Below are 113,418 nucleotides of genomic sequence, written 5' to 3' on the forward strand. Positions count from 1 at the left end.
TGGCTTCCTGACGAAAGCTTGCTTCCCGGGGCGGCGGGGCGGTTCGGGTTTGGGCCACCACTGCCGTTTTGTTCCTGCCGGCCCCGGTGTTCATCCGTTGCGTCGAATCTCATGCCAAGGAGACCCTCATGTCGCCTCCCGAACTGCTGGCCCCCGCCGGTGACCTCGAAAAATTGGAAACGGCATTGGCTTACGGCGCCGACGGGGTGTACGCCGGCGGTGAACAGTTCGGCCTGCGCGCCCTGGCCGGCAATTTTTCCCTCGAACAGCTGGCCCGGGCCCGGGAGTTGACGCGGCGCCGCGGCAAGCGTCTCTATTTGACCTTGAACGCTTATCTCAAGCCGGGGGAGACGGACGACTGTCGCCGCTACCTGGAACATCTCCGGTCCCTGGACCTGGATGCCTACATTGTGGCCGATCCGGGGCTGATCACTCTGCTCCGGGAGGTGGATCCGGGGCGGGAACTGCACCTGTCCACCCAGGCCAATACCACCAATGCCGAAGCGGCCGAGTTCTGGCGCAGAACCGGTATCCGCCGCGTCAATCTGGCCCGGGAACTGACCCTCGAGGAGATTCGCGCCGTGGCGGCCGGAACCCGCGTTGAACTAGAGGTTTTCGTCCACGGCGCCTTGTGCGTGGCTTATTCCGGTCGCTGTCTGTTGTCCGCCGCCCTGACGGGGCGCAGCGCCAATCGCGGCCTGTGCACCCAGCCCTGCCGCTGGAACTATGCTCTGATGGAGGAAACCCGTCCCGGGCAGTTCCTGGCCATCGAGGAGGATGCCCGTGGCAGCTACCTGCTCAACAGTCGCGATCTCTGCCTGATCGAGCATCTGCCCGAACTGCTGGCGGCCGGCGTGCACAGCCTGAAAATCGAAGGACGCATGAAAAGCCGTTACTACGTGGCGGCGGTAACCAGGGTCTATCGGGCCGCCCTGGATCGCTATCTGGCAGATCCGGTGAACTATGTGTGCGACCCCCTGTGGCTGGAGGAACTCGACAAGGTCAGCCATCGACCCTACTCCAAGGGGTTTTTATTCGGCACGGAGGATCCGCAGTTGCATCCCGGCGACGCCCGTTATCGACGCAGTCACGACTTCGTCGGCGTGGTGCTGCGGGTTGATGAGGCCGGGCGCGCTCTGGTCGAAGGGCGCAACCGGTTTTTCCCCGGCGAGGAGCTGGAATTGATCGGGCCCGGTATGCGGCAGGTCCGTTTCACCGTCGGCCTCCTGGCTGCCGAAGACGGCACTCCCCGCACCGTGGCCCAGCCCAATGCCCGCCTGTTGCTGGATGTGCCGGTCGGGGCCCAGGCCGGGGATCTGCTGCGGCGGGAACATTGATATTGGAAACAGCCATTATTTCAAGTATTCTTGCTGCCGCTTTGGACTCCTAACCCGGAGGCTGAAAACCTGCCATGAACCTGAAGCTGATCGCCAATCCCGCCGCCGGCAGTGCCGCCCTGGAGCGGATCCGCAGTATGGTCGCACTGCTCGAACAGGGAGGCGCCAGGGTGGATTTGACCCTCACCAAGGGGCGCGGCGATGCCCAACGGGCTGCTGCCGCCGCCAAACAGGGAAGTTTTCAGCGCATCGTGGCGGCGGGCGGGGACGGCACCCTCAACGAAGTCATCAACGGCCTGGCACCCAGTCATCTGCCCCTGGCGTTCGTGCCCATGGGCACGGCCAATGTCTTCGCTCTGGAAGCCGGCCTCCCTTTCGACCTGGAGCAGGCCTGCGCCCTGGCCCTGCACGGCCCGCCCCGGCCCGTCTGTCTGGGATCGGCCAACGGACGACGCTTTCTGCTCATGGCGGGGGTCGGTTTCGATGCTGCCGTGGTGGAGCGCGTCAACCTGCGGTTGAAGCGTCGGTTCGGCAAGCCGGCCTATCTGATCAGTGCCATGCAGGTGCTGTGCGGCCCTCTGCCGGGCGAACTGCAGGTGGTAACGGACCGCGGCGAGCTGTATCGCGCCTATGGCGCCATCGTCAGCAACGCCCGGCATTACGGGGGGCGTTTTGTGATCTCCCCCCAGGCGGATATGCAGGATGATGCCCTGGCGGTCTGCCTGTTCCTGCGGCCGGGACGTTTCGCCTTGCTGCGCACGGCGATCCGCATCGCCATGGGGCGCCCGCCGGGGCCCGGCGACGTTCGTCAGTTGCGGGTGCAATCCCTGACGGCAACCGGGAGCGGGATTCCGGTTCAGATCGATGGCGACTATCTGGGCGCATTGCCGCTGACCTTCCAGGCCCGTTTCGGTGAACTGCAGGTGGTTTTTCCCAGCGACCGCTGAGTCCGGATCGGTTTTGGTGGCCTTCAGCCCTCAGCCTTCAAAAGGATTATCCCATGAGCGACAGGAAGATATTTACAGGCCGGATCTTTTCCGTGAGCAGGGAAGAGCATTGCCTGCCCGACGGCCGCCGGGCGACTTTTGAACTGGTACGCCATCCCGGGGGCGCGGCGGCGCTGCCCATTCTCAATGACGGCCGGGTCATCCTCATCCGTCAGTTCCGTCCGGCGGTGGGCGGCACGGTCTGGGAAATTCCCGCCGGGCGGTTGGAACCGGGCGAGGACCCGGCGGATTGCATTACCCGTGAGTTGGCCGAGGAAATCGGCTATCATCCCGGTCGTTTGACCCGGCTGACCACCATGCTGCCGGCGGTCGGCTTCTGTGATGAGCGCCTGTTCCTGTTTCTGGCCCGGGAACTGACCCCGGTACCCATGGCGCAGGAGGAGGACGAGTTTATCGAAGCGGTGCCCATGGCTTTCGAAGAAGCCTTGCGGCTGCTCGATGCCGGCTATATCGGCGATGGCAAGACTCAGCTGGCACTGCTGCTGGCGGCGCGAATGCTGGCGGAAAAATAATCTCTGACGGCAGTAAGGACAGAATCACCATGACCACGCTCAACCCCCATTTTCGGCACCCGGCGGATTTGCCTTTCAACAGTACCTGTCTGCGTGAACGGTTCCAACCCGGGACGCCCGACCAGGATCCGGGTGGGGTGGGAGTTTGGCTGCTGCTGCGTGGCGCGGATCTGTTGCTCCGGGAGGAACCGGGGGCACCATCCCTGCCGGAAGGTCCCTGTCCGGTCAATTCGGCAGGGACTTTCCAACCCCTGTTCATTGGGTTGTGGGATGGCAGACCGTGTCGGGTCATGGCCCTGGCTGCGGATGCGCCGACGCCAAGCGGGCTTCGGGCCCATGCCTTGCCGGATTGGGATACGCTGATTCCCATCGCACCCCTGTCCCTGGCCGGAGTGGCCGGCCAGATTCTCCACTGGGAAGGCAACAGCCTTTTTTGCTCACGTTGCGGCGGACGGCCGGAACGTCTGGCCGGTGAATGGGGCAAGCGCTGCACGGCCTGCGGTGCCGTGCATTTTCCCCATATCCATCCCTGCGTGATCACCCTGGTGCGCCGGCCCGGCGAAGTGCTGCTGACGCGCAAGGCGGAATGGCCGGAAGGCCGCTACAGCCTGGTGGCCGGTTTCGTCAATTTCGGTGAATGTCTGGAGGAGGCCGCGGCCCGGGAAATCGCCGAAGAAACCGGCGTGCAGGTTCGGAACCTGCGCTATGTCGGCAGCCAATGCTGGCCTTTTCCCAGTCAGTTGATGGCCGGCTTTGTGGCCGACTACGATGGCGGGGAACTGCGGGTGGATTATGGAGAACTGGCCGATGCCCGCTGGTTTTCCCTGGATGCTCTGCCGGCCCTGCCGCCGCCGCGCAGCATCTCCCGATTCATTCTGGATCATTATCTGCGGGATGGATTTGACTGATCAGCACAGGGTCTCGGGAAGCTGTCCACCGATGCTGAAGGGTCACGGGATTGAAAGGTCGCGGGACAGGACGCTCCGGGTCTGTCAGGTCAGGCGCCGGGCAGGGCCTCCCAGGGCAGGTGGAGGGTTTCGGCGACGGCGCGACAGTACAGGCGACCGTCAAAGGTGTTGAGACCGCGGGCCAGGGCCGCGTTCTGGCGCAGGGCCTCGCCCAGGCCGCTGCGGGCAATATGGCGGATGTAGGGCAGGGTGCTGTTGGTGAGGGCGAAGGTGCTGGTACGACTTACGGCGCCCGGGACGTTGGCGACGCCGTAATGCAGCACCTCATGCACGAATCGGATCGGCTGATCGTGGCTGGTCGGTTGGCTGGTGGCGATGCAGCCGCCCTGATCGATGGCCAGGTCGACGACGACACTGCCCGGTTCCATGCCCGCCACCATCGCTTCGCTGACCAATTGCGGGGCCCGGGCGCCTGCCACCAGGGCGGCGCCGATGACCAGGTCGGCGCGGCGGATTTCTTCGTCGATATCCTGGCTGTTGGACATCAGGGTGTGGATGCGGTTGCCGTAATGGTCGTCCAGAACCTTGAGACGGGTCGGGTCGATATCCAGGATGGTCACGTCGGCACCCATGCCGACGGCGATGCGCAGCGCATTGCTGCCGGCGGTACCCGCGCCCAGGATGACCACATGGCCCGGACGGACACCGGGGGCGCCGGCCAGCAGCAACCCCTTGCCGCCGGCCTCCTTCTGCAGAAAATGGGCACCGATCTGAACCGCCATGCGGCCCGCCACCTCGCTCATGGGCTGCAGCAGGGGCAGATTGCCGTCCGCCAGCTGGACCGTTTCATAGGCCAGGGCGGTCACCTTCCGCTCCAGCAGGGTCCGGGTCAGTTCTGGCGCTGCGGCCAGATGCAGAAAGGTGAACAGAACCTGGTTTTCCCGCAACAGGGCGCACTCTTCCGGCAGCGGTTCCTTGACCTTGACGATGAGTTCTCCGGCGGTGAAGATCTCTCGTGCCGTCGCCAACACCTGGGCGCCGGCTTTCCGGTACTGATGGTCGTCCAGGCCGCTGCCCAGGCCGGCGCCGCTCTCCACCAGCACCACATGCCCATCCTCCACCAATGCTCGGGCGCCGTGAGGAGTCAATGCGACGCGGTATTCGCGGGTTTTTCTCTCTTTGGGAACGCCGACGATCATGACCGTTTCCGAATTTGGGATGAATGGCTGCGCCGGCCGGGGCCGCCGAGTCGGTCGACGGCCCCGGCGGTCGGCCTACTGTTCGGCCCGGGCCTTGACCAGGTGCAGATACTTGACGAAGGACGATTCCACCATTTCGCCGATTTCCTTGACCACGTCCGCGGGCACGGCGGAATCCAGGGACAGGATGACCATGGCTTCGCCCCGTTTTTCTCGGCGGCCGAGGCTCATGGCGGCGATGTTGATGTCGTGTTCGCCCATGATGCGGCCGATGCGGCCGATCATTCCGGGACGATCCTCATAAGTGATGACCATCATGTGTTCTTCCGGCGCGAAATCGACCTGGTAATCGCGCAACTGCACGATGCGCGGTTTGCCCTCGAAGTGCGTGCCGGCTATGGAACGGCGGAAATTGGGTCCCTCGATGGTGATGACCACCGTGTTGGAAAAAGGGCCCGGCTCGGTGGTTTTCTTTTCCTCGATGCGGATGCCCATGTTCTCGGCGATCAGGGCGGCGTTGACCATGTTCACATCCTGCTCGACCTTGTTGTTGAGCATGGCCGCCAGGCCGCAGACGGTAATCGGCGTGCAGCAATAGTTGGCCACCTCGCCTTGGTAGGAAAAGGTGATCTTGTTGAAGTTGGAGTCGGCCAGTTGCGCCACGAAATCGGCCATGATGTTCGCCAAGTGCAGGAAGGGCCGCATCTGGTCCATCAGGGAACTGTCGAAGCGCGGGATGTTGGCGGCATTCTCCAGAGGCTGTTCGTTGGCGTAGCGAACGATTTCCTTGGCCACGTCCACCGCCACGTTGATCTGGGCCTCGACGCTGGAGGCGCCGAGATGGGGCATGGAGAGCATGCGGGGGTGGGCGATGAGGTTTTTGATGACCTCGCTTTTGGGCGGTTCCTCACTCCAGACATCGACGCCGGCTCCGCCGACCTGGCCCTTTTCCAGGGCGTCGAGGAGCGCCGCTTCATTGATGACGCCGCCGCGGGCGGTATTCAGCAGAACGACGCCCGGTTTCATCGAGGCCAGTTGCTGGGCGTCGATGAGGTTGCGGGTTTCATCGTTGAGAGGCACATGCAGGGTGATGATGTCGGCACAGCGCACCAGTTCTTCCAGGCAGACCAGGCGGACTCCCAGATCCTGCACCCTTTTTTCGGAAACGTAGGGGTCGCAGCCGAGCACTTCGCAGCCGAAGCTTTTCAGCAGGGTGGCGACGCCGCCGCCGATCTTGTTGAGCCCGATGACCCCGGCCACCTTGCCCTTCAGTTCCGACGCCTTGAAGGTCGATCGATCCCAGCGTCCGGCCTTGAGGCTGGCATCGGCCGGAACCAGCTTGCGGCAGATGGCCAATAGCAGCGCCAGGGTATGTTCGATGACGCTATTGATGTTGCCGAAGGGCGCATTGCAGACGATGATGCCCAATTCGCTGGCCCGCTTGACGTCCACATTGTCCAGGCCGACACCGGCCCGGCCGACGATTTTGAGCTTCTTGCCGGCATCGAGCAGTTCGCGGTCGGCCTTGGTGGCGCTGCGGATCAGCAGGGCATCGTAATCGCCGATGACGTTCAGGAGTTCTTCCCGGGGCAGGTCGATTTTGATGTCCAGTTCCAGCCGCGGGTCATTTTCCAGAATCGAAAGACCTTCCTTGGCAATTTTCTCCGTCACCAGAATCTTCATTGTCGCTCCTTCTGCTTGGAAAAAGGCATTTAACCGGTTCAATATTCAGCGGTCAGCATATAGAAAAAGTCGATGGGTCGGACTTCGTCTGCCTGAGCAGACCGGCGGCGATGAACGTCCTGCAGGATGAAGGATCGGTAAACAGGAGCAAGCCGGCCGGATATGAAAAAACGCCCTTATCATAAAAGAGGGGCGTCGATTTTGCCAGTAAATTTGTCAAAGCAGAAGGGCGCACTAGGGCCCGACGTCCGTGAGCACATCCAGGATCAGACGACTGTCCTCGTGGAACAGCACGACATCCGTCCCGAAGCGCAGGCGCAGATAACCGCGTGGCAGGCGCGACAGGCGTCTTTCAAGATCGACGGGCAAGCGATGGCCGGCCAGGCCGGGGGGCAGTTCTCCCCAGCGCACCAGGTGCTTTCGCAATCCGGGCGGCAGGCGCTCCCGTTTTGCCAGGCCGGGGGGCAGAACATAGCCATAATAATCATAGATGATGGCCCGATCGCGGGCGGAAAAAACCAGATCGACCCGCGCATCCCGGCCATGCAGAACCACCCGTCCATAGTCGGGCGAGGGTTGACAACCTGCCGCCGGGACAATCATGGCCAGGAAAATGACCTGAAGGACGTTAAGACGAAATCGCAGCATGGTCACTTGCTCCTTTCTGCAGGGCGATGGGAAAACGGAGATGCCATAGCCGTGCCAAGGGAAGCCTGAAGCAGAGAAGGTCGAAACGCGGCAGCAGTCCGTGCGTTTTCTGGCACCGGCAGTGGCAGCCGGACGAACCTCTTCGTATTTTAGCAGAGATTGCCCGCTCCGCTTGCCTGGGGAAACCCGCTGTTCTGCGGCATCACGAAGTAATTGGTTGTATAATCATACTTGGACAGACGGCGCTGGCATGAATGAGGCGTATCAGGAAGGCGAAAGGGAAGAAGGAGACACACATGAAGGATGAGCAGAACCACCGAAAACCTTTCGAGGCTTTGCTGCAGGAACGCACCGTCGATTCGCAGTCCGCAACGCCACCTGGTTTTGGCGTGATTTTTCAATCCGCGACGGGTCTGTGGAAGGGCAATCTGATTGACCTCGCCGTGCTTAGTCTGGCGCTTTGTTTTCTGATCTGGATTCCGATTTTGCAGGTCGCTTTTCTGGCCGGCTACCTGCGTGCCCTGCTCAAAGTGATTCGGGGACGGAAAGTCGAAATCGGGGAACTGTTCTCCGCCTGGGATTGTTTCGGCGGCCTGTTGGTGTATCTGCTGCTGGTGACGTTGGTGGTTTTTGTCCTCGGCCGGATTCCGGTCCTGGGAGGCTTGGCCGGCCTGGCGGTTTCGGTGGCCGCGACCCCCGGTATGTATGCCATCGTTGACCGCGGGTCTGCCCCCCTGGTGGCCGCAGGGTGGAGTTGGAAGGTATTTCGCGCCGACATGCTTACTTGGACGATGGTGGTGGTCCTTGGCGGTTTGTTGTCGGGGCTTGGCGTGCTTGCCCTGGGGATCGGCATCATCGTCACCCTGGCCTGGGGGAGCTTGATGAGTGCCCTGTTGTATGAGCAGCAAACAAATCCGTCCTCTTGACGACCTGTCGGCCAGGAGCAAGCCGCCGGATGGCTCCGCCCGAATCGGGGCGCCGTCAAAGGGACTCAACCTGACGAGGATGGCCCATGAAAACGGTGCTGATTGCGGTTGTGGTAGTCGGCGTAATTTGCGGGATGTTCTGGCACCAAGGCTGGAGGAAAAACCTGACTGGTGGAGGAGAAGGAGTCGTCATGACCCATAATCCGGAAGATTTGCGCAAGGCCACCTTTGCCGGCGGCTGTTTCTGGTGTGTTGAGGCGGATTTCGAAAAGCTGGACGGCGTTGTCGAAGTTGTTTCGGGATATACCGGGGGGCGGCGGCCCAATCCGACCTATGAAGAGGTCAGTTCTGGTGGAACCGGCCATGTGGAAGCGGTGCAGGTGGTCTATGATCCGCGCCGCATCTCCTACATCCAACTGTTGAACCATTTCTGGCGCCACATCGATCCGACGGATGCCGGAGGCCAGTTTGTCGATCGCGGGGCGCAGTATCGCAGCGCAATCTTCTATCACGATGAAGAGCAGCGCCGGTTGGCGGAACAATCCCGGCAGGCTCTGGCCGAGTCGGGTCGTTTCAAGGCGCCCGTCGTCACGGTCATCGAACCCCTGCGGGAGTTTTATCCGGCGGAGGATTATCATCAGGACTACCATAAAGAGCACGCCGTCAAATATCTCTATTACCGCCGCGGTTCGGGGCGGGACCAGTTTCTGCGACAGACCTGGGCCGATACGGGTGCACAGCCCGCCAACCCTCCGGGGACCCCTTACGGCAAGCCGGATGATGCCACCCTGCGCCGTATCCTGACCCCCCTGCAGTATCGGGTCACCCAGCAGGGTGCCACGGAACGGCCTTTCGACAATGCCTGGTGGGACAATAAAAGGGCAGGCATCTATGTGGATATCGTCTCCGGCGAGCCGCTGTTCAGTTCCCGGGACAAGTATGATTCCGGTACCGGTTGGCCCAGCTTTACCCGCCCCCTGGTGGCGGCGAACATCGTCGAACGCGAGGATCGGAAACTATTTCGGACGCGCACCGAGGTTCGCAGCCGGTACGGCGATTCCCACTTGGGGCACGTCTTCAAGGATGGACCGCCGCCCACGGGCCTGCGCTACTGTATCAATTCGGCAGCCCTGCGGTTTGTTCCGAAGGAACAGCTTGAGGCAGCCGGATACGGCGAATTTCTGCCTCATTTTCGTGCCCCCTGATGATTGGGCTGAATGGCGACAGAAAGGATTGGAACATGGCTGAGCCGGTGCGCATCGTCGGCATTCTTGGTACTTATCGCAGCGACGGGGTGGTGGAACGGGCGCTGGATGAGGTTCTGGAAGGCGCTCGGCTGGCAGGCGCCGAGGTGGCAAAAATCGATCTGCGCAAGCGGCATGTCGAGTTCTGCACCAATTGCCGCCATTGTACCCAGGAACCGGGCGAAACTCGCGGGGATTGCCCGCGGCAGGACGATATGGCGGAGATGCTGGATCAGATGGAGCGGGCGGACGGTCTGGTGTTGGCGTCGCCGGTCAACTTTTTCACCGTTACGGCTCTGATGAAGCGCTTCATCGAGCGGCAGGTCTGCTATGCCTGGTGGCCCTGGGGCAACCTGGCACCCAAGCGCCGCCGGCCGTCCACCGGGCAGCGGGCCGTGGTGGTGACTGCCTGCGCCATGCCGGCGCCGCTGGCGCGCCTGTTTACCAATGCGCCGCGCCTGTTGCGAACCGCCGCGGAACTGCCCGGGGCGCGCACCATCGGCACTCTGATCGTCGGTCAGGCCGCAAAGCGGGAGCATCTGCCGCTGCCGCCCGGAATCCGGCGCCGTGCTCGCCGGCTCGGGCGGCAACTGGCCCTTGGGCGGCGCTGAGGGGTTTCGTTGTGCCGGGAGGTAATTGTGTTGACAATATATGATATTCCATATAATTTAATATAAAAATTTATGGAGGTTGAATCATGGTCGCCAAAAATCTCTCGGGTCGTTTCAAACCAGCCGGTTACAAATGGTATCTGGGGTTGGTGGTGGTACTGGTTCTGGCCTTGGGATGGGCCTACCCCCTGCTGGGTTTTGTGGTGCCCCTGGTCATGCTGACGGCGATGGTAACCGGCGTGTTTCGCGGTCGGCACTTTTGCGGCCACCATTGCCCGCGGGGCAGTTTTTTCGATACCTGGCTGGCCTTGGCCGGCCGCCGGCGAGCCATTCCTTTCTGGCTGCGCGACCTACGCTGGCGCCTTGTTCTGCTCATCGGCACCATGTCCTTCATGGTCTGGCGGCTCAGCGCCAACCCGACGGATCCCCTCCATTGGGGACGGGTATTCTGGCAGATGTGTGTCCTGACTACGGTGGTCGGCGTGCCCCTCGGGCTCTATTTTAGGCCTCGGGCCTGGTGCGCCATGTGTCCCATGGGAACCATGCAGTTGGCCCTCGGCGGTCATCGCCGGCGCTGGCATCTGGATGCGGAGCGCTGCGTATCCTGCGGCGCCTGCCAAAAGGTGTGTCCCCTGTCCCTGCCCGTCACCGCAGCGAAGGAAGCAGGCCATATCGGCAGTCCGGACTGTCTGAAATGCGGTCTTTGCGCGCAGGTCTGTCCCCGGGGGGCAATTCAACCGCCCGGCTCGGCAGTCTAGAAGCGCGCCTGCCGTCTCGGTTTCCGGTCACGGAAGATGCTTGGCCAGGGCTTCCGCCAAGCGTCGATAGCCGGCCATGTTGGGATGGATGGCATCGCTTTTCAGGCCGTTGTCATCCAGGATGTCGCGCAGGATGTTTCCTTCAAAGGGCACTTCGAGGCGGCGCGCCAGTTCCTCATAGAGCGGGGCGGTGCGCAGCCGCAGGCCAGGCTGGGGGACCCCGACCAGCAGCACCTGGGCGCCGTCGGCCCGAATCAGGTCGATCATTGCCGCGAGGTTGGCTGTCAGCCGTTCCGTCGGCTGGCGGCGCAGGAGATCGTTGCCGCCGTGACAGAGGATGACCAGGTCGGGACGGAATCGGCTCAATTCAGCGGGCAGCCGTTGCAGCCCCTCATCGCTGACCTCGCCGGAGATGCCCCGATTGACCACCCGGCGGCCCGTCAGTTGTTGCAGGACGGCGGGGTAGCTGTCTTCCTTGGCTGCGCCGTAGCCGGCCGTGAGACTGTCGCCGAAGGCCATAATCACGGCATCCGGTGGCAAAGGCTGCAGGCGCGGCAGGGAATCCCGGCAGCCGCTTAGTAGCAGAACCATCAACAGGGTGAAGAGGGCTTTTTGCACAAATTGTTGAACCAACATGAAGGCCTTCCTTCCCGGGAAGCATAGAATACTAGTCATTGTTACCCATCCATGGGTCCTGTCAACCCCGACAGCCCCGGTTCCGGCCGCTCTTTTCTTTCCCGCCGACATCTGCCATAATCCAGCCCTGTTTGGAAAAAAAGTTTTTGCTTCAGCCTTCAGACCTCAGTCTTCGGACTGCTTTCTTCAGCCTTCAGCCTTCAGTCTTCGGACTGATTTTTTTCAAGGAATGAGCAACATGGCGCTGGTAAGCCTTCGTGGTGTGAGTCTCGCATTTGGGGGTCCGCCGCTTCTGGACGATGTCCATCTGCAGGTCGAGGAAGGAGAGCGCGTCTGCCTGTTGGGCCGCAACGGCAGTGGCAAAACGACTTTGTTGCGGCTCATCGGTGGAGAACTGCAACCCGACAGCGGTCAGGTCGATCGTCGGCAGGGGTTGCGGTCCGCCCTGCTGTCTCAGGATGTGCCGCGGGACCTGGTCGGTTCGGTGACGGCAGCGGTCCTTTCCGGTATCGGACCCACCGGGGCACTGCTGTTGCGCTATCACCGCCTTATGCGGCAGGGCGGCGGCGCGGCGACGGACGCCGAAATGCTGGCCCTGCACGAACAGCTCGATACCCTGGACGGCTGGAAGCTGGAACAGCAGGTGGAACAGGTCCTGTCGCGTCTGCACCTGGACGGCGCCGCCGATGTGACGACCTTTTCCGGCGGCATCAAACGACGCATCCTGCTGGCCCGGGTCCTGGTGACCAAACCGGAACTTCTGCTGCTGGACGAGCCCACCAATCATCTGGACCTGGACTCCATTGCCTGGTTGGAGGATTTTCTGGTCAATTCCGGCCAGACCTTGCTGTTCGTCACCCATGACCGATCCTTTTTGCGCGCCGTGGCCACGCGCATTGTGGAATTCGACCGCGGCCAGGTGCTGAGTTTTCCCGGCAACTACGAGTCCTATCTGCAGCGCCGCGAGGAGTGGCTCCAAGCCGAAGAGCGGCGCTGGCAGCGCTTCGACCAGAAGTTGGCCGAGGAGGAGGCCTGGATCCGTCAGGGGGTCAAGGCCCGACGAACCCGCAACCAGGGCCGGCTGCGGGCGTTGCTGCAGTTGCGCGAAGAGCGTCGCCAGCGGCGCGAACGTACCGGTACGGCCCGGCTACAGGTTCAGGAGGCGGAGCGCAGCGGCAGGCTGGTGGCGGAACTGGAGGAGGTTTCCTTTGCCTACGGAGAACGGCCCGTGGTGCGTGACCTGTCCTTGACCGTGTTGCGTGGCGACCGCATAGGGATTATCGGACCCAACGGAGCCGGCAAAACCACTCTGTTAAGACTGCTGCTCGGCGAACTGACCCCGCAGCATGGCCGGGTGCGGCACGGCACCAATCTGCAGGTGGTGTATTTCGATCAGTTGCGCGATCAGCTCGATCCGGATCTGACCGTACAGCAGAATCTGTCGGGCGACCAGGATACGGTGCTGGTGGCCGGCCGACCGCGGCATGTGTACGGCTATCTGCAGGACTTCCTGTTTACTCCCGACCGGGCTCGAACGCCGGTTCGCATCCTGTCCGGCGGTGAGCGCAACCGGTTGCTGCTGGCCCGTCTGTTCACCCGCGAGGCCAATGTTCTGGTGTTGGACGAGCCCACCAACGATCTCGACCTGGAAACCCTGGAGTTGCTGGAAGAGTTGTTGGCCGGTTTCACCGGGACGATTTTTCTGGTCAGCCACGATCGCGCTTTCCTCGATCGGGTGGTGACCAGTACCCTGGTTTTTGAGGGTGATGGCCGCATTGCCGAATACGTCGGCGGTTATGAGGATTGGCTGCGGCAGCGACCGTCAGCGGCGGCGGAAGTCCCGCCGCCCAAGCCGGAAAGGTCCAGGCCGGAACGCCACCGACCGCGCAAGCTGAGTTTTGCCGAACGCCAGGAACTGATCGACTTGCCGGCACGGATCGAAACGCTGGAACAGCAGCAGGCCGAGCTGCACGAGCAGTTGGCGGATCCGGAATTCTATCGCAGCCAGGGCACTACCGTGTCCGAGGCCCGGCAGCGCTTGGAAGAGTTGGAGAGGGAACTGGCATCCTGCTTCGGCCGTTGGGAGGAATTGGAGTCCTTGGCCGAGACCTGAGTCGCTACTGCCGCTTTTCGCTCTTGACAGGGACGCGGGATGGTGTAGATTGGGCGCGCTTTTTTACTTGCGGAAGGAGCCGCCATGGATCTCTGTGCCCTGTCCCTGATTGCCGGGACCGAAGATTTGATCGTCGCCGAAAGGGAGAGTCCTGCTCGCTTTGCTGCCCTCCTTGGTGTCCCGGTGCCTGAAAACTGGACCTCGCCAGCGCCCCGGTCCTGCCCCGATGGAACGCGCGGCAAGGAGGAAGGATGGTGGTCCTGGTATGCCCTGGCGGACGGCCCGGTGCTGGTGGGCTGCATCCGCTTTCGCCATCTGGCCGGACCGGCCGGTCAGGTGGAAATCGATTGTTCGGTTCTGCCCCGGTATCGCGGTCAGGGCGTGGCATCACGAATGATTGCTGCCCTGCTGGCTTGGGCTTTCAGCCAGGAGAAGGTTCAGCGGGTGGTGGCACGCCTTGCGGAGAACAACCTGGCGGCGGTACGCATGTTGCGAAAAAACGGCTTCACCCCCCAGGGGCGGGGAGGGTTTGACGAGCAGGTTTTTGAATTCCTGCGTCCACAACGGCGGGCCGCCTGACCGCTGGGTCATTTCGAGGGGCGTTCCGAGCACCCAAGGTTGTCCTCGCAGGTTGGGCTCCGTTTCACCCCGCGCAGGAGTAATCCATGCAGATCGATATCACCACCCCGGCGCTTCTGTTTCCGGCCATTTCTCTGTTGTTGCTGGCCTATACCAACCGGTTTCTGGCGCTGGCCAGTGTCATCCGGACCCTGGCCCAGCGCCTGGCGCAGAGTAACGATCCCAACGTTCGCCGTCAAATCCATAGCCTGCGCATGCGGATTCAACTGATCAAATGGATGCAGGGCGTGGGCATCATCAGCATGCTGCTGTGCATGGTGGCCATGATCAGCCTGTTTGCCGACCGGGAACCCTGGGGACGGGCCGCTTTCGGTTGGAGCCTGGTGCTGATGGTGGTATCCTTGGGTATCAGCTTCTGGGAAACGCTTCTCTCCGGAGAGGCTCTAAAGCATGAATTGCAACGCACCGAACGCCAGGTGCGGCAACAGATGAAATAGCCGGTCTTTCTGCCGAAGGAGGGTCGAAAGGAAGAAAGACGCCGTATTTTTTTCCTCATCGATCAGCCGTTCAAGGAGATGTGCCGTGTTTTCTTTTTTCGCCACAGCGGATGTCTTCGCTCTGGTGGCTCTGCCGTTGCTTGTTTTCGCAGCCCGGGTACTGGATGTCACCATCGGCACCCTGCGGATAATTTTCGTCTCTCGCGGTTTCAAGGGAAAGGCCGCGCTGCTCGGTTTTTTCGAATCCCTGATCTGGGTGCTGGCCGTCAGCCAGGTCATCCAGAACCTGACCAATGTTCTGACCTATATCGCCTTTGCCCTGGGGTTTGCCGCCGGCAATTATGTGGGGATGCTGATCGAAGAGCGCATCGCCTTCGGCAACCTGATCGTCCGCATCATCACCCGCAAGGATGCCACCGAATTGCTCAAACAGCTCTGGCATGGAGGCTACGGCGTCACCAACATTCCCGGCCACGGTGAAAGCGGCCCGGTCCAGCTCATCTTTACCGTCTGTCGCCGCCGCGATCTGCCCACCGTCATTCAACTGGTCAAGCGTTTCAATCCCCGTGCCTTTTATACCATCGAGGATGTCCGTTTCGTGCAGGACAACCTTCCCTATGCTCCGGTCCGTCGCCGGTTGCTGCCGCGGCTGGCCTGGCGCAACCGCAAATAAGCGGAATACGCCGATTTCCGCTTTTTAGAAAGATGGCGGCCCTCTTGGTAAATCTTGTTCCCATGAATGGGGCTGATTTTATTTGTCTTTTCGGCATCCAGGCAAAGTTTGTGGCCTAAAGGGGTTGACAGTCAGGCCGGTTCACTCCAATAATTCTCGGAATGTTAACACTGTTAACCGGATTTTTTGACTATCGTTGAGGATTGAGGAACATGTCGCTTCTCAAGCTGCAGGAGCGTGGCAGCCTGCGCCAGCCCATTCTTCAGGCGGCCCGCAAGCTGTTTCTGGAGTTGGGCTACGAACGCTTTTCCATGCGCCGCCTGGCCCGGGAGATCGGCTATTCGCCGACCACCATCTATATTTATTTTCGCGACAAACAGGCTCTGCTGCTGGCTCTGTGCGAGGAGATCGCCGAATTCTACCTGGCCCGGCTGCAGCTGTTGCAGCGGGAGGAACCGCATCCCGTGGAACGCGTGCGGCGCGCCTTCCTGCTCTGTGTGCAGTTCGGATTGGAGAGCCCTGACCATTATCGGGTGGCGTTCTTTACCCATCCCCGGGTGTATGGCGCGCCGGAAGATTTCATGCGCCAGGATACAGTGGCGCGCCGCACCTACTGCCTGCTGCTGAACATGGTCCGGCAATGCGTCGTGCAGGGTCATTTCCGGCCCCTCGATCCGGTGTTGGCCACCCAGTCATTGTGGACCGCCATGTACGGCGTCATCGCTCAGGCGTTGTTCACCCATGACTTTCCCCTCGCGCAGCCCGAGGTGCTGGCGGGTTCCCTGCTCGAAAGCCTGTTGGGCGATTATCAGACTGTTGCAAAACAGCCGGAAAAGCCAAAGGATGAAAGCGATGAAAAAATCCAATCATAAAAACCTGGTCCTGATTCAGGGCAAGAGGACCAGCCTGCGTGCTCAAGCTCCTGCCGATCCCGCCACGGCAGTGCGTCTCGACCGCAGCGTGCTGCAGCGGGCAGTGAACAAAACCTGCGATTATCTTTTGGAGCGCCAGGCGGAAGCCGGCAACTGGGTTTTTGCCCTGGAGGCCGATACCACCATCGCCTCCGAATATGTCATGCTGCAGCGCTTCCTGCAGCGGCCCCTGGCGCCGGAACTGCAGACCCGGTTGAGCAACTACCTGCTCAGCCGGCAGTCGCCGGACGGCAGTTGGGCCCTGTATGCCGAGGACGGTTTTGCCAATATCAGCGCTTCCGTCAAAGCCTATTTCGCCCTCAAGCTGCTGGGGCACGATCCCCAGAACGAGTACATGGTGCGCGCCAGGCAGATGATTCTCAGCCTCGGCGGAGCGGAACGCAGCAATGTTTTCACCCGTATCAGCCTGTCCCTGTTCGGCCAACTTTCCTGGCAGGCGCCGCCTGCCATGCCGGTGGAAATCATGCTGCTGCCGCGCTGGTTCTATTTTCACCTGAGTAAAATTTCCTACTGGGCGCGCACCGTGGTGGTGCCGCTGCTGCTGCTGTACGGAACCAAGGCCGTCTGCCGGCTGGAACCCTGGGAAGGCATCAGCGAACTGTTCGTGACTCCGCCGGACAAATTGGGTCCTCTGGATCGCTGCCAGAGCGGCCAGTGGCGCAAGAACCTCTTCATCCTGGTGGATCGTCTGGCCAAGCGCCTGATGCCCCTGGTGCCGGGCTCCATCCATCGCCTTGCCATGGCTCGCGCCGAAGCCTGGACCCGTGCCCATATGCAGGGAGCGGGCGGCATCGGCGCCATTTTCCCGGCCATGGCCAATGCCGTCATGGCCCTGCAGAGCCTGGGTTATGGCCCGGACGATGCCGATTTTCAGCGCGGCGTCAAGGCCATCGACGATTTGCTCATGGATTGCAGTGCCGGCTCCCCGGAGCAGGACGACGTGCCCATTCTGCCCTGCGGCAGTTCCGGTGCCTCCACTGCTCCGGCTCTGCGCCTGGCGCCCCGCGCCGGGCATGCCGGTGGTGGCGAGCAACACCTGTGTCAGCCCTGTGTTTCGCCCATCTGGGATACCTGCCTGAACCTTTCCGCGCTGTTGGAAAGCGGCGTGCCCACGGAACATCCGGCCGTCGCCAGGGCGGTAAGTTGGCTGCTGGCCCAGCAGGTCGGCATCAAGGGTGACTGGGCGGACAAGGTGCCGGATTTGGAGCCTGGCGGCTGGGCCTTTCAGTTCGAGAACGAACTGTATCCGGATCTCGACGATACCAGCAAGGTGTTGATGGCCCTGATTCGGGCCGGGGTCATGGACGATCCGGAGCAGCGCCGCGAAATGTCCCGGGCCATCAACTGGGTCATCGGCATGCAGAGCTCCGACGGCGGCTGGGGTGCCTTCGATGTCGACAACAGCTACCTGTACCTGAACGACATCCCCTTTGCCGATCATGGCGCCCTGCTCGACCCGAGCACCGCCGATCTGACCGGCCGCTGCATCGAGATGCTGGCCAACGTCGGGTTTCCCGCCGACTTTCCGCCCATCGCCCGGGGCATCGAGTTTCTGCGCCGCAATCAGGAAGAGTTTGGCGGCTGGTATGGCCGTTGGGGCGTCAACTACCTGTATGGTACCTGGTCGGCGCTGTCGGGGCTGGCCATGGCCGGTGTCGATCCCCACGAGCCGTTCATCCGCCAGGCCGTGCACTGGCTGGAATCGGTACAGAATGGGGACGGCGGCTGGGGCGAGACCTGCTACTCCTACGACGATCCGACCCTGGCCGGGCGCGGCGCCAGCACACCCTCGCAGACCGCCTGGGCGCTGTTGGGCCTGTTGGCGGTCGGGGAGGAAAACAGCCTGGCGGTGCGGCGTGGCGTTCAGTATCTGGTGGAACGCTGCCGCTCCCAGGGCGGCTGGCACGAGCGTCACTTCACCGGCACCGGTTTTCCGCGGGTCTTTTATCTGCGCTACCACGGGTACAGCCAGTATTTTCCCCTCTGGGCCCTGGGGGTCTATCAGCGTCGTTGCAACGGCCAGCCGACCCGCCAGGAGGAAACCCTGCGTTGCAGTCCGCAAGGCCTGGAGTTGCCGATTCTCGGCCGGCGCCGGACGTTGCGCAAATGGTGCCGCCGCACGGGTTGGCCGGTTGGCACTCCGTAGCTCGTTGCTGAAGACCGCCGGCGGAGTCCGGCGACGGGCTTTGACGACAACTTAGTTGACGCAGGGTCAAAGGCAGGGTATTTTCACTGCCGTTACATAGTATCGAGAGCAGGAAACGGAAGACGGTGAGAATCCGTCGCGGACGCGCCGCTGTAACCGGTTTCATTTGCTGCCCGGTCACTGGACCTCTTTCGGTCCGGGAAGGCCAGGGCATGGAAACAATGCCGGAAGCCAGAAGACGCCCTGCCCTCGGGCCTGACAGCACCTCGCGACCCGGGTGCCGAGCAGGAGCGCGGTCCCACGGGCATGGCAGGCGCCGGCCGTCCCGCTGTGGATAGTGACTCTTTCTTGCACCCATTCTCCCTTTGGAGAATGGGTTTTGCGTTTTTGCGCTGTCAGTGCCTTTGCGGTTTTCAACCAGAAAAGGAGCTGACCATGTTGACCCACACCTTGGGATTTCCCCGCATCGGTTCTCGACGAGAACTGAAAAAAGCCCTCGAAGCCTACTGGAAACAGGAACTCGACCTGTCGCAACTGCTTCAGGTCGGCCGTGATCTGCGCCGACGCCATTGGCTGCTGCAACACCAGACCGGGGTCGATCTGCTTCCCGTCGGCGATTTCTCCTTCTACGATCACATGCTGGATTTGACGGCAATGCTCGGTGCCGTACCGGAGCGCTTCGGTTGGCAGGGGGAAACCGTCGATCCCGACACCCGCTTCTTCATGGCCCGCGGCGTATGTGGGCAAAAAACCGCTCCGGCTATGGCCATGAACAAGTGGTTCGACAGCAACTATCATTATTTGGTGCCGGAATTCTGGCCGGGCCAGCAGTTCAGGCTGGCAACCACCGACCTGTTCGAGCAGTTGAGCGAGGTCCGGCAGGCCGGGTTGGCGGCCAAGCCGGTGCTGGTCGGACCCATGACCTTTCTGGCCATGGGACGGGAAACCGATGCGCTCTTCGACCGCTGGGAGCATCTGCCGGCAGTGCTGGCCGTGTATGAGGAGATCCTGGTTCGTCTCTCCGACCGCTGCGACTGGATCCAGCTGGATGAGCCGATCCTGGCCACGGATCTGTCGGGTCCGGCGCGAGCCCATTTCCACGCCGCCTACCGTGGCCTGGCGGCGGCCGCCGGCCCGGCCCGGCTGTTGGTGGCCAGTTATTTCGGCGCCCTCGGCGACAATCTCGATCTGACCCTGAGTCTGCCGGTGGCGGCACTCCACGTCGACCTGGTGCGGGCGCCGGAGCAGCTGACGCCGATTCTGGAAAGGGTGCCGGAAAGTCTGACCCTGTCCCTGGGCCTGGTGGATGGCCGCAACGTCTGGCGCACCGATATGGACCGGGCTCTGGCCGTGGCCCGGCAGGCTTGGGCCATGGTGGGTCCGGACCGCCTCATGCTGGCGCCGTCCTGCTCGCTGCTGCACGTGCCGGTGGATCTTGAGCATGAAACCGAGTTGGACGAGGAAATCCGGCCCTGGCTCGCCTTTGCCGTGCAGAAGTGCCGGGAGACGGCCTTGCTGGGCATGGCCCTGGCCGGAAGAGGGGCGGCGGCGTTGGCGGAAAGCCGCGCGGCCTGCGCGGCGCGGCAGACCAGCCGCCGGGTGCGGCGCACTTCGGTTCGGCAACGGCTGGCGGCCCTGAAGCCGGACATGTACCAACGTTCAGCGTCGGCCCCCGAGCGGCGGCGGGTGCAGCAGGAGCGTTTCCGGCTGCCGCCCCTGCCGACCACCACCATCGGCTCCTTTCCCCAGACCGCCGAGATCCGTGCCCTGCGGCAACGTTACCGGCAGGGGCGTATCGGTGAGCAGGACTATCGGGCCGCCTTGCGCCATGTCATCGGCGAGGTAATCGCCTGCCAGGAGCAATTGGGGCTGGACGTTCTGGTGCACGGCGAGGCGGAACGCACCGACATGGTGGAATATTTCGCAGAGCATCTGGACGGCTTCTGCTTCACCCGCAACGGCTGGGTGCAGAGCTACGGCAGCCGTTGCGTCAAGCCGCCCATCCTGTTCGGTGATGTCGAACGCGTCCGGCCCATGACCGTCGACTGGATCCGGTATGCCCAATCCCTCACCGAGCGCCCCGTCAAGGGAATGCTGACCGGCCCGGTCACTCTGTTGTGCTGGAGCTTTGTGCGCGACGACCAGCCCCGCGCCGAAACCTGCCGGCAGTTGGCCCTGGCAGTGCGCGACGAAGTCCTGGATCTGGAGCGGGCCGGAATCGGCATGATCCAGATCGACGAGGCGGCCCTGCGCGAGGGCTTGCCCCTGCGCCGGTCGGAATGGCAGGAATACCTGTCGTGGGCGGTGGACGCGTTTCGGCTGGCGACGGCGGTGGTGCGGGATGAAACCCAGATTCACAGCCACATGTGCTATAGCGAGTTCAACGAAATCGTGCCCTGGATCGCGCGTATGGATGCCGATGTCATCAGCATCGAGGCGAGCCGCAGCGGCATGGAACTGCTGCGGGCCTTCGAGGAATTCGCCTTTCCCAACGACATCGGGCCGGGAATCTGGGACATCCACAGCCCCCGGGTACCGTCGCTGCCGGAACTGATCGAGCTGTTGCGCCGCGCCGCCCGGGTGGTGCCTCCAGAGCGGCTGTGGGTGAATCCGGACTGCGGCCTCAAAACCCGGGCCTGGCCGGAGACTCTGGAGGCGCTGCAGAATATGGTCAAAGCCGCCGGGGAACTGCGGTTTTTTCTGGAAGAGAAGTAGTTGGCGTCAATAAAGTCGTATCTTGTCGTTGTCGTTGTCGTCGAAGGGATCGATGACGACAACGACAAACGTTTCGCGGTTGCTTCACGGACAACGAGGCAGCTTTTCCGCCCTTCTCCATCGAAGATTACAGAGCACGTTTCCCCTGCAGCACCCTGGCCAGGGCCTCCAGATTCGGACGCCGGCTGTGCAGGGGGCGGCGGTCGCCGTCAAAGGGCGCCAGGTGGCCGATGTAGTCCGCACGCGCCGGATTACGGTAGAAGATACCCAGGGGCCAGGGATCGCTTTCGATGGCGCGTTGGAAGGCTTGAGCGCGATCTTCGGCATTGTGGTTGTCGCCGAGAAAATAGCTGTGTTCCTTGAACCACTGAAAGGTGTTGACGCGGTTGAAGGTGACGCAGGGCTGGAAGATGTCCACCAAGGCATAGCCCGGATGGGTCAGCGCCTGTTTGAAAATGGCCACCGACTCTTCGAAGGCACCGGCGAAGGTCCGGGCGACGAAGGAGGCGTTGAGGGCGATGGCGGCGGCCAGGGGATTGAACGGCTCCTGGAACACCCCTTCGGTTTGCAGCGGCGTGACAAAACCGGGCAGGCTGGTGGGTGACGCCTGGCCCTTGGTCAGGCCGTACACCATGTTGTTGTGCACCAGGTGGGTCAGATCGGGATTGCGGCGGACGGTATGCAGAAAATGGTTGCCGCCCTCGCCGTACATGTCGCCGTCGCCGCCCTGGGCGATGACCAGCAGTTCCGGGTTGGCCGCCTTGATGCCGGTGGCCACGGGCAGGGCCCGGCCATGCAGGCCGTTGAACAGGTGGGTCTGAAAATAGTGGGGGGTTTTCGGCGCCTGGCCGATGCCGGACGCCACCACCAGCCGCTGAGGCGGGATGTCCAGTTCCGCCAGAGCCTGTTTGAGAATTTTCAGGATGGCGAAATTGCCGCAGCCCGGGCACCAGGCCATATCGACGCCGGGACGATCGTAATCAGTCGCATTCATCGCAGCACTCCATGGGATCGGGCCGGTAGCGGTCGAGCAGGCCGCGCAGGGTTTTGGTCAACTCTTCGACGGTGAAGGGCAGGCCGTCGTACTTCAGGATTCGGTGGTCCGCCCGGCGGCCGGTGTGGCGTTGCAGCAAACCGGCAAACTGGCCGGTGGCATTGTTTTCCACCACGATGAGATGGCGCGGTCTGGCCAGCAGGTCGCCGGTCTGCTTCGGCAGGGGATAAATCTGGGGAAAATGCAGCATGGCCAGGTCGTGTTCGTGCAGCCGGCGCAGGGCTTCCCGGACAATTTGGCAGGTCGAGCCCCAGGTCACCACCAGGGTATCGGCATGGGGATGGCCGTCCAGTTCCGGGGGCAGGGCCGCCTCTGTCATGGCAACCAGCTTGCGCAGCCGTTTGTCCACCATGCGGATGCGCAGGGCCAGATCCTCGGAGATGTGGCCGTCCTCGTCGTGCTCATCGCTGTCGACACAGACCAGCCCTTGCCCCCGGCCGGGAATGCCGCGCGGCGAGATGCCGTCTTCGGCAATGGCGTAGCGGCGGTAGTCGGCGCCGGTTTCAATGGTGTAGCCGGTCACCGGCAGGGGTTCCAGGTCGAGGGCCGGCAGATTGGTCAGGGCATCGAGCAGATACTGGTCGGTGAGGACGATGACCGGCACCTGAAACCGATCCGCCAGATCGAAGGCCTGGCGGCTCAGGGCAAAGGCCTGTTCGTGGCTGCCGGGCGCCAGCAGGATGCGAGGATATTCGCCATGGCCGGAGTAAAGGGCCATTTCCAGGTCGCCCTGTTCGGTACGCGTCGGCAGTCCGGTGGCCGGCCCAGGCCGCTGGCCGAGGTGGATGACCAGGGGCGTTTCGGTCATGCCGGCCAGGCTGAGACTTTCCGTCATCAGGTCGAAACCTCCGCCGGAGGTGGTGACCAGGGCCCGGGCGCCGGCGTACCAGGCGCCGAGGGCCATGTTGCTGGCGGCGATCTCGTCTTCCGCCTGCTCCACCACGATGCCGCATTCCCGGGCGTGCCGGGCCAGTACCAGCAGGGCGCCGGTGGCCGGCGACATGGGGTAGGAGCTGACGAAATTGCAGCCGCCGGCGATGGCGCCGTAGGCCACCGCCTCGCTGCCGGTCAGAAAAAGGTCGTTGGCAACCGCGGCCGTCGGCTGCAGGCACAATGCCAGACGGCCCTCTCCGACCAGGTTGCGCCCGGCTTCGAATCCGCTGCGGGCGGCCTTCAGGTTGGCGTCGATGACGGACCGATCCAGATCGGCGAATTGTTGTTCGAGGGCGGCGAGCAATGGCTCCAGACCCTGGCCGACCAAGCCGAGCAGAACGCCCACCGCCACCGTGTTGGCCGCCCGCCGCTCGCCGGCCTGTTCCGCCAGTTGGCCAAAGGGAATGTGGATAAGATCTTCCGCCCCGCTCAGCACTTCGGCATCGCCGAGAATCACCGATTCCGGTCGGAGGCCGGGACGCAGTCGTTCCAGGGCTTTCTGGTCGAGGGGCAGCAGCAGGTCGATGCGCCCCAGGCCGGCGGACACCGGGCGGGAGGCGATGCGGATTTGGGTGGAGTTGCTGCCGCCGCGGATACGCGACATGTATTCCTTGGTGGCGAAGATATGGTACCCGCTGAGTTTCAGGGCAATGGTCAACAGTTGCTCGACGGTCTGAATCCCTCGGCCGGCCTCGCCGCCGATGACCAGGGCGATGTCTTCCGAAAATTCCCGGATGGGTGGCATGGCTGGGTTGGTCTCCTTGGTGCAGACGGACTGGAGCGTCTGCTGATGGTGGTGAGAGGCTGCAAGCGGATAACCCGCATGTCCCAGCAATGATACCGTTATTTTCGCATCGAGCAAGCCGGCAAAGGATTCGTGCCGAGAATCGCCGACCCGCCGCCCTTGGCGGGGATGAAGTTCGGGAGGGAGGAAGGACTTGAAAAAAATGGCCCGAAGGAGACGACGGGCGTCCTTCGGGCCATGGCTTTTCCTCGATGCCGGGCGTATTTCCGGCGACCGGAAAGCTACTTGCCCAGGATTTTTCCGGGCAGGGCCTTGAGATATTCGCGGTTGAGTTGGGCGATGAATTTGACGCTGATGCCCTTGGGGCAGGCAGCTTCACATTCATAGTGGTTGCCGCAGCCGCCGAAACCCTCCCGCTGCATGGCTTCGGTCATGGCACAGACGCGATGGGCCGCTTCCACCCGGCCCTGGGGCAGGCTGGCCAGATGACCGACCTTGGCGGCCACGAACAGCATGGCGGAACTGTTGGGGCAGGCCGCCACACAGGCCCCGCAGCCGATACATTCGGCGGCATCCATGGCGGTTTCCGCATTTATTTTGGGAATCGGCACGGCATGGGCGTCCGGCACGCCGCCGGTGCTGACGGAGACATAGCCGTTGGCCTGGATCAGGCGGTCCAAAGCGCTGCGGTCCACCACCAGGTCCTTGAGCACCGGAAAGGCCCGGGCCCGCCAGGGTTCGATATAGATTTCGTCTCCGTCCCGGAATTGGCGCATGTGCAGTTGACAGACCGTGGAATTGGCCAGCGGACCATGGGCTTCGCCGTTGATGACCTGGGAACAGGTGCCGCAGATGCCTTCGCGGCAGTCGTGGTCGAAGGCGATGGGCTCCAGTCCTTGGGCAATCAGGCCTTCGTTGACCACATCCAGCATTTCCAAAAAGGACATTTCCGGTTCGATGTCTTCCGCCAGGTAGCGTTCCATCCGACCCGGTTCGTCGGCACTGCGCTGGCGCCAGACATGCAGTGTCAGATTCATTATTTGTAGCTCCTTACGGCAAGATGGGTATTTTCGAACGTCAGGGGTTCGCGATGTAACTCCGGTGCCTGGCCGGTGCCCCGATATTCCCAGGCCGCGACATGGGAGAAGTTGGCGTCGTCGCGTCGGGCTTCGCCGTCCGTGGTCTGGTGTTCGACGCGGAAATGTCCGCCGCAGGATTCCTCCCGGTGCAGGGCGTCCCGTGTCAGCACCTCGGCGAATTCCAGGAAATCGGCCACGCGCCAGGCCTTCTCCAATTGCTGGTTGAGTTCCCGGCCGCTGCCTGGAACCCGCACGTTCTGCCAGAACTCTTCGCGCAGGACCGGGATTTGTTCCAGCGCTTCCTGCAAGCCGGTGGCGCTGCGGGCCATGCCGACGTTGTGCCACATGATTTGTCCCAGTTCGCGATGGAAATCGGCGGCTGTACGGCGGCCGCCGATGGCCAGCAACCGGTTGAGTTGAGCCTCGACCTCCTGCCGTGCCTGGTCGAAGGCACCATGGTTCGTGTCGACCTGGCCGGGGGTGATTCGGGCCAGGTAATCGGCGATGGTATAGGGAATGATGAAATAGCCGTCCGCCAGGCCCTGCATCAGGGCACTGGCACCGAGGCGGTTGGCGCCGTGGTCGGAGAAGTTGGCTTCGCCGAGTACGAACAGGCCGGGCAGATTGCTCTGCAGGTTGTAATCCACCCAAAGCCCGCCCATGGTGTAGTGGGGCGCGGGGTAAATGCGCATGGGCTGCCGGTAGGCATCTTCGTCGGTGATGTGGTGGTACATGTCGAACAGGTTGCCGTAGCGGTCACGGATGACCGGTTCACCCAGGCGCGCCAGGGCATCGGCAAAATCCAGGTAGACCCCCAGTTTGCCCGGACCGACACCGTAACCGGCGTCGCACACCTCTTTGATGGCGCGCGAGGCGATGTCGCGCGGCGCCAGGTTGCCGAAACTGGGATATTTGCGCTCCAGGAAATAGTCCCGTTCCCCTTCGGGGATGTCGTTGGGATGCCGTTCATCCAGCCGGTTTTTCGGCACCCAGATTCGGCCGTCGTTGCGCAATGATTCCGACATGAGAGTCAGTTTGGACTGATAGTCGCCCGTCACCGGAATGCAGGTCGGGTGGATTTGGGTGAAGCAGGGGTTGGCGAACAGGGCACCGCGCCGGTAGGCGCGAAAGGCCGCCGTAACGCTGCAGCCCAGAGCATTGGTCGACAGGTTGAACACCGGGGCATAGCCGCCGGTGGCCAGGATGACGGCGTCGCCGGCATGGCAACGGATTTCACCGCTGACCAGGTCGCGTACCACGATGCCGCGGGCCTGGCCGTCGACCAGGACCAGGTCGAGCATTTCCCTGCGGGGGAAAACGCGCACCGTGCCCGCCGCCACCTGACGGGACAGGGCCTGATAGGCCCCGAGCAGCAGTTGTTGGCCGGTCTGGCCGCGGGCGAAGAAGGTCCGCGAAACCTGGGCGCCGCCAAAGGAACGGTTTTCCAGGTAGCCGGCATAGTCGCGAGCAAAGGGCACTCCTTGTGCTACGCACTGGTCGATGATGGCGTTGCTGACCTGGGCCAGGCGATAGACATTGGCCTCGCGGGCGCGGAAGTCGCCGCCCTTGATGGTATCCTGGAACAGGCGCAGGATGCTGTCGCCGTCGTTCCGGTAATTTTTGGCGGCGTTGATCCCGCCCTGGGCCGCAATACTGTGGGCGCGACGCGGGCTGTCCTGGTAGCAGAAGGCCTCGACCCGGTAGCCGAGTTCCGCCAGGGTTGCCGCCGCCGAAGCCCCGGCCAGTCCGGTGCCGACCACCAGGATCTTGAACTTACGTTTGTTGGCCGGATTGATAAGCTTCATTTCCTGGCGGTGTTTGTCCCACTTGTCCGCCAGAGGACCCGCCGGGCATTTGCCGTCGAGAATCATGCTGCACCCCCTTGGACTGTGATGAAGCCGAAAAAAATCAGTGCCGGAATGGCGGCGAAACCCGCCGCCAGCAGAGCGGCAATCAACGAACTCAATAAGCCGAACCAAGGCAGGGTGCGGGCATTGTTCAGCCCGAAGGTCTGCAGCATGCTGCCCAGGCCATGACTGAGATGAAAATAGAGCGCGCCCATACCGAGAATGTAAACCAGGACAAAACCGGCCAGGCGAAAATGGATCACCAACATGCTGAAAACGTCAGGGCGCTGCAGGGCATCCAGCCAAGGGGTTATCTCCGGGCCCAGAAGTCGCAAGGTGAAGTGCAGCAGGTGAAAGCCGGCGAAGGCAGCCAGGCACAGGCCGCTGTAGATCATGGTCCGGCCGGCGAGGGTGCTGCGTTGGGGCTTGTTGCGGTAATAGGCCATGGGCCGGGCGCGCCGGTTTTCCAGGGTCAGCAGAAGGCCAAAGGAGACATGAATGCCGGCCGCGGCCAACAGTCCGCCGCGGAATACCCATAGCAGGGGGCCGAGTTGCTTGAGGTGATGGGCATAGGCATTGATGCCGTTCGGACCGAGGAAAACGGTCAGGTTGCCCAACAGGTGGGCGACAATGAAGCCGGCCAGCAGCAGACCGCTGAAGGCCATCAGCAGCTTGCGCACAACGGGATTGCGAAACAGGGTCGGATGAAACATTGGGTCAAGTTCCTCAGTGAAAGGAATAAATAAAACCCCGGCAACCGGAATGCGTCCCTGGGGTGACCAAGGTCTTGTGCGGCAGAGCGGGGTTGCGACGGGCTGGAACCGGTGGAATTTGAGTCGGGGCTTTCCGGGAACGGGCACCATTTTTCCTGACGTTGGCAGACAACGTCGCGGCCATATACTAGTCCTGCCCCGGCGAAAATGCAAAAAAAAAATCGGGTCTTTTCATCGTTTGGTCGCTGGCTTGGAGCGTTTCCCGGCGCATTCTAAGACCAGGACGGTTCGAAAATCGTGTAATTTTTATAATGCCTGTGCTAGTATGGGGCCGTTTGATGTGGGTTGCACCCAGAATAGCGGAATTTTTCCCCCTGCCTGTTTTGCCGGCGGGGTTCGTGCTTTTTGAGGCGGCAATCAGTTTTTTTGCCGGTATCCGGATGCGAGATGCGTTTCGCACCGGGTGCCGGAAGAGGCATCCATTGGAAGTTGGGGAGAAATATGGCCAGCATGACAGGAGCTCTCGGTAGCATGTTGCAGCGACTGGGCAGCGAGGCGCTGGGATATTTGCAACGGGCCGGGCGCATGGGGTGTTTTCTCTTTGCCTGCCTGGTCAGCATCGTGCGTCCGCCTTACAAATTTCGACCGATCATCCGTCAGATCCATTTTGTCGGTTCCCGATCCATGTTCGTCATCCTCTTCACGGGGTCTTTTACCGGCATGGTCCTGGCTTTGCAGGGTTATTACACCCTGCGCCAGTTCGGCTCCGAAGGACTGCTCGGTTCGGCTGTGGCCCTGAGCCTGATCCGCGAACTGGGTCCGGTGGTGGCGGCGCTGATGGTGGTCGGTCGGGCCGGTTCGGCCATCTGCGCCGAGATCGGCATCATGCGCAACACCGAGCAGATCGATGCTTTGGAATGCATGGCCATCGACCCCTACAAGTATCTCATGGCCCCCAAGTTTGTCGCGGGAGTAGTGGCCATGCCGCTGTTGACGGCCATCTTCGATGTGGCCGGAATTCTCGGCGGCTATCTGGTCGGGGTGTCGTTGTTGGGCGTGAACGCCGGAGCCTATTTTCAGCAGATGTACTCCAGCGTCGTCTGGAACGACGTCGAAATGGGTCTGGTCAAGTCCCTCGTTTTCGGCTTGCTGATCATCTGGATCTGTGCGGTCAAGGGATACTATCTGCATCTGGAAAAAAGCGGGGGCTTCGGTGCCGAGGGGGTCAGTCGTACCACCACCGACGCGGTGGTGCTGTCGTCGGTTTCCATTCTTGTATGGGACTACCTGATCAGCGCCATCATGTTGTAAGCTTTGCGCCGGCTCCGAGTTCTCGGCCACGGAATGAATGTCATGAGTGAAACCAAGCAGAATATCGCCATCGAACTGGTGGACGTGGAACGCTCCTTCGGGCAGCAGAAGGTTTTGAACAAAATCAACCTGGCGGTCCGCGAAGGCACGACCACGGTAATCGTCGGGCCCAGCGGCCAGGGCAAGAGCGTCGTCCTCAAGCATATGCTCGGCCTGTTGCAACCCGACCGGGGTCGGGTTCTGGTCTACGGCAAGGACCTGGCCCGCATGCGCAAGTCGGAATTGAAGGCGGTGCGCCAGGATTTCGGGGTGCTTTTCCAGAATGTGGCTCTGTTCGATTCCCTGAACATCTTCGACAATGTGGCCCTGCCGTTGCGTGAGCGGACCCAGGCCGGCGAGGATGAAATTCGGGACAACGTCCGCGAAAAGCTGGCGCTGATGGACCTGGACGGCGTCGAGGAAAAATTTCCCGCGCAGCTCAGCGGCGGCATGAAGAAGCGGGTCGGCCTGGCGCGGGCCTTGGTCATGAAACCGCGTATCGTTTTCTTCGATGAACCCACCACCGGCCTGGATGTCAGCAAAAGCAACGAAATTTACCGCCTGTTCTTTAAAACCCAGGCTCGTTTGAAATACACGGCGGTTATCGTCAGCCACGATGTGCCGAAAATTTTCAAGCTGGCCGATTATGTGGCCCTGATTCACGAGGGCCAAATATTGGGCAATATTCCCCCGGAGCAATTTCAACTTTCCGATAATCCGGTGATTCGCGCCTTCGTGGAAGAGACCATGGGCCCGATCTATTCCAGTGAAAGGGAGGAACGGTTTTTTTATGAAAAGGTATAATGTCGAAATCGCCGTGGGCATCTTCCTGGTGGTCGGTTTTATCTGCTTCGCCTACCTGTCCATCAAACTCGGCAACCTGAATCTCTTCGGCGACCGCTCCTATGCCGTTGTGGCCCGGTTCGGTTCCGTCTCCGGCCTCAAGCAGGGGGCCCTGGTGGAGATGGCCGGGGTCCGGGTCGGTACCGTCAGTCGCATCTCGCTTGATCCAGAAACCTATGAAGCGGTGCTGGTACTGTCCATCGACCAGGGCATTCGACTCCAGGAGGATACCATCGCATCCATTCGGACTTCGGGAATCATTGGCGACAAGTTTGTCGATTTGTCGCCTGGCGGTCTGGATGAGTATCTGCAACCGGGCGACCGGATTGTCGAGACCCAATCCGCGGTGAATCTGGAGCAGTTGGTCAGTAAATATATCTTCGAACAAAATTGATATCCAACCGTGGGAGAATCATGATGAAATTTCACGTGTTGTTGGTTGCTTTTTGGTGCCTGGCAGTCGCGCGCCCCGGTTTTGCCTTGGCGGCTGGGGAAGGAGATGCCTCCGGGGAGCCGGCCCAGATCCTTCAGGCCGCCGAGTCCGACTTTCCTGCAAGAGAGATGGATTTGCCCCAGGACTGGTCGGCCGGCGGGAATGAATCCGAGGCGCCCGGCAAGGACGAAACGCAACCGGTGATGGCCTCCGAACCGGTTTCCAGTGAGGACTCTGATCAAACCCCGGACCTGGATCCGCGTGCCTACCACGATCTGGTCCGCGAAGACGATGCGGACTTCAACGATGCCGAAGACTTCACCAACGGCGAGTTGGCGATGATCAAGGTGGCCGATCCCATCGAGCCTTTCAACCGGGCCATGTTCTGGGTCAACGACAAGCTCTATTTCTATCTGTTCAAGCCCATCGCCCGCAGCTATCGGGTGGTGCCGGAACCGGCCCGCCAATCCGTGTCAAACTTCTTTTCCAATCTGGGCACGCCGGTGCGATTCATCAATTCGGTGCTGCAGTTGAAGTTCCAGGATGCCGGAACGGAGTTGGGCCGTCTGGTGGTCAATTCGACCGTCGGCATCGGCGGCTTGTTCGACCCGGCAGAGAAATGGTTCGATTTGGAGCGCAAGCAGGAGGACTTCGGGCAGACCTTGGGCCACTATGGAGTGGGCTCGGGCTTTTACATTGTTTGGCCGATCCTGGGTCCTTCCAATGCGCGCGATACGGTGGGCATGGCGGCTGATTTTTTCATGGATCCCCTGCTGTATTTCAAGATGAAGCCCCTGGAACGCGGCGGTCTCAGGGGGCTTGACAAAACTACCGATCTGTCCCTCGACAAGGACTCCTACGAGGGCCTCAAGCGGCAGTCCCTGGATCCCTATCTGGATATGCGGAATTTCTATCACCAGTTCCGCGAGGGCAGGATTGAACAATAATGGCTGGAATATGAGATTTTGGCAGGCCTGTCGGTCGTAGTCCGGCATTGGCCGTGCCATAGCAAATTGAAAAATTTCAGGAGTTGAACGATGAAAAGCAGAATATGCCTCATTCTGGTGCTGGTGTCGATTTTCTGTGGTGTGGGCATGGCTGGAGCGGCGTTACCCGGCCCCACGGAACAATTGCGCGGCACCATCGACAGAATCATTGAAACCCTGCGTGACAGGAGCCTGCCTCGAGATGAAATGCTTTCCAGGGTCAGCGTCTTGGTGCGCAGCAAATTCGATTTCTGGGCCATGTCCCAGCGCACCCTGGCCGTCAACTGGAACCGGGCGACGCCTGAACAGCGGCAACGTTTTGTGGCCCTTTTTTCCCAGTTGCTGGAGGATACCTACCGGGAGCGCATCGGGTCCTACACCTATCAGAACGAATATGTCAAATACATCAGCGAAAAGGTGGAAGGGACTCGCGGCGAGGTCCATACCATCGTAGTAGCCAACAATGAAATTCCGGTGACCTACCGAGTGCGGCTGAAAGGGCAGGAGTGGCTGGTTTATGACGTGGTGGTTGAAGAGGTCAGCCTCATCAGCAACTACCGCAGCACCTATAATGAAATTGTTCGGCGTGAAGGCATGGATGGTTTGCTCAAGCGCATGGAACAAAGAATCCGGGAACTTCAGGCAGCCAACAAGAAAGGATCGGCGCAGTGATGATCGGCCCCTCCGACAACGGGCAAGTCGACCCTGCTCACCGGGACGCCAAGGCCGGAATGCTGGAGAAGCTGGGCGGGTTGGGATTCCTGGGAGAAGAGGAGCGGGCGGTCCTGGCCTCCTACCTCGATTATCGCCGCTTGGCTGAAGGCGAAGTTCTATGGGAGGAAAAACAACCGGCGCGCTACCTGGCTCTGTTGCTGGCCGGGCGCCTGGAGATCAAAAAGGACACGGAGTTTCCCGGCAAGCAGGTGGTGGTCGGCGTCTATGGTCCCGGAGCGGTGGTGGGGGAATTGTCCTTTTTCGACGGCGCTCCCCGCGCGGTAACCGTGGTCGCTCTTGAGCAGGCGGAACTGGCCACCCTCAGCCGTGAGCGGTTTTCTTCCTTGGAAGCGCAGCATCCCGACGTTGCTGCTGCGTTGAGTCGGGGAGTACTGCTGGCCCTGGCCAGCCGGCTCAAGCAAGCCTACGAGCGTTTGGCGGCGATTTTTTAGAGGGCTAAAAGGGCAAGGGTACTTCGTTTTTATCGCCTATGTTGACAAAATGAAACCGCCGGTTTCGGGCTTGCCCGGAACCGGCGGTTTTGTATAAGTTCCCCTTAGCTTTATAGACCGTTCTGCAGCTCGAACCGAACCGGCACCAGGACGGTATCGGCAATCGGTTGGCCATTGCGGCGGGCCGGCCTGAAGATCCAAAGGGCCACTGCCTCACGAGCGGATTGGTCCAGCATGTCGTAGCCTGAGGACTTCTCAATCTGGATGGTGGCTACCGTACCATCGGCTGTTACCGCCACTTTGAGCAGGACTTCTCCTTGCCAGCCTCTGCGGCGCGCCGTCTTCGGATAAGGAATCTGTGTAGCGCTACCATAGCCTAACGGGCTGGCACGGTACGAGCCACGGCCGTTTTCACCATGCCCGGTTTCAGTGCCGGGTTGGCCATTGCCGGAAATGCTGCTGGTGCCCGGGCCATCCCCAAGTGACGACAAGGGGGCGTTTGCCGACTCACTTGCAGGTGCGGTCCCGCCAGATACTTCGCCGGAGCCATCCATGGCCGGCCTGTACAAGGTGTCGGGCGCTTTCTGGTCGACGGCAGGTCCGGTTTTTCCCCTTGGCAATATGTCTTTTCGGTTCGAGACGGCTTCGGTTGTTCTCTTGCGGGGCACTGGTGGCTGGGAATGATTCTTTTCGGGGAGTGGGCGAGTTGACGGGGTCGGGGTGTCGGCTGGCGAACCCTCTCGCGCCTCGGGCTGGATTCCAGCGCTTTCGCCCGGAGGATATAGCTCTACCATTAAAATGGTAGGCTTGCCTAACTCCCAGGGAGCAGGCAAGGGCCAGAAGGTCAACATGGCTACGTGGATGCATACCGAAAGGAACATCCACAAGCTGAAAGCTATATGAGGGGTTGGCATGTCTCGGGTTGTGCCTTCATCCGGTAATCCAGCGCCTGAAATGCCCTCCCGGCGGCCAATTCGCCGGAAGGGCAGCATGTCATGCTCGTTCTTTCGGAACCATTTCAGAATGACAGCGTTGCTCCGACATACCCGGCGATACCTGGAGTGCCGAAGCCATTGACTTCTTCGTAATCTTCATCAAAAAGATTCTCGACTCGACCATGGATGCGCAAATGTTTGGCGAGGTCATAGGCAATGGCCAGGTTGACCACCGTATAGGCGCCAAGGGTTTTGGTTTGATCCCAGATGAGGAGATCAATGTCATCTCGTTTGCCGACATAAAAAATATCCAGATTGACATTGCCGCGATCCAGAAAACGGTAGTCGGCGTTAAGGTTATACTTGTGACGCGGTCTTCGCAACAGTTGATTGCCCGTTGCCCGATTTTCCGTATCCGTATAAGTATAACTTGCCGAAAGGGTTAAATTGTCCATCGGTCGGACCGATGCGGTCAGCTCGACACCTTTTGACTCGGCCTTATCGATGTTCTCGTACTCATATTTGAAGCTGCTAAAACTGAAAAATGTGTTGATAAGGTCTTCAAATCTATTTTCAAAATAGGTTGCAGAAAGGCTGATGCGGTCGTCCCAGAATTTCTGTTCAAGCCCGATATCCCAACCCCGACTCTTTTCTGGAGCAAGGTTAGGATTACCCAGCACCCAGGTCGAATTTTCGAAAAGTTGCGCCAAGGTTGGTGCTTTGAAGGCGGTACCAAATGTTCCCTTGATCCGGGTTCCGGTCGGGCGGAACAAATAGCTGCTGGTAATTCTGTAAGTCAAGCGCGCACCAAAGGTCTGGTGATCATCGACACGCAGGCCGAAAGTCGTAATGAAATCATCCCAGAGTATAACCTGATCCTGAAGGAAGGCGCTGAATGTTTCTACGCTCTTTTTGGAGAATGAATCGTCCGTATTCCAAAGAGGGTCTTCGTAAAAAAATTGGGATTTGCCCTTGGCTTCTTCCTTTTTATATTCGCCGCCAAGAGTGAAGACGTTCGCGCTGGTGAAATAGAGATTGTGCTGCCAGTCCATCTTGTAGAGACGGCTGTCGTAGGTTGTCCGGCTGCTGTCGAAAGGGTGGTCCGGGTCGGTCCGATCGATATTTTTGCGAGCGTAATCGGTCAGCGAAAGACCAAGTCTCTGCTCCCAGAGGTCATTCAGCAGCATCAATCTGCCCTGGATTCGGGCGTAGATGGATTCAGAGTGAAAAGTATTGTTGGGGTCGTCTCCACCGGGGCCGGCAAAGGTGTCAAGATCCGTATTGGATTTGATGTAACGCAGGAAAAAATCCACATCGACGTTGCCCAATGGTGTCAGGCCAAATCGGGTTGATACAGTGGTTCGGTCGAAACCGTCACGCTCCGTATTGCCGTATTTTTTTGCCGCCGCCGAAATGCCTTTGGTGTCGAAATAGGAAGCTGTCAAAGAGTAATTAATCAGATCGTTGCCCCCGGAGAGAGAGAGGCGTTCCTGATGCGTGTCGAAACTGCCTCCCTCGGCGCTGATGGCGACTTTGGGTTTACCGCTGCCCTTTCTGGTAATGATGTTGATCACGCCGCCGAGAGCATCTGAACCATAGAGGGTGCTGCCTGGTCCGCGCACAATTTCAATGCGCTCGATATTGTCGACGGCCAGATTGGCAAAATCGAAGGACCTTCCTGGGTTGGACGGATCGTTGACTTCAACGCCGTCGACCAGAACCAATGTGTGGGTCGAGTTGGCTCCTCGCAGGAAAATCGAGGTCTGCTGCCCGCTCCCGCCTTGGCGGACCACATCCAGGCCAGGTACGCTACGCAGCACATCAATGACGTGGCTCGGTTGTTGGTTCTCAATGTCCTGGCGGCTTATGACGGTGACGGAACTTGCTACCTGGCTCAAAGGAGTTTCGAGACGGGTTGCCGTGACGACGACGGGATCAAGAGTGGTGGTTTCGGCCGCGAATGGCTGACCGGCATGCAACAGCACGCCGGCCAGGGCCAAAGGCAGAACTTTCTTCAGAAGCATAAAAGAAAACTCCTCTTTGTGCCCAGGCAGAGGTGAGCACCAAGAGGAGCGCGAAAACCCGACCGGAAATGCCGTGTGCACGCCCGGGTCGGGAAGAACGTTCGCCTCAGCCCACCTTCCCATAAGCCCGGGGAAGATGTTGTGGGACGTCCGTCCGGCAGGTCTTCTGGCTCGCGAATCATTCTCCGGGCCGCCTTCCCGATCTTTCCCGATCAGTGGCTTGCTGGCCCATCGTCCTCGCTTACAGTGGCGGGTCCGCGGGGGAGTTGCACCCCTCTTCCCTTTTCAGCCTTGCGGCACCGGTGGACAAATCGACAGTAAAATACTAGCCCCATGTTGGGGGCTTGTAAAGAGGCTGCAGGATTGTAATGGAACTGCCTGGAATGTCCTCCTGTTGGAGATGGTGGCAGGATTTCCCGGGCAGATCCTTGCTGGCGTACTCAGCCCCCGCCGACTTTGGGGAACAGGGATACGGTGGCGCCATCCACCAAGGCGTCCGTCGGTACCACATGGCGTCCGTTGATGAGAGCAACGCCAAGCTCGGGTTCGGAGATGCCCAGCTCTTCCAGGATGGTGCCGATGGTGGCGTTGTCGGCATATTCACGTTCCGCGACCTTGAACCGATTGTCACGGAACGTAGCAAAAAGCTTGAGGGTGATCTTCATGTGGCTCCTGCCCAGTGAGCGGCCCGTCGTCGCCGTATTTCTACTTTGACAAAACGGGAAGGGTAGAAAGAAGAGTGGGCACCCGATAAGAGTGCCCACTCGGTTTTCAGTGCTGTAAGACGGTCTTAGAAATTCCAGACTTCGTCGATTTCAGCGCCGGTGAAGTCCCACAGAGCGTTGTGGGGGGCGACCGGCTCGTACTCGAAGAACTCGGGCAGACGGTCGTCTTCGTTGGTGAAGCCGGCAGCCGTGTTGAAGGCTTTTTCCTTCTTCAGGATGCTGGCGCCCATGCCCATGAATTCGTCCACGGTCAGGCTGGTGCCCTGGGTGGCGGCGATCATGTCGACCAGAGCGGGCAACACTTCCGGGATGTCCAGCGCCGGGAAGGCGATGAAGATGCACATGCCGGTGCTGTCGAAAGCGGTGGTGCCGATCTGCAGGTTGCGGGACAGCTCAACCTGGCCTTCTTTGCTCAGAGGATCGACATAGCCGCCGACCTTGAGGATGTTGGTGGCGATGGTGTAGCCGGCGGTGTGGTCGGCACCCATGGTCGAAGTGGCATAGGTGATGCCGATACCCTTGACCGAGCGGGGGTCGTAAGCCGGGATGCCCTGGTTTTTGACCACCGGGACGCGGGTCAGGCCGAAAGCCTGGCCGACGGAAGCGGTGCCGTTGCCGAGGATACGGCCAATCGGAGTGCACTTGCCGATTTCTTCGTTCATGACGCGCAGGGTTTCCTTGCCGTCACCCCAGGGAATCACGCCGGCTTCCATGGCCACGGCGATGAGCACGGCGCCTTCGATGGAGTCGATGCCGATGTCGTCCATGGCGTTGTCGATGCGGGCGCAGTCGTCCAGTTCCTTGATCATGCAGTTGATGCCCAGGCCCCAGACGGTTTCGTATTCGAAACCGGAGGTGATGTAAACACCGGCCTCATCCACATACTCCTGGGAGCACTGAATGATACAGCCGGCATGGCAGCCGTGCTTGGTTTTGCCGCCGCGCTTGGCGATGGTGTCGTGCATGGTTTCGCCGGATACCATGTCATGGTGTTCGCAGGCGCCGTACTTGAAGTTCTGGGTCGGCAGACCGCCGGCTTCGTTCAGGATGTTGATCAGAACGTTGGTGCCGTACACGGGCAGGGCTTCGCCGGTAACCGGGTGATCCAGCATGCCTTTGGCGAAAATCTTGGCAGCGGCGCGGAACTTCTCGGGGTCGGCGATTTCAACCTTGCCGGCGCCGGTGTCGTCGATGGTGATGCACTTGACTTTCTTGGAGCCCATAACGGCGCCGAGGCCGCCACGGCCGTGGGAACGAATCTTCTGGTCCGGGTCCTTGACGGAGATGTTGGCGGCGGCCAGACGCTCTTCACCGGGGACGCCGATGGTGACAACGCCGATCTTCTTGCCGAATTTTTCGTTCATGGCATCGATGACGGCGAAGTTCTGCTTGCCCTTCACGTCGGAGGCGTCTTCGAAGGTCACGCCGTCCTTGGTGACATGCAGGCGGTACCATTTGTCATCCTTGGGCTGGCCTTCGATGATCATGGCCTTGATGCCCATGCGGGCGAACTGCTGGGCGCTGGTGCCGCCGGCGCTGGATTCCTTGATGGTGCCGGTCAGGGGGCTCTTGGCGCCGGCGGACATGCGGCCGGAGTTGGCAGCCGGGGTGCCGGTCAGCATGCCGGGGGCGAAGACCAGCTTGTTGTTGGGGCCGAGGGGATGGCAGGTCGGCGGCACTTCGGCGGCGACGATGCTGGAGGTCATGGCACGACCGCCCAGGTTAGCCAGTTCGGCGGGAACATCTTCGACCTTGCAGGTCAGGTTCGTCATGTTTACGCGAAAGATCTTGCCCATTCTTTTCTTCCTCCCAGTGTTTGTGCCTTGGAACGGTTCCGGGTAGAATCTCCTTTCCACAATGGGAGGCGCCACTGTTTCCAGCGGAACCCGTCGGCCTGCTGCCGTGGGGACCTTCCCCGTAGGCGGCGAGGCTCGGAGATCTTTTTCACAACCATCGACCCTTTGCCGAGGGGCGATGCCAGCTCTAGTGGTATGACTGCTGTCTTTATAGCAAAAATAAAACAAAAGTTCAATATGGAAAAATCGTCCCCTCACCTAATTTCTCCGCACAATGTATACGCATGTAAAATCAGATGTTTATAAGCTTAAACTTTCTTGATGCACAATCAAATATTGTTAAAAAGCCGGGAAAAACCTGAAATGGGTGGGAATTTGCGGGAGGTTTTGTGTATACGTCATGGCGTATACGATGGACTATAGCAACAGATATACCATATAGCCCAGCATACTGACCAACAACAACCATGGTGCCAGGTCCAGAAGTATTCGTTCTTTGTCGGGCATGCTGGTTGTAGCGACTCTTTGATTGACCTGTTCCAGAATCAGACGACTCAACAATTGTGGAGTATGATTTTCGGCAGCAAAGTATTGACCTCCCGTGATGTCGGCGATCTGTCGCAAAATCCGCTGATCACGTCGGGTTTTTAGGTAGTCGCCCCGATTGTCCTCATAAAATCCATCAATGCCGGTTTGGCCGGGCCGTCGGATGGGGATGAAAACCTCCGTGTCCCGGCCGGTGCCGACGGTAAATACGGGAATGGTCTTTTGCGCCAAAAGTTCGGCCCGGGCCAGCAGGGCGGAAGGCTCATTTTCCGTGTCTTCGCCATCGGATATGAGAATCACAATCCCGGCGGCATCCCCTCCGAGGGCTGCGGCCATGTCCTCGCCGATGTCCATGGCCGCGGCCAGATCGCTGCCTGATTCCGTCAGGTTGGCGAGTTCGGTTTGTTGGATCATGTAACGGAGGAAACCTTGGTCCCGGGTCGGCGGCACCACCTCGATGCCGTTACGGGCAAAAAAGAACAGACCGGCCTTTTCTCCTGCCAGGTTCTGAAACAATTCCGTCGCGACTTGCCGGCCCAGATTGAGCCGGTTGGCGATTTCGGAGCCGTTTTGAGACGACGGCAGGCGGCCGACATCCTCGGCCAGCATGGACTTGCTGACATCCAAGCCGACCGCCAAAATCGCATTGTGACGGGCATCGCCTCGCTGCCAGACCTGAATATGCCAACCTGCCAGGGACAATATCAGAGCGCCGCCGGTCAACAATGCGACATTGCAGCGTCCCAGCCCCCGCCACAAGTCGCGCCGGGTTACCCGCCCGACCAGAGTGCGCCGAATATCCAGCAGTCGGAATTCGGTCCACAGACTCCAGAGCAGGCTCGGCAGCAGGATAGCCAGCAGGATCAGGACCCAGGGGTGGGAAAGTCGCATAAATTCGTCCTTCTTACTTTTCGACCCGCACTTCCAGAGGAATTCCGGGGGTGAATCCGGCTACATCAGGGATGTAGGCTTCCAGTTGTTCGCGCACGGTTTCCAGGTTTTCCTGCCGAATTTCCGCCAATCCGATGCGCTGGTATTCGCCAACGCCGACGATAAGTTCCAGATTCCAGCGCGGAATGGTCCGTTGCAAAGAACTGCCGCCGGCCCGATCCACCTGTTTGATGGCCGCCTTGAAATCCGTGAGGGCGTCGTTCAGGAACTTGGCCGCTTTGCGGCCGTCCTGTTCATAACTCAGCACGCTGTAGGCGAGCAACACCGAAACCCCGGCTTTCAAGTTCAAGATGGGCCAGGCTGCGGCGGGGGCAAGGTTGGGATGCTGTTGAAGGACTTCCTCGGTGTCCTCTCGCAGGGCCAGCAGACCTTCGTGAAAGCGTTGCAGCAGGTCCTGGCTGTGTTCGGCCAGATAGGGATTGTCCTGGGCGGCGGCGACCTGGTCGAAATCCTGCAGGGCCTGCCGCCAGCGGCCGTAAAGATAAAGATAAACGATATCCGGTCGAAAGGGTGCGGTGGCTCGCGTCTGGACTGCCAGTTGCCGAAGTTGTTCGGGATCCGGTGTTTCAATCTGCGAAGTCACCTTGCCAAGGTATAGATTCATCTGCCGCCAGGTTCTCTGCTGGAGGACGGCGGAGGCCCCCGCGATCATTCCCCAGACGAACAGCGTCAAGCCTGCCGCGGCCAAGGTCAGCAGCAGTTTCGACCGTATCCGTGGGGCAGCCAGAAAGTCCTGCCATCGATGCATCGGTTTTTTTATCTCTGTCATGGGTACCCCCAAAAGGTTACAGGCGGCGATAGGCAGGCAGGCAGCGCATGGTCAGATGTGCCACCAGCAGCACCAGGCCCAAAAGGGAGAACCAGGGTCGCGTCCAACGTGGCTGGAACGTCACCCGGCTCAAGTTGCGGTTGGCTTCAAGAACATCGATTTCCTGGTAGACGGCTTCGATTTGATCCCGATCCAGGCTGCGCGAGGTGACGAAGATCCGCCCGATGGGTTTCTCCCCGTAGGCCGGGGTCATGGCCTGCTCCACGGCATCGTCAATCTCTCCGCCAACGGCAATGATATAAAAATGAACACCGATGGCTTTCATGAGTGTGATGAGATTCACCAGGTTGGGCATCCGGCCGCTACGAATATGGGTACGCAGGGTCGGTTCGATGCGTCCGTCGGTAAACAGGATGACTGCCATGCCGCGTCCCAGTCCGGCCTGGTGCAGTCGGCGCGGGATGTCCAGCAGGGTGCCGGGTTCGCTGAGCAGAAACTGCCGCAGTCCGGCGATCTGCTCCACGGTCAGCCGGCTATCCTCGGGCAGCATGGAAAAAAAGGCTGAAAGGGCCAGCCAGACTGCCTCCGAGGCGTTGGTGCCGCCTCCGGCCCCCAACTCCCGATAGATGCGGGACTGGTTTCGACTGCGGACCAGTTCCAGTTTGTTCTTCAGCAGTTGCTTGTCGAAGGTCAGGGGCGACAGCAGCCTGGCATAGCTGGAAAAGGCGACCAGGCCGATGTAATCGTCCGCCCGACGCAGGTCGATAAAGGATTCAAGACCATCCAAGGCCAGATCGCCAAGGGTTTCCGGACTTTCCGGCGAAACCAGCCGCTTCATGGAGCCGGACAGATCCAGGGCCAGGAAGATCCACTTGGATTCGATGAATTCCTCCACCGTGCGGCGGGAGTAGCCCGGATTGGCCAGAGCCAGGCAGAGACTGACAAAGGCCATGCTGAAAAGGATGGCTTCATAGTTGGCGCGCCAGAAGCCGGGCCGGAGCCCGGCCAAGTGGGGTCCCACCGCCGGGAAGGGGATTTTCTCCCGACGTTGCCGGCGCACCCGGAGCAGTATCGGGAGCAGTAACGGCAGCAGCAAGGCTGCGGGATATTGCAGTTCGAATGTCGCCATCGTCCAGCCGCTCTTTCCGGGACCCGGTTCCGCGGCGCCCGGGATGCTTCGGAACCGCGGTCCCGACGGGAGGTTGCTTGCAGGTGATCAGTTTTCTGTCGCCGAGTTTCCACCTTCAGCCTGCTTTTCCAGGGACGGCCGCAGCCCCTCAAGCAGTTGACGCAAACGATCCTGGAGGCGGCTTATGGCCTCGGGTGTCACGGCGCCGGCAGCCAGCAACTTTTCGATACTCTGCAGAACCGCCTCCGCGTCGCCGCGGCAGTCGGCGGGCAACGCTTGGCCGACGGCCTGCATGAAGACACTCGCGCCGCCGCCGCGCCGGGTTGCCGGCAGGTTCGCCATTGTCGCCAGCAGTTCCCGGCAGGCGGTGCCCATGGCGGCCAAGTCGTCCATCCCCAGCGCTAGTGTCTCAGTCTGTAGCCAGGTTTGCAGCGTTTGCAAGCGGTGGTTGGCGGCGCGGCTGTCCGGTGCAGGTGCCGGGCCGTTGACCGGTTTTTGGCGCCGGCCCCAGGCGGCCAAACCCATGAGCGTCATCCCGATGATGGCCAGAGCCGCGCCGCGCAGCAGGCGACGCCGGGCAGCGCGATCCTTGAAGGGCGGTGGCACCCCGGGGGTGACCACCTTCAGCCCCAAGGCATCGGGAGCTTCGGGCAGCAGGGCGGCAATGCGCACGGCGGGGCCGGCCAGGGTGTGGCTGTGCAGTGCTTGTCCACCGTTGCGGGTGTCCGTGTAATAGATGGGAACGTCCGGCAGGCGGAACTCCCCTGGAGCGTACAGGGTAATTTTACCCGTGAGCACGACGGGGCTGTGGGTCAGGTCGACGGCGCTCAGGGGATGATCGTAGCTGAGTTCCAACAGGGACTGGAAGATGCCGGGCGGTCGCAGGTTCAGGTTGGCGATGGTGGAGGATTCGATGCGAATACCTTCCAGAAAACGGATTTCGATACGGAAAGGGAGTGGCGTACCGAGGGTCGCGCCGCCGAGGTCCAGGGTGAAAAGTGCCGACAGCGGCGGCAACAGGGGCAAAAGTTGCGGCACGGCCTGCAACACATGCACATCCTCGGCCAGCAACACAGCTGCTTGCCAGATGGCCATCCGGCAGGGATCGATATGCACTGTTTCCCGGGTTGGGACCGGCCCGGGGGCAAAATCCACTGCGCCGATTTGGTCCAGCAGTCGCTGACGGACTTGGGCGTCGGCCGTGGTTTTCCAGGTAATATCGATGCGATCCAGTGGCGCAAAGCGCTGCCGGCCGATTTTCCAGGCCGGTTGCACCCAGAGCACGGCAGGATCGCGGGCCAGTCTCTCCAGCAAAGTCGTCAGATCGGCGGAGGCGGCTCCGGCCCGCAGGCGGTAGGCGGCCAGGCGCTGGCGCCCGTCGGGATCCAGCAGATAATAATCGAACACATCCCTGAACCGGAAATGGAAGTCATTCATAAGCTCTGCGGCGGTTTGGGCAGAGGGGTCGACGGTAGCCCATTCTGATGTCGGGTCTTCGCCGGGAGCCTCGAGGGTGGCTGCATCGGCGGGTAATGGGTCCCCCGCCGGCGTTGGTGCATCCAACTCCTCCGGTATCGCAGCTTGGAAATCGCTGCTGTCCTGCGCCGGTTCGCCAAGGAAGCCGCTTGGTTCCAGGGCCTGAGATGCCGTGGGCCGCGGCTGGAAAAAGACCACCAGCCAGGTTCGTTCGGGGGTCGGGATCACCCGCTGCCCCTTGCTATCCAGGTACCAGGGGTGAGCCTCGGCCTGTTGCCAGACCTGCTCGAAACAGCTGACGGCCGCGGGCGGCAGGGAAAGGTCCTGGCTGTCGGTCGTCCTGGCTTCGGTCCGGTCGGCAAGGGCGGAAGGTTGTTGGCTGTGCGCCGCGGGTTGCAGGATGGACAGGACCAGCAGGGCCGCCGGCAGCGCCTGACGCCAGGGTCGAAGGTGCTCTATTGTGAAGAGGAATTTCATGGTCGGTTCCATTTCGGATGCGGGTCAAACCCGGGCCGCCAGACGCCGGGCAAAAAAGGTGTTGACCTTTTCCTGGATCGCGGGGTCGGTAACCGTCAATAGGGCGGAATCGATGTCGGCCCGCGCCAATTGGCGCACCAGGTGTTTCCGCCAGCGGCCCACCAGGGCGTTGTATTGCTGCCGGCGCGTCAGGTCGAGGGCCTGGGTGACACCGGTTTCGACATCCCGGATGTGGACCTGCACGTCCTGCATCTCCGGCAACCGGAATTCCACCTCTGCCAGGATGTGCAGGGCCACCAGTTCATGGGCCGGATAGCGGCCGCCGGCGGCCGCTTCGAGTTGGCCGCGCAGGTCGCCGATTTCGGCATTGAAATCGGACAGGATCACTCCCAGGCAGGCCGGCAGGCGTTTGAAGAGATAGGCCAGGGCCGGCTGCAGACGGGTTTGGCGGCAATCCGCCACACCGGCCCGATCCAGTGCCGTCAGCAGGCGCTGCAGTTGCTGCGGTGCGGCGCTGGGCGGAAGGTAGTCCAGCACCCGGTCGGCAAACAGCAGCAGACCACAAGGGTTGTTGGCATGCAGCGCCGTCCAGGCAAGACTTTCGACCAGATCCCTGACCAGCGCCAATTTGCCGCCGCAGGTCATGGACGGACTCAGGTCGCAAATCAGCACCAGGTTGTAGGCGCTGTCCTTGAGAAATTCGCGGACATAGAGTTCGCCGCTGCGGGCTCGTGCCTTCCAGTCGATGTGCCGGAAACTGTCTCCCGCCAGGTACTTGCGCAACCCCCAGAATTCATAGCCGGTACCTTTGTCCAGACCCGCCCAGTCGCCGGCCATGGCATGGTGGGGGGGGTGCTTGGGCTGAATCTGAAAACGGAACCTCGGCGGCATGGCCTTGACCTCATCGGCCCGCAGGCGCATAGGGAGAGATGCCGCGCAGGATATCCCCCAGCAGTTCGGCACTGTCGATGCCTTCCAGAATGGCCGCGTCGCTCAGGATCAAGCGGTGTCCCAGCACGGTGGCGGCGCTGTCATCCACATCGTCGAAAGTCACGTAATCGCGGCCGCGCAGAAACGCCAATCCCTTGCAAAAAGCGATGAGATGTTCTCCGCCGCGGGGCGAGGCGCCGACGGTGATGAATTGCCGGACCGCCGGCAGGGCATCCGGCCGGGAGGGCCGGGTCCGCAGACAGATCTCCAGAATATAGGCAATGACCGCCGGCGCCACACGAATCCGGCGGGCTACATGGTCCTGCATGGCCACCGCTTGGTCGGGTGCCAGCAGGCGGGGAACCGACTGCTGGATCAGGGCGAAATCCTCACTCTTTTTCTGCAGCAGTTCCGATTCCTTGTGACGAGGCGGATAGCCGATGGCCAACTTGGCGATAAAGCGGTCCAGTTGGGCTTCCGAAAGGGGGTAGGTACCCAGTTGTTCGACGGGATTCATGGTGGCCAGAACCATGAACAGGTCCGGCAGCCGGTACTGGTCGCGATCGATGCTGACGACCTTTTCCTGCATGGCTTCCAACAGGGCGGACTGGACCTTGGGGGCCGCCCGGTTGATTTCATCGGCCAGCAGGATGTTGCAGAACACCGGTCCCTGCTGGAATGAAAAACTGCCCGTGGCCTGATTGTAGACCGTGGTCCCCGTGATGTCGCTCGGCAATTTGTCCGGAGTGAACTGGATACGCTTGAAATCGCCGCCGATGGTGCGGGCAAAGGTTGCCACGGTCAGGCTTTTGGCCAGCCCCGGAACCCCCTCGAGCAGGATATGCCCCCGTGCCAGGAGGGTGCAGAGTATGGCTTCGATGAGCCGGTCCTGGCCGATGATGACCTTGGCCATTTCCCGGCCGACGCGTTCCAATAATCGGCGATAGTCGGCGCCGTTTTCCGAATTTAGGGAGGTTCCCGTGATTTCCGCCTGCGGCATGCTCCCGCCTCCTGGTCAAAGCAGGTTGTTGAGAAAGCTCGGTCATGCTCCTGACCGGCGTTTGCCTGGGGTATCCGGTCAGAAAAAAACGAATTTGCGACGATCGCGAATGATCAGGTACAGGAAAAAGGGCCCGCCCAACAGGGCCGTCAGGACACCGATTCGCAATCCGCCTTCGCTCCAGAGCCTGACCGCGCAGTCGGAGTAGACCACCAGGGCGCCGCCCAGCAGGCCGGCCGCCGGGATCAGGAGCCGGTTGTCCGGCCCGACAAAGCTGCGCATCACATGGGGGGCGATGAGGCCCACAAAACCGATGGCGCCGGCCACCGCAATGGCCCCGCCGGTCAGCATGGAAGCGAAAAAGAGCAGCATGTTGCGCGAGCGGGCGACATTGACGCCGAGATTGGCGGCGACCTCCTCGTTAAGCATGATGATATTCAGATCCCGGGCATACAACATGGAGGCCAAAGTGCCGAACAGGGCGATGGCCAGGATGATCTGCACATGGTCCCAGGAGCGATTGGTCAGATCGCCCATCAGCCAACCGATAATCTGCCGCGCCATTTCGAACTGATCCGTGGACAGCACGATGACCACTGCGGTCAGGGCGTTGAATATGGCGTTGAGAGCGATGCCGCCCAGTAACAAAGTATAGCGCGAAGTCAGGCCGCCGCTGGTGGCGATGCCCAGTACGATGAGCATGGACAGAAAGGCGAACAGGATGGCGAACAGCGGCACGGCGTGGACGCTGCCGGCGGCGAACCCCAGGTAGATGGCGGTCACGGCGCCGAGGGCGGCGCCGGCGCTGGTGCCGATGATGCCGGGTTCGGCCATGGGGTTCTTGAAGATGCCCTGCATGACGGTACCGGCCACGCCCAGGGCGAAGCCGACCAGGGCGCCGGTCAGGGTGCGGGGAATGCGGCCATACCAGATGATGGCCAGGGCGGCGGGATCCGTTTCGCCGGGTTGGCCGAAGATGCGGGTGACCACGATGCGGCCGATATCCGTCAGGCCGATCTGCCAGGGACCGAAGCTGATGGACAGGAACATGCCGGACAGCAGTACCCCCAGGGTCAGCAGCAGAAACACACCGGCCCGCGGGGTTATGCGCCGCGTCCCGCGTTTACTGGCCATACAGCAAGCCTGCCAGATAGTTCACGCTGGCCACCAGGTACTGGGAAGCGCTCAACAGGTAGACGCTGGGCATCTTGCGAATGTTGCGCTGCTGTACCGCCTTGGCCGTGGCCAGAATCGGCTGGTTGTACAATTGCTGATCGAAAGTACTCTCCTCGGGCACGATGATGATATCCGGATTCCATTTCAACAGGGTTTCATAATCGATCTGCTTGAAATACTTCAGGCCCCGTTCCGCCGCCAGGTTGGTAACGCCGAGCAGCCGGCACATGGAATCGAAGGTCGTGCCGCTGCCGGCCACATAGCCCATGTTGTCGTAGAAGAGCACCGTCAAAGGGCGGCTGTCGGCCGGTTTCCGGGTCCGCACAAACGCCTGGATTTGACGCAGCTTGGCTTCCATGGTGTCGACCAGGCGCTTGGCACTGGGCTCTTCGCCGACCAGGCGGCCGATGAGCAGGATCTGTTCCTCGATGGCCTGCAGGTCGCCGAAAAAGCCCAGTCGCACGGCGGGGACCCGGGCGACCTGCAATTGACGCAGGAAGTTTTCGTTGGAATAGAAACTGGTCAGGACCAGATCCGGCTTGAAGCCGATGACGATTTCCGCGTCTTCCGTACCGTAGGTCGGCAACTTTGCCGGGAGGCTCTTGGCGATAAAGGAGAAGCGCGGATCCTTGCAGCTTTTGTGCACCGCGATGATGCGATCCCGCGGCATGATGGCCCAGACGATTTCGGTGATGCCGATGGCCTGGGGAATGACGCGCCGGGGTTGGCGGGCCAGGCGAACCGTCCGGGTCTCCTCGCCGATGCGGTCGGTGGCGAAATCGAAGGACTGGTAGCGATAACGGACGACCTTGGGATAGGCCTCCCGGCAGCAGGCGTCCGGTAGATGGGCATCCGTGAGGGCGCCCATCAGGGCATCCATCTCCAGGGGAAACTGCCGGATGCGGCGCTGCCCTTCCGCGGCCAGGCCGGTGCTGCCGAATAGCAGCAGGCACAGAATCGCCGGCAGCAGGCCGTAACACGGGTTAACGGTAAAACAACAGCGAAACGCCATGTTGCGTGGGAATCTCTTCAACGCCGACATGGAATACCTCCTTGATGCGCGGCTGGGCAAAAGCATCTTCCGGCGCGCCGTGAAAGACCAGACGGCCGGATGAAAGCAGACTTACGGTGTCGCAGTAGCGACGGGCCAGATCCAGATCGTGAATGCTCATCAGCACGGTTTTGCCTTGCTTTGCCAGGTTTTCCAGCAACGCCATGATGTCCAGCTTGTGGCGGATATCCAGGGCGCTGGTCGGCTCATCCAGCAGGATGAGGGGAGCTTCCGTAGCCAGGGCGCGGGCCAGGCTGACGAGTTGACTTTCGCCGCCGGACAGTTCGTTGATGAAGCGCTCCCGCAGGGCGTGGCAACCGGTCACCTCCAGGGCCTGATCGATGATGTCGAAGTCCCGCTGGCGCAGCCACTGCAGTCGCTTGAGGTGGGGATGTCGGCCCATGGCGACGAAATCGGCGACGCCGATGGAAAATTCCACCCGCGTATCCTGGGGAACCAGGGTCACCAACCGGCTCAGATGCTGGCGGGACAGGGTGCGGGCATCCTGTCCCGCTATCAGAATCCGGCCCCGTTGCGGCCGCCAGATGCGGCAGACGTTTTTCAGCAGGGTGCTTTTTCCGGAACCGTTGGGGCCGACCAGACCATGAATGCCGCCCTGCGGGAAGGCACAGCTGATGGAATGCAGAATGGTCTGCCCGCCGATTCCGAAAAACAGTTGGTCGAGTTGCAGAATGGCCGCGGCCGACATGACAGTTTTTTCCGTCCTTGAAAAATCGGGTTGGGTTCGTCGCCAGTGTAACGTATTCACATGGAACCGCCTAGGCCCATTCCAAAAACCGGAGGTGTTTATCTGCTCACCGGTTGTTGTCGTCGACCAGGCGGCAGCGCCAGGCCAGGGGCAGGCTGAACTTGGCGGCGGCGGTCAGCAGGGTGCCGGCAAGAACGATGGCCCACATGACGCCATGATCGAGGTGTGCCCTGAACAGCGAGGTGACCACCGTCGTACCCCAAAGCAGGGTCAGCCCCAAGAGGAGCTGAATATTCTGACTCATGGCATGGATGCCCCAGAAATTGTCTGAGATGCCGCTCAGGCGCCCGTGCCGCAGCTTGATTTCGATGAGCTTGAACCAGACTCGTCCTTCGGCCACCTGGGCGGAACCGTCGCAGATGTGGTGCAGCAGGTAGAGACCGATGAGCAGGTATTTGCTTAGCGGCCAGCCGTTGAACAGGGTCGTGAAAAAGGGCGGATAGCAGAGCACCAGCATCACGGCCCCCACGGCCTGGCCGGAGGCGATCAATACCAGGGCGCGAATCATTTTTTGCAGCTGGAAGAAGGTATCGGGGATGCTCTCCAGGTAATCGACGAAGGACGAAACCTTGAGGCTGCTGATGAAGGTGATGCCGGGGTAAACATAGCGGGTCAGAACGCCGAGTACCGCAGCGACCTGGTACTCGGTCTGGGCCATGGAAAACATGGTGTACAGCACGGCCCCTTCCAGGATGCTTTTACCGGTGGTGTAGCTGATGTTACCGATTTCGCCGTAGCGGTAGAAGGGGGAGATGGACAGGGCGCGAAACCAGAGGCGGGATTTCCGCCAGACATCCACCAGCAGCCCTGCGCGGTAATCGGCTGGTTCCCCGCCGCTGGCATGGGGGTCCGTGGGCTGGTGGGGCATGGGCAATCCTTTTGCGGATAAGGGAAGCGGACAACCCGGGCCGGTTGTCCTCCCGACGTTGGGACGACAACCGGCCCGGCAATACAGAGGCTACATGCTCTTCAGCAGTTTAACCGTTTCCCGGGCCGCAAAGGCCGGGTCGACACCGGTGTCGGCGATACCGGAGATGACCTTGGTCACGTCATGATCGACGGTTCCGGCCTTGGCCCAGGTTGCCGGGGCAACCTTGGTGATATAGACCGAATAGGCCCGGTGCTCGGTGCCCGGCCGTTCGCCGATGATGTGGATGATGGCCTTGGGCCGTTGGGCGGGATCCTTGAACAGGATGTCACCGGCCCGGTAGCCGGCCCGTACGCGGCCGCCGATGACCACGATGTTTTCCCTGGCGGAGGTCATGCCGGCCTTCTTGAGTTCCGCCTGCAGTTCCTTCATGTACGGCATGAGGTGGTCGGGGTCCATGATGGCGCGGGCGTTGAGGCCGTCGGAGATGAGAATCTGCACGTCCGGCGCCTTGCCGCCCCAGGCCGCGCGCATCTTGTCCAGAGAGGCCACGGCCGCGTCGCTGAATTCCTCGCCGGCAGCCGGATTGGCGATGTAATCCTCCCGATCCCCGGCCTTGGTGCGCACCACCACCGCGTTGGGGATGGTGGCGATGAACTGCGGGGTCAGTTCCGCATAGAGGCTGACCTTGGCATCGTTGTACAGGTCATGGATACGCTTGTTGGTGACCGGTTCCAGATCCCAGATGTTCTTGCCGTGGCCGATGGCCAGATCGACGCCGCGGCCGCGTACCCGGCCAACGGCTTTCTGCCCTTCGGCATAGATGTCCTTCATGGGTCGCTTGTCACCCTTGGCCAGGCGGTACTGGTAGTAGACCCAGATGGGATCGCCGAAATGCTTGGTGGGCCGGCCGTTGGCATCGATGACCTGGATTTTTTTGAAGAAGTTCCACATATCGTCGTTGACCTTCATGCCGAACTTTTCCCGGATGCGGACATGGTCCTGGTAACCGGTGGTCAGGTAGCTGAGCATGGGGTCGTTGCGGGTCGGCAGGGCCATGAGATAGGCCGGCATGGCCGGCGCGATCTGATCCTGGCACCATTCCAGGTCGTCGAGGGTGACGGGCATGTGCAGGGTGGAGCAGATATCCAGACCGAGGGTCAGGCCGTGCAGTTTGCCCATGACGATGTCTTCCAGGCAGACCCGCACCAGTTGCTCGCGGGTCTTGAACACTTCCGGACCGATGAAGCCGGCGACATCGTTGAGATGCAGCCAGACCTTGTCCACCGGGATGCCCTTGACCTTGGCGATTTCCTGCTTGAGGGCCCGGGCGAAACCGTACTTGCGGGACTCATGGACCATCATGTCGAAGCCGTGGCCATGACCGTTGGTGAAGTCGGCGCCCTGGCCGGTTTCAAAATACAGACCGTAAGGGCCGGTCCGCATGCGGGCGTACTTCATCATCTTGTCGATGCTGATATCGAAAGTCTGGTTGGCCGTATCCACCCCGGCCAGACTCTGGAACCAGATGGCCGTGGAGCCCGGTGTTTCCTTTTCGACCTCGGCCTGGACATCGATGTGTGCCAGTACGCACCAGGGGTTGTATTTGTCGACGGCGAAGGTCTGCATCACGTCCTTCAGAGCCAGTTGGATGGCCTTGACCATATGGGTCTGGCTGTCCACCGGGTTGGTGCCGACCACCAGATCGCCAACACCGAAGGCGTAGGCGTTGAAGACCTGCCAGACGATGTCCTCGGGGTTGTCCGTGGGCGAGTTGGGCTGGATGCGGGCGCTATGGTAGCCCTTGGCACCGATCTTGGAGTCGCCGAGGGGATTGAAGATCTTCTGGCCGACCCGGGTCAGTTCGGCGTTGCTCATCAGCTTGACGACATTGGCGATGACGTCGCTGTGCAGGCCCGGCATGATGGCCTTGATGTCCTTCTCCGGCTTGGTCAGGATGAAGGTTTTCAGTTCACCCAGGGTCCAATTGCGGATCTTGTTGTACTGGGCCTTGTCGGTGGTGTTGGTGATGAGCTTGAACTGGTTGTCGACGAACAGCGGCTTGTCGATCAGGTCGCGGATGCGGGTGTTGGCCAGCAGCCGTCGGGCATTCTCGCGGCTGGCCTCGTTGGCCGCCGCCACGCCGATGGTCTGATCCCCCTCTTTGAACACGGCGGCAGCGCCCACTACCTGGCGGTACAGGGTCTGGTCAAACTTGCCCTTGGTACGCTGGACATACTTGAAGACGTCCTCACCGGGCCGGACATCGCGGATGGTGACCGCCCCGGCCAGACCGGACAGGAAGGTCATCGCCAGGCAGATGGCAACGCCCAGTAGCAATTTTCCCTTGTTTCGCATGTGGCACCTCCGTTGGTGGGTTGGAATGCTCGGAGCCTGCGCGACCTCGACAGATGCTGATGCCGACCGGGTTGGCCGCAACGTTTACAACGCTTTGCTTCTGGTTTATGAATCTTTCAGGGCCGTAATCTTTTCCGGCATCATTACTGCCGGTGCTGCTTGGCTTCTTCCCACATGCTGTTGAAGGCTTCTTCGGTTTCTTCGCTCATGACCCGCCACAGGGCGACGGTGCTGAAGTAATCGTTGTCGCCAACGTGGAAAGCGGCCTTTTGCTCGGCGCTGAGGCGGTCGCCGACATCGGCGATGGCCGGGGTGACGCCCTGGGCTTTGACCACGTCCGCCTGCTGGTCTTCGGAGAGCATGAAATTAATCCATTCTTCAGCCAGGATTTTGGTCATGCCCTGGGCGCCGGCCCCGATATACCAGGCGTCGATCCAGGCCGTGCCGCCCTCCTTGGGACTGGCCAGTTTCCATTTGCCGCCCTTGGCGTTGGCCTGGGCGGTGGCAAAGCCCCAATCCGTGGCCAGGGCCAGTTGCGGAAATTCGTCGGGATTGGCCGATCCGTCCCAGAGGCTTTTGGCGTTTTGGGCCAGGACATTGAGCTTCTCCTGGATTTTGGCCCGATCCAGGCGCTTGATGTCGAAAATGTCGTCATATTGGTATCCCAGGGCCAGGGCCGTTATCCAGACATTGACCTTCGGGAAGTTGTTGTTGATGGTGTATTTGCCGGCATACTGGGGATCCCAGAGGATGTTCCAACTGTCCGGTGCCGCGGCGACGACTTCCGTATTGTAGGACAGGCCGTAGGGCCCGCAGTTGTAGGGCACGCCGTAACGTTTGCCGTTATGGAAGGCAGTCTGGTCGTCGCGGAATACCGGCAGCAGTTTCTGCAGGTTGGGGATGTTGGCAACATCCACCGCCTGCACGAACTCGTTGCCGGCCGTAAAGCTGTAGAAACGGGGGGTCTGGGGCAGTTCGATGGGCGGTGAAATCAGGTCGGCGGTGTTGTTTTTGACGGCTTCGAAAAATTCATCCTGATCGGTGGGGTTGTGAATCTGGATATCCAGGTCCAGTTGGTACTTGTCTTTGACCAGTTGCTTGAAGGCATCCACATAGGGTTCGGCATAACCCTCCCAGCAGGTGATGCGCAGGGTGGCCTTGGCCAGCACCGGTTCTTCCTGTTTCTTCTTGCAGGCCGGGGTGAGAAGCAGGGCCAGAGCCGTCAGGGCGAACCCGGCGGATATGGCGGCGGTCTTGAGGAAACGCTTCATGATGTGCCTCCTGCCGGTTCGGCCCTGCAGCCGGCCCGGCGCTGATGGGGTGGTCCATGCAACCCGGGCCGAGGTCCGCTGCCGACGGAGGAAGGTCAGTTCGGCGGCTGCCGGCGGCAAAAATCCTCGCGGCGGGGGCGGAATACCCCCGCCGCGAAGGTTTGTCGGGCCGGCAGCACCGTCGTCGGGCTGAACCAGCCGGGCTTTAGGCTAGAAGTTGAAGGTCAGGTTCAGGGCGCCCACGGTTTGCGTGTCGATGGCATCCTTGGCTGCACTGCTGATGCCCGAGGAGAAGATGAAGATCGGGCTCAGGGTCAACTGCTCGGTCATTTTGAAATCGAAGCTGGCGCTCAGTTCATAGTTGTGGAAGCCGGCATAGTCGCCGACGGCGTAGTCGGAATGCATGTTATAGGAGACCAGCGCCCCCAGGTTGAGGGTGGTATTGCCCAGCCAGCGACTGAGATCGAAGCTGTGACTGATGTCGAAAGTGAAAAACAGACCGTCCTCATCGGCCTCGTCCCAATCCCACCAGGCCTTGATGGTCGGCGAGAGCAGGGTATTGAGGGTCAGATGAGCAAAAACTTCGTTGGTATCTTTGTCTCCGGGGGTGAAGTCAAGGCTATACCAGATGTTGCCGATAGTGAGTGTGGCCATGTCTCCAAGATTCATCGCATAGCTCAGAATGATATCCGTTTCATTCATCTCGCCGGAATCCAAGGTGGGACCCGACTTCAACTGCCAGTTGTGCCAGGTGCTGAGGGTCCAGCCGCCGGCGGTGAGGTCGATGCCGCCCTGGATGGTGGGACGGCTTTCGCTCAGGTTGAAACCACGCCACAGATACTTGTCCCAGATACCGACATAGACATCCCCTTCGACCTCGATGGCAGCCTGGGCGGTCGGGACGAATCCGACGGCCAACAGCAGAACAGCGGCCAACAAAACGCTCCACTTTTTCATCGCTACACCTCCATAGGCAGGATTAAAAGCCGGTCCTCCCGGAAGCGCATCTTCCGGATGGGCGGCTGGCGGGTGATCCGGCCGTACGAAAACCGTACCCGGAGCGGTTGCCGATGCCGGACCTGGTGCGGAGTTGCCGCTATCTCATGGAGTAGAGGAGAAGTGAGCGCGGCAGCCCGCACTGCTTTGACTGTATCCCAAATCCGTTGAATTTAAAGGGGGCGCCGCAAAAATATATGCTCGCATCGAATTCGCGCAATATTGCGGCCCCCTGATTCAGGTAGGTGGTGGCCGGAAAGTCACCTGGCCGGCGAAAAAGGCGTGAATGTTACAATGAAATTTCCTCGACTTCCAGACCGCGGCCGGGAGCGGACCGATAGAGGTAGAGACGCAAGCAGCGGCGGTTGGTTCCGGGCAGGTGGTCGAAGGCGAGGGTCAGGTGCTGCAGTTTTATCCCCCGGCCCCGAATGCGTTCCATTTCTTCCTGGATGCGGATTTTGCTCAGGGTCAATTCCTCCTCCCGGGAGGCCGGTTCAAGGAACTCCGGGGTCTGGTCGGCCGGGCAGCGTTCACACAGGGCGAAATCCCGGGCCAGGCAGGAACGCAGGGAAAGGCGGGCATCACCATCAAAGCCTGCAAGAACGAATTGCCATAGTTGCAGAAACAATTCCCGTTGGGACAACGAGCGGCGGTGCAGGTGCCGGTGGTTCCAGTAGTCCGCCAGGCGCTCCAGGGCCCGGGCCGGTGATTGACAGAACTCCGCCAGTTGCTGGAAAAAGGTCCCCAGGCGGCCGGCGTTCCAGGTCAGATCCAGCATGCGTCCCATGCCGCGCAGGCGTTCGAGGTCGATGAAGGGCAACTCCGGCGTGCCCAGGACGGTATAGGGCGGATGGGGATCGTGGCGCAGCCCGAACTGCGCCGCCTGTTGGCGCAAGGGCGAGCCCGGCAGCAGCTTCACCGGTTCCAGTTGCAGGTGGTGGGGACGCAGGTCCAGCAGGCGATCGATGGAAAGGCAGAAGTCATGGTAATTTTCGCCTGGCAATCCGGCAATGAGATCGAGATGCAGGGGGATGTTTTCGGCACGACGCAGGCGACGGATATTTTCGAACAGGACCTCCAGGTCCGTACTGCGGCGAATGGCCGCCAGGGTGTCGGCCCGGGTCGATTGCACGCCGATTTCGAACTGGAACAGTCCGGCGGGCGCTTCTTCAAGTAGTTGCAGGGTCGCATCGTCCAGCAGTTGGGCGCCGATTTCGAAATGGAACCGGCTGCGGCGATGGTGGCGCAGAATGAAGGAAAAGATGTGGCGGGCCCGCTCGGCATCGTAGTTGAAAGTCCGATCCACCAGCTTGATGCAGGGGACCTCCCGTTCCATGAGCAGCCTCAGATCGGCCTCGATGCGCGCCATGGAATAGGAGCGCACCCGCGGGTCGAGGGCACTCATGCAGAAGGCGCAGCGGAAGGGGCAGCCCCGGCTGGTCTCCAGATAGACCAGCCCCCGTGACAGATCGACCAGGTCCAAGGCAAAGGGCGAGGGGATTTCATCCAGGGAGGCCAGGGTTGGCCCGTCCGGGTTTTCCACTACCCGGTTCTCGCTGCGCCAGGTCAGACGCGGGACGTTGACCGGAGGTCGTTGCTCCTGCCAGGCCGTCAGCAAAGCCCGCAGCGGCAGCTCGCCTTCGCCCCGGATCAGGGCGTTCAGGCCGGGGTGCCTGTCAAACAGGTCGGGGCCGTCGAAGGAGACCTCCGGCCCGCCCACCACGATGCGCAGTGCCGGTTTGGCTACGGCCAGGGCATCGGCCAGTTCCAGACTTTCCCGGCGGTTCCAGATATAGACCGACAGGGCCACCACATCCGGGTTTTCAGCCAGGATGGCGGCCAGCACCGCCTCCTTAGGTTCGTGTACGGTATACTCCCGGATCAGCAACTGCCGCTTTGGAGCTCGGCAAAAACCGGCCAACAGGGGCAAGGCCAGGCTGGCATGGACGAACTTGCTGTGCAGGGTGATCAATAGAACGCGCATGGCGCCCAGCATAGCCGAGAGCTGCCCGGCAGCAAAGGGCAAATTGCACCCGGTCCCGGCGATGCTGGCTTCGGGGCGGCGGCTGTGCTATTGTCGGCGGTAGCGAAGAGGGATATTCTGCAAAAAGGATCTGTTCCATGAAACCCAGCAAGACCATTCTGGCCGTGGTGGCCGATGCCGCCGGCGAGGTTTTTGAGCACCCGGATCTGTTGTTGGTGGGCATGAACGGCACCCGGGTTAGGCCGCCCCGGGAGGACGAACTCATTCCCCTGCCGGCGGGCAGCAAATTGTTCACCATTCCCGCTACACCGCCCATGGGCCAGGACCCGCGCCGCAACCGCCTCACGACCTTGCGACAGCTGCCCGCCCGCCTCGGCGGCGGACCGGCCCAGGCCGTATCGGCTTTTCTGACGCCGGGTTATACCCGTACCCTGTTGCCGGCCGCGGACTATGCGGCGCAGCGGCAGCAACTGCCCCTGTGGGCCTATACCGCCGTCGGCTGGTGCGTCGAAGAGGAACGCTTTTATGCGGCGGCGGTGCGGGTCGATCGCAATCTGCAGTGGCAGCCGGAGCATTTCGACGACCGCCGGCTCGATCCCCTGGTGCGTCGGGTGTTGCGGGATTATCCCGACAACCGCCTGCTGGTGCAGTTGGCCCGCTGTGCCCTGGATTACCACTGCTTTGCCGCCAAGAACCTGTTTTTTCGCCGCTGGGAAGCGCCGCTGCCAACGTCGCCGGTCTGCAACGCCCGCTGCCTGGGCTGCATTTCCCTGCAGGAGGCGCCGGAGTGTTGTCCCTCCAGCCAGGAGCGCATCACCTTCGTGCCCACCGTCGAGGAACTGTGCCAGGTGGCCGTGCCCCATCTGCAGCAGGCCGAGAACGCCATCGTTTCCTTCGGCCAAGGCTGCGAAGGCGACCCCATTCTGCAGGCGGAGGTCATCTGTGACGCCATCCGGGCCATGCGGCGCCAGACAACGCGGGGGACCATCAATTTTAATTCCAACGCTTCCGACCCGGATGCCGTCGAGCGGCTGGCCGATGCCGGGCTCGACTCCATCCGCGTGTCCATGAATTCGGTCTTGGAGGCGGATTATCAAGCCTATCACCGGCCCTGCGGGTATACTATGGAACAGGTGCGCGAGTCCCTGCGGAGGGCCAAGGGGCGGGGCCTGTTCACCATGCTCAACTACCTGGTATTTCCGGGACTCAGCGATCGCCGGCAGGAAATCGAGGCTCTGGTGGGGTTGGTCGAGGAGACGGGCATTGATCTCATTCAGATGCGCAACCTCAGCATTGATCCGCAACTCTATGTGAACGCTCTGGACATTCGAGGTGAAGGCATCGGCATGGCCCGCATGCTGGCCGAGATCAAACAGCGGGTGCCGCGCATCCAATTCGGCTACTTCAACCGCACCCGCGACAACTTTTTCCCTGCCGGGTACCGGACCGACTGGCCTCTGCCGGCCTGATCCGGACCACGAGTGACGGCCATGCGCCTGTTCCGTCCCAAATCCTTTCTGGTGCTGGTGCTCATCGGCTTCGCCGTGGTCGCTCTGCCCCTGATTCTGGCTCTGATCAACGCCGAACTGTTCATGGAACGCCTGGCCCGGCGGGGCACCGCGGCCATTTACCGCTCGGTGACCATAGTGCAGGAAACGCGAGGCCTGGCCGAGCAGTTGCTGGCTCTGGAACGCCGTGCTCGGCAGTACCAGGTGCTGCGAGACCCGGAATTGCTGCACGAGGTCGCCGAAAAACATCGGGAATTCGGCGCTTCACTGGGGCGTCTGCTGGACCTGCCGCTACGCGATGAGCAACGACAGCAACTGCAAGCTCTCAAGGAAGGTGAAACAGCCCTGTATTTGGCTTTGCAGGAGGAAGGCGTCGACCCGACGGAACTCGATCGGTTTGGTACCCTGCATGCCTTGGCGCGGGACATTCATGAACAGAGCCAGCGTCTGATTGTCAGCGAGGCCGCCGCCATTCAGGCATCCACCAGCGAAGCGCGACGTCTGCTGCTTTGGCTGTCCGTCGCCCTGGTGCCCCTGACGGCCGGGTTTGCCGCTTTTTTTATCGCCCTCATTGCCGGTCCGATTCAGCAGATCAACCGGGGTATCGCCCGCCTTGGCGCCGGTGATTTCGATACTCCCATCGAAGTGCGAGGACCGGACGATCTGCGGTTTCTGGGACAGCGTCTCGACTGGCTGCGGCAGCGCCTGGATGAGGCGCAGCGTGAGAAAACCAGGTTCGTTTCACACCTTTCCCACGAATTGAAAACTCCTCTGGCCAGCATTCGCGAGGGTGCCGACCTGCTGGTGGAGGAAGCCGTCGGACCGCTGTCCGCAGGGCAGCGGGAGGTGGCCGGGATTCTGCGCCGCAATGGGCTGCAGTTGCAGAAGCTCATCGACAATCTGCTGGGTTTCAGCCGGTTGCAGACTCAATCCCCGGCCTTCTCTCCGACCGCGGTCGATCTGTCTCATCTGGTGCAACAGGTGGTGACCGATCAGAAACCGGCGATTCGCAAAAAAGAATTGAACCTGCAGTTGACGCTCAATGCCGTTCAATTGACCGGGGATGCCGAGCGGTTGCGCATCATCGTCGACAACCTGTTGTCCAATGCCGTCAAATTTGCACCTCTCCAAGGGACTGTTCGCATCTCTTCCGGCGCCGATCCGCAGCAGGTTTGGCTGCAGGTGGAGGATTCCGGACCGGGGATCGCCAGCGAGGAACGCGATGAGGTTTTTCAGCCTTTTGTCCAGGGCAGTGCGCAAGCCATCGGACCGTTGCGAGGTACCGGGTTGGGGTTGTCCATTGTCCGGGAACTGGTGCAGGATCACGGCGGCCGTATTGAGGTTCGATCCAGCAAGCTGGGCGGCGCCTGCCTGCGGGTGTGGTTGCCGCGGAGCCAAGAGTAGCCATTCCAGAAATTTTGGTGAAAGCATCAAGGTTGAATCGGGAACAAATCAGGTGGCGGCAACGGCCGGTACTCTCAAAACGGGGTAGAGTATGAAAGGGATAAAAAATGCAACGCGTCTGTTGCTTCCGGCGGGGTTGCTGGCCATCGGCCTCGGTTGCTCATTGGTCGGCTCCTGGGATAATGGTCTTGGTCCAGGCTTGAGCGAGCCCCCTGCGGCCGTGAAGGAAGTCCTGCAGGTGTGCCGCCAGGATCGGGAATTGACTGCCGGTGCTGCTGAGCGTACCTATCAGGCCTTGCGCCAGAGCTATCGCGCCACCCCCGATGAAGGCACTCTGCTGCGACTGGCCTGTCTGGCCGGTCACCCCCAATTGGCCCCCGAGCAGCGGCCGCCGGTGCTCGAGATGCTGAACGGCTATCGCGGCCGGGCCGCGGGGCGGGAGGAATTTCGATTATTCGCCGACCTTCAGAGCTTCACCCTGCGTGACCAGATCCGGCTTGAACGGCAGGTCGCCGGTGAACGGCAGCGGGCCGATGGGTTGGAGCGGAAAGCCGTGGAGGCGGAGCGGAAGCTGGCGGAAGTGGAACGGAAATTGGCGGAACTGGAAAAGATTGAAAAAATTATCCGGCAGCGCGAGCAGCCGGGCAATGGCCGTCCCTGACGGCTGCATCATGAGGCGCATATGACAGAATTCCGGCAGCGTATCCTGCTGGTCGATGACGACACCGATCTGCTGCGACTATTGTCCATACGGCTGGCGGGCGCCGGCTTCGAGGTGGCCAGTGCTGAAAGTGGCGAGGAGGCGCTGGCCCAGTTGCCTGTGGTGCGGCCGAACCTGGTGATTACCGACTTGCGCATGTCCGGCATGGACGGCTTGGCCCTGTTCGAGGCCATCCGCAGTGCACAGAGTTCGCTGCCCGTCATTATTCTCACCGCCCACGGTTCCATCCCCGATGCCGTGGCCGCCACCCGCCGCGGCGTTTTCAGTTTTCTCACCAAGCCGGTGGACAGCAAGGAACTTTTGCGGGAGATTCAGCGCGCTCTGAGCGTCTCCGGCGGAGGTCAGGAGGCCGTCGGCGAAGAGCAGTTGTGGCGGGCGGAAATCATTACCCAAAGTCCGGCCATGGAGGATCTGCTCAGCAAGGCCCGCCTGGCGGCCGAGAGCGGTGCCGCGGTCATGATTCGGGGTGAAAGCGGCACCGGCAAGGAACTGCTGGCCCGCGCCATTCATTGCGCCAGCAATCGTGCCGAGCACCCCTTCGTCGCCGTCAACTGCGGGGCCATCCCGGATACCCTGCTGGAATCGGAACTGTTCGGCCATGCCAAAGGGGCGTTTACCGGGGCGTTGCGGGATTACCCGGGGTTGTTCCGTTCAGCTGAAGGGGGGACGCTGTTTCTGGATGAAATCGGCGACATGCCCCTGCCGCTGCAAGTCAAACTGTTGCGTGTGCTGCAGGAAAAGCAGATGCGGCCGGTCGGTTCGGTGGCAACGATTCCCGTCGATGTGCGGATTATCTCAGCGACCCACCGGCGCCTCGAAGACGAAGTCGCCGCCGGGCGTTTTCGAGAGGATCTCTACTATCGACTCAACGTCGTCTCCCTGGAATTGCCCGGACTGAACGACCGGCGCGAGGATATTCCGTTGCTGGCCAACCATTTTCTGCATAAGCTTGCCGGTCGCAGCGGCAAAAAAATCACCGGCTTTGCACCGGAAACCATGGAGGTGCTGCTGCAGGCCGCCTGGCCCGGCAATATCCGGCAGTTGATTAACGTAGTGGAGCAGGCGGTGGCCCTGTCCACCACCCCTCTGATTCATGCCGACCTGGTCAAGGATGCCATCCAGGAAAACAGCGAGAAAATTCCGACCTTCGGGGAAGCCCGTCGGCGTTTCGAGCAGGAGTATCTGGTACGGTTGATGACCATTACCCGCGGCAACGTCAGCCACGCCGCCCGCCTGGCCGGTCGCAACCGTACCGAGTTCTATAAGCTGTTGTCCCGGCACCATGTCGTACCGGCCCTGTTCAAGGATTCTTCAGGGATGAGGCAGGGGGAAGGCTGAAGGCTGAAGACTGAAGACTGAAGGGTGAAGGGTGAAGGGTGAAGGGTGAAGGGTGAAGGGTGAAGGGTGAAGGGTGAAGGGATGCACCAAGAAGGGAGGAAAGATGGTTTCATTTGTTGTTGATCGGGACATGTGTACCCGGTGCGGGGAGTGCGTGAAGGACTGTCCGGTGCAGATCATCAGCTTGGAAAGCGGTTGGCCGGCATTGGTGATGGAGCGCGCCGACCAGTGCCTTGAATGTCAGCATTGCCTGGCCGTTTGTCCCGCTGGTGCGGTCTCCGTACTGGGTCGAAACCCCGCAGCCAGCCAATCCCTGGCCGGCGCTCTGCCCGCCATGGAAGTTTTGGAAACCTTGGTGAAAGGGCGCCGCTCGGTGCGGCGCTTTCAGCCGGAAGCGGTGCCTTCGGAAACCATTCGTCGATTGCTGACGGTAACCGCCCATGCGCCGACGGGCAAGAACCACCGCGGCGTGCTGTTCACCGTGGTTGAGGATGGAGCGACCATGGAGCGCTTGCGTCAGGGTGTCATGGAGGCCATCCGCGAAGCCGTCGAACAGGAGCGTTTGCCACCCCGCCTGGACTTTTTCGCCGGTATCCTCAAGGCCTGGGACAAGGGCCGGGATATTATTTTCCGTCGGGCACCGCATCTGCTCATCGCCTCGGCTTCCCGCAACGCACCGACTCCGGTGGCGGACTGCCTGATTGCCCTGAGCACCTTCGATTTGCTGGCCACCAATGCCGGATTGGGCACCCTCTGGGTCGGTTTTGCCCATGCCGCCCTGGGTCATTGCGCTCCCCATCTGGTGCGGCAACTCGGCATACCGGACGACCATGAGTTGGCCTGCCCCTTGGTGTTCGGCGTTCCGGCGGTGCGGTTTCACCGGACCGTGCAGCGGGATGCCGACCTCAAACTGAACCGGGTAGTCTGGTGAATGCAGCCAGGGGCAGGATAACTGCCGGGGTTAAAAACCCCGGCATTGTATTAAAATGAGTTTCCTTAAATGTGCGAAAAGCCGACGGCTACATCCTGGCGATGGGCCGGATCGATGCGCCACAGTTCGCGACCGCTGAAATTGAAAAACCGGGCCACCACCAGGTCGGGAAACTGCTCGATACGGATGTTGTAGATGTTGACCGCGTCGTTGTAGAACTCCCGCCGGTCTGCGATCTGGTCTTCGAGATCCGAAATGCGCTGACCGAGGTTGCGAAAAACGCTGTCGGCCTTGAGATCGGGGTAGCGTTCCACCACCATGAACAAGGACCGCAGGGTATCCGTCAGGGCATTCTGGGCCTGCAGTTTTTCCCGATCGCCGCGGGCCTCGTTGACCATGGAGCGAGCCTTGACGACGGCTTCCAGGGTTTTTTGCTCATGTTGCATGTAGCCTTCACAGACCTTGATGAGTTTGGGCAGTTCGTCAAAGCGTTGTTTGAGGAGCACGTCGATGTTGCTCCAGGCCTTGTCGATGTCGTTTTTCAGGGTTACCAGGCCGTTGTAGATGACCATGATGTAGCCGAGGGTGCCAACCAGAATTGTCAGCAGGATAACCAGAAATATCAAAGCGGACATGCGTTCCTCCATGGAAAATGGTCTGTCGGAATGACTATGGTAAATGCCAAATTCGTGCCGATAACGACTTCATATCGGCAACGATACGGAAATATCCAGAGACTCAGCCCGTGCGCCCGCCAACTACCATGAATGTCCAGACCGCTGCCAGCAGCGCAGTCAGGAACAGAGGCAGGCAGTACAGTCCATAACGCCGGGTGAGATGGGTTTCCGACGATGACTGAGCGATGACGAAGGGCAGGGAGCGTTGCCGGGGACGTCGGATGATGACCCGATCCTCAGGTGTTGCTGACGCCGCTTCGGCTTTAAGGCTCGCATGCAGCAGGCGCTCTTCCAGGTCGGCCCGAGCGTACGCCCATTCCTGTTCGCAGATGCGCCCGTCGCCGTTGGTGTCGTAACGGGACAGGGCGTCGGGATCGCGCTTCAGTTCCTGCAGAGCCGTCACCAGGCGTGTCCGCAAGGCAGGCCGCCGAAGGCCGAATTCCGTCGCCTCGCCCAGAACATACAGGGAGGTGCCTTCCGGGACCAGATCTTCGATCCATTTTTCGTCACCGCCGCCCGAACGACCGAACAGCATGTTGAACTGGCCGCCGTGACCTTCCTGGCGGGTACGGGTATTGACCGTCGCACGCCGCGGATCGACCTTCACCCGCCCGGTATCGTCCTCCAGGTAAAAGGGGACATGGCCGCTGTCGGAGGCGCTGCTCAAAACCCAGCGGTTGTTGCGATCACGGCGGTATTTGCGCAGTCGGTAATAGACGCAGGGCATCTGGGTCATGGGTGCCACCAGAGCGTACTTACGCACGGCACGGCCCTGGACTTCGACCAGGCCCATGGCCAGGGAGCGGGTTTTGCTGGTCGGGGTGTTTTCGATGCGCCGTTTCAGGCGCAGAAAATAGAAGCCGCTCCACAGGCAGGCCACCGCCAGGGAGGCAGGCAGCAGACCGGTACGCATGCCGAAAGTGATGACTCCACCCAGCAGTTGATGGCCGCCGGCGGCCAGCGACGCTCCCAGGCCGGCGGTGGCACCAAAGACCAAACCGAGCCAATGGCGCACTTCCCGCTCCCGGCCCGCAGTGGGCGGCGGCGGCAAACTGCCGGGTTGGGTGGCGGTCTCCGGCGCGGCGCTGCCGCCGGTTTGCGTCGTTGCTTCCTCCCGGACGATTTCCGTCAGTTCGGGAGCCAGTTCGCCCGCCAAAAAGCCTGTCGCATCGGCCGCTGCGGTGACCGTCTGGCCGGCGGCCAGGGCCACCAACAGCCAGCCATAACGGGTCAGGCTTTCCAGGTTGTCCTGTTGCCACCGCGGTCCGTCTTCGGCGTTTTTCAGGCGGCATCCAGGCAGATTGGCCAAGCCGAAATCCAGGGACAGGGTACAGCTTCCGGCATGGGACCGAGTCAGATCCAGTATCTGCTCCAGGTTTCCGGCACCGCTCAAGGTTGCCCGCGCCCCCAGCCCTGCCGGATCGAAGCCGCCGGGAAGAATCCGTATGGCGCCTTGGATTCCGCCTTCTGCCGCCAACAGATACAGGTCCAGGACCGGTTCGGCTCGCAGGATGGCGCGCTGCAAAGCGGTGTCCGCCAGGGCGTCGGCCGCCCCGGCGCCCTGGTACAGTCGTTGCGCCATGAGGTGTTTCAGATTTTTTTCCGCTGCCCTGCCGGATGTGTCGGCCAGCACCGCGACCACAGGCATGCCTCGTTCCAGGCGCAAGGGACCGCTGCCGGTGGTGAAATCGATGGCGTCTTCCGTGATGCGCAGGGACCGGAGCCTGGCCGGCGCAAAAAGCGGCGTCACCGGGTCGATCAGCCAGCAGCGCAATTTATGGTCTTCAAGCAGGACCGCCATCGGCACCAGTTCTCGGCGTTCGCCCTGGGCAAAGAGGCTGGGTCCCCGCCCGACCAGCCGCTGTCGTGCGGTGTAGGCATCCATCCAGCCCGTGCGAGCCACCTTTTCCAGCAAATCCGCAAGGCCCTCGGCCCGACTAGGTGGAAGGCTTTCGACGATGAGCAGGGTCTGGCGTTCCGGTTTCGACATGATGAAATAAACCCGTTTTTGCATGGTTGATATTGTTTTCCGTTATAACCTTTCATGAATCCTGGGGCAAGCAATTTACCTCGGGGCGCCGCCATCGCTGCTTGCGGGTCATCAGAGAATTGCCAGTCCGTGGTTTTTCATGCTAGATTGCGATGTTTCATAATTATCTGCTGCAAGGGAGAACCGTTATGCTGACTACCGCCGATCTGAAACGTGGATTGGTTATCCAGATCGACAATGCGCCCTGCCTGGTCATGGACGTGACCACCCAATCACCGTCCGCGCGGGGGGGCAATACCCTGGTTAAGACCCGTTACCGCAATCTGCTGACCGGTCAGGTATTGGAAAAGGTCTACAAGGGCGGCGACAAGGTCGATGAGGCCGACTTCGAGCGTCGCAAGGGACAATTTTTGTATGCATCCGGTGACGATCAGGGCGTCTTCATGGACCTGGTCAGTTTCGACCAGTATGACTTGGGCGGGGAGATGTATGACGCCGCCAAAGGTTACCTGCTGGAAGGGATGGATGTGCAACTGGGGGTTTTTCAGGGCCAGGTGGTCGGTATCGATCTGCCTCTGACCGTGGAATTGGTGGTGGTCGAGACCGCCCCGGCGCTGAAAAATGCCACGGCCACCGCCCAGACCAAGGAAGCGGTGCTGGAAACCGGTCTGCGACTGCAGGTTCCACCCTATCTGGAGTCGGGCGAGAAGATCAAGGTCGATACCCGGGAAGGCCGCTTTATTTCCAGAGCCTGAGCCGGTCTGAAAAGGGTCTGCACCCACCAGGCCCTGTTTGCTGCAGGATACAGAGAAAAAAGGCCGCCTAACCGGGCGGCCTTTTTTTGCCGGAGAAGGGCCATTCCTTAGAGGGGCAGCAGTTTTTTGCCGTATACCTCGTTGATGACCTGGGCCAGGCCGGTATAGATGGCCGAGAAACCACAGAAAATGCCTTCAAACCCGGCGATGGTGCCGATGGTGTGGCGCAGGGGATTTGTCACCGGAATGGCGTGCTCGATGGCCAACAGGGCAAACAGGATGGTCAGGGTGAAAAAGACCACCTGCAGGGCGCGGGTCAGCTTCAGGGTGCCGAAGAACAGTACCAGGGTAAACAGTCCCCACATGCCGAGGTAGGCGACCAGGGCGGCGTCGTCCGTGGGCGCCGCTTTGCCAAAGCCCATGTCCGGCAGGACCCAGAGACCGACCAGGGTCAGCCAGAACAAGCCGTAGGAGGTGAAGGCGGTAGTGGCAAAGGTGTTGCCTTTTTTCCATTCCATGCAGCCGGCGATGATCTGGGCCACCCCGCCATAGAAAATACCCATGGCCAGAATCATGGAACTGAGTCCGAAGATGCCGGCATTGTGGAGATTGAGCAGTACGGTGGTCATGCCGAACCCCATGAGCCCGAGGGGGGCTGGGTTGGCGGTGGTGTCGAGAATCCTGGTTTGCTCTGCCATGTCTGTGGCCTCCTTGTTGAAGGATTACATTGAGAAAGGTGCTGCCCTCATGGCGAAAACGCTCCGGCGGCGTCACGCTCCAAATGGTCTTCTGGAAAGGACAGCTGGGAAATATTGGATTTCAAGCTCCTCGGGAAGGCGGAATGGTCAAACGAGACAAGGACCCGGCTCGTTGAAAGTGAATTTCTGGAAAGGCCTTCTTTTTAATGTGCTATTTAGCGCATCTGATGAAGAATAAAATTGATGATAAAAAACATCTACATGTTTTTTCCATTATGTTTGTATACGTTCTCTGGTTTACGTATACGAAAAATATAGTATTTGGCAATATTGCCGTGCTTAATCAAATCGAAGAGAATATACTTAATATAAAATTCAAGATCAACAAAAGTTTTAAGTATTTTTTCTGTATTTCAATCACCGTTTTTTAAACCGTGTTTTATTTGTCAGTGTTTTGAGGGCAATTGACATCAGGGAATTTTCCTTGCTATCGTCATGATCGGTCATGTGAACATGACGGAGCGCACGGTTGAGGCAGATCGGCGAATGGAAGAAGTGGATCTGAAAAAATTTCCCGCGGCACCTGGTGTCTACCTGATGAAGGGGGGACAGGGCGAGGTTCTGTATGTCGGGAAGGCCAAAAACCTCCGCAACCGGTTGCGCAGCTACTTTTCCTCCCAGGGCGACGGCCGTCCCCATATCCGTTTTCTCCTCAAGCGGGTGGCTGCGGTCGAAACCATCGTGACCGATACGGAAAAAGAAGCACTGATTCTCGAAAACACTCTCATCAAGCAGCACCGACCCCGGTACAACATCACCCTGCGGGACGACAAGACCTACCTGTCCCTGCGCCTCGATCCGGCCGAGGAATTTCCGACCCTGCAACTGGTCCGCAAGGTCGTGCGGGACGGTGCCCGCTATTTCGGTCCCTATTCCTCTGCCGCCGCGGTGCGGGCCACATTGAAGGAAATCTTCCGGATTTTCCCCTTGCGCCGCCATCCGTTGGAAGCCTGCCGGCGTCGCAGCCGTCCCTGTCTGTATTTTCAGCTTGGTCAGTGCAGCGGTCCCTGCCATGGTGCCATCAGCCCTGAAGACTATGGGCAGATGGTGGCCGGCGCCCTGGCGCTGCTGTCCGGCCGGGAAAGCGAGGTAATGACCCTGCTGCGGCAGCGCATGGCGGAAGCGGCCGGACGCCTGGCCTATGAGGAGGCCGCTCGCTGCCGGGATCAGATTCGCGCCATCGAGCAGACCATTGAACGGCAGAAGGTGGTGGAGGCCGGGGCCGGTGATCAGGACGTGGTGGGATTGTTCCGGCAGGGCGGGGAGGTGGAGGTGGCTTTGTTGTGCGTGCGCGAGGGCAAGCTCATCGATCGGCGCAGTTTCGTTCTGGAATGGCGCCTGGCCGAGGAGGAACTATTGTCCTCCTTTTTGCAGCAGTTCTATGGTCGGGAGGTGTTCATTCCCGATCGTCTGCTGTTGCCCCTGCTGCCGGAGGATGCCCCTGCCCTGGCGGAATGGCTGACGGAGTCGAAGGGCAGAAAGGTCGAGATCCTGGCCCCGCGGCGCGGTGTGCGGCGGTCGCTGGTCGAGATGGCGGCCCGCAATGCAGAAGAAAGTTTCCGCGAACGCGGCTCCCGCCAGGAGGCGCGGGAAGGGGTGTTGCGGGATATTTCCGAACGCCTGCAGCTGCATCGTCTGCCCCGGCGCATGGAGTGTTTCGATATTTCCAACGTCCAGGGGCGTTTCAGTGTCGGAAGCATGGCGGTGCTGATCGACGGCGAGGCGGACAAGAGCGCCTATCGGCATTACCGTATCCGCACCGTGTCCGGCAGCGATGATTATGCCGCTCTTTATGAAGTTTTGCGCCGCCGACTGCGACGCGGGCTGCAGGAGCAATCGCTGCCCGATTTCATTCTCATCGACGGCGGCAAGGGACAGCTCGGTGTACTGCAGGCGGTTCTTGAGGAACTGCGGCTGGCGGACCGCATCGACGCGGCCGGTATTGCCAAGAGCCGGGTGGTGGCCAATGTGCGGGGCAAGGCGGTGGAGCGCAGCGAGGAGCGTTTTTTCCTGCCCGGCCGCAAAAACCCGGTGATTCTGCCCCAGGGGTCGCCGGCTCTGTTCATGCTCCAGGGCCTCAGGGACGAGGCCCATCGTTTTGCCATCACCCGGCACCGCAAACTGCGCCGTCGCAGCACCCTGACCTCCGTGCTGGAGGAGATTCCGGGGATCGGGCCGCGTCGCCGCCAGGCACTTCTGCGGCACTTCGGCAGTGTCAAACAGATTCAGGCTGCCGGGTTGGAAGACTTGCGGGCCATGCCGGGTTTGCCGGCCGAACTGGCAGAGCGTATTTTTTACGCCCTGCATGGTTCCCAGACCTCGGAATGAGGTATTTCCCTAGTGTCCCGTGCGGTTAGTCCTGTCTTCAAATTCCGGCCCTTTTGGGCGCCGGCTGCGTTCCGCCTTCTCGGCTTAACTCTGGCTAGGCCTGCGTCGGCGCGCCTTGCCGGCAACCAAAAGCTCTCAGAATTTCTTGACACGGCTAACCGCACGGGACACTAGCCGGGGGTTTTCCCCGGGCCGCGGCCGTAACGCCAGGTGAGATCGGCCAGTTGGCTTTGCAGGTCGAGGGTCAGGGCCTCCTCGGCCAGCCGCCAGCTCCAGTTGGCCGAGGGGCGCCCGGGAACGTTCATGCGCGCGCTGCTGCCGAGGCCGAGCAGATCCTGCAGGGGCAGCACCGCCAAACGGGCTACGCTGGCCTGGGCCATGCGGATCAGATCCCAGGGCATTTCCGGTGGATTTTTACCCAGGTAGGCGGCGACTTCGGCGCGGCGAGCCGACGGCAGGGAACTCCACCATCCGAGGGTGGTGTCGTTGTCGTGGGTGCCGGTGTAGATCACGCAGTTGGTGTTCAGATTGTGAGGCAGGTACGGATTGTCGGGTCCGGAGTCGAAGGCGAATTGCAGAATTTTCATGCCGGGCAGCCCGAAGTCATCGCGCAATTCTTCAACTTCCGCAGTGATGATGCCGAGGTCCTCGGCGATGAAGGGCAGATCCCCGAACTCACGTTGCAAGGCTTCGAACAGTTCCGCGCCCGGACTCGGCCACCACTGGCCGCTGACGGCCGTCGGTTCATGGGCGGGGATGGCCCAACAAGCCACGAAACCGCGGAAGTGATCGATGCGCAGCAGGTCGCACTGGGAGAGGTTCCAGGCTACCCTTCGTCGCCACCAGGCGAAGTCTTCCTGGCGATGCTCATCCCAATGGTAGAGGGGGTTGCCCCAGCGTTGGCCGGTGGCGCTGAAATAGTCGGGAGGAACGCCGGCCACCGCAACCGGTTGCCGTCCTTCGTCCAGGCAGAACAACTCCGGCCGGGCCCAGACATCGGCGGAATCCAGGGCCACGAAGATGGGCAGGTCGCCGAGCATGCGCACTCCGCGATCATGGGCGTAATGGCGCAAACGCTGCCACTGCTCAAAAAAAACGAACTGGGTGTAGCGCCGCAGGTGCAACTCTTCATCCAGCCCCTCCCGCCACTGGGCCAATGCCTGGGCCTGACGGGTACGCAGTTCCTCGGGCCAACGCTGCCAGGGTCGGCCGTTGCAATGCTGGTGCAGGGCGTCGAACAGGGCATAGTCTTCCAGCCAATCGGCCTGTTCCCGGCAGAACAGATCGAAGGCCTGTTGTCGCTGTGGTTCTCCGCCGGCCCGGAAACGTCGCGCGGCTTTGGCCAGCAACCGCTCCTTGAAGGCTGCAACGGCAGGAAAATCGATGGATTGATCCGTCGCCGGGGCCAGATTGGCCAGGTCTTCCTCTTCCAGGTCATCAGTCTCCACCAGCAACTCCGGACAGATGAGCAGCGGGTTGCCGGCAAATGCGGAGCGGGTGCTGTAGGGGGAGTGGCCGTAGCCCGTTGGTCCCAGGGGCAGAATCTGCCAGATCTGCTGACCGGCGTCGGCCAGAAAGTCGACAAAACGGATGGCTTCGGCACCGAGGTCGCCGATACCGTGACGGCCGGGCAGGCAGGTCGGATGAAGCAGCACGCCGCTGGCCCGGCCCTGCGGCCAGCCTTTCGATAAGTGTTCCATGGGAGCAACCCTTTCTTTTCCGGGGTTTTGGATTTTTATCAAAGGTACGTTTTCGCCCCGTCTCTGTTTGCTGCTTTGACTGCCTGACGCAAAGAGTATGGCATGCCGGGCCGGGAATTCCAATCGGATGTTCCAATGATCCTGCCTGCGGCCGTCGGCACGGCCCGAATGTTTTTGGCTTGAAAGAGTACAGGGGAACCGTTGAACTGCACCTGCCATGCAGGATGCTATAATTTTCAACATGTTCCAGCTAGTGTCCCGTGCGGTTAGTCCTGTCTTCAAATTCCGGCCCTTTTGGTCGCTGGCTGCGTTCCGCCTGCTCGGCTTAACTCTGGCTAGGCCTGCGTCGGCGCGCCTTGCCAGCAACCAAAATCTCTCAGAATTTCTTGACACGACTAACCGCACGGGACACTAGGAGGTTGTCGGACTATCCATGCGCTGGCTGCAAATTCGGCTCTTTGGCCCATATTTCAGCTCCTTTTCGGCCCATAGCTACGGCTATGAACCTTCAAACGAGCTAAAATCTGTGCTCAAACATCCAAATTTTCGCTTCAACCCGGATAGTCCGACAGCCTCCTAGCAACCGGAAAGGGGGGCCAAATGGTTCGGAGGATCGGATTGACTCTGGTGGGATTGTTCTGCGCTGGGTTTCTGCTTCTGAACGGCTGTGACAGGATGCGGTCCGGCGACAATGCGACGGACAGAACAGAAAATGGCGAGGCAGGGGGCCAACGTCCGGAAATCACCCCCGGCCGGGATGCAGGCCGGAACCATGCCGAAGGCGCGGCTTTATTCGACCGGCACTGCGCCGGTTGTCATCCGCAGGGCGGCAATACCATCAATAGCCAAAAGACTCTGGACAGTCGCAGTCTGGCTGCCGGCGGTATCACGACCAGGGCTCATATCGTAGACAAAATGCGCCGGCCGGGGCCGGGCATGCCGCGCTTCGATAAGGACCGGCTTTCGGATGCGGAGGCGGAAAAAATCGCCGCCCATATTCAAGCCAGTTTCTGAACGGACCTCGAAGTACCGGTCCCGCCGAAAAAAAGCCGGTGCAGCGAACCCCTTTCAGGAGCCGTGACGGTCAGGGGGCCTTGCGGGGCGGCCGCCGACCGGCCAGGAGGGCGGCCAGTACGCCGAGGGCCACGCCGAGAAGCAGGGTGGCCAGCAGCATGATGGCCAGGGGCGGGGCCACGGTCCACAGCAGCAGGCGGATTTCCGCCGGGCCGGTGTTCTGGGCGATGAGCAGCACCGCCAGGAGGATGAGCAGGGTGGTGAGGTAAAGCTTCAGTCTGGTCATAATGGCAACTCCGGTTCGGTCCAGGTGGGCGGCTCGTCTTCAGAAGATCAATTCCGGTCCGGCATAGCGTCGCGCGAGGTGGGGCGGCAGGCCGGCCCGCTCGGCACGCAGGGCCGGCGGCAGGTGATCCAGTAGGTCCTGGGCGGTCATGCCGTCCTCCCCCCGGGATGCGGCGGCCAGGTCACCGGCCAGACCATGCAGCAGGACGCCTTTGCAGACCGCTTCCGGCAAGGGCAGGCCCAGGCAGAACGCGGCGGCAATGGTGCCGGTCAGCACATCACCGGAACCGGCCGAGGCCAGGCCGCTGTTGCCGCTGAGATTGATGAAGACCCGGCCGTCGGGGCAGCCGATGAGGCTGTGGGCTCCTTTGAGCACCACGATGGCATTGAGGTCGCGGGCCCCCCGGCGCACTGCAGCCACCCGGTCGGATTCGATGGCGCCGATGCTCAATCCAGTCAGGCGCGCCATTTCCCCGGGATGGGGGGTGAGCACGGTTGGCGCCCGCCGTTGCTGCAGCAGTTCCGGCCTGGCGGACACCGCCGTCAGGCCGTCGCCATCGATGAGCAGCGGCCGCTGGGTGGCGGTCAGTTCCCGGGCCAGTTGCTGGGTTTCTTCGTCCAGGGACAGGCCCGGTCCCAGGACCACGAAATCCTGACCGGCAGCCGTGGCCAGCAGGGCTTCGCGATTCGCCAGGGCCAAACTACCGCCGGCCGTTTCCCCCTGCGGCAGAAAGACGATTTCACTGCCCTTCATGGCTATAAAGGGGGTGATGCCGGCCGGGGCCGCCAGGCGGCTGTAGCCGCCGCCGGCCTTGAGAAAGGACAATGCCGCGAAACAGGGTGCCCCCAGGTATCCGGCAGCGCCGGCGATGAACAGCGCCTGGCCGAAACTGCCCTTGTGACCGGTGGCCGATCGGGACGGCAGGGGCGGCGGCAGGTTGACGGCCAGTTGCAAGGTCGCATTTTCCAACAACGCACGGGGCATGCCGATATGGGCCACATGCAGTTGGCCGCCGCAGGCAAAGCCCGGATACAGCAGGTTGCCCGCCTTGGGCAGGCCGAAGGTGACCGTATGACTGGCCTGCACCGCGCAGCCGAGGATCTGGCCGGTGTCGCCCTGCACTCCGGAGGGGATGTCGAGGCTCAGGACCGGCCGGCCGCTGGCATTGATGGCATCGATGACCGCTTGATGCAGACCGTCGACTTCACGACTGAGGCCGGTGCCGAACAGAGCGTCGACCAGCACCTCGCCTGCCGCCAGTCGCTCGGCCAGGCCCTCGGCGCCGGACAACCGCTGGACCGGCACAGGCAACCGCTCCAGCATGGCCATCTGACGTCGGGCGGCCCCCTTGAAACGTTCCGGATCGCCGAGCAGCAGCACCTCAACCTGTCCGCCATGGCTGTGGATGTGGCGGGCCACGACCAGCCCGTCACCGCCGTTGTTGCCCAAACCGCACACCACCACGAAGGATCGTCCGAAGACCGGCCCCATGCGGGTTGCCAGAACGGCGAAGGCAGCGTGTCCGGCGTTTTCCATCAATAGATCTTCGGCGATGCCGAAGCGGTCGATGGCGGTGGCATCCATTTCGCGCATCTGGGCAACGGTGCTGATTTTCATGGCGCCTTCCCGGGCAAGGTGTTACGGGGTTGGATGAGCCGACTCCGGCCAGGCCATCAGATCCGGTTCGGCAAGCAGGAAATCGGTGACCGCATCGAGGTCCGGCAATACCCGCCAGGCCCCCGGAAACTCCTTTTCCGGCGCCAGGCTGCTGGGTACCACAATACAACGAAGGCCGGCACAAAGGGCAGATTGCAGGCCGCGAACCGTATCCTCGATGACCAGGCATTCCCCGGCGGACAGGCCGGAACGGCCCAGGGCCTTGAGGTAGGGTTCCGGGTGCGGCTTGGTCAAGACAAAGTCCTCACGGGTCAGAATGAAGTCGAACAGGTCAAGCAACCCGTTGCGGCGGTGGATGAGTTCAAAATGATGACGTTGGGAGCTGGTGACCACGGCCATGCGCACCTTGGTGTGCAGTTCCGTCAGGGCCCGGCGCACTCCCGGGCGCGGCGCGATGCCGGAGGCCAGCAACTGCGCATAACGCTGGTCCTTGCGTTCCCGCAGAATGGCTATGGTTGCCGCGTCCAGGCCGCGTTGTGCGGCCAGTTCCAGGCAGCTCTTGCCCGCGTCGAGGGTAGTCCGGATGAATTCCGCCAAGGACAGATCGATGCCCACTTCCCCCAAGGTTTCCTGCATGGCCTGGAAATAGAACTGTTCCGTCTCCACCAGGATGCCGTCATTATCCCAAAAAATGGCTTTGATCACGCTGCTTTCCTTGTGTTGTCCGGGCGGATTGAAGGCGCCCTCAGGGGATCGTTGCAGGCAGCAACGTGAATTCTTCCAGGACTCCGGAGAAGTTGGCGGCCCGGGGGCTGGAACAGCGATAGGAGAGGGCATCCAACTGCAGGATGCCTTTGCCCTTGGCTTCATTGAAACGCAACCGCATGCGTCCCTCGGCCACGGTATTTTCTGATGAAATGGCAAAATGCCGGTAGGGGTCCTTGGGACTGAGGGTGAACTGGCTGAGGGGTTGCGAGTCTTTCATGAGGCGAACATTGACCGTCCGCCCCGGTCCGCTTTGCCATTCCAGGTTCATGCAGGCGAAACGTTGCGCACCTTGGCTTTGTTCCATCTCGCCGGCCAGGGCCGAACCGCTCAGGATTAGCAGGCTGCAGAACAGGATGATTGCGGGTTTCATGTCTTTTGCCTCCATCAACGACCGAAATGATATGCCCCCGAAGGCAGCCGATGAAGCTCCCGCCGAAGGGCTGGGGAAAAAATTCCCTCATTCTCAATTCTTTGTAACCCGGACACCCGCCAAGGGTCAAGAATCCTCCCGGCAACTCCAGGCTGGTTCAGCCGGTTAGGTCCGCCGCCTCTCCGCGCAGTGCCTGGATAGGGTTGTGCTGCAACAGACGATCCTTGACCGCCAGAGTGGTGACCGGAGCATGGGAGTGGCGGGCGAACAGCAGGTCGTGTCCCAGACAGAGTCCCATGGCGATATTCAGGTCGGTGCCGGCAGCCTGCAGGGCCAGGGCCTGGCCGATCGGATTGCAGGAAACACCTCGATCCCCCGGTACCAGCGCCTCTGCCGGCAAGCGGCAGAGCTTGCAGTCGACCCGGACAACCTCGAAACTTTCTGCCAGCAGGGCTTCAAGTCGACAAGCCTCAGCCCGGAGGGCCACGCAGTGGGCAAGGCCCAGGCGCCGCCAGCCGGCGGCATCGGCGAAGCGTATCAGTTCTTCAAGGCGATTCAGGCCACGGCCCTTGGCCGCGGAGGCCAGAGCCATGAGTTGCAGATCGTCGTCCCGGTAGGCCGCCAGGCAGGCGTGTTGCTCCTCGCTGAGGGTGACGGAGCTTTGGGCGGGGGTGAGCATGTTCGTCTCCATGATGCGGGTGGCCGGCCAAGCGGGCCGCGCGGCCGGTGCCGGCGATCCAGGTCGGCAGGTTAGTTGTTCAGATAGAATTCCACCGTGGATACTACCCGGACGGTTTTTTCCATTTGATTTTCTTCCATGAAGCCCGGCGCCTGATCCCGCGGCAGGATGACGAAGACCCCCTGGCTGGCGCGGCGAATGGCGCCCAGGCGGCTGGCGGAATCCTGGGCGAACTGCTGGGCGGCTTGGCGGGCATTGGCTGTGGCTTCGGCGATCATCTCCGGTTTCAAATCGTTGAGCCGGGTAAAGAGGTAGGTGGGACCACCGCTGGCGGCGAGCACCACGCCCGCGGCAACCAGATCTCCCACGTCCTGGCTGGCCTGGCGAATCCGCTCCGGCTCGGTGCTGCGCACCATCAGGGTCTGGGCAATGATGTAGCGGCTTTCGACCGGGCCGCTGCGATAGGGATCGGCGAGCCGATCGGTCACCTCCAGGGCCTGGAGTTCGGCCGACGCGGCCGGCAGACCATGGCTTTCCAGAAAGGCCAGGACCTTGGCGCGACTGTCCCGGATGGCTGTTTGGGCCCGGTTCAGGTCATCATCGGTGGCCACGAAGCGCAGCGGCCAGAAAGCCGTATCGGCAGTGACGCTGCGCTCGGCGACCCCCTTGACGGTCACGAAGCGCTCGACGGAACGGCCCCGGTAAAATCCGTGTCCGACTAGCCAGCCGCCGGCGGTCAGACCCAGGGCCAGAAGCAGGGCGGCAATGATGCGGGAAGGTTGTTCCATGGCTCCATCTCCTTTGTGCGGTATGGTCAGTCGATGTGTTGCAGAATGACGAACCTGCGGTACAGCCAGCCTCCGGCATAGAAGGTGATGCCGACCACCACCAGGCAACCGATGCGCATCAGCGGGGCGGCCCGGTCAAGATCGAAGAACACCAGCTTGACGGCAGAAAGGGCAAATACCAGCAGGGAAGATTGGCCCAGAAGACGATCCCGCCGGATGCCGGCCAGGGCCAGGCAGGCCAGGGCCAAAACACCCCATGCCAGGGATATGGCCAAACGACTGTCAAAGATCTGGCTGGCGGCGGCCATGGCCGCCAGGTGCCCGAGGCTGAGCAGGGCGATGCCAAGGTGCGGCAACCTGGATTGCCGCTGACGGGCAAACAGGTATCCGGCGTATAGCGTCACGGTAAAGGCCGAGGTCAACAGGGGGCGTGCGGGGACCACCGGCAGGTGGCGGTTGGCAATGGCTGCCAGAAAATTGACCGACCAGACCGATCCCAAGCCCGCCAGCAGCGGCCAGTCTCCGCTTTTGCTGTGGTGTGGCCAGCGCAGCCAACAGGCCGCCAGCGGCACGGCCAGCAAGGCGGCCCACGGCTGCCAGCGGGTCGGCAGCAGTACCAGGTAGCCGGAATGAAACAGGGCCATGGCGGCGTAAAAGCTGACCAACAGCCTGCCGCCGGGCAAAGGTACGCGCAGCGCCAGGCGCGGCACCAGGAACAGGATCCAGAAGGGCAGGATGCTTGCCAGGGCCAGCCATGCGGTCAGCCGCGGCAGGTGGCTGCCAAGGACACTGAACTGAAACAGGTAGAAAAGGGCTACCGCCGGCAGGTGGAACAGAGCTGCAGGAATATCCAGAGGACGTCGGTGGCGGAGAGTGAAGGCGGCGGTCCAGGTTGCGAACAGGGTTGCCTGACCGGCCTGCACCAGGCCAAGGGTCCGCCAATGCAAGGGGGCAACGATGTACCAGAGCAACTGAAATCCGAGCAGGCCCAGGTAGAGGGCCGCCAGGTAATAGCGACGTCGGCCGGTCCAGAGGGAAAACAGTCCGAAGCCGATGCCCCAGGCGCCGTAGAACAGGGCGATGCGCCCCAGATCGCGGGACCCGGAATGGAGCAGAAAGGGCGCGGAGTAGGAGCCCAGCACCGCAAACAAGGCATAGAGGTCGCTGGCAAATAAACGGCACAGCAGCAGGGAGCCGACGCAGACCACCAGAATGCCGGCACCCGTCGGCAACGGTCCGATGAGGTGGTAGTGCAGATGGGCAGCATATAGGGTCAGAAACAAAATGACCATGCCGGCGGCCGGCAGCAGGCCGGCGTAACCGCGGTCGTTTCGGCGCAGTGCCAAACCGGTGGCGATGAGGGAACCGGCACCCAGCACCGCCAGGGCGAGTTGCCGTAGGGGCGTCAACCAGCCCGTATCCACCGCCAGCTTGATCAGGTAGGCCGCGGCCAGCACCAGCAGCATGGCGCCGCACCAGCCCAGCAGCCCGGTGACGGGATTGCCGCGGTGCTTCGGTGAAGCATCCGGTGTCTCCGGTGTCGCCGGCGGGCTGAAGGTAAACCGGGGTTCCTCGGCCGGCGGCGGCAGGCAGGTCATGCCCAAATGGTCTTCTATCTGCTGAAGTCGCTTCTCCAGGGTGTCCAGCCGTTTATGTACATCGTCCATCAAATCCCTCCGGGAAGATTGACTGGCGCCCGAAACTGACGCCGATACCGGCGTCTGCGCCGCATAAAACAACGCCCGTGGGTGTTTCAAGCAGCAATTGGCGGGCCGGCCGGGCAAGGGACCATTTTCCACCCTGACTCCCTGTATAGTCAAGCCGGCCCGGTCGAATTTTTGAATATTTTTCAGCTGCTCAGTCCGGTATCGCGTTGGTAACGCAAAGAACATGCCTGCCAGACCGGCAGTCGGGCCCGCCGGCCGGCAGGGGCAGGCTGGCCTGGATTTCGCATGGAGTCAAGGGCGCCATTTTGTTCGTCCGGTTAGTGGCCAAAAAGGTTTTCGGCGCGCCTTCGGGGATGTGGCGGACGGGAATTTTTCGCAGGGAGAGCAGACTGATATGGATTTTGCCAGCAATATCGAAGAGGCCGTCAGGGAAATTTTCGAAACCATGGTCGGGTTGGATATTCATGGCCTGACCGAGGCCGATCCACCGCAGAGTTCGGCCGCTTCCCTGACCGGCATGATCGGCCTGGCCGGAGAGCTGCAGGCGACCTTGCTCATCCATCTGCCCGAGCCGGTGGCGGTGGCGGTCACCAATGCCTTTCTCGGGCTCGACCTGCAGGCAGTGGACGAGGACGTTAAGGATGCAGTGGGCGAACTGGCCAATATGGTGGCCGGCGGCATCAAGTTCCGCTGCCCCGAGCAGGGCAAGGAGATCGAACTGTCGATTCCCTCGGTGGTATGGGGCAAAGGCTACAGTTGCGAGGCCACGGGTCGCTTCGAGTGCACGGCGCGAACTTTCGGCCTTGAGGCGGGCCCCTTGGTGGTTGAACTTCAGGTCAGAGTCTGAAATCAAGACGCCGTTCCCGGCGGAACGGCGTCTTGGGGTGCCGCGGTGTTACCATGTCTTCACTTGGTCGGTCAACGGGTGCGGGGCGGAATTGCACCCGTTTCGTCGGAGATGATGATTTCCACGCGCCGGTTCAGTTGGCGTCCGGCGGCGGTCGCGTTGGTGGCAACCGGGAAGGCCTTGCCGTAGCCGCGTATCTCGATGCGCTCGGCTTCTATGCCACGTGCCATGAGGGCTTCCCGAACCGCGTTGGCGCGCCGTTCGGACAGGCGCAGGTTATACTGGTCCGACCCGACGCTGTCGGTGAACCCTTCGACCATGACCCGGCGTTCCGGATACTTTTTCATGAAGGCCGCCAGTTTGTCGACGGCTACCAGTCCGGCCGGTTTCAGGTTGGCTTTGTCGAAATCAAAAACCACCGCACCCAGGGTGACGACCATGCCGCGTTCTGCCTTGACGGCCTCCATTTCGGCCAGTTCGCGGGCCAGTTGGTCGGCTTTTTCCTGGGCCGTTCTGGCTTCCAGCATGGCCTGTTCCGCAGCCAATCGCTGAGCTTCGGCTTCCTGGCCGGCCAGCAGGGCCGCCTGGCGTTGCGCTTCCAGTTCCTCCATGGCCTGCATGGCCGCCGCTCTCTGGGCTTCCGCTTCCTCCATGGCTTTCATGGCCGCGGCTCTTTCGGCTTCGGCCTGTTGCCGGGCCAGGGTGGCTTCGGCGGCCCGGGCTTCAAGCAGCACCCGGTTGCGTTCCTCACTGGCCTGGGCGATGGCGGCCTCGGCCATTTTCTGATTGCCGATCTCCTGGGCGATGGCCGCATGCTGCTTGGCGAGGTAGGCGTGGTGTTCCACGGCCGCCAATTCGCCTTTCTGCTGGAACAACTCGTCGGCCTTGCTCAGCTGCATTTCCGCTTTTTTCAGCTCCAGGGGTGCCGAGCGTACGACAGTGGGGTTGGCCTGGGCGGCCTGGAAGGCGGCGCGGGCTTCGTCCAGGGCCGGATTGGTGGTCGCCGTCGGGGCACAGGCGGCGAGGCTCAGGCCAAAGGCCAGCAGAAGCAGTGCCGACAGCCGAGCCGGGAATTTTTTCTGTATGTTCATGGACATGATGACCTCCTGGAAAGTCGATGGCGGTTATTGGGGGCGACTGCGCCGGATTTCTTCCCGCATCACTTCGATGCTCTTCTGCAGTTCATCCACGGCCTTTTGCGACTTGGCGGTGGCCGATTTGGATTCCGCCAGCTTGGCATCCAGTTCCGCCTGTTCCAGCAGGCGCTGGGCGCCGGTGTAGTCGCGGGCCTGCAGAGCCGCCTTGGACTGTTCGATCTTGTCCCGGGCCAGTTTCAGTTCCAGCGGCGCGTATTCATAGGCGCCGGCGCCGGAGGCCCTCTCAACCGCCGAACTGGCCAGGGCCATTTCGCTGGTTGGCGGCTGCATGGTTGGTGCGCAGGCTGTTACAGCCAATAGCCCCAAAGCCGGGAAAAGCACTCCTCGGAATACTCTCTTGTTCATGTTTGCCTCCGTCTGACAATGTTTGTGATTTCCCGGGATGGTGAGTGGCCGAACTTCCCCTTCCTTTACGACAAACATTCTGGCCAATCCCCGGAGTCTCCACGAAACTGCTGCATACCTTGTAAGGCTAGCACGAAAACTCGGTTTTTCAATACGGCACGATGATGAATTTCCAACCTTGAGAATGCAGAACAGGGTCAGAACTTCCTGTCATTTCAAGAGAGAAGGCGGTAGTTATTCCTTCTCAACTCCTTCGGTTAAAGTATTAGGACTGTTGGCCTGGTTCTGCCACTGCAGAAAAAAGGGTTTGCTGGCTTCACCGAAATACAGGGAGCGATGGGGAAAGGGGATCTCGATGCCGTGTTCGTCAAAGGCCATTTTGACCCGGCGCAGGAACTCGCGGCCCACCATCCACTGGCGGATGGGTTTGGTCTTGATGCGACCCTTGATGACTACGGCCGAATCGGCGAACTGGTTGACGCCCATGATTTCCGGCGGCGCGATGATCAAGGGGCCGAAGTCCGGGTCCGCCTGCATGCGGTCCAGAACCTCCTGCAGCACCCCTATCACCCGGTCGGTATTTTCCTTGTAGGCCACGCCGATATCGAACACGTAGGCCGACCATTCCTGGGTCATGTTGCTCAAGGTGGTGATGGTGCCATTGGGAAAGACATGCACCACCCCCGCCTGATCGCGCAGCACCAGGGTCCGGAAGTTGACCTTTTCCACCATTCCGCCGGTACCGTTGATGATGGCGACGTCGCCGACCCGGACCTGGTTTTCCAGGATCATGAAAAATCCGGCTATGACGTCACGAACCAGGTTCTGGGCGCCAAAGCCGATGGCCAGACCGAGAATCCCGGCACCGGCCAGGATCGGTCCGATTTCCACCCCGATTTCCTTGAGGATGATGAGGCTGATGATGGCCCAGAGGGTCAGGCCGATGCCCTGCCGGATCAGCCGGACCAGGGTTTCCACGCGCTTGGCGGATTCCGTCGGCGGTTCGCCTTCGGCTTGACCTTTGCTGATCAGGCGGCGTTCCATTCTTTTCAGGACCTGGGTGGAGATGCGTGCTGCCAACCAGCCGAAAGCGAGGATGATCAAGATGCGAAAACCGGTGAAGATAAGGGTTTCCCAGCGGATGTTGGTGGCGAATTCTTGGAACAGGTTCATGGTGGCTTTTGTCTCCTTTCATCAACGTTGCATTGTGGGACCCGAACCTTTGCTCCCCTCCGGACGGCATGGTTCAGTAGCTGTACTGCAAGCCCATGGTGAGATCGAAGTCGGTTCGCTTGATACCCGTCTTGGGATGACTGTCATGTTCGATAATGCTGGCCAGGCGCAAGGCCCAACCGTAGGACAGGGGGGTTTTGACGGCGGCTTCATTGCGCAGGGTGAACTGTCCCAGACGGGCCAGGCTCGGATAGATCAGCAATTGTTCGGAAAAACTCAGGTTGTTGCTGAAAGCATAACGGAAATGTCCGGCCAGTCGGCCGGACGCCCAGGACTGATCCGGGCCGCTCTGATGTTTTTCATGGAAAAATGCCACGCCTGTCTCCACGGCCAGAGCGCTGCGGGGCGTATCCCAGAACTGATAGCCGGTGCCGGGGCCGATGGCCGAGCGCAGTTCCAGGTTCTTGAAGGTATCGTAGAGCAGTTCGGCGCTCAGATAGGGATAGAAGCGGGGCGTGAGAAAGTAGTCGTAACGCAGGTTGGCATAGGCATTGCGGGTGGTCACCTGACCTTCGGTCTCGGCGTACTTGCCGACCAGGCCCAGGACGAAACGGTGCGGCAGATCCCGGCGACTGGCATTGATGCCGGCGGAAAAACCGATTTTATCGGAATTGCCGCCCTTCAGGCTGGCGCCGAAGGTCAAATCGCCGGCCCAGACCTTGGCCGGAACGGGTTCGGGGTTGATGGCGCGGATCATGGCCAGGTCAAATCGCCGCTCCTCATGGCTGGACAGATGCGCGGCGGGGGTGCGTTCGGCACTGATCGGGCCGTTGTGTTCGGCGCCGTTGGTCAGGCGGATCAGCAAAGGCGTTTCGGAGGTCAGACTTTGGATATGTCCACGCGGGATGGTCAGGCGGCCGGCCAGTTCGCTGTCGAAAACCAGTTGTTCCTGATCGAGGCGAACGATGGTTCCGGTCAGTTGGTCGCCGTTCACCAACCGGATCTGAGCGGCGTGCACCGCCGGCAGGATGGCCAGCAGCCATAGGGCAAGCACCAGGGTGATCCGGGCTGCGCCGGAAGCAGGGAGGCCAAGGCCGGTGCGGAAGCGGGGCAGAGGAAAACAGGACATGATAACTCGGCAGCAATGCAGGGCATGGATGAAGTTCGGAGATAATCCGGAACAACTATAACGAAAAAAGTCTCGGATGTAAAAATGTCGCCGGGCTGCCACGAAGGGCCGTTCAGGCCGCTCCGGCGAATTTCTGCAGCAACCCGGGAATGGCCGCCGGGGAGACCGGGCGGCTGAACAGGTAGCCCTGGCCAATCTGGCATTTGAGGCGGGTCAGAAAGGACAGTTGTTTTTCCGTTTCGATGCCTTCGGCGACGGTTTTCAACCCGAAACTTCCGGCCAGGGCCAGAATCGAGGTGACCAGCTTGACATCGCCGGTATTGAAGGGCAGTTCGCGGACAAAGGAACGATCGATCTTGAGTTTGCTCAAGGGCAGGTTGCGCAGGTACTTGAGGGAAGAATAGCCGATACCGAAATCATCCAGGGCGAATTGTATCCCCAGTTGCTTCAGTCGATGCATGGTGGCGATGGCCCGGTCGACGTTTTCCATGATGGCGCTTTCGGTGATTTCCAGTTCCAGGTTGATCGGATCGAGTCCGGAGCTCTGCAGGATGTGGATGACCCGATCGGCAAAGTCCGCCTGAGCGAATTGCCGGGCGGAGATATTGACGGCGATCTGCAGGTTGGGCCCGCCCTGCTGGTGCCATCTGACACCCTGTTCGCAGGCCTCCTTCAGAATCCATTCGCCCAGAGGGACGATCAACCCGCTCTCTTCCGCGCGTTGAATGAACATTCCGGGTGGCACGCAGGTTGTGGACTCCCCCCAGCGGACCAGGGATTCCAGGCCGATGAGCCGTTGCGTACGCAGATCGATCTGGGGTTGGAATTCCAGGAAAAATTCATTGCGATCGAGTCCCCGGCGCAGCAGTTCCTCGAGAAAAAAGGCCTGATCGACCTGGTGTTTCATGCTGCGGCAGTATATCTGGAATTGATTGCCGCCGCGCCGTTTGGCTTCGTACATGGCGATGTCCGCCTGGCGCAGCAGTTCGTTGCCGTCTTCGCCGCCGATGAAGGATTGGGCGACGCCGATGCTCGACGAAAGGTGCATGGTGTGACCGATGGCCTGGAAGGGGTCACGGAAGATGGCCAGCAATTTTTCCGCCAGATGGCCGGCATCGTCGAATTTCTTCAGTTCCTCGCAGATGATGACAAATTCATCGCCGCTCAAGCGGCTGACCGTATCGGTTTCCCGCAGCACCCCCTGAAGCCGCTGGGCGACCTGGCAGAGAATCATGTCGCCTACTTCATGCCCTAGGGAATCATTGATTTTCTTGAACCGGTCCAGGTCCAAAAACAATATCGCAAGACCCCGTTTGAAGCGACGGGCCTTGCTGATGGCCTGCTCCAGGCGGTCCATCAGCAACGCCCGGTTGGGCAGCCCGGTAAGGGTGTCGTGATGGGCCAGTTTCTGCAGTCGCTGCTCAGCCTGTTTGACGGCCGTCAGGTCCCGGACCCGCAGCGCGACGCGCACGGGCATGGAATTGTTTTTTGTCAGGGGGAAGGCTTGGAGTTCCAGGTGCCCGAAGAGTGGGTGGGCGATTTCCCGGATTGCTGCCCGATGATGGAGCAGCACTTCCTGGAACAGGCAGTCCTGACCGGGACAGGCGGTGCCGGAGCAGAAGGTTTGACAGAAAGGAACGGTCTGCAGGGCAGGTTCGGCCAAGTTCCGGCCGATGCCTTGAAAATTGGCGTGAACGACTTTCCCGGTTTCGTCGAGAATGGCACAAAAATCGGGGATGGTGTCGAAAAACAGCTGAAAAATTTCCGAAGGCACGATGGGGGCACCTGATTTGAGGTCCGTCTGTGGTTTTTGAAACAGCTTCGGGAACCGTTACTCGGATCCTGCGAACGGGGTGGCGGCGAAGGGACCCAAAACAGTCCGCAACAACATAACAGATCGCGGTGATGGACCGCAATGGCAAGCTCGTTGCCAGCCGGCAAATTATGATCGAATCGCCCACATTTTCGGCGCCGGAAACGGAGCCAATGCGGCTCAAGGAATAGGAATAGTCCTAAACGCCTGACCGCAAAGCCGTTGCCAAGCAGGGGCAAATAGTCTATTTAATATCCATCGTGGGCATTCCCATTGTTTAGAATTTCCCACTTTTGGTCTTTTTCCGGTACCAACGGCTCAGTAAAGAGGTGATGAACATGATCGACAGTACGCGCCTGGCCGCAGAATTCGCCCGTCTGGCCGCCATTGCCAGCCCATCCTGGCGGGAGGGCCGGATTGCCCGTTATCTCATGGAACGGCTGCAGAGACTGGGTTTCACGGTGCGGGAGGACGATGCCGGTGGCCGAGCCGGGGGGGAAAGCGGCAACCTGATCGCCACCCTGCCGGCCCGGGGTCGGGAATGTGCCTCGCTGCTGCTGTCCGCGCATATGGATACGGTTGAACCGGCCGACGGGGTGCAACCGGTGTTGCGGGACGGGGTGTTTACCAGCGCCGGGGACACCATCCTGGGTGCGGATGACAAGGCCGGACTGGCGGAGATCATCGAAGCCCTGGAAGTGGTGCGTGAGCAGGGTATCGCCCATGGGCCCCTCGAGGTGGTCATTACCATCTGCGAGGAGCAGGGATTGCTCGGCGCCAAATTGCTCGATTACGGTCAGTTGCAGTCCCGTCGGGGACTGGCGTTGGATACCTCGGGAACGGACCGGCTGATCAACACCGCCCCGGGCGCCAACAAAATGCGTTTCACCATCACCGGCCGCGAGTCCCATGCGGGCATCTCGCCGGAAGCCGGCATATCGGCGATCCAGGTTGCCGCCCGGGCCGTGGCCGTCATGCGCCTGGGTCGTATCGACCATGAGACTACGGCCAATATCGGTACCATTCACGGCGGCCAGGCGACCAATATCATTCCCCGCCAAGTGGTGTTGGAAGGGGAGGCCCGCAGCCATGATCCGGCCAAGCTGGCCGCCCAGACCGAGCACATGATCGCCTGTTTTGCCGAGGCGGCCGCGGCGGCGAGCCGGGACATCGACGGCGAGCCGGTCGAAGTCCGGGTCGATCAGCAGGTTGTAAGCGACTATCCGCGCATGGCTGTCGGCCGGGATTCGGCCATCGTCACCCTGGTGCAGCAGGCAGCCGGGCGCCTGGGGCGCGATATGGAGCTGTGCGACGGTGGCGGCGGCAGCGATGCCAACATCTTCAATGCTTATGGCATCGAAACCGTCATCCTCGGTACCGGCATGAACCGGGTTCATTCCGTCGACGAATGGGTGCGGGTCAGCGATATGGAACGGGTCGCCGAACTGCTGGTCGAGGTTATCCGCTCGGCCTGAGGTCCAGCGTTTTTTCCAACGGATGCCCATGCCGACCAAGACGCCCGCCTGCGGTTGGGGAGAACCCCGACCCATCGACAGCCTGCTGCCGGAACTGCGCCGCTGCCTGGCCGGGGGGCCGGCAGCGGTATTGCAGGCGGCCCCCGGTGCCGGCAAGACCACCCGGGTGCCCCTGGCCTTGCTCCATGAGCCCTGGCTGGCCGGGCAGCGCATCGTCATGCTCGAACCGCGGCGCCTGGCGGCCAGCAACGCGGCGCGCTACATGGCGGCCTGCCTCGGCGAAGAGGTCGGTGGCACCGTCGGTTATGCCATCCGCTTTGAACGGCGCATTTCCGCCGCGACGCGCATCGAGGTGCTGACCGAGGGGTTGCTGACCCGCCGCCTGCAGGAGGACCCGGCATTGAGCGGTGTCGGCCTGGTGATCTTCGATGAATTCCACGAGCGCAACCTGCATTCGGACCTGGCCCTGGCCCTGTGCCGCGATGCTCAGCTCGGGCTGCGCGAGGATCTGCGGCTGCTGGTCATGTCCGCCACCCTGGACGGCGAACCGGTGGCCCGTCTGCTGGGGGATGCCCCTTTGCTCAGCTGCCCGGGGCGCAGCCATCCGGTGGAGATCTCCTATTTTCCCCAGGAGCCGCGCGGTCCGCTGTCCGAGGTGACGGCCAGGGCGGTACGCCGGGCGCTGGCCGAGACGGAGGGTGACATCCTCGTGTTCCTGCCGGGCGTGGCGGAAATTCGCGCCTGCCAGGAGTTGCTGACGACCGAGCCGGGACCCGGACAGCCGTTGCTTTGTCCCCTGTATGGCGATTTACCCTTCGCCGCCCAGGAACAGGCCCTGTTGCCGGGCCGGCAACGCAAGGTGGTGCTGGCCACCAACATCGCCGAGACCAGTCTGACCATCGAAGGGGTCCGAGTGGTGGTGGACAGCGGTTTCATGCGCCGCATGCGCTTTGAGCCGGCCACCGGATTGCCGCGGCTGGCCACCGTCCGCATTACGGCGGCCAATGCCGCCCAGCGGGCCGGTCGGGCCGGGCGTCTCGGCCCGGGGCGGTGCTACCGTTTGTGGACGGAGGCGGCACAGGGCAGCTTACGGCCCTTCGATACGCCCCAGATCCGCACCGCCGATCTGGCGCCCCTGGCCTTGGAACTGGCCCGCTGGGGCGTCCGTCAGGCGGACTCCCTGGCCTGGCTGGATGCGCCGCCCGATGGTGCCCTGGCCGGGGCCCGTACCCTGTTGCGGCAACTCGGGGCTCTGGATGACCAAAACCGGCTCACCAACTCCGGCGCCGCCATGGCGGATTGGCCGGCGCATCCGCGCCTGGCCGCACTGCTGGCTGCCGCCGACAAAGAGGATAAAGCACTGGCCTGCGATCTGACGGCGCTGCTGGAGGAGCGGGATATTTCCCGCCATGCAGGCGGCCCGCCGTCGACCACGGACAGCGATGTGCTGGAGCGGTTGGCCGCCCTGGTCTCCTGGCGCCGAACCGGACGGGCGCCGACCGGGACCGATCCCGGTGCCCTGCGGGCCGTGGCACGGGCCGCCGGACAATGGCGGCGACGTTTACGGGTTCCCGTCGGGGCCGAACCGCAATTGGACGCGCCGACCATCGGCCGCCTGCTGTTGGCCGCCTATCCCGATCGCCTGGCCCGCGAACGGATGCCGGGCAGCGGCCGCTACCTGATGGCCGGCGGCCAGGGGGGCCGGCTCAGTCCGCGCAGCGGGGTGCGCGGCGCGCCTTTATTGGTGGCGGTGGGTTTCAGCGGCGGCCGGGAGGCCGACGGCAACATCTACCTGGCCAGTGCCGTAAGTCGGGAACTGGTCGAGGAACTGTTTGCCCATCGCCTGGCCTGGCAGCGTCAGGTGGTTTGGGACGGCAGCCAGGAGCGGGTGGTGGCCAGGGAGGTGCGATGCCTCGGCACCTTGCTCCTGGCCGAACGGCCCGCCGTGGCCGGAGCCGATGAAGTCACGGCGGCCCTGCTGGACGGTATCCGGCAGTTGGGATTGGAGGCGTTGCCCTGGAACGATGCGGCTATCCAACTGTGCCGACGGGTGAATCTGCTGGCCCGACTCTTTCCGGATGAGGGTTGGCCGGAGTGTTCCTTTGCGGGACTGCTGGCGGAGATGGACTGCTGGCTGCCGCCGGGGCTGACGGGATTGCGCAGCCGCGCCGACCTGGCCCGCATCGACCTGGCGGAATTGTTGACGGCGCGTCTGGATGGGCGCCAGCGCCACCGCCTCGGGCAACTGGCTCCTACCCACCTGCCGGTGCCGAGCGGCCACCGGGTGGCCATCGATTATCAGGAGGAAGGACACCCGGTGCTGGCCGTAAAGTTGCAGGAGCTGTTCGGGTTGGCGGCAACGCCCCGTATCGCCGAGGACCGTGTCCCCCTGCAGGTGCATCTGCTGTCTCCGGCCCGGCGGCCCATCGCCGTGACCCAGGACCTGGCCAGTTTCTGGAACCATGGTTATCCCGAGGTGCGGCGGGAACTGCGCGGCCGCTATCCCAAACACCCCTGGCCCGAAGACCCCTGGCGTGCCGTCCCGACCCGGGCGTCGCGCCCTCGCTAGCTGCCGAAACCCCGGAGCCTCCATGTCCCAGCAGTCCCTGTATACCCGCTCCTTCTGTGCCATGGCTTTGGCCAACTTTGCCACCACGGCCAGTTTCGGCGCCTTTTTCCTGTTTCCCATATTCATCGCCCACCGGGGCGGATCCCGGGCCGACATCGGCATCATCATGGGGGTGTTTACCCTGGCCGCCACCCTGTGCCGGCCCTGGGTGGCGGAACTCATCGACCGCATCGGGCGCCGGCGCAGTTACACCCTCGGCTCCCTGCTCATGGTGGTCATGCCGTTCAGTTATCTGCTGCTGGCAGGCCCTTTGACCGCCCTGTCCCTGCCGCTCCTCGGCCTGCGCATCGTCCACGGCGTCGGCCTGGCTCTGTGCTTTACCGCCGCCTTTACCTACGTGGCCGACATCGTGCCTGCCGAGCGGCTCAATGAAGGCATCGGCCTGTTCGGGATTTCCGGCCTCATCGGTCTGGCGGTCGGTCCCGCCGTCGCCGAGATGGCCCTTGCCCTGCGCGGGTTCACGGCGTTTTTCTTAGCGGCCGCAGGTCTGGCTTTCATCGGCCTGCTGGCTCATCTGCCCCTGCGTGAAACCTTGCCCGATGGCGGGGAACAGGGCGCCAGGCTGTCCTTTTACCGTGTTTTGCGCCGGCGCAAGATTTTGTTGGTGGGAATTCTGGCGGTGTTGTTCGGTTTCGGCCAGGCCGGGGCCGGCAGTTTCGTCGCCCCCCTGGCGGAAGAACGGCATATCCATCTGGTTTCCATGTTTTTTCTCGCCTATTCCCTGGCCGCCATCGTGGTACGTCTGGCAGGCGGGCGTCTGGCCGACCGGGTCGGCGAACGGCGCATCATTCCCTATGCCCTGGTGATTACCGGCGGCGGCTTGTTGTCCGTAGCCCTGGCCCATGGGACCTGGCCGCTGGCCTGTGCCGGAGCCGTTGCCGGGACCGGACACGGTTTGCTGTTTCCGGCCCTCAACTCCCTTGCGGTGCGGGATGAACCGGCCGCCATTCGCGGCAAGATTACCGGAATCTACACCGGGGCTCTGGATGGCGGTAATTTCGCCGGGTCGGTAGTGCTCGGCTTTATCGGTCAGTGGGCCGGTCTGCCCGCTCTGTTTCTGGCCGCCGGCCTGGCCCTGCTGCTGGGTCTGCCGGTGCTGGCCTGGGAGCGTTCCAGTCGGACCGGATAATTGCTTGACATTCGGGCATCCGTACCTATCATGAGCCTGTTCCCTTTCGCTCCATCCATACCCTGTTCGTGACAGAACAACCAAGGAGTTAAAATGTCCGCCAAACTGCTTGAAGGAAAGGCGGTGGCCGATGCCGTGCTGCAGGACGTAGCCCGGCGTGTCGCCGTTTTGAAGGAAAAGGGCGTCACCCCCGGTCTCGGCACCATTCTGGTCGGTGATGACGGACCCAGTATCAGCTACGTCAACAAAAAGCACGAGGCCTGCAAATCCGTCGGCATCGCCTCCTTTCACATCGAGATCCCGGCCAGCGCCGGTCAGGCCGATCTGCTGGCGGCGGTGCGGGATTTCAATGACAGTCCCGAGGTGGATGCCTATATCATCCAGCATCCGCTGCCCAAAGGTTTCGATTTCAATCAAGCCCTGGCCATGATGGATCCACGCAAGGATGCCGACGGTCTGCATCCGGTCAATCTCGGCAAACTGGTGCTGCAGGAAAAAGGTCCGGTGCCCTGTACGCCGGCCGGCATCCGCGCCATGCTCAAGCATTACGACATCGCCATCGAAGGGCGCGAGGTGGTGGTGGTCGGCCGCGGGCCGACCCTCGGGCGTCCTCTGGCCCTGCTGCTGACCCTCAAACAGCCCTATGCCAATGCCGCCGTGACCGTGGTCCATTCCGGCATCAAGGATCTCGGCGCTTACACCCGGCGGGCCGATATCGTCATTGCCGCCGCCGGCGTTCCGGGCATCGTTACGCCCGACATGGTGCGGCCCGGCGCGGTGGTCATCAGCGGCGGCCTGTCCTGGGAAGGACGCAAACTGCTGCCCGATGTCGATGAAGCCGTCGGTGACGTGGCCGGCTGGATCACTCCGCGCCTTGGCGGCGTCGGTCCGACCACCGTCGCCATGCTGCTGCAGAACACCGTCGAGGCCGCGGAGCACCGCGGCTGAGGGGGATTTGGGCTTCGTTTGAATAAAAGGCGCCCCATCGCATAGGCAGTGGGGTGCCTTTTTTTATGCAGCACAGGTCGTCGTCGGTACCTTGGACGAGGTGCTCTGGGGCCCGGAGGAACTCCGGTGCGGACGCAGTGGGCCCCAATGAAATATCCATGCAGTCCACGCTGTCCCTCATGTCCACCTGGCCTATTTGATAGCATTCATGTGGATCTACAGGAACACCGTTTATATTTTCTGAGAGGTTCTTTCCTCCTGGTTAGCGGCAGCCCATGGCGGCTTGCGGTTTCTTTGAGGTGGCCAAGGCATGTCGAGAAAAGGGTCGGTACGGAATGAGCGCATTAATTTTTGTCGGATTGGCAGTATAAAAGTCTAAAAGGCACCAATCTGTGAACGTTTGGCGAATTTGAAACAGCTTATTTGGTGTGAATATATTAAAAAACAGGACGAAAATCGCCCCAAAATATTATTCAATGCTAAAAATGGCTCGGATTTGCTCTGTTGTAGAAGTAGAACTTGTTAATTTAAAGTTTTATTTAATTATAAATAAAATTTTAAAATTTAATTTATGAAAAATTGACTATTTTATTGAATTTTGCTCATTTGCGGCAGATCACGACCTTGGAAAGTGATTATTTTCGCGATGTCTAATGATGAAGAACTTTGATTTCTTTGGACCAGGCCTCCTGAAAGAGGCCGTTGAATTCAACCTTCGGGAGTAGTGATGAGCTTTATATATAAATATACACTGGCCTGTCTCTTGGTCGGCATCCTGTCAGGCTGCACCAAGGTACCGCTACCGGAACGATTCGATGCCGTACCGATTCGCGAGCAAACGGAAGATTTGGCCCTGGACATCGCCGACGTCCGAAACCTGCCGCAGGACCTTACCGCCTACCTGGATCCGGCCAAGGCCGACACGCCGCTGCTGAATGCCGCGACCCAGCAGCTTTTCGCTGCCAAAGTGGTGGAAAATCTGCTGGCCCCCTGGCGCGATTCCTGGCGTCCCAGGCCGGCGTCGGAAGCTTTTGTGATGTTGACCACCCTACAGAAGAAGAAATTCTATGGCAGCAACCGGCGGCCCATAACCGTTGAAGAGGTCGCGGATCTGCAGCGACTCTGCGATGTGGAGGGGTATCCGAGCCTGGATGTGCGGGCCATAACCCTGCAGCCTGCGGAAATGCGGGGGCTGCCGACCCGGCGGCCGGCGTTTTACGATTTTCGGATCGCCGGACAGGGTTTTCCCTTCGATCATCTGCAGTTTTCCACCTTGCCGGGCAATACCCCGGTTCGGGTCATCCATCGCTCGACGGATGGTCTGTGGCTGTTTGTCGAAGGCCCCGATTTTGACGGTTGGCTGCCTGCGGAAACGGTAGCGCCGGTTGACCGGGAGTTGATGGCAACTTTTCGTCACAGCGCCTGGCGCGTGGTGCTTGAGGATGGGGTCGCCGTCATGGATGCCGGCGGTCGGGTTTTGACCCGCACTGCTATCGGCAATCTCTGGCCCCGCGCCGAGGGGGACAAGGTCTGGCTGGCGGTGCGCGGCATCCATGGGCGGGCTGCGCTGCAAGCCGTGCCGTTGTCCCCGTCCGTGGCCAAGCCCTTTCCAGTGCCACTGACCTCCCGGAACCTGGCCGAGTTGGGCAATCGCATGCTGGGGCATCCCTATGGTTGGGGCGGCTTGTTTGGCGATCGGGATTGTTCCGCCACCCTTCAGGACCTGTATTTGCCTTTCGGGTTGCCCATCGGTCGAAACTCTACACAGCAGTCCCGAGCCGGAAAAATTGTGTCCCTAAAAGGATTGTCGCCGGCCGAGCGGGAACGCCGGTTGCTGGAAAAGGGGCGACCGTGGCTGACCCTGGTCTGGATGCAGGGTCACGTCATGCTATACTTGGGACCCTACCAGGGACGGGCGGCCCTGATGCATACCCTGTGGGCGGTGCGCACCAGGGATGCCCAAGGGCAGGAGGGGCGCCATTTTGTGGGACGGACGGTAGTAACGACCTTGCAACCCGGGCGGGAATTGCCCGAGATAGCCGTGCCGGAAGGAGATTTGAGAACCAGGATGAAGCGCCTCGTCATGTTGGGAACGATGCCGGAAAAACCATAATCCGCGTTTGGGGTTTGGGTGAAATCGGGCTGCTTTCGGGTCCGTAGGGGGCCTTTGCCCGGTCGGTAATGGGCTTGCCCTGGGAGCGTCCTGTGCCTGCTCTTGTTCTGCCCCGGTGCGGAGTGTTCCTTTTTGGCGCACCCCGGGCGGCAGGGAGCTTGGTTGGATAATTTTATAAATTTTTCAAGTATCTGAAATTAAACGTAAATTCTTAGAAATGAAAAACTTTTCCGAAAACTGGCAGCCCCTTTGCAAGCTGTATACGAAGATGATTTCATATCGGTTCCGCTAGGGACATTCCAATAGCTATGGTGTCGTTGCCAGTTCCAAAGGAGAAGAGACAATGGGCAAGAGCGTTGAAAATCCGAAAAAGTTCATCATTTCCTGCCGTATCAATGATTCTGAAATGCAGATCTTACAGGATCTGGCCAGAAAGGCCGGGATCAACATCTCCGACCTGATGCGGCAGAGCCTCATCAGTCTGGCCCAGGGACAGGCATGAGGAGCCCCGTTCTATTGACTTCCCTTGATTGAACTTTGGGCCGGTTGCCAGTGCGCCGGCCCAAGTTGTATGAGCAACCAGTCTCTTTGCTGTTTGTCTCCCTTCGGTCCGTTCCTTCCAAGCTCCTCCGTCATCCCTGGTTCGTCCACCTGAAAACCCTGTTTTTCCTTGACTTGAACAGCTGTTTTGCTAACGTAGCAGACTTGATTTTTTTCGGCACCTTTTCATTCAAAAGCCCGGATGGAAAGGACGAGTTTCCGGAAGGAAACTCCATAGCAGCTGGAGCGGGAGGAACGGAATGGATTACAAAGCGACCCTGAATCTGCCTGTCACGGATTTTCCCATGCGCGGCAACCTGCCGCAACGGGAGCCGGAAATCCTGGAACGCTGGCAGAACCTGGGCCTTTACCGGAAATTGGAAGAACTCGGCCGGGAATTGCCCAACTTTACCCTGCATGACGGCCCGCCCTATGCCAACGGCCATACCCATATCGGTCACGCCCTCAACAAGATTCTCAAGGATATCGTACTGAAAAGCCGCCGCATGGCCGGCTTTCATGCTCCCTACGTGCCCGGCTGGGACTGTCACGGGCTGCCCATCGAGTTAATGGTCGATAAGCAGTTGGGCGATCGCAAACGCTCCATGGACAAGGCGGAAATCCGTCAGGAATGCCGCAGCTACGCCAGCAAGTGGGTCGCCATCCAGAGCGGCGAATTCGAACGTCTCGGGGTGCTGGGAGAGTGGGACCGGCCCTATCTGACCATGTCTCACCACTATGAAGCAGCCACTGCCCGGGAATTGGCCCGCTTTGCCGAACGCGGCGGCCTGTACAAGGGGAAAAAGCCGATCCATTGGTGCAGTTGCTGCGTCACCGCCCTGGCCGAGGCCGAGGTCGAATATGCCGACCACAGTTCGCCGTCCATCTACGTGAAGTTCCCCTTTGCCGACGAGCTGCCGGCAGAACTGGCGGAACTCGGCGGGCGGCCCCTGTCCTTCGTCATCTGGACCACCACACCCTGGACCATCCCGGCCAATCTGGCGGTCTGTCTCAACCCGAACCTGCCCTATGCCGTGGTCGAGGTCGGCGCAGAGTTGCTGGTGCTGGCCGAAGGCCTGGTGCCGGCGGTGATGAAGGAGATCGGACAATCGGAATACCGGGTCGTGACCACTTTTTCCGCTTCCATCTTCGAGGGCAAGGACTGCCGGCACCCTCTCTATGAACGGGCGTCGCGGCTGATCCTGGGCGATCACGTCACCCTCGAGGCCGGGACCGGTTGCGTTCATACCGCTCCGGGGCACGGGCAGGAGGACTATGCCGTCGGGCTCAGCTACGGGCTGGAGGTCTACAATCCGGTGGACGATCACGGCCGCTTTTACCCGGATGTGGAGTTTTTCGGCGGGCTGAAAATCGGTGAGGCCAACGGCGCCGTCAACGCCAAGTTGCGCGAGGTCGGGGCATTGCTGAAGGAAGGCACTGTCAGCCACAGTTATCCCCATTGCTGGCGCTGCAAAAAACCCGTTATCTTCCGCGCCACGGAGCAGTGGTTCATCTCCATGGAGGCCAACGACCTGCGCGCCAAGGCCCTGGCGCATATCAACGATGTGCAGTGGATTCCGCGCTGGGGCCGGGACCGGATCTACGGCATGGTCGAGAACCGTCCCGACTGGTGCATCAGCCGCCAGCGCAGCTGGGGGGTGCCCATCACGACCTTCTACTGCGTCCGCTGCGGGGAAGCCCTGGCCGATGCCCGGGTCATGCACCATGTGGCCGATCTGTTCGAAGCGGGCGGCAGCGATATCTGGTTCACCCGCGAGGCCCGGGAGCTGATGCCTGACGGCGTGACCTGCCCCGCCTGCGGCAGCGATGATTTCCGCAAGGAAATGGACATCCTCGATGTCTGGTTCGATTCCGGCGTGTCCCATGCGGCGGTGCTGGAGCGACGCGACTATCTCAAATGGCCGGCGGATCTGTATCTCGAAGGCAGCGACCAGCATCGCGGCTGGTTCCATTCCAGCCTGCTGGCTTCCGTCGGCACCCGCGATGCCACCCCCTATCGGGCGGTGCTGACCCATGGCTTCGTGGTGGACGGGCAGGGCAAGAAGATGTCCAAGTCCGTCGGCAATGTGGTCGCCCCGGAAGAAGTCATCAAGCAGTTTGGAGCGGAAATCCTGCGACTCTGGGTTGCCGCCCAGGACTATCGGGATGATATCCGCATCAGCAAGGAGATCCTGCAGCGCCTCACCGATGCCTATCGACGCATTCGCAACACGGCGCGCTACATCCTCGGCAATCTGAGCGATTTCGATCCCGAGCGGGACATGGTGGCGGATGAGGACCTGTTGGAAATCGACCGATGGGCCCTGGCCAAGCTGGAGGAACTCATTGGGCGGGTGGAACGCTCCTACCAGGAATACGAGTTCCATGTGCTCTATCACGCCGTACACAACTTCTGTAGCGTCGAGATGAGCGCCTTCTATCTCGACGTCCTCAAGGACCGACTCTACGCTTCGGCGGCGGGCAGCCGGCTGCGTTGCAGCGCCCAGACCGCCATGTATCGCATTCTCGAGGCCCTGACCCGGCTTATCGCCCCGGTATTGTCCTTCACCGCCGAGGAGATCTGGAGCCATCTGCCCGGTCGGCGCGAGGAAAGCGTGCATCTGGCGCGGTTTCCCGAGTTTGTCGGCAGTTATCGCGATGCTGAACTGGAAGAGCGCTTCGAGGAGTTGCTGACGGTTCGGTCGGACGTGGCCAAGGCATTGGAGTTGGCCCGCAACGACAAGATCATCGGCCATTCCCTGGATGCGAGGGTGTTGTTGGCGGTGCCGGAGGGACCCTGGCGGATCTTGCTGGACCGCTACCGCGAGGACCTGGCGGCCATGTTCATCGTTTCCCAGGTGGACCTGGTGGCGGCAGTAGACGGCGGCAGGTCTGCCGAAAACGTGCCGGGGATGCAAGTCGGGGTGGAGAAGGCCCAGGGTGACAAGTGCGAACGATGCTGGAACTATTCGACGACGGTCGGCGACAGTGTCGATCATCCCACGGTCTGCGCCCGTTGCCGCGGCGTATTGGAGGTTTGATGCGCCGGGTTTCCTACCGCCTGCTGGTGCTGGTGTCCGCAGCCGTGTTGCTGCTCGATCAGCTCACCAAGGAGATCATCATCCGGAATCTGGAGCTGTACGAGGCTCTGCCGATACTGCCGAACTTTTTCCACATCACCCATGTGCGCAACCAGGGGGCGGCCTTCGGCATCCTGGCCAACCACGCCCTGCGCCTGCCGGTGCTGCTCGGCGCCTCGCTGCTGGCGGTGGTCGGTATCTGCTGGTATTACCGGCAGTTTCCACCGGAACGGAGTTGGCTGCGGTGGGGCCTCAGTTTGATCCTGGGGGGCGCCGTGGGCAATATGATCGACCGGTTGCGCTTCGGCGCGGTCATTGATTTTCTGGATGTGCACTGGTATCAGTATCATTGGCCGGCCTTCAATGTCGCCGACAGCGCCATAACCATCGGGGTGGTGCTGTTGCTGGTGGATTGCTGGCGGCCGGGCCACCAAGGCACGGCATCCTGAAGCCTATAACAAGGCGAGGCGGCCGGTACCTGGGTACCGGCCGCCTTTTTAATGGCTGGTCAGGGCGGCGTACCAGGCCAGGATCACGAGCAACAGGCTGGTGAGTCCCAATAGACGGCCGAGCAGGGGGTTGGGCAAGGTGTGTGCAAGTCTTGGCGCCGCCATGGCGCCGAGCAGCAAGCCGGCCAAAAAGCCGCACAGATGGGCACCCAGGTCGGTCTGCTCACCGGAGGTACCCAGCAGCCCCAACAGGGCCAGGCCGGACAGCAGCGGCAGGAGCCAGGTGCGGCCGCTGCTCTGCTTCATTTCCGGCAACCGCAGTGCCGCCAGGATGCCTACTGTAGCGAACACGGCAGTAGACGCCCCGACGGAACTATGGTGCAGGGGTTGCAGCAGGCTGTTGCCGGCATTGCCCAGCGTACCGCCGACCAGGATCAGCAGCCAGGCCGGTCCGTTGCCGAGGCGCCGACAGAGGCAGAACGCGAACACTCCGCCGATGAGCAGATTGCCCGCCAGATGCTGGCCGTCGCTGTGCAGGGTCAGGGCCGTGAGCAGCCGCCACCATTGGCCGTCGCGAATGGCGGCGACGGAGGCGGCCCCCTGTCGCAGCCAGATCCAGGGTGCGCCGGGCAGAACGAAGAGATCGAGACGGATCAGGTTGTGAAACAGGGCCAGGGCCGCCAGCACCGTGGCGGTGGGCCAGGCATCGGCCGCTGCCGAAGGGATGGCGGATACCGGCGGCCAGTCGCGGTTTTCCACCTCGAATAATTGCAGTTCCAACAAGGCCGAATCATAATCCGGCTCGCGGACAAAGAGCCGCCAGCCCCTGGCCAGGGGTGTGAATTGGCTGGACAGCCCGCGGGCCTGCAGGGTCAGTTGCCAGGCCCGGGCCCGCTCCGCGGACAGGGGGCGACGCAGTTCCGCCCTGACCCGGTGTGGGTCAATCTCGACCCAGTCCGACATCTCTGCATCTGGCCCATCTGGAAGATCGACGCTGTATTCTGCGTCGATGGCGGCCCGCCGGTAACTATCCTCATTCATATCCGCTTCCATCGCCCGGAATGCCTGAAAGGAAGCCCATATGGGCGAAAAACTTGAGAAACGCTACTTCATTTGCCCTCGCCGCGATATCTCCTATCTGCGATTCCTCCTCGAAGCCTATGACGGGTTGGCGTTTTTTCGCACCCTTGAGCCTGCTACCGGTCTGGTGGAGGTCATCTATCCCGGGTCCCGCCATCGCGATGCCGAGGATTTGCTGAGGGCCTTGGAAAAAGAACTGCAGCTGCGTCCCTGCGCTCCCCCCGCCGCATATTTGCTGCCCCCCATCTAGAGCCCCGTGCGATGAGTCCTGCCTTCAAATCCCGCCCTTTTGGTTGTTGGCTGCGTTCCGTCTTCTCGGCTCAACTCTGGCTAGGCCTGGGGCGCCGCGTCTTGCCGGCAACCAAACTCTCTCAGAATTTCCGGAGACGACTAACCGTGTGGGATCCTATCCTGACCTGACCTGCCGGCTGTCGCCGATAGGTCTTGCGGAAAGGAGTTTTTTGATCAATCGGTATTGTGCAATGCGATGGACCAGGTCTCCGGCCGGGCCAGGTTTTTCATAAAAAGGGTGAAGGGGAGCTCCTGCCCAGGCTCTACTTGTCGACTCTCGGTTCTGAACAGCCGGTTCTTCCAATGAGTGGAGGTCTCCATGGGAAGGGTATCGATAGCGATTTCGTCATCGAAGACAATGCGGAAATATAGGCAAAGACCATCCATTCTGCCTCTTCGGACGATTTTTTTCGTTTGGGTCAAGGAGGTCGGAAAATCAGCCTGAAAGTCTTCTGCATTCATGTCAAAGGCCAGTATTGGTTCAGGGTTGGCGAGCAGGGCATTGATTGAGTGAGGTGGAATATTAGTGAAGCCATAGTCCTTCAGTTTGTACGGCTGGATGATAGGATCGTTTTTGAGCCGTCTAAAATCAATTCCGTGAAGATGCTGTTCCCAGATAAAAGGCACACGATAGGTTTCTTTCAATGAAACAGGTTCAATATAAAGTTCGAATTTTCCAGGTAGAATGATTCCATCCTTCTTTAAAATCCTTTCTTTCAAATCAAGTATATTTTCCAGCATATCCTCTTCGAAAAGATCATCACCAACCTGTTCGTGCAGGATGACGTCAACATTTTCAATGGGATTAAAAGAGAAACTGCTTTCTTTAATAAATTCGATTTTGTCAATATTGTTGAGGATGGCAATTTTTTTCGCAACTTCGATGAATTCCGAATGGTCAATGGCATATATTTTTTCTGGATTCTGCTGCGCGGCAAACAAGGACAAGATACCTGTTCCGGTGCCAAGGTCGAGCACGATGTCCCCAGGTTTTACATAACGTTTGATCGCTTGATGATAGCTGTCGACCCGGATAGTGTCGGCTACCATGATTTCATGTTCCTGAAGATCGCTGAAGTCTTTGGCGTTTTGGAGGGAATAGAGGGTTTTGGCAATCCATTTTCGCGATTTCAGGAATTGAATGCCCAAGAGTAGAAAGCGCCGGAAAAATCTCTTGCAAGTTGTTAACATGTAAGGGATCTCCGTATTTGGGGGATGAAATCGAAATTGGAGCTTCGACCATGAAACATGGTTGCGGACCTAATCAAGATTATACATAAATTTACCTGGGGTGCATTTCAGAAAGGCTTGCATCGCCTGATGGTTACGGTAGGCTTGTTGTCGTATGGAAGAATTTTAGCCTATGACTATGAACAGTCTGCCAGTCGCGTCATGCGGGAAAGGAACAACAAATGGCCAAGGTACTGTGCATCATCGCCAGCCCTCGAGATGAATCCTGGTCAAGTCGGCTAGCCGATGGTTTTTTGACGACCTATCGCCAACTCCACCCCCAGGACAGCATTGAAATGCTGGATCTGTTCTCTGCCGACATACCGCCCTTTACGGCGCCCCAGGCGGCAGCCAAATATGCTGTTCTGGGCGGTCAGGAACCCCGGGATCGGGCCCAGGCCGCCTGGGTCGAAGTGATACGCACTATCGAGCATTTCAAAAGTTTCGACAAGTATGTTCTGGCCTCGCCCATGTGGAACTTCAGCATCCCTTATCGGCTCAAACAGTATCTCGATGTCATCGTACAGCCCGGCCTGACGTTCAAATTTGTTCCGGAGCAGGGTTATGTCGGACTGGTCACGGGGCGTCCCCTGCTGTTGCTCCTGGCGCGGGGAGGCACCTATGGTGCCGGCAATCCCTGTGAAACCATGGATTTCCAGGAGAGCTATCTGCGGGCCATCGCCGGCTTCATCGGCATCACCGACATCCATGCCGTGCGGGTGGAAAACACTTTAATGGAAACTCCCGAACAGGTTGAAGAAAGGCTGCAGGCAGCAATTCGAGAGGCCGGGCGGTTGGCCGAAAAGTTTGCCTGATGCCGTCCCGGTGACCAAGGATCCGGTTTGCTGCCTCAAGGTTACCAGGATCTTGGTCCCGGTCGGCCGCGCTGGCCCGGTTGCCGCCTGTCTTCCTGACTGGAGCGGCCATCATAGCTTGGCCGATTCTGCTGCTGAGGGCGATGCTCCGGTTGGCGCTGCATCTGGCGGTTATCGCCTCCCGTCTGCTGGCGCCAGTTCTGTTGCTGGAAGCTTTGGTCCTGTTGGGGGGCCGCCGGTTGACGGGGATGCCCATCCTGCTGTGGCTGGTTCTGCTGAATGGGCTGTTCCTGTCGGCGGAACCTCTGCTGGTCACCTCGTCCATCCTGTTGCGGCCAAGTTTGCTGCCGGAAGGGATCCTCCTGGCGGTTTCCGGGATTTTGCGTGCCGCGGCCGTCCGGTCGCGGACGCTCAAGCTGCCGCGGCGGGCCGTCCTGGCGATGGGGGCCGATATGGCGGATACGATCATCCCGGCGCCAACGAGTGTCGGTCGCCGGACGCGGTTGGGTCGCCGGACGGCTTGGCGTCGGGCGTAGAACGCGGATCTCGTTGTGGCGGTGAGTCCGGGGGTGCCAGGATGGCGGTTGGTACCGATACGGCGGCCGGACGATGACCCGCTCCCGCAGCGCCCGCGGATGGCGACGGTAAAAGGTCCGTCCATCCAGATAATGGGTCCCGTAATAACGGTGGCCGCTACGATGGATATAGCTGAAGCTGAGGTAGATGTTGTACGGGTAATAGGGAGTATACAAACCGGCCGGGAAGTAGTAGTAACGCTCCGGATAATACCCCGGATAATAGTAATACTGATCGAGGTAGGCCTGCACCGGAGGCGCCGCAGGGTAGGTTTCTGCTTGTGGTACCGCCAAGTCTTCATCCAGATCATCGCTCACGATCTGCCAGGAACCGTCCGGTTGCCTGCAAGCCGTACCGTATCCCTGCTCTTCCCGCCCGCCGATGATGATGGTGGTGACGAATTCGCGACAAGGTTGACCCTGGTCGTCATCATAGGTGGCGATGGGCATGACCACCCCCGAGCGCCCGGTGTCGGGATTGACCCAGTCAGAAGCCTGGTTGCTCGGATTGTTTTCCAGGGCATATTGGAAGGTATCGTACATGGCCTGTTGTTCCGGCGCATCCAGGCCGTTATATGGCTGCGCCAGGCTGCCGGTTGTACCGGCCAGGATGACAGTCAGAACCGTCAATATGGAAATCATCCCTTTCATTTTCGCTCTCCTCGTCGCCAGATGAACCTGCCCGCCGCCCCGCCGGACATCCTGCTCCATGGCCGGTTCGGCGTGGGGCCATTGGCACAGGCCGGTTGTTTTTCGGATTGCCTGTCATGCCTGTATTTTTGGTTTTTCGACGAATATCCCACCCAAAGGGTTTACCGAATCTTGGCTAAAATTCGGTCAGGGGAAAAAAGAGCGAAGTTTGACAAAACTTGCCGTGTTTCAGCCCAAGGCCTTGATCGCTTGCATCAACTCGGCGAGGGTCAGTTTCCGCTGGAGGGGTTTGCCGAATCCATCATCATCGCGGCGGTAAAGATCGAAGAGAGCTTCTTTGGCGGCACTACCTTTTCGTACGCCGATGATGCCGCAATGGGCCAGTTGCGGCTGCGAACAGCTGTTGGGACAGCCGGCGACGGCCCAATCCAGTGAACGCCCCTGTTCCCCAAGGATTTTGGCAAGCTGCCTGGCCACGTCGCGGGTCGGCACCAGGCCCTTCGGGCAGGCATGGCTGCCCGGGCAGACCCGGCAGTTCAGTGCCGAACCATCCAGCGGCACTCCGGCGGCCTGCAGAGCCTGTTTCAGGGGGCGGGGGTCCAACTCGGCCGCCAGGGAGATCAACAGGTTCTGCTCGGGGCTGATGGCCAGGAAGCCGTCCCCAAGGCGTCGAACCAAACCGGCAACTTGACGCAAATCGGCGGACGGGAGCTGCCCGGCAAACACCGGCAGTTCGATCCAGCCGCCGGCACCGGGCGCCGTGGACGCATCCAGCACCTCGTCCAGGGGGCCGATGACGGGGCAAGGTTGACTGCCACGGGTTTCCCGGGCCAACAGGGCGCGGAATTCCCGTTCGCCGATGTCGGCGAGGAGATGTTTGAGGCGTTTGCCGGGTGGTGCATGGTGCAGGTAAACCTTGATTACCCCCTCGATGAGAGGCAGCAGGCGCTCAAAAGGCACCCGACCCGCCAACAGAAACCCTTCCCGCGGTTGTGCCCCAAGCCCACCGGCCACCCAAACATCGCACAGATCGCGCCCATCTTCGCGGTCCAAATACACCATGGCCAGGTCCTGGGCCAGGTGGCGAGCCCCTTGATAGCCGTCTTCAATGCCTATCTTGAACTTCTTCGGCAGTCCTTCAAAATGGGGATTGCCTGAAAAGTGCTGGTGCAGGCGCCGGACCAGGGCCTGGATGCGGGTATACCGTTCCCCCTCCGATGGGGCGCAGGCGATGCTGCGGACCGCACCTCCGCAGGCGCCGCGGGTGGTCAGTCCGACGGTTTGCAGACGCCGGAAGACGGGCGACAAGGACTCGCCGCGCAGACCATGCAATTCCAGGCTGCCGCGGCAGGTCAGATGCAGGATGCCTGTTGAATAACTGTCCGACAGATCGCAGATCACTTCGGCCTGCAGCGCCGACAGCAGGCCGCCCGGCAGCTTGAGGCGCAGCATCAGATCCCCGTTCGTGTTCTGTTGATAGATGCCGTCGAGCTTGAGGGTCCGGTAGTCGGGGCTTTGGGTGTCGCTCATGGGGCCAAGTCCTTGTTCAGGGAATGAAATAAAAGTATGCCATCGGGGTCAGGATGGCCGGCGCCGTGCGCCGGCCGCTTTTCGAGCCGATCATCCTCCTGCGTGCTTAGACATATACCTTCTCCACCAGGGATTCAATGAGTTTTTCCGCATCGAGTTCAGGGTCGGCCGTCATTCTGGACGGATGGCTGACGGCATCGCCGCTGCCGGTTGCACCGTCGGTGATTTCAAGCCATTCCTTCCCATCCCAGGGTAAATCCGTAATCTGCCGTGACGGCAGCGGCCCGGCATTGGCGACCAGCACGATGAGTCCGGCATCCGCCAACACCCTGGCCGTGTGTGCCACATGCGGTGCCGCTGACGGCCGCTCGATGGCGTCATCCGCCCATCGGCCAGGGAGGGCCGAACCGTCCAACAGGTAGGTGTGCAGGCCAAGGCTGTGAAGTTTTTTCTCCAGAAGTTCGGGAATATTTTTCTGCCTCTGGGCCGTCAGCTCCCGGAACCAGAGGACTTTGGGGTGCTGGCCTTTGAGCGCGGCGCGGGCGGTCTGGTCGACCACCGTGGTCTGCCAGGCCTTGCTGGAGGTCTCCGCCAGAGGCTGGTCGATCATGCCGGCGGCCACCGTGGCATGGGTCAGACGATCGATGAGGATGAAACTGCCCGTTCCGCGATGGTCCCGGTAGGAATCGAAGGCGATGGCTTTATGGGCCGCAATCTGGCAGACGCCGATCTCGTTGAGGGCCAGTCCGTCGGCCTCCTCCTGCTGCAAAAGGTTAACGTTGATTTTGTGTTTCACTCTCCGTACCTGGGCCGGCGCGCTTCCGGCCGCGGTCTTGAGCAGATAGCCGCGACCGGGGTCCAGGGGCTGCTCGTGCAGCCAGACCAGCCTGGCCTCGAACTGATCGCTGTGGTGCGGGCGGCTTTCCGCCCCCGCCAGCAGATCGCCGCGGCTGATATCGATCTCGTCGGTCAGGGTCAGGGTCACCGCCTGGCCGGCGACGGCTTCGTCCAGATCGCCGTTCATGGTAACGATACGGGCCACGCGACTGGTCCGGCCGGACCCTGTGACCACCACTTCATCGCCGGGGCGAACCTTGCCGGCGGCGATGGTGCCGCAAAAGCCGCGAAAATCGAGGTTGGGGCGATTCACCCACTGTACCGGCAGGCGGAATGGCCGGCTGTCGGCCGCATCCGCGATCTGCACGGTCTCCAGATGCTCCATGAGGGAGGGGCCGTCATACCAGGGGGTGCGGTTGCCGGCCGTCAGGACATTGTCCCCTTCGAGAGCCGAGATGGGGATGGCGGTGATGTCCTCGAAGCCGAGCCCCGCAGCAAAAAGCTGGTACTCGCGCCGCAGGGCGTCAAACCGACTGGCGCTGTAATCCACCAGATCCATCTTGTTGATGGCCAACACCACGTGGCGGATGCCGACCAAAGAGACCAGGTAGCTGTGGCGCCGGGTCTGGGTCAACAGGCCCTTGCGGGCGTCGACGAGGATCACGGCGACCTGCGCCGTGGACGCGCCGGTGACCATGTTGCGCGTATACTGCTCGTGACCGGGGGTGTCGGCGACGATGAATTTGCGTTTGTCGGTGGAGAAGTAGCGATACGCGACATCGATGGTGATGCCCTGTTCCCGTTCGGCCTGCAGCCCGTCGAGGAGCAGGGCGTAGTCGATGTTCTCCCCCTGGGTGCCGACCCGTTTACTGTCGGCAGCCAGGGCGGCGAGCTGATCCTCGAAGATCATCTTGGAATCCCACAGCAGACGACCGATCAGGGTGCTCTTGCCGTCGTCGACGCTGCCGCAGGTAATGAACCGCAGCAGGCTTTTGACCTGCTGGCTTTTCAGGTAGGCGTGAATATCCTCTGTGATGAGTTCGGATTGATGCGCCATCAGAAATAGCCCTCCTGTTTCTTCTTTTCCATGGAACCGCTCTGGTCGTGGTCGATCAAACGGCCCTGTCGTTCCGAGGACCGGGTCAGGAGCATTTCCTGGATGATTTCCGGCAAGGATGCGGCCGTGGATTCCACCGCACCGGTCAGGGGATAGCAGCCCAAGGTACGAAAGCGTACCGACCTGTACTGCACCTGTTCGCCCGGTTGCAGTTGCAGCCGGTCATCGTCGACCAATATCAGCATCCCGTCCCGTTCCACCACCGGACGCTCCTTGGCAAAGTAAAGGGGCACGATGGGGATGTCCTCGAGGTAGATGTACTGCCACACATCCAGTTCGGTCCAGTTGGACAGGGGGAAGGCCCGAATGCTTTCGCCCGGCTGGACCTTGGCATTGTAGATGTTCCACAGTTCGGGGCGCTGGTTCCTGGGGTCCCAGCGGTGGCTCGCGGAGCGAAAGGAGAAGATGCGCTCCTTGGCCCGCGATTTTTCCTCATCGCGCCGGGCGCCGCCAAAAGCGGCATCGAACCGGTACTTGTTCAGAGCCTGCTTCAGGGCCTCGGTTTTCATGACGTCGGTGTGGACCGCCGAGCCGTGAATGAAGGGATTGATTCCCTGCCGAACCCCTTCTTCATTGATATGCACCAGCAGGTCGAAGCCGCATTCGGCCGCCATGCGGTCGCGAAACAGGATCATTTCGCGAAACTTCCAGGTGGTATCGACATGCAGTAAAGGAAAGGGCGGCCGGGCGGGGTAGAAGGCCTTGCGGGCCAGATGCAGCATGACCGCCGAATCCTTGCCGATGGAATAGAGCATCACCGGGTTTTCAAACTCGGCGGCGACCTCCCGAAGAATATGTATGCTTTCCGCTTCCAGCTGTTCCAGATGAGTCATGATGTTCTCCATCGGATGTTTCGGTTCAACGATGCAGGCCGCATTCCTTGTGTTCCGGGTTTTCCCACCACCAGCGTCCGGCGCGCAGTTCCTCCCCGGACTCGATGGCGCGTGTGCAGGGGGCGCAGCCGATGGAGGGATATCCCATGCGGTGCAGGCGGTTTATGGGCAGAGCATGCTGCTCGGCGTATTCCCAGACCTGTCCTTCGCTCCAGTCGGCCAAAGGGGAGATCTTGACGATACCGCCATGGGCCTGATCGATTTCCAGGGGCTGCAGGGCGGCCCGGGTCACGCTCTGTTCCCGGCGCAGGCCGACCACCCAGCCGGCCAGATCCGCCAAGGCCCGGCCCAGGGGTTCAACCTTGCGGATGCGGCAACATTCGTGACGGTTTTCCAGGGATTCCCGAAAGGAAAAGAGTCCTTTTTCCCGCTCCAGACGTTCCACTGCCTCGCGTTGCGGAAAATACCAGTCGATGGCCAGGCCGTAGCGAGCCCTGACCGATTCGGCAATCTGGTAGGTTTCCTCGTTGAGGCGGCCGGTATCGATGGCGAAGATCCGCACCTGCGGCGCGACCTGGTGCAGCAGGTCGATGACCACGACATCCTCGATGCTGAAGGAGCTGGCCATGGCGATCCGGCCGCCGGCCGCCTCGACGCCGGCCAGAATGATCTGCCGGGGGTCCTTGGCGTCGATGGCCGGCAATTTGTTTGCTGTCCTAGGTTGGTTGTCCTGCGACATGCTGACCTCCGCAATTTTGAATCAAGTTGGGTTCGCCCCGGGTAGCGTGGAGCAAAAGCATACTATATCGGTTAAGTTCACGTTCAGATTTTTATCTTTTTAGTCAACAATAGTCAACCCCAAAATGGCCATATAAACACAATAAGAAGTGTGTTTAGGGTCTTTTGTGTAATAAATGTGTGTAAAACTATATATTTATGAAGTTTTTACCGAAGTGGCGTTGATAAAAAAATCATCCTGGGTGCCGGATTTATTCCACATTCATTTGGTGTGAATCAGTGACAGGCTTTTAAGGAGGGGGCTAAACGGAACCTCAGAGGCACGAGAGCAGTCAAGGCGACGACCAACCTTACGGGACGCAAAGGAAAGGCGACACAGGGATTTGCTGCCGAACCGATTGGCGTTCCAGGTTTTTGATCCATTACAGCAGTTCCAGCAGCAATTTCGTCGCCACCAGCAGCAAAAAAAATGCAAATGCCCTTTTCAGTCGTTTGACGGGCAGGCGATGGGCCAGTCTGGCACCGAGGGGCGCGGTACAGATGCTGGCCAGGGTGACGCCGGCCAGGGCCGGCAGATAGACGAAGCCCAAGCTGCCGGGAGGCAGGCCGGCGGTGGCCAGGCCGTTAAGGATGTAGCCGATGGTACCGGCCAGGGCGATGGGGAAGCCGATGGCTGCCGAAGTGCCGATGGCATGATGGATGGGCAGGTTGCACCATACCAGAAACGGCACCGACAGACTGCCGCCGCCGATGCCGACCAGGCCGGAAAGGCCGCCGATGAGCGTACCGGCCCCCAGCAGGCCGGCGCGGCCGGGCAGGCTGCGGCTTGCTTTGGGACGCATGTCGAGCAGCATCTGCAGAGCAACAAAGCCCAGGAAGGCAACGAAAAACCCCTTCAGAAATTGGCCGCTTAACCGGGCTGCCAGGGTCGAGCCGAGCAGGCTGCCGGCGAGGATGCCGATGGTCAGGCCTCTTACAACCGGCCAGTGGACGGCGCCGCGCCAGTGGTGCGCCCGCAGACTGGCCAAGGAGGTGAACAGGATGCTGGCCAATGAGGTGCCGAGGGCGAGATGCAGGATATGCACGTCCGGCAACTGCTCGGTGGCGAACAGCCAGCTTAATAGAGGAATGGTGAGCAGCGCCCCGCCGATGCCGAGCAGGCCGGCCAGGATTCCCGCTGCGGCACCGGTAGCGAGATAGAGCAGCAGACTGGTCAATGTTCAGGCCCTCGAGGGTAAGCAGGGATCGGTCTTCATTTATACCCGAGAAGAGTGCTGGATTCCAGTTCCAAGGACTGCTAGTATTAAAAAGTTATGGATCAACATTCAACGTAGGCCGCTTTCCGGGCGCATGGTATGCGTCCGGGAAGGACCAATCATAGGAGTCCCATGAGCAACACACTCTATGTCAAGAACCTTTCCCTGCAGGCGACGGAAGATGACCTGCACAAACTGTTTTCCCTGATGGGAAAGGTGGTGCGTATTCATCTGGTCAAGGATGCCCAAAGCGGCCATTTCGTCGGCGCCGGCTATGTCACCATGGCCACCGAGGCGGCGGCCCGTTCCGCCCGCATCGATCTGGATGGAACCCGGCTCATCGACCGAAACATCGTCGTCACCGAGGCGCGCCAACGTACCGCTCCGGCTCGAACTCCAGGCCCCGGCAGCGGGCGGCCCGGATCCCGCTCCGGGGGCTCAGGTCCCCGCAGGGGCTAAACCCTTCATCGCCCCCTCGGGGGCGTATGGAGCATCAAAAGGAAATTTTGCACATGTCTCACCAGGACGTCGCTCAACTGCTGTCCCTCGCCCTGTTGTTCGGCGGCGCCATCGCTGCCTACTTTATCGCCCGCTTGCTGGTGGTGCCTCTGCTGCGCAAGGCCGCTGTCCGCAGTCCCGTGAAATGGGACGATCTGCTGATGGAATGCCGCGTCATGGATCGGGCCGCGCACCTGTTGCCGGCCGTGGTGTTGGCCTTTGCCGCGCCGCTGGTCCTGGATGCGGACGCCCGGCTGTTCGGACTCCTGACGCGTCTCAACAATGTCTACTTCATATTGGTCGGCTTCTGGACCTTCGATGCCCTGCTCAACGCCGGCATGGCCATTTACCAGCACAGTCCCGGCCGGGAACATGTTCCCATCCGCGGCATCGTGCAGGCCGTCAAACTGGTGGCTCTGCTGTTCTGCCTGATTCTGACCCTCTCCCAACTGGCCAACCGCAGCCCACTGTTTTTCATTTCCGGGCTCGGTGCCCTGACCGCCATCCTGCTGCTGATTTTCAAGGACTCCATTCTCGGCCTGGTGGCCGGGGTCCAGATCACCACCATGGACCTGGTGCGTCGCGGCGACTGGATCGAAATGCCCAAACACGGCGCTGACGGCGACGTCATCGATGTCTCCCTCACCACCGTACGGGTGCAGAACTGGGACAAGACCATCACCACCATCCCGGCCTATGAACTGGTGGCCTCCTCCTTTCGCAACTGGCGGGGGATGAGCGAAAGCGGCGGCCGCCGCATCTGCCGCGCCATCCCCATCGATCTCAACAGTATTCGCTTCGTCGATGCGGAACTGCTGCGGCACCTGTACGGCATCCGGTTGCTGCGGCCCTACCTCGAACAGAAGGTGCGGGAAATCGAAGAGCACAACCGCGAGCATATCAGCAGTGAGGAGATCAAAGTGCTGGCCAACGGCCGTCGGCTGACCAACATCGGCACCTTTCGGGCCTATTGCATTGCTTATCTGCGCAACCATCCCGCCATCCACCAGGACATGACCTTTCTGGTACGCCAGATGGAGCCGACGGCGGAAGGTCTGCCATTGCAAATCTATGTGTTTGTCAAGGATACCCGCTGGGCGGTTTATGAAGCCATTCAGGCGGATATTTTCGATCATCTGCTGGCGGTCCTGCCCGAATTCGATCTGCACTCCTTCCAACTTCCCGCCGGGCGGGATTTGCGGGGGCTGGACCGGACGCCGGCCATGGCGGAAAAATTGGGCCGGCAATGGCCGGCAACCGGATCCCCGTGATCCAGAACAGGAGCTTTTGTCATGCGGAACTGCAACAGCAAAATCGTGCCCGGTCTGCTTCTGATTGCCTTGGTGGCCGCACCGCGGCCGGCCGCGGCGGCTTTTGAAAACATCTTCCAGGGGATTCGCAGCGTCTTCACCGGTTCCTCGGCCCTGACCGAAGGGGAAGTGGCCAATGGCCTCAAGGAAGCCCTGCGACTGGGAACCGGCAACGCCGTGGCCGCCGTCGGCCAGGAAGGCGGGTATTTGAACAATCCCTTCATCCGCATCCCGTTGCCGGGCGCTCTGCAGAAATCCGAATCCTTCCTGCGCCTGGCCGGATATGGGCCGCAACTGGACGCCTTTTCCGAAAGCATGAACCGGGCGGCCGAGAAAGCCGCCCCACAGGCCAGGGAAATATTCGTGCAGGCCATTCGCGACATGACCATTAACGATGCCAGGCAGATTCTGGGCGGCGGTGACACCGCCGCAACCTCCTACTTCAAGGGCAAAACCCAGGACCGATTGCGGGAAATGTTCCTCCCGGTGGTGCATGAATCTCTGGCGGAAGTCGGCGCCACCCGTCATTTCCAGGAATTGGATCGGTCGGTAAAGAGTCTGCCCTTTGGCGGAGCCCTGGCTTTTGACCTGGACCGCTACGTAACCGACGGAGCCCTGCACGGCCTGTTTCATGTGCTGGGGGAGGAGGAACGCAAAATTCGCCAGAATCCGGCCGCCCGTACCTCGGAACTGCTGCGCAAGGTATTTGGCAGCGTCGATTGATCTTCGTAGCCTGGTTATGCACCTTATCAAGTTTTGTGTTTGCGAAGACCCATCTTGGGTGTGGAAGCTCGCTACATTGTCAATGAAGCGGTAGCCGAACGATTGTCCTTGTCGTGATGGTAATCGTAGTCGATCCATTAAACGATTACGACAACGACAAAGAACTACCGCTACTGGAGTCAGGTGCATAGCCAGATTTTGAAAAATGCCCCCTCCACGACTTTGCCGAGGGACCTCCAGGTCACATGTTCTTCTTAGGCCGGTTGCATCAGGGGCCGATGCCGCCGCCCAAGGGAGATGGCCGGGTGCCAAAAAGGTTATAGCCATTTCCGGGCGCCTGGAAAAATGTCCACCCTCGCGCTGAAGACTCTACTCATGATACCCTCCGTTTAGGCATTTCAGGAACACTGTGGTGAAACAAACGACTTGCTTGTTGCTTTATCCTTCTTTGATGTGTATTATACACACTATGGCGAGCCGGGAGATCATCAAACGTTTGGAATCGGAGGGTTGGCGCCTTCACCACTGCAAGGGGGATCATCGCCAATATAAGCACCCCACCAAATCCGGCAAAGTCACGGTGCCCCACCCTAAAAAGGATTTGCCTGCCGGAACGCTTCGGAATATCTATCGGCAGGCCGGCTGGAACTGGAGCGAGAAATGAAATACGCAATTGCCCTGCATAAAGACACCGGAACTGATTACGGCGTGACGTTTCCCGATCTCCCTGGCTGCTTCTCGGCCGGAGAGACCATCGAAGAAGCTATCAATAACGCTCGGGAAGCGGCTGAGTGCCATTTGGAGGGCCTGCTGCTCGACGGTGAGCCGATCCCCGCCCCGGTCCAAATTGAGCAACACCAGGCCAACCCCGATTATCGGGAAGCGGTCTGGGCGGTTGTTGACGTGGACGTGAGCCGCCTGTCGATCAAATCGAAGCGGGTTAACATCACCATGCCCGAACGGTTGCTGCAAGATGTCGATCAGTACGCCCGCCGCCATGGGGAAACCCGCTCCGGACTTTTGGCCCAGGCGGTAGCCGAATATATGGCTCATCACGCCTAACCGACCCCGCCCTTCTCAAAAAAAGGCCCCGGAGAGCAATTCCCAGGGGCCTTTTTATTGAGTGCCGCCTCCCCCTTTTTTGTCATCATTGAATGGCATCCCGGATGCTCTTGAAAATCTGACTGCCGGAATCCTGGATGGTCGTTTTCCGCTCACCTAAAAAGCCTGCGGTTTGACCGAGGATGCTTGCTCTTCCCAGACTCCTCAGTCGGCAGCGACGAGGTTCTGTCCGGTGGTGCAGATTCGCCCTTGCAGAGAGACCCGCAGTCCGAAAGCCTCCGCGAGCAGGTCGCTGCGATCTTCGGCACAGTGCATTTCCACCGTCAGGACCTCGTGGGCGTCCAAGGTGATATCCAGCCGGTTGTCGGTCAAGCGGCAGTCCATGGCCTGCACGGCCTGATTACGCCGTCGGTCCAGGCCGTCGGCCAGGCGCAGAATGGCGGCCAGTTGTTTGACCTGGGGCTGAATGGCCGTCGGCAGCAGGGCGAAGTTTTCGTGTTTCTTGCGCGGCGTCTTTTTCCGGTGGTAGCGGGCCAGGTTGGCGATGATCTCCCTTTCCAGGGGAGAAAAGCCGAACAGATTGGCGTGCCGGATCAGGTGGTAGGAATGCTGGTGGTGTTTTTCGTAATTGATGAAGTAGCCGACATCATGTAAAAAGGCGGCGGCTTCCAACAACTGCCGGCCGCGATGGGTCAAGCCGAAACGCGGAGCCAGGGTATCGAAGAGCAGCAGGGCCAGACGGGCAACCTGGCGGGCATGACGTTCGTTGACGTGGCAGTGGCGGGCGAAGGCCAGGACCGATGCCATGCTGTTTTGCGCAGCGGCTTGCGCCGCGCCCAGACCATGTTTCTCGAGGCTTTTCAGGATCAATCCCTGACGGATGCCGACGGCGTTGATTCGCAGCAGGTTGACGCCGAAATAGCGCATCACCTCATCGACCGTGGCCACTCCTGCCAGGATGATGTCCGCCCGATCGGCGCTCAGGCCTGGCAGAGACTTGCGTTCCTTGAGGGTTTTACGTCGCAGCATGGCCAACAGATGGACCACTTCCGAGCGCAGTACTTCATAACCGTGCAATGAACTGAACTGCTCATTGCGCATCGCCATGACCATGCCGGCGATGGTGGTCATGGTTCCGCCCGAACCGATCAGGCACTGGATGTCGAAATCCTCCTCGTCGAGATTCTTCTTCAAGGTAGCGTGCACGTGTTGCCGCAGGGCCTTCAGGTCTTTTTCCGACACCGGATCCCCGGCCGTAAAGCGTTCCGTCAGAACCAGAGCTCCCAGTTCCAGGGAGCAGATGTTTTCGATGAGACCATCCGCGGTGACGATGATTTCCAGGCTGCCGCCGCCGATATCCACCAGTCCGCAGCGCTGATTTTCCAGGACGAAATTGTTGCGGGCGCTCAATACCGCCAGTTCGGCCTCTTCTTCTCCGGAGATGACGTCGATGCGGATGCCCGTGGCCTTTGCCATGGCCGCGATGAAGGCCTGACCGTTGCGGGCCTTGCGCACCGCGCTGGTAGCCACGGCTTCAATGATTTCCGCCCCATGGCCGGCGGCGATCATGCGCATGCGCTGCAGCGCGGCTTCGGCGCGCTGCCAGGCCTGAAGAGAAATTTCACCGCTGCCGGTCAGTCCTTCGCCCAGGCGAACGGTGGCTTTTTCGTCATCCAAAGTTTTGAATCTGCCCGCTTCGTCCACTTCCACCACGATGCAGCGGATGGAATTGGTTCCAATATCAATGGCGGCCAGGCGCTGTTGTGCAGGGGTCACGAGAGGCTCCGGGAGCTGGATGTTGCCGACAACCGAGTGTTCCATCCATTTGTTAGCGGACTATTGCGGCCGGCCTTGCTTTGCAAAGCCTGCTTGAGCAACTATACTAACCTGAACAGTCGGAAACAACTCAAGGATGATGAGGTTTTTTTATGGGATCCTGTCTCAAGGGCAAGTCCGAGGTCAAAAAACATCCCGGTGCTTTCAAGTGTGAGAAATGCGGAGCGGTAAGCGACAAGAAAAAACATGTCTGCAAGCCTGCCAAGCTCAAAAAGAAGGATCTCGAAAAGGGGAAAAAGAAGAAATAATGAAACAGCGGAAAACAGCCGGAAACCCACCAGATCAACCGATTCTGCATCTGGACGGCGGCATGCGGACGGACGCTGCGGCGAAAATCATTCTTCGGCAGCAGTTCGAGATCCTGCAGGCCATGGAGGCGGGGACGATGGCGGGTCTGGATCCCGAGTGCCTGCACGATTTTCGCGTTGCGGTGCGACGAATGCGCAGCGCCCTGGGGCAGATTCGCGGCATTTTTCCGCAACGCAAGCTGAACCGGTTCCGCAGCGGTTTTGCCTGGCTGGGTGAAGTCACCGGGCCGGCACGGGACATGGATGTCTACCTGCTGCGCTATGCGGACTACGCCGACCGTCTGCCGTTGACGGCTCAGTCGGACCTGGAACCGCTACGCACCTATTTGCAGAATCATCAGAGCCGGGAGCAGGCCGGGGTGGTAAAAGCCCTCAAATCGCATCGCTATCGGCAATTGCTGGGCGCTTGGGAAGGTTTTCTGGACGAATCCGTGCCCGTCAATACGGTGCTGCCCAATGCCATGCGCCCGGTCTTGACGGTGGCCGGAGAACAGATCGCCCGCGCCTACCGACGTGTGGTCAAGCAGGGTCAGGCGATTCGCCGCTCGTCTCCGCCCGCCGACCTCCACCAGCTACGAAAAAGCTGCAAGAAGTTGCGTTACCTGCTGGAATTTTTCCAAGGTTTTTATCCGCCCAAAAAAATCGACCGGCTGATCAAAGCGTTGAAGTCGCTGCAGGACAACCTGGGGCTGTTTCAGGATCTGGAAGTGCACGGTAATGCCTTGCGCCAATTCGGCAATCAGATGGTTGAGGAACAGCAAGTCCTGCCCGCTACCCTGATGGCCATGGGCATGTTGGCGGCCGATCTTCAGCAGCAGCAACGACAGGTTAGAAAAGCTTTCCGGGAGACGTTTGCCGAATTCCAGCGAGCCAGGCAGCGCCAGTTGTTCGAGGAATTGTTTCCCGTCAGGGAGCGTCTCTCCCGTCCGTCCCAAAGCGCGGAACCGGTGGCCGATTCCTTCCCGGGGCAGGGGTGACCATATGGCGATGGAAATCGAGCGGAAGTTTCTTGTGAAGGACGCAACCTGGAAAAACCATGCCTTGGGGGTTCTGTACCGCCAAGGTTATCTGCTCGCCGAAAAGGGTTGTACCATCCGG

At 60.9% G+C, this 113,418-nt stretch carries 99 protein-coding genes and 3 riboswitches (1 of these 102 cut by a window edge); of the genes, 47 read left to right on the top strand and 52 right to left on the bottom strand.

Going from position 1 to position 113,418, the window contains the following annotated elements:
• Nucleotides 1–128 precede the first annotated feature (128 nt).
• The 4 genes from JQN68_RS00245 to nudC all read left to right on the top strand — a co-directional run bounded on the left by JQN68_RS00245 (nucleotide 129) and on the right by nudC (nucleotide 3,764).
• Nucleotides 129–1,337, top strand: coding sequence for a peptidase U32 family protein (locus JQN68_RS00245; protein WP_225071135.1), 1,209 nt, complete (start codon nucleotides 129–131; stop codon nucleotides 1,335–1,337).
• 74 nt (nucleotides 1,338–1,411) lie between these two features.
• Complete coding sequence (locus JQN68_RS00250) at nucleotides 1,412–2,284, top strand: diacylglycerol/lipid kinase family protein (protein ID WP_225071136.1); 873 nt, start codon at nucleotides 1,412–1,414, stop codon at nucleotides 2,282–2,284.
• Between the two features lie 53 nt (nucleotides 2,285–2,337).
• Nucleotides 2,338–2,856 carry an NUDIX hydrolase gene (locus JQN68_RS00255; protein ID WP_225071137.1) on the top strand — a complete coding sequence of 173 codons (519 nt, stop codon included), beginning with the start codon at nucleotides 2,338–2,340 and terminating at the stop codon, nucleotides 2,854–2,856.
• Nucleotides 2,857–2,885: 29 nt separating this feature from the next.
• A complete protein-coding gene (gene nudC / locus JQN68_RS00260; RefSeq protein WP_225071138.1) occupies nucleotides 2,886–3,764 on the top strand; it encodes an NAD(+) diphosphatase in 879 nt (292 codons plus the stop codon).
• 89 nt (nucleotides 3,765–3,853) lie between these two features.
• On the opposite strand, the gene ald is transcribed toward nudC, so the two are convergent.
• The 3 genes from ald to JQN68_RS00275 form a co-directional block, all read right to left on the bottom strand.
• Nucleotides 3,854–4,963, bottom strand: coding sequence for an alanine dehydrogenase (gene ald, locus JQN68_RS00265; RefSeq protein WP_225071139.1), 1,110 nt, complete (start codon nucleotides 4,961–4,963; stop codon nucleotides 3,854–3,856).
• Between the two features lie 75 nt (nucleotides 4,964–5,038).
• Nucleotides 5,039–6,646, bottom strand: coding sequence for a phosphoglycerate dehydrogenase (gene serA, locus JQN68_RS00270; protein ID WP_225071140.1), 1,608 nt, complete (start codon nucleotides 6,644–6,646; stop codon nucleotides 5,039–5,041).
• A gap of 234 nt (nucleotides 6,647–6,880) precedes the next feature.
• Entirely contained in the window at nucleotides 6,881–7,294 is a 414-nt protein-coding gene (locus tag JQN68_RS00275) for a hypothetical protein (RefSeq protein WP_225071141.1), read from the bottom strand.
• Nucleotides 7,295–7,590: 296 nt separating this feature from the next.
• Between JQN68_RS00275 and JQN68_RS00280 the strand changes: the two genes are divergently transcribed.
• From JQN68_RS00280 to JQN68_RS00295, 4 genes are all read left to right on the top strand, one after another.
• Nucleotides 7,591–8,220: a zinc ribbon domain-containing protein gene (locus JQN68_RS00280; RefSeq protein ID WP_225071142.1), complete on the top strand. Its 630-nt coding sequence runs from the start codon at nucleotides 7,591–7,593 to the stop codon at nucleotides 8,218–8,220.
• A 134-nt stretch (nucleotides 8,221–8,354) separates the two neighbouring features.
• The gene (gene msrA, locus JQN68_RS00285; protein WP_502799342.1) at nucleotides 8,355–9,425 is read left to right on the top strand and encodes a peptide-methionine (S)-S-oxide reductase MsrA; all 1,071 of its coding nucleotides are present in this window, start codon (nucleotides 8,355–8,357) and stop codon (nucleotides 9,423–9,425) included.
• Nucleotides 9,426–9,460: 35 nt separating this feature from the next.
• Nucleotides 9,461–10,075 carry a flavodoxin family protein gene (locus JQN68_RS00290; RefSeq protein ID WP_225071144.1) on the top strand — a complete coding sequence of 205 codons (615 nt, stop codon included), beginning with the start codon at nucleotides 9,461–9,463 and terminating at the stop codon, nucleotides 10,073–10,075.
• An 86-nt stretch (nucleotides 10,076–10,161) separates the two neighbouring features.
• Complete coding sequence (locus tag JQN68_RS00295) at nucleotides 10,162–10,833, top strand: 4Fe-4S binding protein (protein WP_225071145.1); 672 nt, start codon at nucleotides 10,162–10,164, stop codon at nucleotides 10,831–10,833.
• 27 nt (nucleotides 10,834–10,860) lie between these two features.
• On the opposite strand, the gene JQN68_RS00300 is transcribed toward JQN68_RS00295, so the two are convergent.
• On the bottom strand, nucleotides 10,861–11,469 hold the full coding sequence (locus JQN68_RS00300) for an arylesterase (RefSeq protein WP_225071146.1): 609 nt from the start codon (nucleotides 11,467–11,469) through the stop codon (nucleotides 10,861–10,863).
• Nucleotides 11,470–11,707: 238 nt separating this feature from the next.
• Here JQN68_RS00300 and JQN68_RS00305 point away from each other — a divergent pair, with 238 nt between their 5' ends.
• The 7 genes from JQN68_RS00305 to metE all read left to right on the top strand — a co-directional run bounded on the left by JQN68_RS00305 (nucleotide 11,708) and on the right by metE (nucleotide 21,124).
• Nucleotides 11,708–13,582, top strand: coding sequence for an ATP-binding cassette domain-containing protein (locus JQN68_RS00305; protein WP_225071147.1), 1,875 nt, complete (start codon nucleotides 11,708–11,710; stop codon nucleotides 13,580–13,582).
• 84 nt (nucleotides 13,583–13,666) lie between these two features.
• On the top strand, nucleotides 13,667–14,161 hold the full coding sequence (locus JQN68_RS00310; protein WP_225071148.1) for a GNAT family N-acetyltransferase: 495 nt from the start codon (nucleotides 13,667–13,669) through the stop codon (nucleotides 14,159–14,161).
• An 86-nt stretch (nucleotides 14,162–14,247) separates the two neighbouring features.
• Nucleotides 14,248–14,658: a DUF2721 domain-containing protein gene (locus JQN68_RS00315; RefSeq protein ID WP_225071149.1), complete on the top strand. Its 411-nt coding sequence runs from the start codon at nucleotides 14,248–14,250 to the stop codon at nucleotides 14,656–14,658.
• A gap of 85 nt (nucleotides 14,659–14,743) precedes the next feature.
• Complete coding sequence (locus JQN68_RS00320) at nucleotides 14,744–15,331, top strand: DUF2179 domain-containing protein (RefSeq protein WP_225071150.1); 588 nt, start codon at nucleotides 14,744–14,746, stop codon at nucleotides 15,329–15,331.
• Between the two features lie 212 nt (nucleotides 15,332–15,543).
• Nucleotides 15,544–16,203: a TetR/AcrR family transcriptional regulator gene (locus tag JQN68_RS00325; protein ID WP_225071151.1), complete on the top strand. Its 660-nt coding sequence runs from the start codon at nucleotides 15,544–15,546 to the stop codon at nucleotides 16,201–16,203.
• Nucleotides 16,184–18,409, top strand: coding sequence for a squalene--hopene cyclase (shc, locus tag JQN68_RS00330; protein ID WP_225071152.1), 2,226 nt, complete (start codon nucleotides 16,184–16,186; stop codon nucleotides 18,407–18,409). The genes JQN68_RS00325 and shc overlap by 20 nt, the downstream gene beginning before the upstream one ends.
• 58 nt (nucleotides 18,410–18,467) lie before the next feature.
• Nucleotides 18,468–18,669, top strand: a riboswitch (cobalamin riboswitch).
• 175 nt (nucleotides 18,670–18,844) lie between these two features.
• On the top strand, nucleotides 18,845–21,124 hold the full coding sequence (metE, locus tag JQN68_RS00335) for a 5-methyltetrahydropteroyltriglutamate--homocysteine S-methyltransferase (protein ID WP_225071153.1): 2,280 nt from the start codon (nucleotides 18,845–18,847) through the stop codon (nucleotides 21,122–21,124).
• A 127-nt stretch (nucleotides 21,125–21,251) separates the two neighbouring features.
• Here the strand turns inward: metE and JQN68_RS00340 are convergent, their stop codons facing one another.
• From JQN68_RS00340 to JQN68_RS00360, 5 genes are all read right to left on the bottom strand, one after another.
• Entirely contained in the window at nucleotides 21,252–22,118 is an 867-nt protein-coding gene (locus JQN68_RS00340; protein ID WP_225071154.1) for a thiamine pyrophosphate-dependent enzyme, read from the bottom strand.
• Entirely contained in the window at nucleotides 22,105–23,856 is a 1,752-nt protein-coding gene (locus JQN68_RS00345) for a 2-oxoacid:acceptor oxidoreductase subunit alpha (protein WP_225071155.1), read from the bottom strand. The genes JQN68_RS00340 and JQN68_RS00345 overlap by 14 nt, the downstream gene beginning before the upstream one ends.
• A 281-nt stretch (nucleotides 23,857–24,137) precedes the next feature.
• Nucleotides 24,138–24,893: a succinate dehydrogenase/fumarate reductase iron-sulfur subunit gene (locus JQN68_RS00350; RefSeq protein ID WP_225071156.1), complete on the bottom strand. Its 756-nt coding sequence runs from the start codon at nucleotides 24,891–24,893 to the stop codon at nucleotides 24,138–24,140.
• Nucleotides 24,893–26,806, bottom strand: coding sequence for a fumarate reductase/succinate dehydrogenase flavoprotein subunit (locus tag JQN68_RS00355; RefSeq protein ID WP_225071157.1), 1,914 nt, complete (start codon nucleotides 26,804–26,806; stop codon nucleotides 24,893–24,895). The genes JQN68_RS00350 and JQN68_RS00355 overlap by 1 nt, the downstream gene beginning before the upstream one ends.
• Nucleotides 26,803–27,495, bottom strand: coding sequence for a succinate dehydrogenase cytochrome b subunit (locus JQN68_RS00360; RefSeq protein ID WP_225071158.1), 693 nt, complete (start codon nucleotides 27,493–27,495; stop codon nucleotides 26,803–26,805). Before JQN68_RS00360 ends, JQN68_RS00355 begins: the two co-directional genes overlap by 4 nt.
• Before the next feature lie 531 nt (nucleotides 27,496–28,026).
• Here JQN68_RS00360 and JQN68_RS00365 point away from each other — a divergent pair.
• The 6 genes from JQN68_RS00365 (at nucleotide 28,027) to JQN68_RS00390 (ending at nucleotide 32,273) form a co-directional block, all read left to right on the top strand.
• Complete coding sequence (locus JQN68_RS00365) at nucleotides 28,027–28,806, top strand: MlaE family ABC transporter permease (protein ID WP_225071159.1); 780 nt, start codon at nucleotides 28,027–28,029, stop codon at nucleotides 28,804–28,806.
• Nucleotides 28,807–28,839: 33 nt separating this feature from the next.
• Nucleotides 28,840–29,649, top strand: a complete 810-nt coding sequence (locus JQN68_RS00370) for an ABC transporter ATP-binding protein (RefSeq protein ID WP_502799340.1) — start codon at nucleotides 28,840–28,842, stop codon at nucleotides 29,647–29,649.
• Nucleotides 29,636–30,082, top strand: coding sequence for an outer membrane lipid asymmetry maintenance protein MlaD (gene mlaD / locus JQN68_RS00375; protein ID WP_225071161.1), 447 nt, complete (start codon nucleotides 29,636–29,638; stop codon nucleotides 30,080–30,082). The genes JQN68_RS00370 and mlaD overlap by 14 nt, the downstream gene beginning before the upstream one ends.
• A 20-nt stretch (nucleotides 30,083–30,102) precedes the next feature.
• A complete protein-coding gene (locus JQN68_RS00380) occupies nucleotides 30,103–31,068 on the top strand; it encodes an MlaA family lipoprotein (RefSeq protein WP_225071162.1) in 966 nt (321 codons plus the stop codon).
• A gap of 90 nt (nucleotides 31,069–31,158) precedes the next feature.
• Nucleotides 31,159–31,779, top strand: coding sequence for an MlaC/ttg2D family ABC transporter substrate-binding protein (locus JQN68_RS00385; protein ID WP_225071163.1), 621 nt, complete (start codon nucleotides 31,159–31,161; stop codon nucleotides 31,777–31,779).
• Nucleotides 31,779–32,273 (top strand): Crp/Fnr family transcriptional regulator, encoded by a 495-nt coding sequence (locus JQN68_RS00390; RefSeq protein ID WP_225071326.1) that lies wholly within the window; start codon nucleotides 31,779–31,781, stop codon nucleotides 32,271–32,273. The genes JQN68_RS00385 and JQN68_RS00390 overlap by 1 nt, the downstream gene beginning before the upstream one ends.
• 110 nt (nucleotides 32,274–32,383) lie before the next feature.
• On the opposite strand, the gene JQN68_RS14670 is transcribed toward JQN68_RS00390, so the two are convergent.
• The 18 genes from JQN68_RS14670 to JQN68_RS00480 all read right to left on the bottom strand — a co-directional run bounded on the left by JQN68_RS14670 (nucleotide 32,384) and on the right by JQN68_RS00480 (nucleotide 55,504).
• A complete protein-coding gene (locus JQN68_RS14670; protein ID WP_349632287.1) occupies nucleotides 32,384–33,265 on the bottom strand; it encodes an energy transducer TonB in 882 nt (293 codons plus the stop codon).
• A gap of 26 nt (nucleotides 33,266–33,291) precedes the next feature.
• The gene (locus tag JQN68_RS00400; RefSeq protein WP_225071165.1) at nucleotides 33,292–35,232 is read right to left on the bottom strand and encodes a TonB-dependent receptor plug domain-containing protein; all 1,941 of its coding nucleotides are present in this window, start codon (nucleotides 35,230–35,232) and stop codon (nucleotides 33,292–33,294) included.
• A 139-nt stretch (nucleotides 35,233–35,371) separates the two neighbouring features.
• Nucleotides 35,372–35,551: riboswitch (cobalamin riboswitch) on the bottom strand.
• Between the two features lie 121 nt (nucleotides 35,552–35,672).
• Nucleotides 35,673–35,897: a MoaD/ThiS family protein gene (locus tag JQN68_RS00405; RefSeq protein ID WP_225071166.1), complete on the bottom strand. Its 225-nt coding sequence runs from the start codon at nucleotides 35,895–35,897 to the stop codon at nucleotides 35,673–35,675.
• Between the two features lie 125 nt (nucleotides 35,898–36,022).
• Nucleotides 36,023–37,753: an aldehyde ferredoxin oxidoreductase family protein gene (locus tag JQN68_RS00410; protein ID WP_225071167.1), complete on the bottom strand. Its 1,731-nt coding sequence runs from the start codon at nucleotides 37,751–37,753 to the stop codon at nucleotides 36,023–36,025.
• Nucleotides 37,754–37,786: 33 nt separating this feature from the next.
• A riboswitch (molybdenum cofactor riboswitch) is annotated at nucleotides 37,787–37,906 on the bottom strand.
• 264 nt (nucleotides 37,907–38,170) lie between these two features.
• Nucleotides 38,171–39,190 (bottom strand): vWA domain-containing protein, encoded by a 1,020-nt coding sequence (locus tag JQN68_RS00415; RefSeq protein ID WP_225071168.1) that lies wholly within the window; start codon nucleotides 39,188–39,190, stop codon nucleotides 38,171–38,173.
• Between the two features lie 13 nt (nucleotides 39,191–39,203).
• Nucleotides 39,204–40,019, bottom strand: coding sequence for a hypothetical protein (locus tag JQN68_RS00420; RefSeq protein WP_225071169.1), 816 nt, complete (start codon nucleotides 40,017–40,019; stop codon nucleotides 39,204–39,206).
• A 16-nt stretch (nucleotides 40,020–40,035) separates the two neighbouring features.
• A complete protein-coding gene (locus JQN68_RS00425; protein ID WP_225071170.1) occupies nucleotides 40,036–41,148 on the bottom strand; it encodes a vWA domain-containing protein in 1,113 nt (370 codons plus the stop codon).
• 87 nt (nucleotides 41,149–41,235) lie between these two features.
• On the bottom strand, nucleotides 41,236–43,101 hold the full coding sequence (locus tag JQN68_RS00430) for a hypothetical protein (RefSeq protein WP_225071171.1): 1,866 nt from the start codon (nucleotides 43,099–43,101) through the stop codon (nucleotides 41,236–41,238).
• Between the two features lie 24 nt (nucleotides 43,102–43,125).
• Nucleotides 43,126–44,022 carry a DUF58 domain-containing protein gene (locus JQN68_RS00435; RefSeq protein ID WP_225071172.1) on the bottom strand — a complete coding sequence of 299 codons (897 nt, stop codon included), beginning with the start codon at nucleotides 44,020–44,022 and terminating at the stop codon, nucleotides 43,126–43,128.
• Complete coding sequence (locus JQN68_RS00440; protein ID WP_225071173.1) at nucleotides 44,003–45,031, bottom strand: AAA family ATPase; 1,029 nt, start codon at nucleotides 45,029–45,031, stop codon at nucleotides 44,003–44,005. Before JQN68_RS00440 ends, JQN68_RS00435 begins: the two co-directional genes overlap by 20 nt.
• A gap of 78 nt (nucleotides 45,032–45,109) precedes the next feature.
• The gene (locus JQN68_RS00445) at nucleotides 45,110–46,165 is read right to left on the bottom strand and encodes a FecCD family ABC transporter permease (protein WP_225071174.1); all 1,056 of its coding nucleotides are present in this window, start codon (nucleotides 46,163–46,165) and stop codon (nucleotides 45,110–45,112) included.
• Nucleotides 46,155–47,249 (bottom strand): ABC transporter substrate-binding protein, encoded by a 1,095-nt coding sequence (locus tag JQN68_RS00450; RefSeq protein WP_225071175.1) that lies wholly within the window; start codon nucleotides 47,247–47,249, stop codon nucleotides 46,155–46,157. Before JQN68_RS00450 ends, JQN68_RS00445 begins: the two co-directional genes overlap by 11 nt.
• Complete coding sequence (locus tag JQN68_RS00455) at nucleotides 47,191–47,967, bottom strand: ABC transporter ATP-binding protein (RefSeq protein WP_225071176.1); 777 nt, start codon at nucleotides 47,965–47,967, stop codon at nucleotides 47,191–47,193. The genes JQN68_RS00450 and JQN68_RS00455 overlap by 59 nt, the downstream gene beginning before the upstream one ends.
• 106 nt (nucleotides 47,968–48,073) lie before the next feature.
• Entirely contained in the window at nucleotides 48,074–48,895 is an 822-nt protein-coding gene (locus JQN68_RS00460) for a hypothetical protein (protein ID WP_225071177.1), read from the bottom strand.
• Nucleotides 48,896–48,985: 90 nt separating this feature from the next.
• Nucleotides 48,986–51,253: an ethanolamine ammonia-lyase subunit EutB gene (eutB, locus tag JQN68_RS00465; RefSeq protein WP_225071178.1), complete on the bottom strand. Its 2,268-nt coding sequence runs from the start codon at nucleotides 51,251–51,253 to the stop codon at nucleotides 48,986–48,988.
• Between the two features lie 143 nt (nucleotides 51,254–51,396).
• Complete coding sequence (locus tag JQN68_RS00470; RefSeq protein WP_225071179.1) at nucleotides 51,397–52,524, bottom strand: ABC transporter substrate-binding protein; 1,128 nt, start codon at nucleotides 52,522–52,524, stop codon at nucleotides 51,397–51,399.
• A 210-nt stretch (nucleotides 52,525–52,734) separates the two neighbouring features.
• Nucleotides 52,735–53,481, bottom strand: coding sequence for a TorF family putative porin (locus JQN68_RS00475; protein WP_225071180.1), 747 nt, complete (start codon nucleotides 53,479–53,481; stop codon nucleotides 52,735–52,737).
• A 328-nt stretch (nucleotides 53,482–53,809) separates the two neighbouring features.
• Nucleotides 53,810–55,504 carry a B12-binding domain-containing radical SAM protein gene (locus JQN68_RS00480; protein ID WP_225071181.1) on the bottom strand — a complete coding sequence of 565 codons (1,695 nt, stop codon included), beginning with the start codon at nucleotides 55,502–55,504 and terminating at the stop codon, nucleotides 53,810–53,812.
• Between the two features lie 137 nt (nucleotides 55,505–55,641).
• Between JQN68_RS00480 and JQN68_RS00485 the strand changes: the two genes are divergently transcribed.
• From JQN68_RS00485 to JQN68_RS00505, 5 genes are all read left to right on the top strand, one after another.
• The gene (locus tag JQN68_RS00485) at nucleotides 55,642–56,973 is read left to right on the top strand and encodes a radical SAM family protein (protein WP_225071182.1); all 1,332 of its coding nucleotides are present in this window, start codon (nucleotides 55,642–55,644) and stop codon (nucleotides 56,971–56,973) included.
• Nucleotides 56,974–56,994: 21 nt separating this feature from the next.
• On the top strand, nucleotides 56,995–58,416 hold the full coding sequence (locus JQN68_RS00490) for a HAMP domain-containing sensor histidine kinase (RefSeq protein WP_225071183.1): 1,422 nt from the start codon (nucleotides 56,995–56,997) through the stop codon (nucleotides 58,414–58,416).
• Between the two features lie 91 nt (nucleotides 58,417–58,507).
• Nucleotides 58,508–59,077 (top strand): hypothetical protein, encoded by a 570-nt coding sequence (locus tag JQN68_RS00495; protein WP_225071184.1) that lies wholly within the window; start codon nucleotides 58,508–58,510, stop codon nucleotides 59,075–59,077.
• A gap of 21 nt (nucleotides 59,078–59,098) precedes the next feature.
• Entirely contained in the window at nucleotides 59,099–60,475 is a 1,377-nt protein-coding gene (locus tag JQN68_RS00500; RefSeq protein WP_225071185.1) for a sigma 54-interacting transcriptional regulator, read from the top strand.
• A 103-nt stretch (nucleotides 60,476–60,578) separates the two neighbouring features.
• Entirely contained in the window at nucleotides 60,579–61,406 is an 828-nt protein-coding gene (locus JQN68_RS00505) for a nitroreductase family protein (RefSeq protein ID WP_225071186.1), read from the top strand.
• A gap of 65 nt (nucleotides 61,407–61,471) precedes the next feature.
• Here JQN68_RS00505 and JQN68_RS00510 read toward each other — a convergent pair whose 3' ends face one another.
• Nucleotides 61,472–62,041 carry a LemA family protein gene (locus tag JQN68_RS00510; protein WP_225071187.1) on the bottom strand — a complete coding sequence of 190 codons (570 nt, stop codon included), beginning with the start codon at nucleotides 62,039–62,041 and terminating at the stop codon, nucleotides 61,472–61,474.
• Nucleotides 62,042–62,144: 103 nt separating this feature from the next.
• Nucleotides 62,145–64,097, bottom strand: coding sequence for a GIDE domain-containing protein (locus tag JQN68_RS00515; RefSeq protein WP_225071188.1), 1,953 nt, complete (start codon nucleotides 64,095–64,097; stop codon nucleotides 62,145–62,147).
• Between the two features lie 164 nt (nucleotides 64,098–64,261).
• Between JQN68_RS00515 and JQN68_RS00520 the strand changes: the two genes are divergently transcribed.
• Complete coding sequence (locus JQN68_RS00520) at nucleotides 64,262–64,828, top strand: elongation factor P (protein ID WP_225071189.1); 567 nt, start codon at nucleotides 64,262–64,264, stop codon at nucleotides 64,826–64,828.
• Between the two features lie 107 nt (nucleotides 64,829–64,935).
• Here JQN68_RS00520 and JQN68_RS00525 read toward each other — a convergent pair whose 3' ends face one another.
• Nucleotides 64,936–65,526, bottom strand: a complete 591-nt coding sequence (locus JQN68_RS00525; protein ID WP_225071190.1) for an acetate uptake transporter — start codon at nucleotides 65,524–65,526, stop codon at nucleotides 64,936–64,938.
• A 546-nt stretch (nucleotides 65,527–66,072) separates the two neighbouring features.
• On the opposite strand from JQN68_RS00525, the gene uvrC reads away from it, so the two are divergent.
• Nucleotides 66,073–67,914, top strand: coding sequence for an excinuclease ABC subunit UvrC (uvrC, locus tag JQN68_RS00530; RefSeq protein WP_225071191.1), 1,842 nt, complete (start codon nucleotides 66,073–66,075; stop codon nucleotides 67,912–67,914).
• A 170-nt stretch (nucleotides 67,915–68,084) separates the two neighbouring features.
• Here uvrC and malQ read toward each other — a convergent pair whose 3' ends face one another.
• A complete protein-coding gene (gene malQ / locus JQN68_RS00535) occupies nucleotides 68,085–69,614 on the bottom strand; it encodes a 4-alpha-glucanotransferase (protein WP_225071192.1) in 1,530 nt (509 codons plus the stop codon).
• Nucleotides 69,615–70,214: 600 nt separating this feature from the next.
• Between malQ and JQN68_RS00540 the strand changes: the two genes are divergently transcribed.
• Nucleotides 70,215–70,628, top strand: a complete 414-nt coding sequence (locus tag JQN68_RS00540) for a c-type cytochrome (RefSeq protein ID WP_225071193.1) — start codon at nucleotides 70,215–70,217, stop codon at nucleotides 70,626–70,628.
• A 70-nt stretch (nucleotides 70,629–70,698) separates the two neighbouring features.
• On the opposite strand, the gene JQN68_RS00545 is transcribed toward JQN68_RS00540, so the two are convergent.
• The 7 genes from JQN68_RS00545 to JQN68_RS00575 form a co-directional block, all read right to left on the bottom strand.
• Complete coding sequence (locus JQN68_RS00545) at nucleotides 70,699–70,914, bottom strand: lipopolysaccharide assembly protein LapA domain-containing protein (protein WP_225071194.1); 216 nt, start codon at nucleotides 70,912–70,914, stop codon at nucleotides 70,699–70,701.
• Between the two features lie 39 nt (nucleotides 70,915–70,953).
• Complete coding sequence (locus JQN68_RS00550; protein WP_225071195.1) at nucleotides 70,954–72,531, bottom strand: NAD(P)H-hydrate dehydratase; 1,578 nt, start codon at nucleotides 72,529–72,531, stop codon at nucleotides 70,954–70,956.
• 21 nt (nucleotides 72,532–72,552) lie between these two features.
• Nucleotides 72,553–73,236, bottom strand: a complete 684-nt coding sequence (locus JQN68_RS00555; protein WP_225071196.1) for an HAD family hydrolase — start codon at nucleotides 73,234–73,236, stop codon at nucleotides 72,553–72,555.
• Nucleotides 73,237–73,276: 40 nt separating this feature from the next.
• On the bottom strand, nucleotides 73,277–73,669 hold the full coding sequence (locus JQN68_RS00560) for a hypothetical protein (protein ID WP_225071197.1): 393 nt from the start codon (nucleotides 73,667–73,669) through the stop codon (nucleotides 73,277–73,279).
• Nucleotides 73,670–73,826: 157 nt separating this feature from the next.
• Nucleotides 73,827–74,348, bottom strand: coding sequence for a DUF1847 domain-containing protein (locus JQN68_RS00565; RefSeq protein WP_225071198.1), 522 nt, complete (start codon nucleotides 74,346–74,348; stop codon nucleotides 73,827–73,829).
• A gap of 71 nt (nucleotides 74,349–74,419) precedes the next feature.
• Nucleotides 74,420–75,136, bottom strand: coding sequence for an SIMPL domain-containing protein (locus JQN68_RS00570; protein ID WP_225071199.1), 717 nt, complete (start codon nucleotides 75,134–75,136; stop codon nucleotides 74,420–74,422).
• Nucleotides 75,137–75,162: 26 nt separating this feature from the next.
• Nucleotides 75,163–76,803, bottom strand: a complete 1,641-nt coding sequence (locus JQN68_RS00575; RefSeq protein ID WP_225071200.1) for a DUF2339 domain-containing protein — start codon at nucleotides 76,801–76,803, stop codon at nucleotides 75,163–75,165.
• A 394-nt stretch (nucleotides 76,804–77,197) separates the two neighbouring features.
• On the opposite strand from JQN68_RS00575, the gene JQN68_RS00580 reads away from it, so the two are divergent.
• Complete coding sequence (locus tag JQN68_RS00580) at nucleotides 77,198–77,650, top strand: chemotaxis protein CheX (RefSeq protein ID WP_225071201.1); 453 nt, start codon at nucleotides 77,198–77,200, stop codon at nucleotides 77,648–77,650.
• 71 nt (nucleotides 77,651–77,721) lie between these two features.
• On the opposite strand, the gene JQN68_RS00585 is transcribed toward JQN68_RS00580, so the two are convergent.
• From JQN68_RS00585 to JQN68_RS00605, 5 genes are all read right to left on the bottom strand, one after another.
• A complete protein-coding gene (locus tag JQN68_RS00585) occupies nucleotides 77,722–78,747 on the bottom strand; it encodes an OmpA family protein (RefSeq protein ID WP_225071202.1) in 1,026 nt (341 codons plus the stop codon).
• A gap of 27 nt (nucleotides 78,748–78,774) precedes the next feature.
• Nucleotides 78,775–79,152: a DUF4398 domain-containing protein gene (locus tag JQN68_RS00590; protein WP_225071203.1), complete on the bottom strand. Its 378-nt coding sequence runs from the start codon at nucleotides 79,150–79,152 to the stop codon at nucleotides 78,775–78,777.
• A 234-nt stretch (nucleotides 79,153–79,386) separates the two neighbouring features.
• Nucleotides 79,387–80,325 carry a mechanosensitive ion channel family protein gene (locus JQN68_RS00595; protein ID WP_225071204.1) on the bottom strand — a complete coding sequence of 313 codons (939 nt, stop codon included), beginning with the start codon at nucleotides 80,323–80,325 and terminating at the stop codon, nucleotides 79,387–79,389.
• A gap of 73 nt (nucleotides 80,326–80,398) precedes the next feature.
• Complete coding sequence (locus JQN68_RS00600) at nucleotides 80,399–81,454, bottom strand: DUF481 domain-containing protein (protein ID WP_225071205.1); 1,056 nt, start codon at nucleotides 81,452–81,454, stop codon at nucleotides 80,399–80,401.
• A 112-nt stretch (nucleotides 81,455–81,566) separates the two neighbouring features.
• Nucleotides 81,567–83,228 carry an EAL domain-containing protein gene (locus tag JQN68_RS00605; protein WP_225071206.1) on the bottom strand — a complete coding sequence of 554 codons (1,662 nt, stop codon included), beginning with the start codon at nucleotides 83,226–83,228 and terminating at the stop codon, nucleotides 81,567–81,569.
• Nucleotides 83,229–83,605: 377 nt separating this feature from the next.
• On the opposite strand from JQN68_RS00605, the gene JQN68_RS00610 reads away from it, so the two are divergent.
• From JQN68_RS00610 to lspA, 8 genes are all read left to right on the top strand, one after another.
• Nucleotides 83,606–84,742 (top strand): M20/M25/M40 family metallo-hydrolase, encoded by a 1,137-nt coding sequence (locus JQN68_RS00610; RefSeq protein WP_225071207.1) that lies wholly within the window; start codon nucleotides 83,606–83,608, stop codon nucleotides 84,740–84,742.
• A gap of 28 nt (nucleotides 84,743–84,770) precedes the next feature.
• Entirely contained in the window at nucleotides 84,771–87,311 is a 2,541-nt protein-coding gene (hrpB, locus tag JQN68_RS00615) for an ATP-dependent helicase HrpB (protein ID WP_225071208.1), read from the top strand.
• Between the two features lie 22 nt (nucleotides 87,312–87,333).
• A complete protein-coding gene (locus tag JQN68_RS00620; RefSeq protein WP_225071209.1) occupies nucleotides 87,334–88,500 on the top strand; it encodes an MFS transporter in 1,167 nt (388 codons plus the stop codon).
• Nucleotides 88,501–88,593: 93 nt separating this feature from the next.
• A complete protein-coding gene (locus JQN68_RS00625; protein ID WP_225071210.1) occupies nucleotides 88,594–89,448 on the top strand; it encodes a bifunctional 5,10-methylenetetrahydrofolate dehydrogenase/5,10-methenyltetrahydrofolate cyclohydrolase in 855 nt (284 codons plus the stop codon).
• 727 nt (nucleotides 89,449–90,175) lie between these two features.
• Nucleotides 90,176–91,561, top strand: a complete 1,386-nt coding sequence (locus JQN68_RS00630) for a C40 family peptidase (RefSeq protein ID WP_249620951.1) — start codon at nucleotides 90,176–90,178, stop codon at nucleotides 91,559–91,561.
• A 343-nt stretch (nucleotides 91,562–91,904) separates the two neighbouring features.
• Nucleotides 91,905–92,063 carry a plasmid mobilization protein gene (locus JQN68_RS00635; protein WP_225071212.1) on the top strand — a complete coding sequence of 53 codons (159 nt, stop codon included), beginning with the start codon at nucleotides 91,905–91,907 and terminating at the stop codon, nucleotides 92,061–92,063.
• A gap of 298 nt (nucleotides 92,064–92,361) precedes the next feature.
• On the top strand, nucleotides 92,362–95,142 hold the full coding sequence (ileS, locus tag JQN68_RS00640; RefSeq protein WP_225071213.1) for an isoleucine--tRNA ligase: 2,781 nt from the start codon (nucleotides 92,362–92,364) through the stop codon (nucleotides 95,140–95,142).
• On the top strand, nucleotides 95,142–95,630 hold the full coding sequence (gene lspA, locus JQN68_RS00645; RefSeq protein ID WP_225071214.1) for a signal peptidase II: 489 nt from the start codon (nucleotides 95,142–95,144) through the stop codon (nucleotides 95,628–95,630). Before ileS ends, lspA begins: the two co-directional genes overlap by 1 nt.
• 48 nt (nucleotides 95,631–95,678) lie before the next feature.
• Here lspA and JQN68_RS00650 read toward each other — a convergent pair whose 3' ends face one another.
• Complete coding sequence (locus JQN68_RS00650) at nucleotides 95,679–96,671, bottom strand: rhomboid family intramembrane serine protease (protein ID WP_225071215.1); 993 nt, start codon at nucleotides 96,669–96,671, stop codon at nucleotides 95,679–95,681.
• 40 nt (nucleotides 96,672–96,711) lie between these two features.
• Here JQN68_RS00650 and JQN68_RS00655 point away from each other — a divergent pair, with 40 nt between their 5' ends.
• Complete coding sequence (locus tag JQN68_RS00655; protein WP_249620952.1) at nucleotides 96,712–96,960, top strand: DUF4911 domain-containing protein; 249 nt, start codon at nucleotides 96,712–96,714, stop codon at nucleotides 96,958–96,960.
• 215 nt (nucleotides 96,961–97,175) lie between these two features.
• On the opposite strand, the gene JQN68_RS00660 is transcribed toward JQN68_RS00655, so the two are convergent.
• Nucleotides 97,176–98,192, bottom strand: coding sequence for a methyltransferase domain-containing protein (locus tag JQN68_RS00660; protein WP_249620953.1), 1,017 nt, complete (start codon nucleotides 98,190–98,192; stop codon nucleotides 97,176–97,178).
• A 221-nt stretch (nucleotides 98,193–98,413) separates the two neighbouring features.
• Here JQN68_RS00660 and JQN68_RS00665 point away from each other — a divergent pair, with 221 nt between their 5' ends.
• Nucleotides 98,414–99,046, top strand: coding sequence for an FMN-dependent NADH-azoreductase (locus JQN68_RS00665; RefSeq protein WP_225071217.1), 633 nt, complete (start codon nucleotides 98,414–98,416; stop codon nucleotides 99,044–99,046).
• A 41-nt stretch (nucleotides 99,047–99,087) separates the two neighbouring features.
• Here the strand turns inward: JQN68_RS00665 and JQN68_RS00670 are convergent, their stop codons facing one another.
• From JQN68_RS00670 to JQN68_RS00695, 6 genes are all read right to left on the bottom strand, one after another.
• Nucleotides 99,088–100,272, bottom strand: coding sequence for an RT0821/Lpp0805 family surface protein (locus JQN68_RS00670; protein ID WP_249620954.1), 1,185 nt, complete (start codon nucleotides 100,270–100,272; stop codon nucleotides 99,088–99,090).
• Between the two features lie 228 nt (nucleotides 100,273–100,500).
• Complete coding sequence (locus tag JQN68_RS00675; RefSeq protein ID WP_225071219.1) at nucleotides 100,501–101,802, bottom strand: nitrite/sulfite reductase; 1,302 nt, start codon at nucleotides 101,800–101,802, stop codon at nucleotides 100,501–100,503.
• 106 nt (nucleotides 101,803–101,908) lie between these two features.
• Complete coding sequence (gene cysN, locus JQN68_RS00680; RefSeq protein WP_249620955.1) at nucleotides 101,909–103,696, bottom strand: sulfate adenylyltransferase subunit CysN; 1,788 nt, start codon at nucleotides 103,694–103,696, stop codon at nucleotides 101,909–101,911.
• Complete coding sequence (cysD, locus tag JQN68_RS00685; RefSeq protein WP_225071221.1) at nucleotides 103,696–104,601, bottom strand: sulfate adenylyltransferase subunit CysD; 906 nt, start codon at nucleotides 104,599–104,601, stop codon at nucleotides 103,696–103,698. Before cysD ends, cysN begins: the two co-directional genes overlap by 1 nt.
• 13 nt (nucleotides 104,602–104,614) lie before the next feature.
• A complete protein-coding gene (locus JQN68_RS00690; RefSeq protein ID WP_225071222.1) occupies nucleotides 104,615–105,328 on the bottom strand; it encodes a phosphoadenylyl-sulfate reductase in 714 nt (237 codons plus the stop codon).
• A gap of 421 nt (nucleotides 105,329–105,749) precedes the next feature.
• Nucleotides 105,750–106,544 (bottom strand): sulfite exporter TauE/SafE family protein, encoded by a 795-nt coding sequence (locus JQN68_RS00695; RefSeq protein ID WP_225071223.1) that lies wholly within the window; start codon nucleotides 106,542–106,544, stop codon nucleotides 105,750–105,752.
• Nucleotides 106,545–106,715: 171 nt separating this feature from the next.
• Here JQN68_RS00695 and JQN68_RS00700 point away from each other — a divergent pair, with 171 nt between their 5' ends.
• The 5 genes from JQN68_RS00700 to JQN68_RS00720 all read left to right on the top strand — a co-directional run bounded on the left by JQN68_RS00700 (nucleotide 106,716) and on the right by JQN68_RS00720 (nucleotide 110,176).
• Complete coding sequence (locus JQN68_RS00700; protein WP_225071224.1) at nucleotides 106,716–107,042, top strand: RNA recognition motif domain-containing protein; 327 nt, start codon at nucleotides 106,716–106,718, stop codon at nucleotides 107,040–107,042.
• 53 nt (nucleotides 107,043–107,095) lie between these two features.
• Complete coding sequence (locus JQN68_RS00705; RefSeq protein WP_225071225.1) at nucleotides 107,096–108,352, top strand: mechanosensitive ion channel family protein; 1,257 nt, start codon at nucleotides 107,096–107,098, stop codon at nucleotides 108,350–108,352.
• Nucleotides 108,353–108,373: 21 nt separating this feature from the next.
• Nucleotides 108,374–109,114, top strand: a complete 741-nt coding sequence (locus tag JQN68_RS00710; RefSeq protein WP_225071226.1) for a DUF4197 domain-containing protein — start codon at nucleotides 108,374–108,376, stop codon at nucleotides 109,112–109,114.
• A 469-nt stretch (nucleotides 109,115–109,583) separates the two neighbouring features.
• Nucleotides 109,584–109,778, top strand: coding sequence for a type II toxin-antitoxin system HicA family toxin (locus JQN68_RS00715; protein WP_225071327.1), 195 nt, complete (start codon nucleotides 109,584–109,586; stop codon nucleotides 109,776–109,778).
• Nucleotides 109,775–110,176: a type II toxin-antitoxin system HicB family antitoxin gene (locus tag JQN68_RS00720; RefSeq protein ID WP_225071227.1), complete on the top strand. Its 402-nt coding sequence runs from the start codon at nucleotides 109,775–109,777 to the stop codon at nucleotides 110,174–110,176. The genes JQN68_RS00715 and JQN68_RS00720 overlap by 4 nt, the downstream gene beginning before the upstream one ends.
• 204 nt (nucleotides 110,177–110,380) lie before the next feature.
• On the opposite strand, the gene JQN68_RS00725 is transcribed toward JQN68_RS00720, so the two are convergent.
• Nucleotides 110,381–111,952, bottom strand: a complete 1,572-nt coding sequence (locus JQN68_RS00725) for a Ppx/GppA phosphatase family protein (RefSeq protein ID WP_225071228.1) — start codon at nucleotides 111,950–111,952, stop codon at nucleotides 110,381–110,383.
• Nucleotides 111,953–112,259: 307 nt separating this feature from the next.
• Between JQN68_RS00725 and JQN68_RS00730 the strand changes: the two genes are divergently transcribed.
• Nucleotides 112,260–113,297, top strand: a complete 1,038-nt coding sequence (locus JQN68_RS00730) for a CHAD domain-containing protein (protein ID WP_225071229.1) — start codon at nucleotides 112,260–112,262, stop codon at nucleotides 113,295–113,297.
• A 4-nt stretch (nucleotides 113,298–113,301) separates the two neighbouring features.
• Nucleotides 113,302–113,418, top strand: partial view of a CYTH domain-containing protein gene (locus JQN68_RS00735; protein WP_225071230.1) — the 5' end (the start) only. 348 nt of this gene lie beyond the right edge of the window; 117 of the gene's 465 nt are visible here — the first part of the coding sequence; the start codon lies at nucleotides 113,302–113,304; its stop codon lies beyond the right edge, outside the window.

Origin of the sequence: Desulfuromonas sp. CSMB_57, from assembly GCF_020194955.2 — a bacterium.
In the GTDB taxonomy this organism is placed as follows: Bacteria; Desulfobacterota; Desulfuromonadia; order Desulfuromonadales; family Syntrophotaleaceae; genus JAFCIY02.

Bases quoted from the DNA above. Each gene is read 5' to 3' on its own strand.
- JQN68_RS00515 (WP_225071188.1), bottom strand. From the start codon at position 64,097: ATGCAAAAACGGGTTTATTTCATCATGTCGAAACCGGAACGCCAGACC.
- JQN68_RS00315 (WP_225071149.1), top strand. From the start codon at position 14,248: ATGCAGATCGATATCACCACCCCGGCGCTTCTGTTTCCGGCCATTTCT.
- mlaD (WP_225071161.1), top strand. From the start codon at position 29,636: ATGAAAAGGTATAATGTCGAAATCGCCGTGGGCATCTTCCTGGTGGTC.
- JQN68_RS00495 (WP_225071184.1), top strand. From the start codon at position 58,508: ATGAAAGGGATAAAAAATGCAACGCGTCTGTTGCTTCCGGCGGGGTTG.
- JQN68_RS00410 (WP_225071167.1), bottom strand. From the start codon at position 37,753: ATGGGCAAGATCTTTCGCGTAAACATGACGAACCTGACCTGCAAGGTC.
- JQN68_RS00715 (WP_225071327.1), top strand. From the start codon at position 109,584: ATGGCGAGCCGGGAGATCATCAAACGTTTGGAATCGGAGGGTTGGCGC.
- cysD (WP_225071221.1), bottom strand. From the start codon at position 104,601: ATGGAGAACATCATGACTCATCTGGAACAGCTGGAAGCGGAAAGCATA.
- JQN68_RS00340 (WP_225071154.1), bottom strand. From the start codon at position 22,118: ATGAATGCGACTGATTACGATCGTCCCGGCGTCGATATGGCCTGGTGC.
- JQN68_RS00630 (WP_249620951.1), top strand. From the start codon at position 90,176: ATGAGCTTTATATATAAATATACACTGGCCTGTCTCTTGGTCGGCATC.
- JQN68_RS00435 (WP_225071172.1), bottom strand. From the start codon at position 44,022: ATGCGCCTGCGGGCCGATGAGGTCAAGGCCATGCCGCCGAGGTTCCGT.
- ileS (WP_225071213.1), top strand. From the start codon at position 92,362: ATGGATTACAAAGCGACCCTGAATCTGCCTGTCACGGATTTTCCCATG.
- JQN68_RS00280 (WP_225071142.1), top strand. From the start codon at position 7,591: ATGAAGGATGAGCAGAACCACCGAAAACCTTTCGAGGCTTTGCTGCAG.
- JQN68_RS00565 (WP_225071198.1), bottom strand. From the start codon at position 74,348: ATGCTCACCCCCGCCCAAAGCTCCGTCACCCTCAGCGAGGAGCAACAC.
- JQN68_RS00360 (WP_225071158.1), bottom strand. From the start codon at position 27,495: ATGTTTCATCCGACCCTGTTTCGCAATCCCGTTGTGCGCAAGCTGCTG.
- JQN68_RS00675 (WP_225071219.1), bottom strand. From the start codon at position 101,802: ATGAGCGACACCCAAAGCCCCGACTACCGGACCCTCAAGCTCGACGGC.
- JQN68_RS00425 (WP_225071170.1), bottom strand. From the start codon at position 41,148: ATGGCGACATTCGAACTGCAATATCCCGCAGCCTTGCTGCTGCCGTTA.
- JQN68_RS00275 (WP_225071141.1), bottom strand. From the start codon at position 7,294: ATGCTGCGATTTCGTCTTAACGTCCTTCAGGTCATTTTCCTGGCCATG.
- JQN68_RS00560 (WP_225071197.1), bottom strand. From the start codon at position 73,669: ATGAAACCCGCAATCATCCTGTTCTGCAGCCTGCTAATCCTGAGCGGT.
- JQN68_RS00445 (WP_225071174.1), bottom strand. From the start codon at position 46,165: ATGGCCAGTAAACGCGGGACGCGGCGCATAACCCCGCGGGCCGGTGTG.
- JQN68_RS00610 (WP_225071207.1), top strand. From the start codon at position 83,606: ATGATCGACAGTACGCGCCTGGCCGCAGAATTCGCCCGTCTGGCCGCC.
- JQN68_RS00430 (WP_225071171.1), bottom strand. From the start codon at position 43,101: ATGAAATTCCTCTTCACAATAGAGCACCTTCGACCCTGGCGTCAGGCG.
- JQN68_RS00475 (WP_225071180.1), bottom strand. From the start codon at position 53,481: ATGAAAAAGTGGAGCGTTTTGTTGGCCGCTGTTCTGCTGTTGGCCGTC.
- JQN68_RS00415 (WP_225071168.1), bottom strand. From the start codon at position 39,190: ATGCGACTTTCCCACCCCTGGGTCCTGATCCTGCTGGCTATCCTGCTG.
- JQN68_RS00620 (WP_225071209.1), top strand. From the start codon at position 87,334: ATGTCCCAGCAGTCCCTGTATACCCGCTCCTTCTGTGCCATGGCTTTG.
- JQN68_RS00520 (WP_225071189.1), top strand. From the start codon at position 64,262: ATGCTGACTACCGCCGATCTGAAACGTGGATTGGTTATCCAGATCGAC.
- JQN68_RS00595 (WP_225071204.1), bottom strand. From the start codon at position 80,325: ATGAACCTGTTCCAAGAATTCGCCACCAACATCCGCTGGGAAACCCTT.
- JQN68_RS00500 (WP_225071185.1), top strand. From the start codon at position 59,099: ATGACAGAATTCCGGCAGCGTATCCTGCTGGTCGATGACGACACCGAT.
- ald (WP_225071139.1), bottom strand. From the start codon at position 4,963: ATGATCGTCGGCGTTCCCAAAGAGAGAAAAACCCGCGAATACCGCGTC.
- JQN68_RS00600 (WP_225071205.1), bottom strand. From the start codon at position 81,454: ATGTCCTGTTTTCCTCTGCCCCGCTTCCGCACCGGCCTTGGCCTCCCT.
- JQN68_RS00505 (WP_225071186.1), top strand. From the start codon at position 60,579: ATGGTTTCATTTGTTGTTGATCGGGACATGTGTACCCGGTGCGGGGAG.
- msrA (WP_502799342.1), top strand. From the start codon at position 8,355: ATGTTCTGGCACCAAGGCTGGAGGAAAAACCTGACTGGTGGAGGAGAA.
- metE (WP_225071153.1), top strand. From the start codon at position 18,845: ATGTTGACCCACACCTTGGGATTTCCCCGCATCGGTTCTCGACGAGAA.
- JQN68_RS00385 (WP_225071163.1), top strand. From the start codon at position 31,159: ATGAAAAGCAGAATATGCCTCATTCTGGTGCTGGTGTCGATTTTCTGT.
- JQN68_RS00570 (WP_225071199.1), bottom strand. From the start codon at position 75,136: ATGGAACAACCTTCCCGCATCATTGCCGCCCTGCTTCTGGCCCTGGGT.
- JQN68_RS00545 (WP_225071194.1), bottom strand. From the start codon at position 70,914: ATGACCAGACTGAAGCTTTACCTCACCACCCTGCTCATCCTCCTGGCG.
- hrpB (WP_225071208.1), top strand. From the start codon at position 84,771: ATGCCGACCAAGACGCCCGCCTGCGGTTGGGGAGAACCCCGACCCATC.
- JQN68_RS00625 (WP_225071210.1), top strand. From the start codon at position 88,594: ATGTCCGCCAAACTGCTTGAAGGAAAGGCGGTGGCCGATGCCGTGCTG.
- JQN68_RS00440 (WP_225071173.1), bottom strand. From the start codon at position 45,031: ATGCCGCAGGCGGAAATCACGGGAACCTCCCTAAATTCGGAAAACGGC.
- JQN68_RS00485 (WP_225071182.1), top strand. From the start codon at position 55,642: ATGAAACCCAGCAAGACCATTCTGGCCGTGGTGGCCGATGCCGCCGGC.
- lspA (WP_225071214.1), top strand. From the start codon at position 95,142: ATGCGCCGGGTTTCCTACCGCCTGCTGGTGCTGGTGTCCGCAGCCGTG.
- JQN68_RS00295 (WP_225071145.1), top strand. From the start codon at position 10,162: ATGGTCGCCAAAAATCTCTCGGGTCGTTTCAAACCAGCCGGTTACAAA.
- JQN68_RS00305 (WP_225071147.1), top strand. From the start codon at position 11,708: ATGGCGCTGGTAAGCCTTCGTGGTGTGAGTCTCGCATTTGGGGGTCCG.
- JQN68_RS00525 (WP_225071190.1), bottom strand. From the start codon at position 65,526: ATGGCAGAGCAAACCAGGATTCTCGACACCACCGCCAACCCAGCCCCC.
- JQN68_RS00250 (WP_225071136.1), top strand. From the start codon at position 1,412: ATGAACCTGAAGCTGATCGCCAATCCCGCCGCCGGCAGTGCCGCCCTG.
- nudC (WP_225071138.1), top strand. From the start codon at position 2,886: ATGACCACGCTCAACCCCCATTTTCGGCACCCGGCGGATTTGCCTTTC.
- JQN68_RS00455 (WP_225071176.1), bottom strand. From the start codon at position 47,967: ATGTCGGCCGCGGCCATTCTGCAACTCGACCAACTGTTTTTCGGAATC.
- JQN68_RS00255 (WP_225071137.1), top strand. From the start codon at position 2,338: ATGAGCGACAGGAAGATATTTACAGGCCGGATCTTTTCCGTGAGCAGG.
- JQN68_RS00670 (WP_249620954.1), bottom strand. From the start codon at position 100,272: ATGAAAGGGATGATTTCCATATTGACGGTTCTGACTGTCATCCTGGCC.
- shc (WP_225071152.1), top strand. From the start codon at position 16,184: ATGAAAAAATCCAATCATAAAAACCTGGTCCTGATTCAGGGCAAGAGG.
- JQN68_RS00700 (WP_225071224.1), top strand. From the start codon at position 106,716: ATGAGCAACACACTCTATGTCAAGAACCTTTCCCTGCAGGCGACGGAA.
- JQN68_RS00690 (WP_225071222.1), bottom strand. From the start codon at position 105,328: ATGTCGCAGGACAACCAACCTAGGACAGCAAACAAATTGCCGGCCATC.
- JQN68_RS00510 (WP_225071187.1), bottom strand. From the start codon at position 62,041: ATGTCCGCTTTGATATTTCTGGTTATCCTGCTGACAATTCTGGTTGGC.
- JQN68_RS00370 (WP_502799340.1), top strand. From the start codon at position 28,840: ATGAATGTCATGAGTGAAACCAAGCAGAATATCGCCATCGAACTGGTG.
- JQN68_RS00705 (WP_225071225.1), top strand. From the start codon at position 107,096: ATGTCTCACCAGGACGTCGCTCAACTGCTGTCCCTCGCCCTGTTGTTC.
- JQN68_RS14670 (WP_349632287.1), bottom strand. From the start codon at position 33,265: ATGCTGCCCTTCCGGCGAATTGGCCGCCGGGAGGGCATTTCAGGCGCT.
- serA (WP_225071140.1), bottom strand. From the start codon at position 6,646: ATGAAGATTCTGGTGACGGAGAAAATTGCCAAGGAAGGTCTTTCGATT.
- JQN68_RS00540 (WP_225071193.1), top strand. From the start codon at position 70,215: ATGGTTCGGAGGATCGGATTGACTCTGGTGGGATTGTTCTGCGCTGGG.
- JQN68_RS00450 (WP_225071175.1), bottom strand. From the start codon at position 47,249: ATGTCGGCGTTGAAGAGATTCCCACGCAACATGGCGTTTCGCTGTTGT.
- JQN68_RS00470 (WP_225071179.1), bottom strand. From the start codon at position 52,524: ATGAAGCGTTTCCTCAAGACCGCCGCCATATCCGCCGGGTTCGCCCTG.
- JQN68_RS00650 (WP_225071215.1), bottom strand. From the start codon at position 96,671: ATGAATGAGGATAGTTACCGGCGGGCCGCCATCGACGCAGAATACAGC.
- uvrC (WP_225071191.1), top strand. From the start codon at position 66,073: ATGGAAGAAGTGGATCTGAAAAAATTTCCCGCGGCACCTGGTGTCTAC.
- JQN68_RS00460 (WP_225071177.1), bottom strand. From the start codon at position 48,895: ATGCCCCACCAGCCCACGGACCCCCATGCCAGCGGCGGGGAACCAGCC.
- JQN68_RS00325 (WP_225071151.1), top strand. From the start codon at position 15,544: ATGTCGCTTCTCAAGCTGCAGGAGCGTGGCAGCCTGCGCCAGCCCATT.
- cysN (WP_249620955.1), bottom strand. From the start codon at position 103,696: ATGGCGCATCAATCCGAACTCATCACAGAGGATATTCACGCCTACCTG.
- JQN68_RS00585 (WP_225071202.1), bottom strand. From the start codon at position 78,747: ATGTCCATGAACATACAGAAAAAATTCCCGGCTCGGCTGTCGGCACTG.
- JQN68_RS00720 (WP_225071227.1), top strand. From the start codon at position 109,775: ATGAAATACGCAATTGCCCTGCATAAAGACACCGGAACTGATTACGGC.
- JQN68_RS00660 (WP_249620953.1), bottom strand. From the start codon at position 98,192: ATGTTAACAACTTGCAAGAGATTTTTCCGGCGCTTTCTACTCTTGGGC.
- JQN68_RS00380 (WP_225071162.1), top strand. From the start codon at position 30,103: ATGATGAAATTTCACGTGTTGTTGGTTGCTTTTTGGTGCCTGGCAGTC.
- JQN68_RS00355 (WP_225071157.1), bottom strand. From the start codon at position 26,806: ATGATTCTCGACGGCAAATGCCCGGCGGGTCCTCTGGCGGACAAGTGG.
- JQN68_RS00655 (WP_249620952.1), top strand. From the start codon at position 96,712: ATGGGCGAAAAACTTGAGAAACGCTACTTCATTTGCCCTCGCCGCGAT.
- JQN68_RS00245 (WP_225071135.1), top strand. From the start codon at position 129: ATGTCGCCTCCCGAACTGCTGGCCCCCGCCGGTGACCTCGAAAAATTG.
- JQN68_RS00490 (WP_225071183.1), top strand. From the start codon at position 56,995: ATGCGCCTGTTCCGTCCCAAATCCTTTCTGGTGCTGGTGCTCATCGGC.
- JQN68_RS00575 (WP_225071200.1), bottom strand. From the start codon at position 76,803: ATGGACGATGTACATAAACGGCTGGACACCCTGGAGAAGCGACTTCAG.
- JQN68_RS00400 (WP_225071165.1), bottom strand. From the start codon at position 35,232: ATGCTTCTGAAGAAAGTTCTGCCTTTGGCCCTGGCCGGCGTGCTGTTG.
- JQN68_RS00350 (WP_225071156.1), bottom strand. From the start codon at position 24,893: ATGAATCTGACACTGCATGTCTGGCGCCAGCGCAGTGCCGACGAACCG.
- JQN68_RS00730 (WP_225071229.1), top strand. From the start codon at position 112,260: ATGAAACAGCGGAAAACAGCCGGAAACCCACCAGATCAACCGATTCTG.
- JQN68_RS00420 (WP_225071169.1), bottom strand. From the start codon at position 40,019: ATGACAGAGATAAAAAAACCGATGCATCGATGGCAGGACTTTCTGGCT.
- eutB (WP_225071178.1), bottom strand. From the start codon at position 51,253: ATGCGAAACAAGGGAAAATTGCTACTGGGCGTTGCCATCTGCCTGGCG.
- JQN68_RS00345 (WP_225071155.1), bottom strand. From the start codon at position 23,856: ATGCCACCCATCCGGGAATTTTCGGAAGACATCGCCCTGGTCATCGGC.
- JQN68_RS00290 (WP_225071144.1), top strand. From the start codon at position 9,461: ATGGCTGAGCCGGTGCGCATCGTCGGCATTCTTGGTACTTATCGCAGC.
- JQN68_RS00390 (WP_225071326.1), top strand. From the start codon at position 31,779: ATGATCGGCCCCTCCGACAACGGGCAAGTCGACCCTGCTCACCGGGAC.
- JQN68_RS00710 (WP_225071226.1), top strand. From the start codon at position 108,374: ATGCGGAACTGCAACAGCAAAATCGTGCCCGGTCTGCTTCTGATTGCC.
- JQN68_RS00590 (WP_225071203.1), bottom strand. From the start codon at position 79,152: ATGAACAAGAGAGTATTCCGAGGAGTGCTTTTCCCGGCTTTGGGGCTA.
- JQN68_RS00300 (WP_225071146.1), bottom strand. From the start codon at position 11,469: ATGTTGGTTCAACAATTTGTGCAAAAAGCCCTCTTCACCCTGTTGATG.
- JQN68_RS00665 (WP_225071217.1), top strand. From the start codon at position 98,414: ATGGCCAAGGTACTGTGCATCATCGCCAGCCCTCGAGATGAATCCTGG.
- JQN68_RS00480 (WP_225071181.1), bottom strand. From the start codon at position 55,504: ATGCGCGTTCTATTGATCACCCTGCACAGCAAGTTCGTCCATGCCAGC.
- malQ (WP_225071192.1), bottom strand. From the start codon at position 69,614: ATGGAACACTTATCGAAAGGCTGGCCGCAGGGCCGGGCCAGCGGCGTG.
- JQN68_RS00580 (WP_225071201.1), top strand. From the start codon at position 77,198: ATGGATTTTGCCAGCAATATCGAAGAGGCCGTCAGGGAAATTTTCGAA.
- JQN68_RS00310 (WP_225071148.1), top strand. From the start codon at position 13,667: ATGGATCTCTGTGCCCTGTCCCTGATTGCCGGGACCGAAGATTTGATC.
- JQN68_RS00405 (WP_225071166.1), bottom strand. From the start codon at position 35,897: ATGAAGATCACCCTCAAGCTTTTTGCTACGTTCCGTGACAATCGGTTC.
- JQN68_RS00365 (WP_225071159.1), top strand. From the start codon at position 28,027: ATGTTGCAGCGACTGGGCAGCGAGGCGCTGGGATATTTGCAACGGGCC.
- JQN68_RS00635 (WP_225071212.1), top strand. From the start codon at position 91,905: ATGGGCAAGAGCGTTGAAAATCCGAAAAAGTTCATCATTTCCTGCCGT.
- JQN68_RS00550 (WP_225071195.1), bottom strand. From the start codon at position 72,531: ATGAAAATCAGCACCGTTGCCCAGATGCGCGAAATGGATGCCACCGCC.